The following is a 115,343-nucleotide window of genomic DNA, read 5'->3' as shown; positions in this document are numbered from 1 at the left end:
TCGTTTCGCATGACTACACCTCTTTCTAGCTACTCCTTTTTACGTGTCTAAGTGTCCTTTTCTGACGTTTTACTCTGTTCCTATGCTTTATATTCCCTTTAGGCTTTAATGGCTCTAATTCTTCCAATCTAGCATCCGTTTTTATCACATGCTCTTGAAATGCGCTTGTCAATTGTGAAAGCATCCCGTATAAGCCTACACCATTTTCTTCTGCTTCTTTTGGAATAACTAAACCATAATGTGTAGGAATTGCATCTGTAGTAATTATCGGCTCTCCTTCTTTACGATTCATACGCATCTCATACAGTTTTGGAATATCGGTTTTCAAATTGTACTGTTTAATTTCCCATTCCATTACCTTTTCAAGTAAGTTGGATGTAATAGGACGAATATTGGTTTTATACGTTTCTTTTGAAGAAACTTTGAAGTCTGAAGCAATTACTCCTTGATAATATGATCCAAGAGCTGTCTTTATTTGAATATAACCATTTTCGTAACTCGAATTTCGTATCATCGCATTTGGAAGTATGATATCTGTATCTCCTCCAGATGACACTCCAATACTCGCAATCCAATTGTCATTACGATAAAAGCGGAACTGATCTTTGACTTTAAACCTCATATCAGTTTGAGCATTTAGGACAATCATTTTGTCAGCATCAAGCATTGCATTCCCTGTTTGCGAAAAGTATAAAGAAGCTGCATTCAAGTATCCATTGCCATCGAGTCCCTTTGTAATTCCAATTCCACCAGACTTAACACTTGTATCTGAGAATTGGTATACCATAATAGCTCCATTTGCCCCTGTGGAATCTGAATCTCCACCTAAAATAAGAGTAGGTTGTATTTCATTTCTACTATTTTTGTAATACCCTACAAACACCCTTGTTCTAGATGACTCATACAAGCGTATAAATTGCTTTGAGATATTTACATAGTTCACACTATCTGAAGTTCGTAATGTTGCACCTGTTATTTCTCCACCTTGCACAAGATTTCCACTCAACGTACCTGCAGTAATAAAATCAGCAACAATTCTTCCATCACTTGTAATGGCAGTTCCATATGGTCCATTCACACCTGTGGAAGAATACCCTAATCCATTCAAGTTCCATTGCCAAACCTTTTTAGCACTCTTTTCATCTTTCGTGTCCATAATTAAAATACGATCTGGATAAATACGGACATGTCCTCCGAATCCTGAATTAATAAGGCTTGTAGCATTTGCTTTTGCTGCATCCAAAATAGAGCCTGGCATATTGGATAACTCTTCTTGTACCAGATCAACCCTACCAGAAACGTCCGTAAAGGATTCTTTGAAGTTACCAATGGTTATATCCAGGTACTCTTTTTTTATTGGATCATACTTATAAGCAATTACCTTTGCTTTTATATCAATGCCATCTTCTTGATGTTCAACCGTAACAGTATCTGCCATATAAACACTTTGTAAATGCTTATAATCCTTATACTCTTCCGTTTGTGATAACTCCTGAAACTTAACGTTATAATTTGCTTTAGGCTGATCAACCTTTTGAATAGCAAACATATCCTTCGCTGCCTGGCGTAATAACCTATATGCTTCTTCTAACGGAACTGCATCTTCATCGTCAGCATTTTCACCAATAGCTGCTTTAATATGTTTAAATTCAACCACTTTAATTTTAGGATGAGGATACTTATTTATAAGTGGGCTATCCACATACTTTTCAGGAAGAAATAACCCATCAAAACCTTGTGGCATGATTCTAGTTATGGGACTTTTCCAATCCACATTACCTTCATATCCTAATAAATCTTTCTTATGGCGAATCACTACTCCACGATCCATACCGCGATTTAGTAGCATCTTCACATCAAAATTATCTCGTTTTAATTCGCCGCCCCAACGATTAACAAATGAATTATCTTGACTAGAATCCAATAATGCTTCCACAGGATTTTTACGGACAATACGTGCACTGGCTATCTTTGGTACATCTGAATAAAACTGAAAAGGATGCTTGTATTGGCATCCTGCTGACATACGATTCATAGCTCCATTACCATTTGTTGTTTCAGCAAAAATGTCTTCAATTAGATTTTCTGTTAAGTCATAAAAAATGTGATAACATTGCGCTGTAATCTCACCCATACTGACTTTAGGAGCTGCCACTCGAAATAGTTGTTCACCATCAGGAGTTGGAACTTTAATAATGCTCATTCCCTCTATTTCCAGACCACGTGGTGCAAACAATGGATAACTAAATGAAAATAAAAATAAACCATTGAGTTCTTCCTCAACAGTTGCGTTATAAATATTTTTATCTAAAGCCCCTATACCATTGTGTGTAAAGTCAGTCTCATTTGGTTTATATAAAGTAATCATTTATATCTCCACCTAGGTCGAATTTCCATAAATTGTATTTTCTCCTACGTTGAATATAGGGAACTGCCCAACCATTTTATTATTCATTGATATGGTATCGGTATATGCTTCAAGTATTTCTGAGTCTATGACAACAGAACCATTCACATCTTTTATTTGAAAAGAGAAGTCATTGATTGTTATACGGAAAGTACCATTTCCCACAATCCAAAACTTAGGATCAGATTCAATTGTACCTGGATTATAAATTACACCAGGTTTGGTGAGCTTTAGATTTACATCCTCTGTATATTCAAAGGGATCTAGCTTAAAATCCACTTCAAATTCACCGTGTTCTTCAATTTCATTTACAATATCACCTACTACAACATGTTTAATTTTTCGATACACATCATCATCAGTAAAATATAATGTTTTTCCATTCATCAACCACGCCTTCATACGTCGCACTAACGGCTTAATATTCTCTTCTTCAAGCATATTGAACTTTATTTTTAAAGGAACGTCTTTAAACGCTCCTTTTTTTGTAAGTGAACCATGTCTACCAGACACTTCAATATGTTCTACTTCTTGTTCTGCTGTAGGAATAACAGGGCGTCCTACTATACATATTCCGTAGTCACTTGCCAACTGATTATCGATACCTATGTCTAGCAATTTAAGTCCTCCCTATTCCTATTTTTGAATTACGCCCTTTTTGAGCAAGTGCATCATCTATTTTTCCGACCATGCGGTCGATATCACGATCATCCCTCACTGAAGGATTATAAATATTAATTACAGTTGGTTCAGTAGACATCGTTGCTGCAATCCCTTCACCAATCTCACCTAATGTCTTTTTATTCAACGGTAAAACTGCTTCTCTCCCCGCTTCTCCTGCACCTTGCAACTGACCATTACTCATACCGAAAATGGTAGGTCTAGTAAAGATACCTCCTTTTGCACGCCATTGGACATCGATCCCAGATGGGAAAGTAATGTCTTTACCCAAAATATTTTTCGTACTAGTCTGCAGACTAAAGTGTGGCATTTTAGGCATTTCCGGTTTCGGAATCTTTAATTTCAAATCACTGAAAAACCCTTTGATTTTATCAATGAATCCCTTTACTTTATCTACCGCATCTTTTATCGGATCAACGATAAATCTCTTTGCTGCATCAAATTTTTCTTGCGCTGCATTCTTTACAGAATCAAATTTTTCCCGTGCCGTATTGTACATATCATTGAACTTCTCTTTTGCAGAATTATAAGCTGAAATAACTGGATCAATAATATATTTATAAACTAGATTCCATGCCGTAAGTGTATAAGATTGGATTTTGGCCCAATTACCTAGTATCCAATTCGCTAAATCATTCAACTTTTCTTTCGTTGCATTCCACAATTCCTGAACAGGCTGAATGACATATTGTTTTACTAGATTCCACGCTGCAGAAGTATATGATTTCACTGTCTCCCACTGTGAATTTAACCAAGAAACAAGCGTACCGATCTGTTCTTTAACCCAATCCCATGCTTCTTGAACAGGTTGAGTAATATATTGTTTAAATAAGCCCCAAGCAACTTGTGCAGCAGCCTTTATAAGTTCCCACTGCGCACTAAGCCATGTGACTAATTCGCCAATTTGTGCACTTATCCAATCATACGCTTCCTGGATCGGCTGTATAATATATTGAGATATTGCCGCCCATGCAATTTGTGCCCCTGCTTGAATGAGTAGCCAACCTGCTTCTAAAACTGTGGAAACTGCTGAAATAATCGGATCTAAAACTGTGAGTATTGTATCCCAGGTTTCTTGCCAAGCTGTCTTTAATTGATCCCAAATAGAAGTTGCCGTTTCAACAATACCCGTCCACAATCCACTGAAAAATTCACCTAAAGGAGACAATATACTATCTGCTAATTCAATGAATGAAGACCACGATTCTGAAAAATAATCAGTAATACCTGTCCAAATTTCCGATGCCGTATCAGAAATTCCAGTCCATAGATCAGCAAAAAATTGACCGATAGGTTCAAAGAACTCATTTACCATATTTAAAAAATCTGACCAGGCTCCAGAAAAGTAATCAACTGTGGATGACCAAGCATCTTCACAAGTTTGAACTATGCTATCCCACAATTCACCAAACCAATCTTTAAATTCAGACCACTTTTCAGAAAGCCAATCCGTTATGGCACCCCAGTTTTTTATTAACATGATAATACCAGTTATCACTAAGGAAACTGCTGCAATGGTAGCTATCACAGGTAAAAACGCCAGATTCAACGCACCAAATGAAACAGCTAGAGCTGCTACAATTGGAGTTAAAATAATAAACGCCGTACTCAATGCACCCATCACGATTAAAAGCGTTTGATCGGCTTCGGACAATTTACTAAACCAATCCATTACAGCTTTAACTCCATCAACAATTGGAGGTAAAATATCTTTAGCTAATTCTGCAAATTTCTTTCCAAGTGGTTCTAACGCAGCCTGTGTTTCTCTTAATGCTTTTTGAAATTGCTGCCCCAAAGATTCTTCCTGAAGTTTCTTCATTTCATCCATACGTCCAGTTACATCACCAAGCCCACCAGCTGTTTCATTTAGTCCTAATACAGCTTTAGCACCCATGTCTTCCCAACGAGTAGCAAATAAACCAACTCCTATTTGATTCTGTTTTACTTTGTCATCCATGCTTCCTAAATCGCCTATTACAGCTTTAAACACATCGGCAGCTGTTGCTTTACCATCATTAAATGATTTCCAAACCCCTTGTGTTTTCTCAGAAAGCCCAGCAAAAGCATCTGCAGTTCCTTTTGAACCGTCTTGTACTTTCTTTCCAAATTCAGCAACTGTGTCATTGATATAATCCAAATTATAAGCGCCGTCACGCGTCCCGTTTGCTAAGATTGTAAACATCTCTTCAGCGGTAAATCCTGCTTGCTTAAATAACGGTACATATTCAGAAAGGTTGTCAAAAAGTTCATCTGAATAGTTCAATCCTTCTTGAGCGCCAGCTGCAAGTAAATCAAATGTTTCTTGTGTCGATAAACCAAATTGACTCATCAACTGTCCTGCACCTCGAGTCGCTTCATTTAAGTCCACATCATAAATTTTCGCTAATGTTAAAACATCCTCCGATGCCATTTGCAATTCCTCATACGGGACATCACGCATATTTTGAAAGACTTTTATTAACGCATGATCAACTTCCTCAAGATTTTCACCAAACCCCTTTTTCCATGTATCTACAGCAATCTTTTGAAGATTTTCGGCACCTTTACCAGTCAATCCTAATGACGCCTGAATTTTCCTCTGCGATCCATCAAACTCTATTGCTGTATTTACAATCGACTTTCCCATTTCAATTAACTTTTCGGATATTCCTTGTAGGACTTCAGCGGCTTCCATTAAATTATTCATATCAAGTTTCTTATTTATTTCCGCCATACCATCCGCAGCTTGTGAACCACTTCGCCCAACACTCTGTAAAGAGTTTTCGAATTGCTTTAATGTAGTTTTTGCTTGGTTTAATTTAGCCTCAAGTTGCTGCACTTCAGTAGAATTCTCACCATACACACGCTTTGCGGCACTTAATTGTTGTTCTAAGTTGTGGACGACCCTATCAGTCATTTCCATTTGCTGACGTAGTTGTTTCTGCGCTAATTCCAACTTATCCGCTTCACTAGCATTTGCTCCTAGTTCAGCATTTTGAAGTTTGAATGAGCTTGTTAATTTTTTTTGTTCTGCTTCAAGCTTCTTAGAATTCTCTTGTAAATCCAGTAAAGTTCCGCGTGCTTCCCTGGCTTCAATTGCTTGCTCGGAAAGACCTTCATTCACTCTTTTCATTGCATTATCAAGAGAAGTTTCAGCACGTTCTGCATCAAGCAACTTCCCGTACATTTTATTGAGTTGTTCGGCGGTTGTACTTGTGTCCTTGGACATAGCTTGATATTCAGCACGTAACATAGCCGTACGTTTCTTGGCTGCTTCCATTTGAATCTCAAGCTTCTTCTTTTCAGCAAGAAGTTTATCAGTCATCGTCGCATCTTGGCCCATTGCTGCAATATGATTTTTATATTCTTTCGCTGCATTATTCATAACCATATTGATTTGTTTCAATGTATTTGCATACTGAACTTGGCCATCCATTTTAAAATTAAGAACAACGTTTCTTTCTTTACTATTCCCAGGCATTTTCTCACCTCATTTCTTATAGGAATGGTGTTTGATCTAGCGTGTAAATTTGTTTCGGTTTCTGCTCATGTAATGCATCCGGATTGTTATATCTGAGGTGCATGATGAATTGTTTTAGAAAATGTGCCGGTGTGATTTTCCAAAAGTCATCCATACTTAAACCAAGCAACGTATTACCGACATAAAAATAAAAATCCCAGTCCAATTCGGACTGAGATTCCTCGTTTTTTGTCAGTATGTTTTTTACTTTTTTTCTTGCTTCAGCTTCTCCATATCAGAAGTTTGGCCACTGAAAATTTCGTATACAACGATGAAGATATCGGGTAAATCATTCATAGGAATGGCACCTTTCAATTCAGCTAATGTACATTCTGTACCACCACTACGTACCATCGCATAAATTAATGCACGCATCAATTTCGCTTCATTTTCTCCCAGGCTAAATTGACCTTTTCCTAACATATCATTCATTTCTTTTTCAAATTCATGATAGGGTGTTCCATACGCCTCTTCCACATAAGGAAAAGATTCAAAAGTAAAAACAACAGGGATTGAAACACCCTGTATCTTAATGCTATTTCTAGTTATATTAACGTTAACTAAATCACTTAAACGTGCCATACTATCACTCCTTATTTCCCTGGTGTCGATGTTCCACCAAGTTGTGTTAATTGAGATTCATCACAAATGACTTGTTTTAAGAAATCTTCAGCTTTAATTCCTTTTGCCTCTGGATCACCAGTATCTAATTCAGCTTGTGTTACATCATTAAATAACAATGGATCTGCTGTAATTGTGTAAGCAATGTCATCCACAGTCATTTCATCACCTTGTGTTTTCCAAGATTCTTCTACTGGAGCAACTGTACATTTTGGGTACCAACGTAATATTTTTGTTCCATCATTTAATGGGAATACAACACCTACTGCAAACTTTGGATATTCCTTCGCCTTCGCTGTTTCAAAAGACACGCCTTTTTTACGTGTTTTAGCAAAGATTTTATCTTTTACTTCACGATTTAGACCAGCAAGATTAAAAGCTAATCCAAACGCTGTATTTTTGACAATGTTAATAATTTTTTTGTTAGATGCCCACTTTGTAAAATTAGTAGATGTAGTGGAAATCGTTAAATCAGAAATATTGGTTTGTCTATAAACGATATCCTCATAAGTTGGTAGTGCACTAGAAGTTTCATTTCCCTTCATCAAGCACAGATATAAATCTTCAATCCCTACGGAATATTGAATTTCTTTATTTTCAATTGTCATGTATATCATCCTCACATTCTATCAATTATTTTTTGTGCCATAATATCAGCAATTTTGTCACCTTCTGCATCAAAGGTATTCTGGACAAAGTGTTTTCCTTTCACCCGACCCTTACCATTTGCTTTTTTATGGCCATGTTCAACTAAATACCAATACCAAGCTTCATCTTTAAATTCCACAGATACACGATCATCTTTTACAACAACCTTTAGGCTATCTCTTAAATGTGTCCGCTTGTTTTTACTGGATGCTTTGATTTTTGGCTTTAATTTACTAGCAAAATACTTTGCTGCTTCATCTAACACATCCAAACTTACTTTTTTATTCACCCGTAATAGCGTATTAATATCTTCTAAAGCTTCAGCAAAACCATTGTTATTTGAAGCCATTACTAGATACACCTCACATACGTTATAAACTGCGTGATAGTGTCGTCGTTCTCGTCATAACCCATTCCATCAAATTGAGAATAAGACACGCCTGCTTCGTTAAAAACAACCTTTAACGGAGCGTAATCTTTTTCAGTTCCGTTTGTAATAACTGCAATTTGATAAAGTGGCATATCCTTTATAACCTTATTAGAAGCTCTTTTCTGTTGCTCATTCACAAATTCATACACAATGTAAGGATAATTTGCTGTTGTAGGTGCACTATCACGATAAACTGGTATACCAGATTTCTTCATGATGTCTCGTAACTCTTGAAAGCTAATTTGCATAGGATAATGACACCTCCATCAATCGGTCTTCTTCACGTACATAAATACGCTCAATATCATAGATACGGCCACCAACTTTTACACGATAATCCTTTTGGTTGTTTTCAATATCACGATCAATACGAACCTCAATTTTCTTTACAATTTCATTCGTATCTTTCGTTGTAAATTTATCAGTGGCCGTAACTCCAATGTTGTTATAACGAATGTTACGTTCTAACGGATATCCCATCACAACACGGTCATTTTCCGGATCAATGGTTTCTCCTAATTTAAGTAGCTCACCCATCCATTTGAGTTTATTCGTCTTTCTCTTCATCGGCATAAACCTCCTGGACAAACATCGGCGTTAAAGCATCAAGAGCTTGTTCTAATTCTTTTTCAGCAACCCTGTAATCATAGTAAATACCGGCGACCATAATAATTAAATACTCGGTCTGTTTGCCTGTCGCATTCTTTACATAAGTCTTTGCTTGAGTGATATAAAAAGAGAGCATAGATTCATCCATACCCTCTTCCCAATGAATATGAGATTTTAATTTCTCAATTAATTCATCCATATTAAGCTCCTGTTGTTTCTTTTAAAACATACTTATAAACTGGCACTTCAAATGGTGAATGAATTAATTGTGCATCTAGTAAGTTCCAGATACGGAAACCTACACGGTTTGTACGTGAGAATAACTCAACTAATTTTTGGACTTCTAATGATCCAATGACATCTTGAATATAGAATTTAGAGAAGTCACCAAAATAGAATACTGGTGTATCTGGTAAATCAGGAATGTCAATTGCATCTTCTTCCTCAACTGGGAAACCTAATAACGTATAACCAATTCCACCTTCCGCTTGATTAAACGGGCGAAGTAATGGGAAACCGTCATCTGTTTTCATAGTTTCAATTTTTGTTAGTGCTGCTGTATTTAACACCCATCGTGCTTTTTTACGTACTTCTTTAACAGGTGTATTTTTCATTTTTACTAATGCATCATAAAGATTCTTTTCATCAGTTTTAAATTCAACAGCTTTCTTTGCTAATGCACCGTCATTTATGTTATTAGCTTCATCACCATTAACCATATACTGAGTTTCTTTACGAACATAAGCTTTTTTCAACTCATCCATAACAATTTGTTCAATTGGTAAACCTGTACGTGCCAATAGCTTTTTCGTTACTGTAGCAAGCGCATCAAATTCTGTTGGTGATAATTCAATTTCATCGAATTCGATATCTGTTTCTGGAATTTCATTATTTGTTCGCTCGTTTTTATGACCTTGAGCTTCTGCCTTCTTAACTAGAACAGGATACTTAATATTTTCTTTTGTTTTTACTCCTGTACCTAATCGACGTAAGAAGTTTTCTTCTTGAGCATACGTAATAATTTCTTTACTTAAGAAATCTGGAATCGTAACAGAACCATTGCCAGTAACTAATCCTAATGCACGAGCTTCTCTTTCATCAATATTACCCACAATATAATTAGCAAAAGCTGAATGAGTTTCCTTTTCTTTATTTTTAGTAGATTTATGACCTTTAGTAGAAAGACCTGTTGCAATAGCTGCCATGATTTCAGAACGTTCTTCTTTTGGAATTTCTTTTGATTGATTTGGATATTCTTTTACTTCTGGATCTTCTTTTTTATCTGGATCGTCATCTTTCTTTTTGTCTGGATCTTCTTCCTTTTCGTCTGCTTCTAATTTTGCTAATTCATCAGCAAGAGTTTTCGCTTCTTCTGTTAATGCTTCCACTTCAGCCTTAACTGCTGCTAATTCTTCCGAACGAACTTCACCCTTCTCTACTTTCCCTTGTAATTCTGCTAATCGAGCTTTATTTCGTGCTTGAGATGCTTTTAAGATTTCTTTTAAGTTCATGTTAATTTTCCTCCAGGACTTTTTTTATTTGTTTAATAATGTTGTTTCTTTCCTCTGTATCATCTTCCACAACTGTTTTTACAGCTGCTTCTTCACTTCTCATTTCAATCATGGCTGTATTTTCGCCCCTGGTTTCAATAGAAGTTGCAACATAAGCTGGCGTCATGTCCAAAATAGAAACTTCTAAAAGCTCTAATTCTTCAATAGATCGTTTTTGAACACCAGATTCACCTTCTTCCCATGAATCTTTTTCAGAAACAAAACCAAATGACCAACCACGTAATTCTTTATTCCTTGCCTTCTTAATCACTTGCTCATCTGTAACCGTAGCGATGGCTCTTAAACCAATATTGTCTTCATACAATTCCAGATTTCCGTTTTCAATAGAACCAAGATTTCTATTCTTATCGTGGTTAAAAAGCAAGTCCACATTCTTTGCTTTCTTTAACGCTTTTTCAAACGTCTTAGGGACAATTCTCTCTTTGAAATATCCCCTTGGAGAAGGCAACATTCGACTTTCTCTGTCCACAACATTTACATATCCATCAAGTATGACTTGATTCCCTCGGACCTCAATTTTCATTCTCTTCACCTCCTCCCAATGAACCATCGTTTGCTTCTTTCTTACCGATTTCAGTTAAATCATTTGAAATATAAATAGATTGTGATTCCTTTGTATTTTGTTTAGGGAATCCAAGCATATCAGCAACATTGTCAGGTGAAGTAATAGCGGTACGTACCAGGTTGTAACCGATATTTGTCTTGTTGCTATAAGTAACAAAATCAAGAATATTAATCTTGAATTTAATTCGTTTCCCCGAATTTTGGCCATAAAAAAGAAGACTCAAATGGTCTTCAAAATTTTTCATTATTGGTCTAACTGCTTTATTGTGGATATACATCATCGCTTTCTCAATATCTTCTTTGATTAACTCTGTGTATGTATCCACATTTATACCTAAAAACTTACCCAAATCCTTTTTGTATACATTTAGGTATGCTAAGGTCTTTTCATCATCTAATGGGCTTTTAAGCGTTTCTATTTCATAACCTTTTCCTAAAGGAATCATCTTAACTGACCTTGCATCATCAATTGATTCCAACTGATCTAAAATCTTTTTAATTAATTTTGACTGTGTACCATTTTGTGGATTGATATGCGCATCTAATTTTAATAGAAATGCTAGTAATCCACCTTTTTTGTACTTATCAGTCAAAGTTTTCTCAGCTGACATAACGCCCTCAAGTGTGTCTCTTCCCAAATCAAGAAGGCCTTTTCCTCTTAAATGATCTGCGCCAATATTTTTCACATGACGAATCATAAAAGAGGGAACCTCTTGACCACCAATATTAAAATGTTCTACTAAATTATCATCTAGCTCTGTAAACACATTTGAAGCTAAATGTATTTGAGCACCATTTAATATCGGGAAGGTTTCCCCCTCGAGTAAATAGGTATTTGTCATTAATTTAATGAATTCAGATTGCGTTAGATAATTGTTAGGATTCCTTAAGATTTGAAGTGCAATATCATCTTTGATTTCATTACCAAATTCATCTTCCACAACAATATCAGCCAATACCATTTGATTACTGATGTCTTGTAACAGTTCATATACATCACTAGATTGCAAGATGTTTGAATCCGTAACATACACACCACCGTAACGAATGCTTTTTCCTAAAACATCATCCAGATAACCACGCTTTTCAGCTTGTTTAAATAAAAAATTTGAAAACCTATCTCTTAAACCCAATTTCTCACCGCCTTTCAATTAACGAACATTAAAAGTATCCATTAATATATTTTTATTAGAACTTTAAATTCAAGCTTTTTTTTAATAATTTATGTTGATATTCCCAAAAGAAAAAGGACCTTTTTTAGTCCTTAAATTTGTTACCACCTTAAAATTCAACACCATCATAAGCTTTGCTATGCATGTTAGACAATTATCTAATTATGCATGGACAATTTTCCAAAAAGTATATAGCTAAATATAATATTGTGGAAAATAAGATTAAGATAAGGAGTGATTGTCTTTGTATCGTCAATATCGACTTGAATATCCACCTGAATATCATGAATGTATGGCAAATTGCCAAGGTCCACCTCATAACTATTATTTTGAGGAATGTCACCCTGCATGCAGCCATTTTTTTCCACCGAGACCTAGCTACTACTCGTACAATGCTTACTCAATACCAACAACACACGCACCTATGGCACCTTATAATATCGGTAGCCTTTTGGATCGTCGTTTTTGGCATATTCCTTGTTATAGAGAATGCAGAAGATTGGGAGTGGATCATCTGCACTGTTGCTTTAGCTGCGAACTCTGCTAACAAACATGTTTAGAACAAAAGGTAACAAATCCATCTTATCTAAGATGGTTTTTTTATTTTAACGAATATATAAATTCACATAAAAACGTTCTTCTCCTGATTTAGGTGCCCAACACTTATGAAGGACTTAAAAATACACGCTATTATAACGATTAGAGTTTTTTCTGTTACAACTCTAGAAGTTCCATTTTCACATATACAGTTTGTTGAGAATTTCAGGATTTTTTTCGAATAATCTCTGTTACATAACAATGTTGACATTCCATCAAAAAAAGGACCATTTTTGGTCCTTATAATTAATCCCTTCGACTTAGCCCTTAAATTCAAGAGCTGAAAGGCGTGCCTCGAGGTTAGCTAATTTCTTATGTAACTCATCATTTTCAGCCTTGAGTTTTTCATTTAAACCTTGAATAGCAGCTAATGTTACACCCTGTAAATCTACGCTTGAGATGTGTGTATCATCATCTCCATTAAATCCGAAGGTGGCTTTGAAATCCTGAGCAGTTGGGCCAATGTGACGCTCATTGGGTGGAGTATTTTTGTAGTTCCAAGACTGGATTGGTATATTTACCAATTTATCAAGGATCTCGATTGTACTGACGTCCGAGAAATTCTCCTTGGTATTCTTATCACAGGTTTGCATCAAATTACGCACAATGGTATCACCATTCTTACGGACCCTGAAGTTCACGTAGTTAGTCTCATCTTTACCCATAATCATGTCCCCTGTACCCCACTGATTAATGATGAGGGCGGGCATCTCTCTTCTATTTCGAGTGGTGACAACGAGGGCTGTATTCGTATCACTCTCTGCTACTACACCAAATAAATTATAACTATGACCAAACACCCCAGTCCCAGTGTCACTCTGACCCCATACTCCTCTTCCTCTTTTACAGGCTCCTGCCACACCAATTCCACCATCTTCCGAATTATCTCCATAAACTCCAGCAATATTTTTAACATTAGAATTACCAACTAAGTTCGGCATTTAAATTCCCCCTTCAGTATCCTTTCAATTGATTAAACGATAAATGTTTAACATTAGAAATATATTTTGTGCATTGTATTTAAGAACTCAAAATTCACCATGTACCTTATTTATTCTCGATATACGTAATAGTTCAATGAGAGAATAAACGCTGTAAACATTGCCTATTTTTTTAAGTACCAATAACTTCGAAATGATTAATCGTATTTCATCTATAAATCTCCTCTAAATAATCATCATAACTTTCATCTAAAATAGCATCCTCCATCATATTCAATGTTTCTTTATGCCCAATTAACATGGCCACGAAACCATCGATGTGCTCCGGTGATTTACGTTTAGATGGTGTTTTTAAATTATTAATGTTTGTAATTATTTTTGCGTTACTTGCACAGAAAATAAGTAAAGGATTATCCGTTTTAATACGATCCTGAAGTAATAGTATTTCGAAATCATCAAATGGTTCATTCATATGTGTTGGATACTGAGGAACTTCTACACATTGAATCCCAAGCATTTCCCACTTTTCAACGAGTTTTTCAGCAAGGGCTGGGTCATAGTTTATTTGACGTAAATCAAAATTCTCAAATACCCATTCCACATACTGATTTACCATTTCTTCATCAACTGTTTTCCCAGGACAAATTGTTACAAAACCTTTTTCAGCTAATGCCCGATAAGGAACATTTCTTTGCTGCTCTTTATCTTCAATTCCAAACTCCGGAATAAAGTACATTTGCTTAACGATTAATATCGCATTTCCTTCATCATCGTATGTTGGAATATTTATTGATACACACGTTAAATCGGTACGCCGTGATAAATCTACACCAATAACACAAGTTAAACCTTCAACCTCTTTTAAGTATTCCACAAGCATTTTATCCAATTGGTCTTTATCAAAATACGTTTCAGCATAGTTAACGAATACATCTAAGTGCTTTGATAAGAACTCAGCCTTATTAAAGCTGTTATTTTGAGCTTCTTTAAAGGCATTTTCAAGAAACTCCATACTTACAGAAACACCCATGTTTGGATTGACCATCTTCCAAACTTCACGGTCTGTCCAATCAAACTTTTTGTTTGGCTCATAGATCATTGCAAACCATGCGTCATCGTTATCATTCTTCAATACTTCTTTTGCATAAGCATAAATTTGAGAACCAAGTGACCCACTTTGTTTACCAGCTGTGGAAGTAATAATGTTGAGCGGTTCTTCTTGAGCAATTTGCGCTGAACGTAAATTATCGTATTGTTCACGGTCCATTTGAGCATGAACTTCATCAAAATAATTGATATACGGATTTTTACCTTCGTTACCGGCATTATCTTTCGTAAGGACTTTTACAGTATTGGCATATTTAATACCATCTTCTACAAATGTGTATTTAATAGAACGAATGGTATCTTCTTTACCTTTATAAATACGAGTACCAGGACGTAAATCAGGGCTATTTTCAATGGTTAATCCAATTGGAATGGCTGCGTTTTGGCATTGCTCAAATGTATTAGCTGAAATGTAAACATCTGCACCTTTTACACCTTCACCATATGTTCCATAAATAACAGGACTTCCGCCCATAATCGTTTTTCCATTTTTCTTTGGAACCTGCAAATAAGCCGTACGAATTACTCGCACCGCTTTATCATCATTATATTTTTGCCAACCATAAATATTAGCAAAGAAAAACTTCTGCCAAGTTTCCAGGATTAATGGTTCCCCTGCCCACTTACCTTTTGCATGTTTTAAGAAGGTTTCAGTGAAATACAACATGTAATTAGCTTTGTCATTATCCCAAAATATATCTTTTCGTTTTTTCCATCGTTTATAACGCTTCACCATTAGATGGATAGTATCAGGATATGACTTTGGATTCGCTTCGCACTCTTTTAAGAACTCATCAGCATAGTTTATATTAAAATCAATCATAAACTAACCTCGCATTTGCCTTTTCCTAAATTGAACAAGCTTGCTGTCTTCAGGTTCAGGCTCTTTCTTTTTCTCTTTTCCTTCTTCTTCATCACCTTTTGCAAGAAGTACTCCAGATTTTTTAATAAGTTCTTTGTTTTTCCCATCAAGTCCGAGCTGTCCAAGTAACTTAGCCAATTCTTTACGTAACTTCTCTGTATTTTCACCGGTATCTTTCATTCGCTGATATTCGTCGTAGCAATCCAAATAAACTTCAATAAGAAGGTCAAGCGCCGGTGAATAGGTGCCTGCTTCAACTAATGAATCGACAATTCGTTTTTGTTGCTCATCTCGCTTAGATGGTTTCTTTTTTGTTGTAGTAGTCTTTTTTGTTGTACAACATTCAATTTTACCTTCTAACTGTTGAACCCACTTATCACGACTTTTCCAAACTGCAATTTTCTTTTCATCAATTTCTAAAACCTTTGCAATTTCACGATTTGAAATACTTCCATCATGTGCTTTAAAGATTTTAAATGATTGGTCACGTTTTGGATCTCGTTTTCTGGCCATACCTATTCACCCCTTTCATTTGTTGTACTAAAAAATTTCAAAAAACCATTTTGAGGTGCGCGTTTGCACCCCCACTCCCTATCCCCCCATAAGGCCATAGTTTCTTTTTTCGATAGGGGGGCTTATAGTTTCCAGTCGAACTTTTTCTTTTCTTGGTATTTTGCATTTGTTTCTCTTTCTACAATCGGATGACACTTAGAACAAAGTGTATCGATATTATCTGGATCTAATCTTAATGAAGGATTGATTTTAATTGGAACAATATGATGATGATGTGCTTGCTTACCAAACACAAACCTTCCACATCGTTGACACAATCCTTTATCTCTTTGATAACAGAATGATTTTAAATCTTGCCAGGCCTTTGTACGATAGAATGATCTGTTCTTTGAATATACAACTGTCTTCTTCTGTTTACGTTTATGATTGAGACAGTATCGTCCTTTATCGATTAATGTCTTGCAGCCTTGTTCAGCACAGTACTTCATGATAGTAACTTAATGATTTCTTCTTTCTTTTTAACATCAGCTGGAACCTCGACATTAATTGATGCAGCATGATCACGTAATTCTTTTACTGTCATATCATCTAAAGATAGTTCATTTACTTTAACGTCAACTACTTTATCATCAGCAAACTTAGCAATCATACTCTCTGGATTAACAGTTACTTCGAATCCTGGTTCTTCACCAGTTGGAACAAATAGACTTCGCTTTTCTTTGTTATCCCAATACTCTGTACCAGATATTGTTTTTCTAATTTCAGTAATCATTTACTTAACACCATCCTTTTCAAATGCAACACGTTTGCGCTTATCTTTACCTAGATAATCTCAAGAACTCTCTCATGCCATCCACAACTTCTTTATCATTTTCAACAAGCTTACCTTTAACAAAAATATCCCCATTGCTTTTCAGAGATACCATTTCTTGTTCACCAACTTTTAAAACGATACTGTCATGTGAAGTATCTCTTGCCAACTTATTCAAATCTCCATTATGCAACGTTAGATTCATCTCTTCACCACCTATGTAAATTTTATATAATAAAAAGCACTCCCTAAGGAATGCTTTTAGCTTACAATCTGATTAACTTCACAGTGACCGTATGTTCACCAGGATCATTAAAAACATTGTGATGAATCACTGATTCAACTTTGTATTTATCTCCGCTTGGCCCCGGGTCTTCAATAATATCCCCTGTACCTGGAACTGTTAAATATTTAGTGGAAACAAGACGCTTCTCTATTCCATCTTCTACACTGATAAATTTGACATTCACAACACTCACAATTAACACCTCCTTCTATCTACTAAATTCGACAGAAACATACATTCTCCTTTTAGGATATACATTTTCGGTATATTAATTGTTACATAATAAAAGAGCAACCGTGCACCAGTTGCCCTTTCGTTGAAATCTTATGTTATTACTATAATTGATATTTTCAAGAGTTAACATTCATAAAACTGGGTGTCAGTAAAGTGCAAGTTCTTCAGCAAACTTTAATCTTCTTATTATTTCAGCATGTTTCTTATAGATATAACTAGAACTGTAATTCATATCCTCGGCTATTTCTTCTAATGTCATTCCGTCCACATACTTCATTTTTAATAATTTATTTTCTAATCCTTTGAACTTACTAATCAATTTCAATAAATCATGCATCGCATTCATCTTATGTGCTAATTCATATTGAATTGCTTCAATACGTTCTTCTACCTTTGCACCTTCCGATTCAGCAGTTAAACGTACCTCTCGCAAATCACCACTGACCCAGCGTTTTAATTCAGCTTTTGTTTTATCTAAGTTGTAATCTAAGTACTCAATATCTTCTTCTAATTTCTGATAGTCTTTCAGCCAGTCAAACAAATGATGATTCACCTACTTTCTACTTAAAAACTATAAATCTCATAAAACACATTTAATTTCATTTCTAAGACGTTTTAACATTTGTACACCTATTTGTATTCAGAAAGAAATAGAACTTCAAATTACTATGATTCTGGCGTTCATTTCTATGTCGAAATGTGTCGATTTTATTCGGTTAACACTTTCATTTACTTTTCTTCACATTCACAATCATGCAGCCACTCATCACACTTTCTGCATTCGCATTCACAGTTCTCTAATTTTTCTTCACACTTAGCACAATGATCTATAACTTCATAAGTCATGCTGATTCCTCCTCATTATTTCTTTACAAAATTCAAATTGTATTAATATCCTGAGCCGAAGCCCAGGACAAATATTTATTCATCGATACTTCCATCTTCAACAATTTTCAATTGACCAGAAGCAACATCCGTGGTTCCATCAGGATTAACGCTATACTCAACACCTTCATGCGGTTCTTCATAGAACTCATCAATCGACATTTGAGAAGGCTCAAGAATGATATCAACATTTCCACCAGCGAAAGGATAAAGCTGATTTACTATGCCTTTCGCATCACTTTTTACATTTAATTTAATTGCTGTTTTCTTGCTATCGCGTTGAATATTTGCGAACTCCGCACCGATTGGTTCAACTTCACTTTTCTCCAAAGTTAGATAGACAATTGTACCTGGCATCTTTAATAGATCATCAGCATGTGGCAATTCATCACTTAATACATGGAACATCAAAACTTCCTTTTTATCGTCCTTTTGCATCTTTTTAAATAGTACGTTCAATTTAATTTTAGTCATGGTTTATTTCCCCTTTAATTGTTTTAATTTTCATCATATGACGCCCTTCTTCAGATACTCACGAGCCATATATAAGAAATGATGATATATGTAATTACCTGTTGTAGCTGGCTCAATAAATACTGTTGAAAATCCGTATCGTACTTCAAATGTTTTTAAACTACCAAGCAACGCTTCTGGTTTGTATTGACTTATATACTCACCTTTTAATATTTTGTGATAGCCTTGTAGATCTTCCACAAGTAGAACAAATGGATGTTTAGCAGCACGAATCAATTCATTTTCAAATCTTGTACGATCTTTAATTGATTGAACCAATTCGTCTACACCGTTTTTACGTTCTACCCCAGCGCTAAAATAAATATCTCGCGTAATACCCATTTCAGGATTTTTAGGAATTACTGCTGAATAATCGGCTGTATCAATTTTTCTAAGTCTGAATTTAACATCTTTTTTACGGAAATAATCAAGTACATGTTGATTTTTCTGTTCCCTTGTATCCACCATGATTTCTAATGTATCCAGGATTTCTTTTAACTCTTTTTCTGAGTATCGATAATGTATAGCACTCATATTTATCGCTCCAATAACTCTGGGTTTTCATATGCTTGGAAGGAAACTTCTACCTCACCAGTTTTATAGTTAACTTCTATACCAGCATTCTCCCTACTCAAATGTTCTATATCATCGTAAAGTACATGCTCTCCACAATACGGACACTTTTCCTTTCTGTAATCAAAACCATACCCATGATTTCCATTTTCAAAAAACGTTTTCCCACATAATTTATGTTTAATTTTATCCACTATCAATGTTTGTAACCTTCTCATATTCAAGCCCCTTTCCTAAAGTGCGACATTGCACGATTGAATATTTCTTGTGAAAGCTCGTCCGTTAATTTATTTTCATAGTTGGCCACAGATTTTTTTACATATAACCAACCGTTAAGTGAGAAGTTTAATGTTAATTCCATAACTAACCTTGCAGCGGATTCATCATGATTGAACCAATCATTTATATTTGGATTCATGTCTTGCTCAACACCGATAAAAAAATTAATAATTTTATCTATGGTTTGTTTTACTGCATGATCTTGATCGGAATAATTACCTTGCAAATATTTAATAATCCGTAGCTTGTATTCTTTAATAACTGATTCAATTTCAGGAGCAACCTTTTCATGATTCTCAATGTATAAATCATTTCCATCAAGAACGAGCTTTGCTCCCATCGATTGAACATCTGCACATATCTGTTTTGGATGCATATTACACCTCTTTTTTCATAAAGAGTTATCGAATAGTTACTGAGTTATTTTTCAGTAACTCCCTACAAACCCAGTAATATCAAGGGTTTAAACGTTATTTAGTTACCTAAGTTACTAAAGTTACCCATTTTTCTATTAAAGGCTATATATTATATATATTTTTTTATTTATTTATTTTCTTAAGAGCTGATATAGGAAACTCAGTAACTTAAATAACTATTTATCTAAAAACATTGTCATATCAACGTTTATAAGAGTTATCGAAAAAACAGTTTAGTAACTCTCAGTAACTATTCCCTAAACTTTTTTCCTATTGATGGAAGTTACATTATTTTTTTCTTCTTTATTTTCAGTTGAAAATAGATTCGCTCCTGCAAATTGATTTAATGTAATTCCAGTAATAAATGTTTTATTACCTGTACCTTTTTCTTTCTTGAATCCCCGAATTTCTAACTGGCGATAAAAAGCACGATTCTTTAAATCCATTTCATTATTTTGATAGCACCACTTGGTATAACTTTCATAAAGTGATTTCGCTTCAATTTGTGCCGTAGAATGAACCGTACAATTTTCATCGATAAATGGCCCTAATATATCCATGTCTTCACGATATTCGGCTGTCGCTGCTTTCACGGCTTCCGGAGCGCGCAACCCTTCAGCCTGCCACTTCATACACCCTTCCACAGCCCACCGTAAAACGCCTGGCATTTCTTTTGCTAATTTATCAGGCAGATCATAATCAATCTTGTCTTTTGGTATCGTTACGGTAAATGGAATGAGCATAATCCTTCTCCATATACCTTCATCTGAACCTTTTACAATTGGCTTATGATTGGTAGTGAAAAACACTTTAAACTCTGGTGTAAACTCGAAATATTCCTGGCGTAAGAAACGAGCTGACATTTTCTCTCCACCGGTGATTTGTTTCACCAGGGCTTCAGATAATTGTTGCCCTTCTTCACTCTCAACAGCTGATACAAAACGTGCTCCATCTAATCTGGCCACATCGTTATTGATTCCTGAATCATTTCTCTTTTTTAAGAAAGTGTCACTGTTTGTCTGTCTTCCATAATCACCAAGTAGATCCTGGATGATATTAATAAAAGTAGACTTACCATTTCGTCCATTACCGAATAAGAAAAACATTACTTGCTCTTTTGTTACACCGGTTAATGAATAACCTATTGCTTTTTGTAAATAATTAATAAGCTCATGATCCGCTTCACCGGTATGTGTTTTAAAAATACTTTCTAAGAAAGCTTTCCAGTTTGGACACTCAGCATTTTTGTCATACTTGATTGGGGAAATCTTTGTTAATAACAAGTCACGGTCATGCGATAATAATTCACCAGTCTTTAAATCGATAACTCCGTTATCACAATTGAATAGAAAGCTATGAGAATCCAATTCTTTCTTTTTCACAGATACCATCGGTCTTACATCCAATATGCTATTTATCCTAATTGACCGTCTTTCACACTTCTTAGCCCAATCATGCAGTAACTTTGATTGATATTTATCTTCTGTAGCCTTTGCTTCCCCATATATGGCTCTCAACGTTTTGGCCGTGATAGCTTCAATTTGTCTCTTACTATCCTCATGCCAATGCTTACCGTTCCATATAAGCCATTCCAACTCATTACAATAACGAACATTCTCGCCATGATAATATGCAATACGTTCTGCATTTCCTAGCTCAGTTAAATGAAACTTTGGTGCTTCATCAATAATTTCCTCAGTATCTTCAATTGAGTTATCAGAAATATAAACTTCATATTTTTTCTCTTCAGGCGGTTCATAATCAGCTATTGTGGAAGGAGTTGAAAGAATTGCTGTATCAATTGTCATTTGGCCATATGTACGACCATCACTTGAATGTGGTTTATCCCACTTCTCACGAAGTAAGGAAGACTCTCTAAACATTGAATCCATCTTTGCAGCATCTTTATCCGTCCAAAATGCTAAATGGTTACATAGGGCCATATCAGTTGAAGAATGATCATCGTTAATCAACATGCCCTGGAATAAATCTTTAATGGCTGCACCACTTTTGCTATCAAACATTCTCTCCCATAATTCTGCATTCGATAAACTAGTAATATCTTCTCGTTCAAATGAAGTAGTGCTTTGCTTCTTCTCAGGCTTTGGCTTTTCTTTCAAATACTTCTCAAATAAAACTTTTAATTCATCCGTCCTATCTTCCACAGGAACTTGATCTAAACAATCACCGGTGAAAGTAAAATACCGTCCATGTCTATATACTTCCAATCCAATATCAACATTTTTCCGTCCTGTACCTGGTCCTTTTAATGGCAGCTTACCTTTTGCAATAATGTGGATGCCATCACCACTTGGTGAATATTCCGTGTAACTATTAACAGTTTCAATAACGTCCTCAGCTAAGCTTGTAAGCGCACCTTCTTGAATACAATGGTCAATGTCTATTCCTACAAATGGATCATCTTTAGAAAACATAAATCCGATTCCGTCATATCCACCTTGTTCATAAAACTTTATGATTGTCGGAAATGTTGACCAGCTCCGCTTATTATTTGATTGAGCCATTTCCCCATTGATTTGATAAGGAACTTTTGTTTTCTTACCGTTTCTTACTTCTGACCGCCATAAGATCCAATGAGGAGTGTTTCTAAGCTCTGCCGGTATTTGATTAAATTTATATCTCATTTGATTTTCTCCCTTTGGAAAAGGGAGCCCTTAGCAGCTCCCTCCTATTTGAATCTTGTTAATTAATTTTTAAAATGGTACATCTGAATCATTAATCGGAGCTGAAACTACTGGCGCTGAAACTTGAGAAACTTTGAAACTTTGTACTTCTGCATAACCATTGTTATTTAATTTAACTGATAAACGAAGAGGTTTATTTAAAAATGCATCTGCCCATTCCTTAAACGAACCGAATTGAATACCGTCAGGAAATTGCGCTGCCTTAGATGCAGCTTGGAATCTCCACATTGTATTGTCAGAAACGGTAAAGTTATCAAAAAGAATTTTCTGCCCTTGGCATGGTTGCTCTACATCAGAGCGAATTTCATAATCTACAATAACTCGGTTATTTCCTGACTGAGCTTTCTTTAATTCATAATTGACAACTGTAACTTCATATTCACCTGGTTTAATTGTTTCGAATTCCTTAACTTGACTGTGATCTACTTTAAACATTATTTTTCCTCCTTAGTTTTAAAAACTTGTAATCTATCTAATGCAACGCTTAAATACTTCATATTGAAATCTTCAAGCTTTTGATTAGTCTTAAATTCAATTTCAGAAAGCATCTTCGTTGCATCATCACTCGTACTAACAATTTCTTTAATTTGATCAATAAGAGCATTTCTCTCATTTTCTTCTGCAGCTTTAACATCAATACCCAACTCAAGCCATTTATACAACTTGCGACCAACTTCAGCAGTAATCTTTTGTGGGTGTCCTTCGAACATTTGCGTATTATCCTTTGAAGTATCAGCTATATGATCAATGTCGATAACGAAATTAAGCATGAACTCATATTCCATTTCATCTTTCTGTACTGGCTTAGTACCAACTTTACGTGGAGCCATTTTTCCGTTGCCGTCCGGTTCTACTACATACTCAGTTTTAGTTCGTAAAGTTGCTAAAATATGAACATTGTTCTGAGTTAACGTTTTTATTAATTTAGTAGTTTCCGATGAAAGCTTGCCCCAGTTTTGAAATGAATTACCTGCCATGTTCCCATGAGTTTCTACAATACCGCCTTCACCTTGCCAGTTATGTGATAAAGAATCGATGATAAGTACTTCAGCACCAGCCTTCTTCATAACTTGAACTGCTTCGTTATATCTTTCAGTTGTGTACGGTGCATTAAAATCAATATGCAGGAAGTTTCCTATTTTTGTTTCTCCATACACAAGACCTACATGAAGCTTTGAGCGTCTATGTTCTGTATCAATTACGCCAATCTTCCTCCACAATTCTTCTTCTGATAGATCGGGATACGCTTCTTGCATCATTCCAAAGGCTGTAAGTAATGCACTACCTGTTTTACCTGATCCACTACAACCGATAAAGCCAATTACTGCTTTCATCTTTTCACGTTTCGCTTCCGTTACTTGGAACATTTAATCACCCTTTCTAGGATTACAAGGCTTATCTAATCCCGCTTCAAATTCACCACATATTTTACAAATAGACAGTCCCCCATCTAATACCAATGTAACTGTTCTATCGCTTTCCATTTCTTCACCGCTCATATTTTTAAAATCATCTTTGGTATAAAGTACATGCCCACTCATTCCTTATACCTCCACACTATAAGAAATGGACTCAGGCTTAATCGTCACCCCTGGGACAATTTGTCCATCTTCATCCACAACTACTTTTTCACCGCTGATTTCCGCAATCTTGAATTTCTTCTTCAAGTCACCCCATTTAACTTCCGTCTTTAGACAATCATCAAGATGGTTTTCAATAGCGTATTGAAGTACCTGCTCTTTATCTTTTTGCTCTGGCGCTTCACTACTCTTACGAGTCTTGGATTTACCGTAAGGCGTACTAATAGTTTTCTGCTTTGGATCCGCTGCAAGTTGTTCCGCATGGTAACGATGGATATGACTTTCAAAGAAACTAATGCTATCGTGGATAGGCTTTAATTCTTTTTGCTCCCATTGTGCAATACGGTCACGTTCAACATTTGCCAACGTTGTAATTTTCTTTTCTTCCACTTTAAGTGCAGTCAATTTACGAAATGCCCAATTAAGGCCTTCCAAATCACTAATTTCAAATCGCTTCTCCGCATCCTGTAATTCATCCACTTCCGCTAATTCAATTGCTTGTAATGAGTTCATCGATATTACCTCCAAATATATTTTTAATTTCTTCTTCAGTGTGAAGGGAAAGATACGTTAAACCGTTTTTGGTGAAAGTAGCTTCAAATGGATATTCCGAACAATCACGTTTCACTACTTCAAGATTTCCTTGCTCATTTATGAGTTCTTCAAACAATTGATATCTGACATGTATTCGGTCATTATAGACACCCAAAATGCCACTTTTCTGCGCTAAACGTACAGCTTGTACATATTCTTCAATCGCTTTAATATCCATTAGGATTCCACCCCCCTGGCATATTCCACTGTTTTACGGATAACTTCTCCCCCAACATCGTTGGCTACTTGTTTTGATATTTCATATTCGAATTCCATTGCATCTTTTGGTAACTTCGTTACTACCAATGGACCTGGATTGCTAATAAATAAATTACCTACCCTTACTAGATATGCAGTTTTAGGCATTAATTGCTTATCCATCCTTTTAGACTCCTTTACACGAAATCAATTCATGCTATAATGACCTCAACATGTGTTTTTATTAGACCGTCAGCCCCAACTGGCGGTTTCTCCTTTTATACAGCTCGAAAGCATTCAACATTTTGTTCCGCAATTAAGTAATTCGTTAGATTCCCTTCAAGTACAGCATTCTGTCCAAACATAAAATACTTATCATCTTGCTTAATTTCACAACCATAGAAGTCTTCAATTGGATGATCAGGCTCCTTAATAGATTCCTTTTCAGCGATGTCTTCCACAAATATTGCATCAATATTACTTAAACCAATGTGGAATGGGATTTTCTCATTAGCACCTGCATATTCGATTTTTGTTAAAGAACCAAACCCATTTTTAAATGTTGCAAATTCCTTAGCTGTAAAGCTTACTGTTGCTCCTGACTTAAAAATAACCGTTACTTCCTTCAATTAACTCACCTCATAGCATTATTTTTATTAAATTCATCCAGGAACTTATTAAACTCATCAAAAAAATGTGTAAACTTATCTGGTGAATAATCATTACTTAGAAAAGCTAAATCCATAATCAAATGACTTTCTTCTTTTTCACTAAGATTTTTACGATTAAATGATACTGGATTGGTAATTCCATAATTAGAAATTGCAACAAACGTAAATCTTTCCTTAGGCTTAATTGGTACCTGATATTCCATTTAACTCACCTCCCTTCAAGATGAAACCTTACGGTTAATTAGGTACATTTTCCGCTTTGCTTCTAATTCAGTAATAAGCAATAAAGCTGGACTTTTTCTCATTTCAGCACATCTTTTTACAACCTCTGACGCTTTCATTAATCTACTTGCGGATAATACTCCGTTCATGATTGGTCACCTTCCTTATAAATGAATTGTGTGGACAAAACTCCATCTTTTAAAACAACTTTACTTTCATAATTCGACAAAAATTTTTCATCAACTGACGACTCTACTTCTTCGTCATATCTCCAATATCCAGCCCGAAGTAGAAAATCAGAAAAACCTTCTGGAATAGGTAATTCATAGCCATCTAAGGTTATTCTAGTTACCTCAATACCTTCTCTAATAATCATTTAATACACCTTCTACATTTCAATAGTGACTCCACCTTCAACTCTACTTAAAGTAGAGTCTACATTAAAAAAAATTTGATCATAACTAATTTCTAGCAAATCACAAATTTTCTTTGCATTTCCTACAGTCACCTCATCAGGGTGATTTTCCATGTTTCTATAAGTTTGAACATGGACATTTAGCTGTTGCGCCATTTCATTTTGCGTAAAACCTTTTAGTAATCGCGCTTGTTTAATAGTGAGAATCATCACTGTCACCTCGTTTCTATTCGCTTGTAAACTCATAATAATCTACTAAAAGTAGAATGTCAACACTAAAAAAACTATATTAATCTACTTTTATACTATATTCCAGAATTTAAAGTAGAATTTTTTCGACTTTTTATTGAATAAACTCTACTTTTAGTATAATATTATAGATATAAAGTTGACGGAGGTCACTAAAATGAGTATAGGAAAAAATATTAAAAAATTAAGGGATAAACATAATCTTTCACAAAAGGAACTCGGAGAAATAGCTGGTGTTTCAGATAAAGCAGTATCAACTTGGGAAAAAGGAATAAAAGAACCAAGAATGGGATCACTTCAAAAAATAGCCGATCATTTTGGGATTTTAAAAAGTGACATAATCGAAGATAAAGATTCTAAAGTTACTCACATCAGACCTAACCAGCCAAAAATTGAAAACAACTGTAAGCCTGTACCACTACTTGGAGCAATAGCTGCTGGAACTCCACTTGAAATGGTAGCTGTGGAAGAGTGGATTAATGTTCCAGTCGAAATAACTGATTCACATCCTCATGCATTTTTATTAAGAGTAGTTGGCGATAGTATGAGTAAAGTAATACCACCAAATATGCTAGCGCTGATAGATCCAGATGTTGAAATTAAAAATGGAGATATTGCTGCAGTTGCGGTTAATGGATTTGATGCAACTCTAAAAAGATTTTATAAGTTCCAAGATGGAATTACTTTAGAACCTGAAAGTTATAATCCTGAATATAAAACACAATTCTATGATTCTAAAGCACAAGAACACACTCCTGTTGTAGTAAAAGGAAAATTAGTTTGGTATATGGCACCTCTTAACGCTAAATTTTAAATGTAAAAGGTGATTATTTTGACTAAAGCAGCTATATATATTCGTGTTAGTACGCAGGACCAAGTTGAAAACTATAGTATAGAGGTTCAGCGAGAAAGAATAAGGGCGTTTTGCAAAGCTAAAAATTGGACCGTATATGATGAATATATAGACGGTGGTTATTCAGGTTCAAATTTAGAACGACCAAGTATAAAAAAACTTTTAACCGATTTAAAAAATATAGATGTAGTTGTTGTATACAAATTAGATAGGCTTTCACGCTCTCAAAGGGACACATTAGAATTGATTGAAGAACATTTTCTAAAAAACAAAGTAGACTTTGTATCGATCACAGAAACATTAGATACTTCCACACCATTTGGTAAAGCGATGATTGGTATTCTATCTGTATTTGCTCAATTAGAACGTGAAACAATTGCAGAACGTATGAGAATGGGACATGTCAAACGTGCTGAGAATGGATTAAGAGGTAACGGTGGAGACTATGATCCAGCTGGTTATACTAGACAAGATGGACACTTAATAATAAAAAAAGACGAAGCTAATCATATCAAAAGGCTCTTCGATTTATATGAGCAACAGCATTCAATTACTAAAGTTCAGGAAGTTTTAAAAGAGGAAGGTTATCCTATTTGGAGATTTCGAAGATATAGAGATATTCTTTCTAATACATTGTATATAGGACGTGTAACTTTTGCAGGAAAGGAATATGAAGGTCAACATGAGCCTATCGTTTCATCAGAACAGTTTAAACGTGTACAGGCGCTTTTAAAGCGTCACAAGGGACATAATGCTCATAAAGCTAAACAAAGTCTATTATCAGGGCTCATAACCTGTTCTTGTTGTGGAGAAAACTATGTGGCCTACAGTACAGGGAAATCTAAAGATGTTGAATCAAAAAGATATTATTACTACATTTGTAGAGCTAAAAGATTCCCAGCTGAATACGAAGAACGATGTATGAATAAAACCTGGTCCAGAAAAAAACTTGAAGATATTATTATAACCGGTTTAAAACGTCTAACAGTGGAAGACAATGTAAACAACAAACAAAAAAAGAAGATTAATTATGAAAAACTCATTAAAGCTATTGATAAAAAAATGGAACGGCTTCTTGATTTATTTACAACTAATACTAATATAAGCAGACAACTATTAGAGCAACAAATGGAAAAATTAAATTTAGAAAAAGAAAATCTTATTCAAAAACAAAAAAGACAAGAAGAAGAAAAAACAATTGCACAGGACACACTTATTGATAGTATTAAATCCATTGATTCACTTGAATTCAAAGATAAACAAGTTTTAATTAATAACCTTGTAAAACAAATAAATATTGACCATAAAAACGTCGAAATCATTTGGCGTTTTTAAGTAATTATTTTATGTATTCATTTCGGGCTATTCATACAGCCCAAATAAAAAAGGATTCTTTTTGCTTAACGGCCTCTATAACTCCTTGCGCCGCAAAATCTTGTCCAGCAGACAACGTCCCGTTCCACTGTAACAAGTTTAAATTCTTTTCTCTCTTTCTTTCACCAATCCCGCGAACAAGTACAGCACATTCACTTACCCTCCCCATCGTTATACACTTTCGGCAATATGTGCACACTTTACTACACGTTTTACATAAAAACGACGCAAATAGTCGCTGCTCTATATTTCCACAGCGCTGACATACATATTTAGAAGCCTTCTTTTTTACACCTTGTACACACACGACCTCTCCCTTCTTTTTCAAATCATTTAATTCCCTCTGTAAATCTGAAGAAAGTTCGTCTAATAGCAACTGTTTCCCCGCTAGCATCAACAATCACCTCCAGCACTACTATAAACCTTTCTCATCATCTCGTAAAAACTCAAAAAAGCCGATAACCTACTTATAGAATAGTAAGCTATCGACTTTATACACATGTTTTATTCTTTTATAAATCCTAGAATCGACCGTATCCTAAGAAATGTTTTTTGTTATACGAACTGTTAATATCACCGTACGCAATTCCTTTATCGCTAGCATGGATCATTTGGCCATTACCAACGTAAATACCGATGTGAGATGGACCTGCTTTATAAGTACCTTGGAAGAATACTAAGTCTCCTGGTTGTGGGCTACCTACTTTAGAAACTGAGTTCCAGTAACCCCTAACGTCTTGACGACCTACACCAAAGATGTAAGAAATGAATCCGCTACAGTCAAAACCACCGTTTGATGGAGATGCACTTCCCCAAACATATGGCATACCTAAGTATTGCTTAGCTTTACCAATTACGCCAGTATCCGGTGGAGTTGGTGCTGGGTTTTGCTCTGGTGTTTTCTTTTCTGCTTTAGGTGCCTCTTTTTTAGGCTCTTCCTTTTTAGGTTCTTCTTTTTTAGGCTCTTCTTTTTGAGCTTGTCCACCATTGTTTGCTGGTGCAGCTTGCTCTGCAGGTGCTTGTGCTGGCTGAGCTTGCGCAGCTTTAGCAGCTTGCTCTGCTTGTTTTTGAGCAGCAGCTTCTTGTGCAGCTTTTGCTTGTGCTTCTTCTTCTGCAATGCGTTGTAATTGTAACGCTTGTTTCTCAAGCTCTTTCAATTGACCTTCCGTACTTGTCATTGAAGTTACAACTGTATCCATTTTACTGCTTAAATCGTTTACCGCTGTTGCTTTTTTCTCTTTTTCAGCGTCAAGTTCTTTCTTAGCAGTTTCAATTTGAGCTTGTGCTTCTTTTAATTCTTTTTGTTTCTCTTTTACCGTTGCAACATCTTTTTTCACACTAGCTTGATCTTCTTGTTGTGTTTTCATGATATCTTCATCAGACTCAAGAATTTTAGAAACAGAAGTTAAACGATCAACTAAATCTGCAACGTTTTTAGAGTTTACAAGAACTTCTGTTACAACGTTCGTATTTGGTTGTTCTTGAAGTGCAACTAAACGCTTTCTTAATAGCTCTTCACGTTTTGCAATCTTTGTTTGTAATTCTGCAATATCTTTATTTTTCTTTTCAATTAATTGCTCAGTATCAGAAACTTTTTTCGTTGTTTCATCAAGCTTTGCAGCATTCTCTTGAACAGATTTATCTAAACCTTGAATTGTTTTGTTTAAGTCATTCATTTGTTTTTGTAATTCATCACGTTCTTGTTGTTGTTTATGTAAAGTGTCATTTTGTGTATTAATTTGTGATTTCACGTCAGAAATTTTATCTTCTGCAAATACATTTGGTGTTAGCCCTGAAAACATTAACCCTGCAACTAATGCGCAAGATGTCATTTTTAGCTTTTTCATTTTATTTTTTACACCGCTTTCTTTTTTCTTTTTCCGTATATAACCTATAAAATTTATACCATAATTCGGGATTTTTTTTGCTAATGTTACGTTTTTGTAAAACAAATGTAATATTATATGTGACTATAGTGCAAAATTCGTATATTTTTGTATGTGTGTGTAGAAATTTATATACTTTTCTTACTTCTATAAACAAAGAAAAAACGTAAGGAATCCCTTACGTTTTATTAAATATACGAATAGAAATGAAATGCTACTTCATCCATTTCTCAGCCCAATTTTGGACCTCATCCATAACACTTTCTAACGCTTTTCCCTTGTCAGTTAAGCCATACTCGATTCGAACTGGTACTTCTGGATAGACATTACGAACTACAATGCCCTCGCTTTCCAATTCCTTCAAACGCTCTGACAACATACGATCGCTCATATTTGGGATAATATCTGCGATTTCTCTAAAACGTTTCGACTCTTCAAGCAAAGATTTAATAATTAAGCCAGTCCACTTCTTACTAAGCAGAGTAAAAGCTGACTCAAACTTTGGACATAAACAAGAATTATGCTCCATATGTTTCACCTCTCTTCCATTATAATATAGTTTCTTGTAAAAAGTAAGTTATAAAACTTTCCTCATTATTTTATTTTACGTACATTTTACCATTTCCAAATATTAACTTGTCAACTAAACGTAACATACCCGTAAAAAAACCCTCTTAAAAAGAGAGCTTTTTATATCTTTATTACTTCGTATACCATCCAAGACCTAATGCACCTTCACCTAAGTGCGTACCAATTACAGCTCCAAAATAACCTGTACGAATTGTGACGTGAGGATATTTTGCTTCTAATTCTTTCTTCCATTCATTCGCTTCTTCTTCACGTTGTGCATGAATGATAACTGCTTCCATAGGTACACCTTTACTTGCTTGCTCATCAAAAATTTCAATGATACGTTTTAATGCTTTTTTACGTGTACGAATCTTTTCAAACGGAATAATGATTTTATCTCTAAAATATAAAACTGGCTTCACTTGTAACAGACTGCCGATGAAAGCTTGTGCGCTATTCAATCGACCACCACGCTGTAAATGATGTAAATCATCAACTACAAAATAGGCGTCCATTGTTTTCTTCATTTCATCAAAACGAGCGATAATCTCTTTTGGATTCTTTCCTTCACTTGCTAACTTTGCACCTTCACGCACATAAAATCCTTGTACTTCACAACTAATTTCAGAGTCATACGTGTACACATCAATACCCTCTACCATCTGTCCAGCTGTCGTTGATGTTTGATATGTACCACTAATTCCACTTGATAGGTGAATACTAATAACTGCATCATAATCTTTAGCTAGTTCTTCATATAGCTCAACAAACTTTCCGATTGCTGGTTGAGAAGTTTTTGGAAGTTCCTCTTGTTCACGTACTTTCACATAAAAATCATCTGCTGAAATTTCAGCTTCTTCTTGATAAGATTCTGTTCCAAACACAACGTTTAATGGAATCATATATATATTGAGTTCATCACGAATTTGCTTCGGTATATATGCCGTACTATCAGTAACAATAGCTATTTTCATTTTCGTACCTGCCTTATAAAAAGTTTTATTTCCTAATTTTACACGAAAACTACAAATGGTGCATCCATACATGAAAATGCCGGTTGAAATTATACCTACCATCTCGACAAATTACAACAAAAAGATAAAATACTCACCAAAAACTTCAGCATATTTAGAAAAAATGTTTGAATATAAAAAGGCTCGCTTTTAAAATGGAAAGTACTAGTCATTTTGATAGATAGGGGCGTACACAAGTGCTATTACAATATTTTACAATCAAAGACTACGGCGAACACGAAATCGTCATTCAAAAATCAAGATTTATTTGTTATATTAGCCGAGCAACGACTGAGGAAGAGGCTCAAGCATTTATACAAAAAATAAAAAAACAACATTGGAATGCAACACATAATTGTTCCGCTTATTTAATTGGCGAACAAGACCATATTCAAAAAGCAAATGATGACGGCGAGCCTAGCGGTACAGCTGGCGTACCAATGCTAGAGGTACTTAAAAAACGTGGACTAAAAGATACCGTTGTTGTCGTAACACGCTATTTTGGTGGTATTAAACTTGGCGCAGGTGGATTAATTCGTGCATATGGAAAATGTACAAGTGAAGGCATTAATCATGTCGGTGTTGTCCAGCGAAAACTAATGCGTGTGATGCAAACCGAGATTGATTACACATTACTTGGCAAAGTGGAAAATGAATTACACAATTCAAAATATGCCATTAAAGATATACATTATCTAGAAAATGTCACATTTGATACGTATGTAGAAGAAGACGGCAAACAAGCATTTACAGATTGGATGATTGAATTAACAAACGGGAAATGTACAATTACAGAAGGAGATATGTTGTACTTAGAACAAGATGTTATCTAAGCATAACCCATTTATCACCTTCAAAGATTAATGTAGTGAATTACTTCCCTACGAATGAACTAACGAACTAAGGAGATTATATATGGAAGAACGTTATTATCATCTCCAAAATAGCAGAATAAAAAAGAAGCGAAGAAGGAAACTTTTCTTCTTCCTTATTTTCGCATTTTTATTTGGCAGTATAGGAGTTTATGTGTTAAATTCTTACTCTTCTCTTATGGGGATGTATAGTGGTTTTACTCGTGAAAAATCGGATTTAAGAAATAAAGATGTAGAAATTACAAAGGAACCTTTTACAATTCTCATTATGGGTATAGAAGATTATGCGACAGACGGTCAAAATGGTCGTACAGACTCATTAATGTTTGCAACAGTCAATCCAAAAACACAAAAGATTTCACTTATGAGTATTCCTCGTGATTCTCGAGTTAAAATTGTTGGCAAAAATAAAGAAGACAAAATTAACGCTGCCCATGCTTACGGCGGAGAAGAAATGGCAATCAAAACTGTCGAAGGCTTTCTAAAAGTTCCTGTAGACCATTATCTTAAAATTGATTTCCAAGGCTTTAAAGGTATCGTTGATGCTGTTGGCGGCGTTACCGTTGACGTACCCTTCGATTTCTGGGAGCGATCTGACGTCGATTACTACAAAAAAATCCAATTTAAGCAAGGACAGCAAAACTTAAACGGTGAAGAAGCACTTGCTTATGTACGTATGCGAAAGCAAGATCCAAATGGCGATTATGGTCGAGCTGCTAGACAAAGACAATTACTAGCCGCTGTTGCTCATAAACTAAACTCCACTTCTACTGTATTTAAAATTAAAGATTTAACAGCTGTCGTTGGAAAATATATAAAAACCGACATTCCTATTTCAGACGGACTTGCTCTTTACAATAAACTTTCTGGATTTGATCCTTCTACAATGCAAACGTTAAAGCTTGAAGGTGAAGATAAAAAGATAGGCGGTATTTATTACTTCCTTCCAGATCCAATCAGTATAGAAACGGTGCGTAACGAAATTGAAAAAGAATTAGGAGAAAAAGCAAAAAATCCAACTACAAAAAACAACTCAAATCCTGATTCAAATTCAAGTTCAAGTTCTAATTCTAACGAACAAACAAAAAAAGAAACAAACCAAAATAAAACACCAACTGATCCGCCACCTTCTACAAATGCTCATGCGGAGTGGATTATGCGCAATCAGCCGTAGCAAAAAGGCCCAATCTATCCGATTGGGCCTTTTTTATTTACTTATTAAAGTGTTGTAAAATTGCTTCTACAATACGCTCTGATGCACGACCATCACCGTAAGGGTTAGATGCTTTCGCCATCTTATCATGAGGTTCTTTATCTGATAACAATTCATCAGCAAGACCAAAGATTGTCTCTTCGTCTGTTCCTGCTAATTTCAGCGTACCTGCTTCAATACCTTCAGGGCGCTCTGTTGTATCACGAAGAACAAGAACTGGTACACCAAGTGATGGAGCTTCTTCTTGTACACCACCAGAATCCGTTAACATTAAGTATGAACGAGCTGCAACATTGTGGAAATCAATTACATCTAGCGGCTCAATTAAATGAATACGGTTATGTTCACCTAAAATTTCATTTGCTATTTCACGAACGACAGGGTTCATATGAACAGGGTATACAACTTGTACATCTTCATGCTTATCAACAAGACGCTTAATTGCACGGAACATGTTACGCATCGGTTCACCTAAGTTTTCACGACGATGAGCTGTCATAAGTACAAGACGATCATTTCCAAGTTTCTCTAGTACAGGATGACTATATGTTTCTTTTACAGTCGTTTGCAGCGCATCAATCGCTGTATTTCCTGTGATGAAAATACGTGATTCATCTTTATTTTCCTTCTGTAAGTTCGTTGCTGATTTTGCTGTCGGTGAGAAATGAAGATCCGCCATTACACCTGTTAATTGACGATTCATCTCTTCTGGGTATGGAGAATACTTATCCCACGTACGAAGGCCCGCCTCAACATGACCTACTGGAATTTGATTATAAAAAGCAGCTAAGCTTGCAATAAATGTTGTTGTTGTATCACCATGTACAAGTACAATATCCGGCTTCGCTTCTTTCATTACTTTATCCAAACCTTCTAAGCCACGCGTTGTAACATCAATTAAAGTTTGGCGATCTTTCATGATATTTAAATCGAAATCTGGCGTAATTCCAAAGATACTTAATACTTGGTCTAACATTTGGCGATGTTGTGCTGTTACAGTCACAATCGATTCAATTTTTTCTGGGTGTTTTTGCAACTCTAATACAAGAGGTGCCATTTTAATTGCTTCTGGACGTGTCCCGAAAATTGTCATTACTTTTAAACGTTCAGTCATGTGATTGCCTCTTTTCTTTCACTAATTACAGCTTCTATTATGACATATAAAAATAGGCATGAGTATATCCCTTTTTAACGTATAACAGAAACTTTTCTATTACAAATACTTTTTCTTCCCACCGAGTAATAATCTATCTTTTGTTTCTTAACATCTTCATCAGTATAACAATTTCTCCCATCAAATAAAATAGGCTCCCTCATAAGTTGTACGTACTTTTCTAACGGATAAGTTTGAATATCTTCCCATTCTGTTACGATAAAAACCGCACTCGCATCTCTAATCGATTCATCTATACAATTGCTATATTGTATAGCATCTCCAAATATATTTTTCACATATTGAATTGCTTTTGGGTCGTAAAGAACAATATCTGCACCTATATTAATTAATGCTTCTATTATAATAAGAGATGGTGCCTCTCTAATATCATCCGTATTTGGTTTAAAGGATGCGCCAAGAACTGCAATCCGCTTTTTATTCATGTTCATGACTTTTTTCGCTTTTTCAATCAATAGCAGTTGTTGCTTATTATTTACTTCAATAACCGCTTTTAACAAACGAAAATCATGAGCAACATTTCCCGCAATTTGCACCAGCGCTTTCGTATCTTTCGGAAAACACGATCCTCCGTATCCAATGCCCGCATTTAAAAAAGACGCACCAATTCTCTTATCCATTCCCATCCCTTTAGCAACATCCAGTACATTTGCGCCTACCTTCTCACATATATTTGAAATTTCATTCATGAAACTAATCTTTGTAGCTAAAAAGGCATTCGACGCGTATTTAATCATCTCTGCACTTTTAATATCTGTAACATACGTTTCTAAGCGTAATTCGCTATACAAACTCTCTACTCTTCTTGCTACTTCCTCACTATCTGCTCCAATTACAATACGATCTCCATGAAAGAAATCATAAATACCTGAACCTTCACGCAAAAACTCTGGATTCGATACGATATGTAATGTATATCTCCCCTTTAACTCCTCCTCAATCCATCCTTTCATTACATCATTTGTACCTACTGGAACTGTACTTTTCGTAACAACAATAATATCGTTCGTCGCATATACTCCAATATCATTACAAGCACTCTGAATATACGTTAAATCCGCCGTCCCATCTAATAAAGGTGGTGTTCCAACTGCAATAAATATAAACTCTACATCCTCAAACGCCTCTTCTTTATTTGATGTGAAAGTTAAAGCATTATTCTCATATGCATGATTTATTAATTCATGTAATCTAACCTCATAAATAGGTAAATCCCCTTGTTTTATCCGTTCAATTTTCTCATCATCTATATCAAAACATGTAACTGAATGCCCCAACTTTGCCAATCCTACTCCTGTAATCAATCCAACATATCCAGTACCTACTATCGTAATTTTCATTTCCTTTTCGCACAGGAATATACAATAGAAAAGATATGAAATATAGAATTCTCCCTGTGCTTCCCCCTCTCACATTAAAAATGAGAAAACTCTTTTCCTTTTTCATTATATGAATTACTTCCCTCATTCTTTTTAAAGTTTTTGTAAAATTAAATGCACTATAATATAAAGTGCAACTTAATCATTGGGAAGCCAGCTACCAGCTCACTCCAGATAAATTCCCACATTTTAACACGAGACTTACTCATTTCTACGTGTAACACTTATAATACTGAAATAAAAGTATTCACTATTGAAGAAAAAGAGGAAATGTCATATTCCAAAGTCCAGTACGATTAACCTTCTTATATGATTCAACATTCTATATACAATTGTCATATATTCTATCCGCTTCCATTAAGCGTAAAAAGAAAAAAAGATTGAATTCTAATCTTTTTGTGATACCATATGTTATGAGCCTGTAAATAAACATCATAATTTTCAGATAAATATATTTTCAAAAAAAAAAATTACGTTAGACTATAAAGGGTGGGGTATTAATGGACTCACAAGTGATTTATGCCATTTTGGCATCTTTCATCACTGTACTCGTCGTTACTCCTTTAGTTATTAAATTAGCTTTTAAAATAGGAGCGACAGATAAGCCAAACGCACGTAAAGTGCACCAAAAGATTATGCCTCGTCTTGGCGGGTTAGCAATCTTTATCGGTGTAGCTGTAGGATTTGTTGTTGGCGGCTTATATGAGCAAAGAATGTTATCGATAACGCTAGGTGCGATTATCATTGTAATCATCGGAATTTTAGATGATATGTACGAGTTATCTGCGAGAGTAAAATTCGGTGGACAACTGTTAGTTGCCATTATGATTGTAAAAAGTGGATTATTAGTGCAAGTATTATATATCCCATTCCTTGGGGATACTGAACTTGGATGGCTTGCTTATCCAATTACAGTATTTTGGCTTGTAGGTATTACGAATGCAATCAACTTAATTGACGGCTTAGATGGATTATCTGCGGGGATTTCATCTATCGTACTTGCAACGCTAGCATATATGGCCTTCACTAGTCCATGGGGTACTGGAACAGCTATTATATTGCCACTTGCATTAATTATATTAGCAAGTACAATTGGATTTTTATTCTACAACTTCCATCCAGCAAAAATTTTCATGGGAGATACAGGAGCACTATTTTTAGGATACTGTATTTCTGTTATATCGTTACTTGGATTATACAAAAGTGTAACGTTATTCAGTTTTATCGTTCCAATTATCATTTTAGGTGTACCTATATTTGATACGATATTTGCAATCATCCGTCGTATCGTAAATAAAAAACCTATTTCAGCACCAGATAAATCGCATTTACATCACCGCTTACTTGCAATGGGATTCTCTCATCGCAAAACGGTACTAATTATATACGCATTCGGTATTTTCTTTAGTGTAAATGCCATTATTTTCACTAGTGCAACATTATGGTTATCCATTATTCTTCTTTTCGCTTTGATTTTCTTCACAGAAATCATTGCTGAAATAATCGGGCTTGTACATGAACGCTACAAACCAATTATTTCCTTTTATAAAAAAGTGAAAAAACGCGAAGACTAATTGTAGTATAGCCTTTACCATTATGAAATATTCAAATAGCATCCTCTTTCTTATAAGAGGATGCTATTTTTTATTCCTTATTTTATATTTCCAAAATATAGATTGTTTGAGAGTTCCTCTATTGGAGAAAGATATACATAATAAGAAACGTATCAAGTTTTCTTTTTACATCTTGATTGTCAAACTGAGGGTGAATGTTATGATCAAGCGAGTATTGCAATGTATTATTTTATTTTTGACCATTACTATGTACGCATCATCTAATACTGAAGCAACAACTGTTATTCCTGCTGAATATCATCCAAATACTGAAACGACCTCTCCTACACAAAAAATTGCGTACTTAACATTTGATGACGGGCCAAACAAATATACTACACAAATTTTAAACATCTTAAAAGAAAAGAACGGAAAAGCAACTTTCTTTGTTATTGGCGGAAAAGTGCCACATTACACAAAAACGATGCAAAGATTAATTAAAGAAGGACATTATATCGGTCTCCACAGCATGTCACATGATGTAAAACGCCTTTACACTGGTGACCCTTCCACTTTAATTGCAGAAATGGAGCAAACACAAAGCATTGTCCAGCAAGTTACGAAATTAAATACACATCTCGTTCGCGTTCCATATGGTAGTATGCCTTACTTAAAAAAGAATTACCGTGACGCACTTGTATCGGCCCAGTATAAAATGTGGGATTGGACAATCGATACATACGACTGGAAAAGCTATGACAATCCTTCTGCCATACTCGAAAGAGTACGTAATCAAAGTGATGAACAAGTAGAAGTCATTTTAATGCATGATTCGAGTGTAACCGTACAAATACTGCCAAAAGTAATTGATTATTTACAGTCACAAGGATACAAACTTCTTCCCTATAATCCTTCTTCTCATCTCAAGGTAAATTTTTGGAAAGACACAAGATTGTAACAGCTTTAGTGCCTATGTGCTAAAGCTGTTTTATTTTTCTCTTCCCACCCTTCCCGTTTTTGTGTAAAATTTTAAATAGTGATGAAGTTTCGAGGTGAATAGAAATGAAACGAATAGATCTCATTTTTAACGCAATACAAAAAGGCAATTATACAGAAGGTGTAACCGCATCAGAACTCGCTACCTTTCTGCAACTAGATCGCGCCAATGTAAGTAGCGACTTAAACAAACTTGTAAAAGATAAACGTTTATTAAAAACAAATACGCGTCCCGTTCGTTTTTATATAGAAACGAACGCTTTGTTGGAAACGCATTCAAAAGAAGTGACTTCATTAGATACATTTGCAATTGAAAATACAAGCCTTAAAATCGCAATTGAAAAAGCGAAAGCTTCAATGCTCTATCCTCCAAACGGTATGCATACTTTACTGCTCGGAGAAACAGGAGTCGGAAAGTCTATGTTTGCTTCTTTAATGCACGAATATGCAATTGAAGTTGAACAACTTCCTAAAAATGCACCATTTATCGTCTTTAACTGCGCTGATTATGCAAATAATCCACAGCTACTACTTGGACAGTTATTTGGAATTAAAAAAGGAGCTTACACAGGTGCAAGTGATCAAAAAGGGTTAATTGAAAAAGCTCATGAAGGGATTCTCTTCTTAGATGAAGTACATCGCCTGCCTCCAGAAGGCCAAGAAATGCTTTTCACCTTTATTGACCGCGGAGTATATCGCCGCCTTGGAGAAACAGAAAACGAGCGTAAAGCACAAGTATTAATCATTACTGCAACAACAGAAGAACCAAATTCATTTTTATTAAAAACATTTACAAGACGTATACCGATGACTATCACGCTGCCACCACTTCGTGAGCGTACACATAAAGAGCGCTTTGCTTTACTACAACTATTTTTTACAAATGAAGCAATTCGTCTGCGAAAAGAAATTCACGTTAGTCCGAATGCAATGCGTGCTTTCGTCTTTTACAATTGTCCCAATAACATCGGTCAATTAAAAACGGATGTACAGATCGCCTGTGCGAAAGCCTATTCTGAATTCGTAACAAAGAAACGTGATTCTGTCTATGTTTCAAGTACAGACTTACCTTGGTATATGAAAGAGGGGCTGTTCATCGAAAGAAAGAGCCGTCACTTATACCAAATACCAAATGAAACATTTGTATTTACAGGTGATGAAGGTTGGAGTAATCATAAAACAGAAGATGAAAAACGCTCTTCTATTTACGATTATATTGATTATAAATACGAAGAACTTCAAGCACGCGGTATTGAAGAGGAAGAATTAGAATTACTAATAGAAAATGATGTTCAAAGCTTTTTCGTACAATATTTTAACCAAATATCAAAAAAAACAAGCCATGAAAATGTTTTTAAAATTGTGGATCGTAATATCGTTTCCGTATGTGAAAAAATAGCGGAACTTGCGGAAAAGCACTTATCTAAGACGTTTGATGAAAAAGTATTTCTCGCTTTAAGTTTACATGTACAGACAACTCTACAACGTTTACAAAGCGGCAAACAAATACATCACCCACAATTAAATCAAATTCGTACGAAATATAAAAAAGCCTTTTCCGTAGCTATGCAAGGCATTCAACTACTGGAAGAAGAGTTACAAATAACAATGCCTATTGATGAAGCTGGCTTTTTAACAATGTTCTTCGTTGTTGATCCAATTCCTGCCTCACAAACAGAAGTAAAAGTATTAATATTAGCACACGGTAATGGCATCGCAACTGAAATGGCAAACGTTGCAAACGAACTTCTCGGCATTGAGGAAGTAACCGGTATTGATATGCCGTTACATGAATCACCGAAAGATTTCTTGGAACGTGTGAAAGTATATATGAAAACACTACAAAATGTAAATGGGCTTCTCTTACTTGTCGATATGGGGTCACTTGCTTATATCGGTGACATATTAGAAACGGAGTTCAAAATTCCTGTACGTGTTCTCTCGATGACGAGCACACCACATGCACTGGAAGCAGCTCGAAAAGCTCAGCTCGGTTATTCATTAGATGCGCTATATGAAACAGTAAAAAATTTAACACCGTTTTACTTAAACGTACAAGAAGAAAAGAAAAAACCTCTCTCTCCAATGAAATCTGTTATTTTAACAGCTTGTTTAACTGGTGAAGGAAGTGCTTTAGCTATTCAAAAAATGTTAGAGAATTATTTACGATTTGATAAAGACTTAATTGAAATTATTCCGATTAGTATCGTCCATGAAAAAGATTTAACGAAAATGATCGAGAACATAAAAAAAGAGCGTAACATCATTTGTATTGTCACGAATTTCGATGTGCAAGTGCCATGCTTAACATATCATTTCCAAGACATCGTAAACTACACAGCAATTCAGCCCATTCAAGAATTAATTACGTATGAAGAAACATATGCAAAAATGGCGGATATTCTTGAACAACAAATGCAGCGTAACGATGGAGCATTACTTATCAAAACAATTCGTTACGCATTAAATACAATTCAAGAATTAATTTCCTTACAGCTAACTCCTGATAGCTTAATGGGTGTTATTCTGCATATGAGCTGTATGGTTGACCGTCTTCAAAAAGGAGAAAACCTTCTTCCTCACCCTGATAAAGAGAAAAGAAGACAAGATGAATACTGGATGTATATGAAAGTAAAAAAAGCATTGCAACCAATTGAAAATACATTTGAAATACAAATACCTGATGACGAAGTGTTTTACGTTATGGACTTCTTTATTAAAAATCAACCTTTTAAAAATTAATTGAGGCCGTTTTTAAAAATATCGACCGTAACATGAGTTATATCAGCGATTATTAAAATATATCGGCGCAACTCAGATTATATCAGCGATTCTCACAATATATCGGCGTAACTCAGATTATATCAACGGTTTTCACAATATATCGTTTTACCGACAATAATCGCTAAAACTAGCACCTTATATAATGAGAAAAGGCTGTTCCAACATATGGACAGCCTTTTCCTCTACTTCTTTACTTTTCTAACTCGCCCTCTTATTTCTCCCCTTTTTTGTGATTTCGTATGGACATTAACATATACATTTGCTTGAATAATTTCTTGAAGTAAATGTACAAATGATTTCCCTTGTAAAGGTCCCTCAAAATCCTCTACATTCACTACACCAGTAATACTTCCCTCGTTCAAGCTAATCCCTTGCTCCAGTGGACCATACAAATAGAAAACAACAGGACCAATTTGAGTAGACTTCCCTAAATGAATTTGACACGATGTAACCTTTTCTATATTTTTTAGTATTACTCTGTAATGCAATTTCGTTAAATCATCACTAAAAATAAACTCTGCTACCCCAAAAGCTTCTGTATTTACAGGAGGCACTTCCCTCTTACCTGTTAACCTGGCAAAGAAATGTGTTGTCATAAGGCATTCTCCTTATATAAATTTCCCAGCACTACTTCTACTACTTTATGGTTTAGACATAATCATTTATGACTTTTTCAATTTTAATTACAAAGAAAAGATTCACAAAATCTTTACATTAAAATCGTTCCTATAGATTGAACGTCTCTTGTATAATGCACATAGAAAAACATTATAGGAGGTTATTTTGAAAAAAAACAAACACACCTTTCACACATTATTAGAGATTTTTCTCGTCTCATTTAAATTAGGACTTACTTCATTCGGCGGTCCTGTCGCTCATCTCGGCTATTTCCACCACGAATACGTGCAAAAAAGAAAATGGATGAATGAACGAAGCTATGGAGATTTAGTAGCATTATGTCAATTCCTTCCTGGTCCTGCCAGCAGTCAAGTCGGTATGGGCGTTGGATTATTAAGGGGCGGGCTTTTAGGAGCTATTATTTCATGGATTGGATTCACTTTACCGTCTGTACTTATTTTGGTTTTCTTCGCCTCATTCCTTAATCAGTTCGATCTTGGAAGTGCTGGCTGGATTCATGGACTAAAACTTGTAGCAGTCGCTATTGTCGCTCATGCCATATGGGGAATGGCGCAAAAGTTAACTCCAGATCGCAACCGTGCAACAATTGCGATCGTAACTGCCGCAATCGCCTTATTATGGCCAAGTAGTTGGACACAAGTCATCCTCATTATAATATGTGGCTTTATCGGCTGGTTTTTATATCGCAACCAACCAATTAGCCAATCTCAAAATATAAAAGTACCTATTTCAAAAAAAATAGCAGTTTCTTGTCTCGTCTTATTCTTTGGACTATTACTACTGCTACCAATATTAAGACCGTTCTCTTATTACATCGCTTTATTTGACAGTTTCTATCGCTCTGGCGCACTTGTATTTGGAGGAGGACACGTCGTGCTGCCCCTTCTTGAAGGTGAGTTCGTACAAAACGGAATGATGACGAAAGAACAGTTCCTAGCTGGATACGGATTAACACAAGCAGTACCAGGACCACTATTTACATTCGCCTCTTATATAGGAGCAGTGTTAAACGGGACGCTTGGGGCAATACTCGCAACAATTGCGATTTTCCTCCCTGCTTTCTTACTCGTTATTGGTGTTTTACCATTTTGGAACAGTGTAAGAAAAATATCTTTCATACAAGGCGCACTACTTGGAGTCAATGCCGCTGTTGTCGGTATTTTAATTGCCGCTTTTTATGACCCTATTTGGACAAGCACAATTATGAACGCTGTAGATTTTGTTTTTGCGTCTCTTCTATTTTGCTTGCTCGCTTTTTGGAAAACACCACCTTGGGTTATCGTTATACTTGGAGCCTTTGGCGGATATGTTCTGTCCATTTTATAAATAGAAAAAACGACGGCTATACCATGCCGTCGTTTTTTCTATTAAAACTTTACAAGCTCTATTCCTTCTGGCAACTCACTCTCTGTTAAAATACGCAATTCCTTCACACGATCCATTACGTAAGAAGAACGCTTCACAAGCTCTGGATCAATATAAGCTGGATGAACCATAATTTCTACCGTTTGTTCACCTTGTACTCTTTCTTTTAACTTCACAAAGTAATCTTCCGTCACACCATCTGCGTAAAAGTCACTGTAAAACACATCAGAAAATGGATGCACCGCTCTATCTTCCTCACAACGACGAATTGGAACATTATATGTAGCCGCTAATCTCTCAAGAACATCGTGTAAGATCGGTAATCCGTGTACATGATGATGACTATCTAAATGAGTTGGTGTTAATCCGTAAGATAAAAACTTCTCAATTTGAGCAGTCCATTCTCTCTCAACTTCTTCTGGATTTATATTCCCTTCCCTTACAACACTTTGTTTATGAAACGACCCGTTTGCCCCTACGAGTGACGGTACATCCTTTAACAGTGGTTCCCCTGCTGTTAATACGAGATGTACGCCTACTCCGAGTAGGTTGTACTCTTTCGCTAAGCGTACCGCATGCTCTGTTCCTGGCATATTCATCATCATCGTCGTTGAATTTACAAGTCCATTTATATGTCCATCAATAATGCCATAATTTGTACCTTCTGTAAGACCGAAATCATCTGCATTTACAATTAACTTAATCATCATAATACCTCCTAATAAAGTGAAACTTTAATCAGTGGGGGGTTTTCTCCCCCCCACTGATTATTAGTTGAACCAATCGGACTTTTATGGGCAGTTGATCCCCCACCTAATTTCTTTGTTTTCGCTGAATTTTGAGGTAGTGGTCTTACTGCCCATTAAAGTGGGATAGAATAAAAAAAGCGGGCTAAATAGCGCCGCTTTATTTCTCTACCTTTTTAAAGAATTGCGGAAGATATTCTTTATGTGCTTCCAACATTTCATCTAAAATTTGTTTTGCAACTTTATCTGATGGTACAAGTGGATTAATTGTCATAGCAAGCAGCGCCTTATGATAATCCCCTGTAACAGCAGCTTCAATTGTTGTGCGCTCGAATGATTTAATTTGTTGTACTAAACCGCGAACTGGTACTGGAAGATCTCCAACTGCAATTGGTTTTGGGCCTTCTTTCGTAATAATACAGTTCACTTCAACAGCTGAATCATGTGGTAAGCTTGCAATTGTTCCGTTGTTTCGTGTATTAACAGGCTGGATATCACCTTTATTATTGTAAATAGACGTAATTAAGCTACATGCTGCATCACTATAATAAGCTCCGCCACGTTTTTCTAATTGTGGTGGTTTAATATCTAAGTTCGGGTCTTTATATAACTCGAATAAATCATTTTCTAATTGTTTTACTACTTCTGCACGTGTACCTTTTTCAATTGAAGCTTCTTTCTCTTCTTCTAACATTTCACGTGTTTTGTAGTAGTAACGATGGTATGGACATGGAATTGCACGAAGGCCACGAATAAAGTCTGGTTCCCAGTTAAGCGCTGCGATATTTTCCATCGTAATTTGCTTTTCTGGATCTGTCACAAGCTCTAACACACGATCCATTACACTTACGCCATCTAAGTATACATCTAGTCCGTATACCATATGATTTAAACCTGCGAAATCAACGTGAACACGACTCGCATCTACTTCAAGTAACTTTGCAAGACCCATACGGATTCCGATTGGAACGTTACATAGACCAACTACTCTTTGAATATTTGTATAACGAAGAACAGCTTCTGTTACCATACCAGCTGGGTTTGCAAAGTTAATTAACCATGCATTCGGACAAAGCTCCTCCATATCCTTACAAATATCTAAAATAACAGGAATCGTTCTCAGCGCTTTGAATAAACCACCAGGACCATTCGTTTCCTGACCGATTACATCATATTTTAATGGGATTGCTTCATCTTTTGCACGTGCTTCTAATAAACCAACACGAAGCTGCGTCGTTACGAAATCAGCATCCTTTAATGCCTCGCGGCGATCAAGCGTTAAATGTACCTCGATTGGTAAACCAGATTTTTTTACCATACGTTTCGCTAAGTTACCAACGATTTCTAACTTTTCTTTTCCTGCCTCAATATCTACTAACCAAATTTCACGAACAGGAAGCTCATCATAACGCTTAATAAATCCTTCAATTAACTCTGGTGTATAACTAGATCCACCGCCGATTGTAGCAATTTTAATTCCAGTCATGCTTTATTCCCCTTTCGCTTCTAACTTTTTATAAAGATCGATAAACTCTGCCGCTAATTCTTTTACTGTAATCGCATTCATTAAATGATCTTGTGCGTGAATTAAGAGAACACTAACCGCTGTTTTTTCTCCTCTTGCTTCTGATTGTATGAGCTCTGTTTGGAAATGATGCGCTTCATTGATCGCTTCTTTCGCCTTTACCATCGCTTCATCAGCCTCTGCCATTTTCCCCTGTTTGGCAAATTGAATTGCCTCCATTGCAAAGCTGCGTGCGTTACCACTATTTAAAATCAATTGGAATGGAATTTGTTCTGCTGTAGTCATCATAATTACCGTCCTCTCTATAAGGTTCAACCGATTGAAATACCCCTTCAGTTTGAACATTTCTATTAAATTATTATTTTATGAATGATAGTTTGGTGTTCTTGTAGATGAGTATCATCTTTTTGAACATGATATAAAGGTAATTGTTCTCACAGCTCATGTTGTCTGTGAGAACAATTATTATGTTACATAGGTACAGAGTTGTTATTTCCTTGTGCTGCTGCTTTTTCAGTACGAACGACTGAACGGTCACATAACACAACGAATGGATAATAGATTACCATCGCAATTACAAAGTTGAATAACTGTAGAATTGCACCTGAAAGATGTCCACCTGTTACAAGATAACCACTAATAATTGGTGGTGTTGCCCATGGAATCATCGCAACTGTTTTTGGTACCCAGCCAATAGATATAGCTGTATAAGAAGTAATTACCAAGACAATTGGTGTTATGATAAACGGTAAGAATAAAACTGGATTTAAAATAATTGGTGTACCGAATATTACCGGTTCGTTAATATTGAATGCACCTGGTCCAATTGATAAGCGAGATACACCGCGTAATTGTGCACTTTTTGCTACAAGTAATACAACTACTAAAAACGCTAATGTTGCACCAGAACCACCAAGATATACGAAAGTATCAAAGAATGGTTTTGTAACAATGTTTGGAACATCAAATGCAGATGTGCCAACTTGGAATAACTTCATATTTTTCTCTAATGCCGGTAAGTATAACGGCTCAATAATACCACCAACGATATTTGGACCATGTAAACCGAAGAACCAAAGAAGATGAACAAGGAGTACAATGACAATTGCACTTGGTAATGTCCCTGCTAAACTTTGCAGTGGTGATTGAATCGTATTAAAGATAAATTCATGAACACTTGTACCAGCTAATTTCACTGCTAATTGAATACCTGCAACTACTGTTAAAATAACAAATGCTGGAACTATAGCTGCGAAAGATCTTAAAACTGCTGGTGGTACTCCATCAGGCATTTTAAAAGTAATGTTTCTTTGTACAAAGAAACGGAATACTTCAGTAACAAGGAGTGCCACAATAATTGCTACGAATAGCCCTTGTGCACCTGTCCAAGCTAAGTTCAATCCGCCTTCTTTCGGTGTTGTTGGCGTAAGAATAATTAACGCACCAAATGAAATAATACCTGCTGACAAACCATCAACGCCGTAAGATTTTGCTAAGTTATAACTTGTTGTAAATGCTATGATTAGTGCTAGAATCGCGAAAGAACCAGTCCACATTCCACCGCCAACTTGTTTCCACGTTTCACCAAACAAACCTTTCATGAAATCTTGGAAAGCTTCAGATGGAAAACCATTAATTAGTGATGCCAGTGCACCAACTAAAATAAGTGGCATAACTGCAATAAATCCGTCACGGATCGCAGCTAAGTGACGTTGCGATCCGATTTTACCAGCGACAGGAACGATATATTTCTCCATGAATGCAATAAACTTTTGCATTTCGCTTCCCCCCTAATTATTTTTTTAGTGTTAATGCGTGATCTAAAACTGCTTCTCCATTCATCATGCCGTAGTGCATTGGATTAATAACGTCGATTCCAACATTTTTCTCGTCGGCAAGCGTTTTCATTGAAGAGAGCATGTAACGAACTTGTGGTCCTAGTAATAACACATCTGCTTGGTCGATATTGTTTTTTACTGCATCCCCAGATACAGCCCAAATCTTTCCTTCTAAACCGCGAGCTTTTGCAGCCGCTTCCATTTTTGTAACTAGTAAACTTGTAGACATCCCTGCTGAGCAACATAATAAAATATTCATTTGAAAATCCCCCTTGTGTAGTATAAAAAATTTATGTTTTATTTATTTTTCTTTACGCTATTTATTAATGCAATTAGCGTGCCAACTTTTTAAAAGCACTAAAATCAGTGCTTTTTCGAGCATTTTCTTTGTGTGTTAACGCTTTCAATTAGTGTGTCGTCTAAAAAACACACAGTGTGTTATAAAACAACACGCTTTTAACACATAACTGTATGAAAATAGATTAGTGTTTAGTTGTCTAGTTGTGTTTAAAACAAAAAAACACTAAAAAAATTTTTTTAGCGTGAAAATCTATTAAAAAAACTCCTCTATCTATTGTCCAAGCAAACTCTACTAAATTACATAGAATAGAATAAAATAACACAATTCGAAAGGGGATTCCTATGCCAAAACATAGAAAACAAAGCAAAATAAAGATTTATAGAATAACAAGCTATAAAAAAGACAAGCGTTCTGAATTAGACTCTAACAAATTTAAACTAGAACAGCAGGAGGTAGAAAATAAGCAGGACAAGCAGGACAAACAAGATAATCAAGTACAATCGGAAAATGTAGTCATAGTACCCACAGATTCACACAACTTAGATATATGGGATGAAATTTCTCTAAAGGAAATACAAGCTGGTGAACATACAAATTTATTTGTGGAACAAAGTAATTATCAAAATATTAATTTGTTACAAGTTAGCGATATCCGTTTATATTTGGACAAGCAACTACAATTCAGTTCCGTCGATGAGCAAATTTATCATGAAGCACTTGTACATCCAATTATGTCAAAAGTAATTGATCCAAAACGTGTTCTCATATTAGGCGGTGGCGATGGTCTTGCCCTGCGAGAAGTTTTAAAATATGAAACTGTACTACATGTAGACCTTGTTGACTTAGATGGATCGATGATTGATATGGCTCGTAATGTTCCTGAATTAGTTTCTTTAAACAAAAGTGCATTTTTTGATAATCGTGTAAATACACACGTATGTGATGCAAAAGAATTTTTAAGCTCTCCTTCCTCTTTATACGATGTAATCATTATTGATTTCCCAGACCCAGCGACAGAGTTGTTAAGTACTTTATATACAAGCGAACTTTTTGCTCGTATAGCTACATTCTTAACAGAAGACGGCGCGTTCGTCTGCCAATCTAATTCACCCGCTGATGCACCACTAGTATATTGGAGTATTGGTAAAACAATTGAACATGCGGGATTAACTGTGAAAAGTTATCATACAATCGTTCCTTCTTTCGGAACTGACTGGGGATTTCATATTGCCACTAATTCTGCCTATGTACTCGATCAAATTGAGCAATTATACGTAGTACCAACTCCTCGAACATTGCCTTCTCTTCTTTTTCCTTTATTTCAATTTAAAGAAGAACATCTAGAACAACGTAACCTCGCTCTTTTAAATTCAGAATCAAATCTTATCTTACACCAATGTTACAAAAAGGAAATGGAGTTTTGACGATATCACAGGAAGGAGTGCTACCTTATGAAATATTCTACTTTCGGTAAGCATATAATAGTAGATTTGTGGGGAGTGGATTTTTCCCTATTAGATGATATGTACTTTTTAGAACATCATTTAGTTAACGCTGCTGATCAATCTGGTGCCCACGTTTTAAACGTAAGTACAAAAGAATTTGATCCGCATGGTGTTACTATTTTAGTTTTACTATCAGAAAGCCACCTTTCTATTCACACTTATCCAGAAAAAAACTTTGCAGCCATCGACTGTTATACTTGCGGTACGACCGTTGAACCGCAAATAGCGATTGATTATATCGTAAGTATATTAAAACCAAATGAGATGCATATAAAAAAACTAATTCGTGGTATAGGAGAGATTGTAAATACTGATTAAATACCGCTCTTATTCATTTGTAAAAAGGAGGAGTGTAAATACCATCAGTGGAACGAACATTCCACTGATGGTACAGACACATACATAAAGTGAAACTTTAATTAGTGGGGGTTTTGTTCATCTCCCACTAATTATTAGTTGAACCAATCGGGCCTTTACGGACAGTTAAGCTCCCTCCTAACTTCCTTGCTCCAGCCACATTTTGAGGTGGGAGTTTTACTGCCCGTTAATGCGGGATAAAAAAACCTTGCATACGCAAGGTTCATTCAGTCACTGACATCTTCCTATATAATTCTACAAATTCACTCGCTAATTCCTTCACCGTAATCGCATTCATTAAATGATCTTGCGCATGCACCATCAGAAGGGTAACTTCCGTCTTTTCACCACCAGCTTCTTTCTGTATGAGCTCCGTTTGTACACGGTGCGCCTCTTTTAATTCCTCTAGTGCTTCTTGTAATTTAGCTTCAGCTTCTGTAAACTCCCCACGCTTCGCACAATCAATTGCTTCCATTGAACAACTTCTCGCGTTTCCCCCATGCAAGATTAAATGAAAAGCTTTCGTCTCTATCGTATCCATTGTAGTTCTTTACTCCCCCTTTTCTTCCGCCAGTTTTTGTTTATCCCATATTTTTAAGAACGGTAAATAAATGAAGAATGCTAGCGCAAAGTTAACAAGTTGTAAAATAACACCTGAAATTTTCCCGCCCGATCCTAAATATCCACTAAAAAGAATAGGTGTCGTCCAAGGTACAGCGGCCCCACTTGGACGTGCGACCCATCCCCATTCCATTGCAAAGTAAGAAACAATTGTTAACACAACTGGAACTAATATAAATGGAATTAGTAAAAGTGGGTTCATTACAATCGGCATACCAAAAGTTACCATCTCATTAATATTAAATATACCAGGTGCAATTGACAATCTCCCTAAACTTTTTAATTGTTGACTTCGTGCAAATAGTAACATTCCGACAACTAGAGCAAGCGTTGCACCAGAACCGCCCATATAAATCCATAAATCAAAAAACTGTGCCGTAATCGTATTTGGTACATCTTGCCCAGCTTGAAAAGCCACTCGGTTTTGATCCATTAACGATAACCAAACGGGGCTCATTACACCACCAACAATAGTAGCACCATGAATTCCACACGACCAAAGAACATGAACGAGAATAACTGCTATTATTGCGCCCCAAAGACTAGCACCAAGTACACTAAGTGGCTCCTGTAAAATTTGTCCTACAATATTATGGATACTGCCAAAAGAAGTATTTTCTATAATTAAGCGTAAAATCCAAATAACTGTTACAACAATAAATCCTGGAACAAGTGCCGCAAATGAACGCGTGACAGCTGGTGGAACTGTCTCTGGCATCTTTATAATTATCTTTTTTTGTACAATAAATCGATAAAGTTCAGTAGATATAAGTGCAATAATCATTGCTACAAATAACCCTTGGCTTCCCATTAATACAGCTGGGATAGCGCCTTCTACAAGTACACTCTCTTTTGTACTTGGTATAATATATGCAACTTGGAATGGAGTCGCAAGTAAAAACGTCACAAGCGACAATGCCCCGGATGCTAAAGCATCCACTTTATAATACTCTCCAAGCCTGTAAGCGATTCCAAAAACAGCTATTAAAGCCATTATATTAAAAGTTGCACTAACTGGATAGCCTAAAGCTCTCTGCCAATTCTCCCCAAACAAACCTGCCATAAACTCGTTATATCCCGGTATCGGTAGCGCACTAATAATAAGGAAAAATGATCCAATAATTAAGAACGGCATCGTTAAAATAATTCCATCTCGAATCGCTTGTAAATGCCTCTGCTCTGCAACCTTCCCCGCTATCGGCATCACATACTTCTCTAAAAACCGTATCATCTATCCCACTCTCCTCATGGTTTCATTGACAAAGCTGCTTGCAAGATAGCTTCTCCATTACAAAGTCCGTAATGAACGGATTGAATGACATCAACAGGTATCCCTTTATCCTTACATAATTCTTGCATCTTCGGTAATAAATAACGTACTTGTGGTCCAAGTAAAAGTACATCGGCTTTATCAATATGGCTATTTACTTCAGAACCTGATACAGCCCAAATCTTTACCTCTATTCCTCTTGCCTCTGCTGCTTTCTCCATCTTTGTAACAATCAAACTGGAAGACATTCCCGCTGCACAGCAAAGCAAAATATTCATTCCGCTTCCCTCCCCCTTTTATTAAGCCTAAGTTATGGTGCATCCCTTGCCACCACTAGTTTACAAATATATATGTCTAGATTTCCTGCTGTATGCCGAGCTTAAAAACAAAAATTTCTTGGTTTTCACGCTATTCCATTTATCCGTATTCTCCTAGTAAAGAGGACTCTAACTCGCTATAATGATTCAGTATGAATTTTTTTAATTGATAGGAGGATATATTTATGAAGGCATATCGCTTTCCACTTATTTTATTATCTTCTATCCTAATTGGTGGTTTCATTGGTTATTTCATGGGTGCCGATGCAGTTGCTTTAAAGCCGCTTGGTGATATTTTCTTAAACTTAATGTTTACGATTGTTGTACCTTTAGTGTTCTTTAGCATCGCATCGTCTATTGCTAATATGGATGGATTAAAACGTTTCGGTAAAATTATGTCTAGTATGGCTGGGACTTTCTTATTTACAAGTATTTTAGCTGCTATTTTTATGATTATTGTCGTGAAAGTATTCCCGCCAGCACAAGGTGTTGTACTAGAACTAACACAACCTGACAAAGCCGGCAAAGCTGTTAGTGTTGCAGATCAAATCGTCGGTATTTTAACAGTATCTGACTTCTCTAAGTTACTATCTCGTGAAAATATGTTAGCTCTTATTTTCTTCTCTATCTTAATGGGGATTGCAACTTCAGCAGTTGGCGAAAAAGGAAAGCCATTCGCTACATTCCTACAAGCTGGTGCAGAAATTTCAATGAAAGTTGTATCTTTCATTATGTATTACGCTCCAATCGGACTTGCTGCTTACTTCGCAGCATTAGTTGGTGAATTCGGACCACAACTTCTTGGAACTTACTTCCGAGCAGCAATGGTATACTATCCTGCTTCTCTAATTTATTTCTTTGTATTCTTCACATTCTATGCATACCTTGCAGGTCGCAAGCAAGGTGTACAAGTATTTTGGAAGAACATGGTCTCTCCTACAGTTACATCACTTGCAACTTGTAGTAGTGCCGCAAGTATTCCAGCAAACTTAGAAGCAACAAAGAAAATGGGTATTTCTTCAGACGTTCGTGAAACAGTTGTCCTTCTTGGTTCTACTCTTCATAAAGATGGCTCTGTTTTAGGCGGCGTATTAAAAATCGCTTTCTTATTCGGTATTTTCAACATGGAATTTGAAGGACCGAAAACATTAGCAATCGCACTTGTTGTTTCTTTATTAGTAGGAACAGTAATGGGTGCTATTCCAGGCGGCGGTATGATCGGTGAAATGTTAATCGTATCTCTATACGGTTTCCCGCCAGAAGCATTGCCAATTATTGCAGCAATTAGTACAATTATTGATCCTCCTGCAACGATGTTAAACGTAACAGCAGATAACGCTTGTGCCGTAATGACAGCTCGCCTTGTAGAAGGTAAGAATTGGATCAAAAACAAATTTGCTTAATAGATAGAAAGAGGATGCTCATTTTGAGTATCCTCTTTTTGTCGTTATTTGTTGATAAGTCGATATCCCTTGTCGAAACGTCGATATATTGAAAAAATCGTTGATATATTTGAAGTTATGAACGATATATCCAAAAAATCGTCGATATAATCCATTCCGCCACAAATTTGTTAAAACCTTCACAAATATTCCACACTCATTATCCATTCTCCGTACTATAATCATGTATGGAAAAGGAGTTGGACATAATGACACAAAGCGCACCAGAATTTAAAGTTTTGCAAAGCATTGCATTCCTTGCTGTCGTTTTGCAAAGTTCGTTATTATATACAATGAATCAAGGAAATGTCTTACTTGAGCAATCTCTCATTATGGGCATGCTATTTAATCTTGCAAAATTCTCAGCACCTGCATTCATATTTATCGTTGGATTTCATTTAATTCGTCACTATACAAAGCAATTAGTATACAAAGAATATATTTCTGAAAAAGCCGCACATTTACTCATTCCTTATTTCTTCTGGTCTATTCTTTACTTATTAACAACAAACGATATGATCACATTACAAGGCGGAATAAAAAGTGTATTACTCGGAACAGCCGCACCCCATCTTTGGTACGTAATTATGATGTTCCAAATTCACTTATTGTTCCCTTTGCTGTGCACACTATTTTATTGGTTTCAAAAACGAACAGAAAATAAAAAAGACATATATAAATATATGACCATCTTTGCTTGCCTATATTTCCTCTTAATGTGGTATTCTTCGCACTACATTTTTAATGGAGAGAAATTGACTAGCTCAACCATTTTACATTATACAGATCGTTCCTTCTTCTTCTACTCGTTCTATTTCGTCATGGGAGGAATCGCTGCTGTAGCACTAAAAACGTGGCGGCTATTCGTCATGAAACATATCCCGCTTATCACAATATTATTTTTCATCTTATTTTTATTCATCAATTATGAGTTGTTTAGTTTTTACGGAGCAAACTCTATTCATTTAACTGTTTCTACCTATTTAAAACCATCTATGTTTTTATATATCGTATGCGAAATTATCATACTGTATGTGTTATCTATTATGATAGTACAGCGTCGTGGTTTCTTATATAAAACGTTACGTTTCATTGGAAATTACACGTATGGTGCTTATTTAGCTCATTTATTCTTCTTGCAACTATGCACAAAACTTCTTTCCTTATTCACGCTGCAAGAAAATACTATATTATATAGCCTATTACTATTTGTATTAACGGCCATTACCTCTATTTCAACAATGGTCATTTGTAGTACAATACCATTTCACACTTGGATTACAGGTCCTTCTCCTACAACTAAGATGAAATGGACGAAGGTTGTATTCCGAAAAAATCATAGAAAACTATTCAAACCATATATTTGATATAATAATACGCATATAAAAAAGAAAGCGAGAGACACCTATGATTAATCAAGTTGGACAAATTATGCTATATGTAAATGACCAAGACGAAACAGTACAATTTTGGATAGAAAAAGTAGGATTCCAAATCATTGCGGATGAAAATAACGGAAACGGATTCCGCTGGATTGAAATTGCGCCGGCGAAAGAAGCAGGAACAAGCATCGTCCTTCACGATAAAGCGTTAATTGCGAAGATGCAACCTGAATTAAACTTAGGTACTCCTTCACTTATGTTCTTCTCTAATAACTTAGATCAACTGTATAAAGATCTTTCTGAGAAAAATGTCACAGTTGGACAGATTGTAGATTTACCTACTGGCAGAGCATTTAACTTTGCTGATAATGAAAATAATTACTTTGCAGTAATGGAACGTAAATAAAAAAGAAGCTATCCGAAAAAATCGGATAGCTTCTTTCATTTTAAGAAACTTGTTCTGCATTCGTTTCTCTATGCTGTATATGACTCGTGACCCAAGCAATGCCACCGGCAACAACGAGATAACATAACAATATTAAAATTTGCATTTGTAATTGCGACCAATCTCCTAAAGAGATAACATCTTGTAATCCTCTAAGAGAATGGGACATTGGGAGAAACTGTCCAATTTTGCTAAGAACAGCTATGTTTAATTCTCCTGGGAAAGTACCTCCGCTCGTCGCTAATTGCAGGACAAGAAGCGTTACCGCTAAGAACTTTCCAACAAGACCAAATACTGTGACTAACATAAGAATAAATGTCATGAACGTAAAGGAAATCACAATACTTGATAAAACAAAAAGTGGCACACTTGCGACTTCTAATTTCATAACACCTAGCACAACTACATCTACGAGTAGCGCTTGAATAAGTCCAATTAAATATACCAATCCTAGTTTATTAATAAAATGTACGGTTCCACTTACCTTCATATTTTGTCTGCGGCCAAGCGGTAAAATATTCGATGCCATAATTCCGCCAACATAAAATGCAAGTGATAAGAAATATGGTGCAATGCCTGAACCGTAGTTAGGAACGTCAGAAACTGTTGACTTCACTAACTGAACTGGCTCTGAGAACATCGTATTGCGTGCATCATCATTACGAACATCCGCTATCTTCTCTGCGCCCTCTCCTAATTTCGTAGAAAGTTCTTTCGCACCATCGTCAAGTTTAACAAGTCCGTTCGTTAACTGATTAGCACCATGATTCAGCTCTGTTCCGCCACTCGCAAGTTGATTGACACCTTCTTGTAATGATGTAAATCCATTTCCCCACTTCGTAAATCCATCAGCCAAATTCGATGCACCATCTGCTATCTTTTTCGTTCCAGCAGTAGCTTCATTTAACTTAACTCCGAATGTATTCATACCTTCTTCAATCTTATGTTGACCGTCAGTAAGCTTCTTCGCACCTTGTGTCAATTGTTGTTGGCTATTATTTAAAGTACTTGTTGCTTTAGCTAGTCCATTAGACGTAGCAACAATTTTTTGAAAAGCGGGATCTTGCTGCACTTCTGGATGATTTTTCACGTACTCTTCTAATTGTTGTTTTATACTATTAGCCGCACCATCCGCTTTTACTTGGCCTTCAGCAAGCTTCTCACTTCCGCTCACCCATTCATTTGTACCAGCACTTAATTCACTAACTCCTGATTGTAACGTTTTTTCACCTTGTGCTAATAACTCCATACCACTATGAAGTGATGTCGCTCCTTGACTCAGCTCATTTGCTCCCCCCGTTAAGGCAGATTGACTGGATGCAAGTTTTTCACTTCCTTCTTTCAATTTCGATGTCCCACTACTTAAACGATCAATACCATCCGCAAGCTGATTCGCTCCATTTTTTGCATCGGTCGTTCCTTCATGTAACTTCTCAGCACCATTACTTGCATCACTCAATCCTTGTGCCAAATCTTGAAACTTTGAAAAGACGCCTTCTGTATAAGATTTCGTAATACTGTTTGAGATTTTTGTTTTCATATTTTCAACAGCTGTCGTTCCAATTTGAGCCGCTACAAAGTTTTTCCCTGGATTTACTTTGTACTGCAACGTTGCCGGCTCTGGTTTCTCATCCATAAGTGTACTTACCTTTTTAGAGAAATCTTCCGGAATCGTAACAACCATATAATATTTATCTTCTTTTAACCCTTCATCAGCATTTTTTTCTGATACGAAATGAAAAGCCAATTCCTTATTCTCTTTTAAATTTTTAACAAAATCGTCTCCTGCATGAATTGTTTTTTCATCCATCGCAGCACCCTTATCTAAATTCACAACCGCAACAGGTAATTTATCTAATTTTCCATACGGATCCCAATATCCAGCCAAGAAGAATCCTGAATAAATTAACGGAACGATTAATAAAAAAATTAAAGCGATACGTCCATGTTTATGGTGCCACATCGCTTTCCAATCTTTAAATATAAGTTGAATTCCTTTCATGAAACATACTCCTTCTCCTAATTTAACACCATTAGAATGGTTTAACAGATTTACTATACACGTCACTTTCCATACTGTATAATACATCTTTAATTATCAATTCATTCCTTTTGGTCTATAGAAAGGAGATTCGAAATGGAACTGCTCCAGTTAAAATACTTTCAGACAGTTGCACGACTAGAACATATGACAAAGGCAGCTGAAGAATTGCATATCGCGCAACCTTCACTCAGCAAAACAATTGCTAGACTCGAAAAGGATTTAGGCGTCCCTTTATTTGATCGCCAAGGCCGACAGATTACTTTAAATTCTTTCGGAAAAGTATTTTTAAAACGGGTAGAACGTATTTTTCATGAATTAAGTGAAGGGGAACGAGAAATTAAAGATTTAGCCGAATTACAACAAAGCTCTATTACACTGGCCGTTTCTATTCCGAGAATATTACCAGAACTACTTGGCTCTTTTTTACTAGAACATCCTAACGTTCGATTCCAACAATTTCTTGCATCCACTCCTTCTATGAAACGACAACTAGATAATATAGAAATTGACTTTTGTATCTCCTCTGTACCAATTGAAGGTGAGGAGATTGTTTGGGAACCACTTATTACAGAAGAAATTTTCTTAGTCGTCCCTTCAGACCATCGTTTATCAGGCCGAGAAAATATCCACCTGCATGAAGTAAAAGACGAACCATTTATTAGTATGAACACTGGCTATGGATTTCGGCACTTAACGGATGCATTTTGTAAAGAAGCTGGTTTCACTCCGCATATTGCTTTTGAAGTAGATGAACCGACCGTGATTAGCGACCTCATTAAGCAAGGTCTCGGCATCGCTTTTGTTCCAAGTTTAACTTTATTAAAAAACTCTGCTTTAGCATCAAGCAAATTGCGTATTATTGAACCCACTTGTCAGCGAACTATCGGTTTAAGTTGGTCGAAAAAACGCTACTTATCAAAAACAGCTCAGCAATTTCGTGAATTCGTGATTGATTACTTCTCCAACATTAGGACGTAAGATTATATCAACAAATAAAAGTTGCCACCCTCATATGGTGGCAACTTTTATTGTTCACTCTTTTTTAATTCCATTTCAGCTAAAAGTGGTAGTACATTATCAAAAATATGCGTATTATTATTTTCACCTGTTACATATCCACCGTAATATCTACTAAATACGTTATCATTTCGGAATGTGGCCATATGATCATACAATTCTTTCGCAAACTTTGTATCACCTGTTTGTAGTACGTACAAAATCGTTAATCCGTATGCGGCTGGCGATTCATAATTCACAGTTTGTTTTCCCGTTTCTAAATTGTAACGACCGTATAGCTTTCCATCCTCCTGGAATTTCTTCTTTATAAATTCTAAATAAGCAGCTGATGAAAGACCACCTAAACTTCGATGATATGCAACGTACGATTGGTCAATAAGATTCACTTCTTTATCGTACGTAAATGTACCATCTTCTTTATACTCTTTTGGGAATGCCCAGCCATGCCTTGGATAATCCGCTAAAAACTGAACGACTTCCTGATATTGCTGAGCAGAAACTTTGCCGTACTTCTTCATATAGGAGAATGCACGCGGATTTATGTATGATGTTGTTACAAAATTATTTTGTTTCCCTGCATCTGCATCATAATAATCAACATAATAATTATTTTTTTTATTATAACGAAGTACAGCATCACTTAATTGATCGGCAACGTTTTTATAACGCTCTTCCTTATACATTTCATAAGCACGATATAATTGTTCTATAATACGAAGATCATCTATAAGTGCATTTGTAGCTGACTGCCTCTCTCCCTTTTCAGAGAGTTTCCATAAAACGATATGATTCTTATATACGAAATTATCTTGAATAACCTTTACTTGCTCATCAAATAACGCCTGATCATCTTTATCAAGTGTATATTGTAACCATAATCCCGCCGATTCTGATAAAGCTTCACGTCCCTTAGCTTCACCCGTACCTGCCTTAGTATCTACTAAACGATACGTGGCAAGCGTTCCATTGTCATTCACCATATGTCTTAAAATAAAATTTTCTGTACGGTTTCCTTGTAAAGCTGACCAAAATACAATTCCACCTAAAGCGATTAAGAAGATAACCCCAATCCCTATATATAAACGTTTCCGCAATCTTTTCACCTCCCTAGTAAGGCTAACCTTAATTTTATCAGAACATACATAAATTTAAAAAAGACAATCTATTAGATTGTCTCCCGCATTTCTACCCCTCGCAAACCCCTTTAGAAGGTTTATATAGCGATTGTACAAGTCGATCATATTCACGACGTGTAATCTCTTTATTATATAACTTCAATAATAAATCTCTATGCTCTTTTGAAAATGCCATCTTTTTAATGACTTCAGGATACATAAAACACCCTCTCCATTTCACATAAACTTCTTTTCCGAAAAACAGAACTTATGTTCGCATAAAAGATTATAAAAGATTCCTGTGCAAAAAACAAACAAAATATAAGCAACTACTTATTTCTTTCTATTCAAAATATTACAACATTATATTATCATATTCACTTTTTAAATACATATATATTTTTGGTAGTTTTTTTGAATAAATCTTCCAATTCAATCAGAAAATAATGGCAAAAAAGAAGAGGAGTTTACATATGGATACGGTAACATTAGCAAGAGCATTTTTTGGTTCTTCATTAGCATTCCACATTATCTTTGCAACACTTGGCGTTGGGCTTTCATTGATGATTTTTATAAGCGAAATACTCTATCACTGGAAGAAAGACTCCGACTATGCCATTATGGCGAAAAGATGGACAAAGGCGTTTGCTATTCTTCTCGGTGTAGCAATTCCAACTGGAACAATTGTCGGTGTGCAAATCTCACTTCTTTGGCCTGGTTTTGCCAAAATTGTTGGACAAGTTATTTCTGTTCCCTTCCAAATTGAGATTTTCGCCTTCTTTTTGGAGGCTTTATTCATGTCGATTTACGTATATGCAGCCGATAAACTTCCTCCATTTATGAGATTAATCTCGCTATTTTTCGTCATGCTTGGTGCCACGGCATCCGCCGTTCTTATTACATCAGCAAATACATGGATGAATACACCAGCAGGTTTTTCAATGAATCCAGACGGATCTGTTTTTAACGTTGATCCGTGGAAAGCTTTCTTTAATCCGAGTTTTGGCACAAGTGCATTCCATGTCGTTATTACGGCTTATGCAACTGGTGCGGCTGTCATTGCTTCTATCGCTGGATTTAAATTATTGAAGAAAAATTTAAGTACACGTGAAATTGCTTATCATAAAAAAGGGCTACTATTAGGGCTCGTCGTTACATTTATTACAGGCGCTACGATGTGGCTTTCAGGACATGAATCAGCGATTGCCTTACATAAACACTCACCTGAAAAACTTGCATCTGCTGAAGCTTTATTTGAAACGACATCACACGCACCGTTATCCATTGGCGGAGTTGTGGATCCTAATACACTTGAACTAAACTATGCACTTGAAATTCCAAACATGCTTAGCTTATTAGTGGGACTAGACCCTAGCACTGTCGTAAAAGGTCTAAACGAATTTCCACAAGAAACATGGCCACCATTTTATACACATACTCTTTTCAACTTAATGGTCGGCACTGCTGCGTTTACCTTTGCTGTTGCAGCAATTGCGCTCTTATATTGGTACTTCGTTTACCGAAAAAAAGGAACAGAACTACCGAAGTGGCTACTTTGGGGGACTGCCGCATGCGGACCAATTATGATGCTCGGTATTGAATTCGGATGGATTTTCAGTTGTAGCGGTCGTCAGCCATGGACAATTTATGGTATGCAACGTACAGTCGATGCATCTACACGCGCTGATTTCGTCGGTCCTTTATTTGTTTTGTTCATCATTTTATATATTGGACTCGCTATTTTAACAGTCATTGTTCTACGAACATTCTTTAGAAGACATCCATTAAAGAATGATTTACAACACCAAGGAGGCGATTCTCGTGCATGAGGAAAGTATTGCAATCATCATCTTATGGGCCCTTATTTTCGTATACAGTATATTAGGGTCTATCGATTTTGGAGCTGGTTTTTGGGGCATGGTATACGCAAAACATCCAACGCTCGCTGCCAAACTTGCGAATCGGTACTTATCACCAACTTGGGAAGTAACAAATACGTTTCTTGTTTTCGTCGTTGTCGCATTTCTCGGCTTCTTTCCGAAAGCGGCCTTTACTCTTGCGACAGTAATGTTCGTACCAGTTATGTTAATTTTAGTGCTCATTGCAGTACGTAGTACATTTATGGTATTTGCTTACTCCTTGCCAAAATATCAATACCTTCTTCGGGTTATTTCAGGTATTACCGGTCTATTAATTCCAGCACTATTAATTACCGTTTTACCCGTTACAGAGGGAGCCTATATTACAATGTCTGAAGGAAAAGAAGTACTCCTATATGGAAAACTTCTTTCTAGCCCGGTTATCTACTGTTATATGCTCTTCGGACTAACGTCTGAACTATTTCTCTCCTCTCTCTTTCTTGCTGATTTTTCGAGAGAACAAAGTTCAGAAGATACGTATAGAATTTATAGAAGAAATGCCATCATCCTTGGTCCTGCAACGCTCGTCACGGCAATTATTGCCCTCGTTGTAATGGATCCAGAAACACATTGGCTTATGCAAGGATTAATAAAGCAATTCCCGTGGTTTACAGTTTCTATTGTTTTATTCGTTATCGGATACTCGTCCCTTTGGTGGACAAACAAAAAGTACAATACACTAGGATACCCTCGCATTGCCGTTTTAGCTGTCGTCGCTCAATATGCATTTGCAAGCTATGCTTACGGGGTCGCACATTTACCGTATATTATTTATCCTGACGTAACTGTATTTACAAGCTTTACAACGAAAGAAACGTTCTATGCACTGCTCATTCTATACGCAATTGGAATCGCAATTTTACTACCTGGATTTATTTTCTTCTGGAATTTATTCTTAAAAGATCGTACTTTTTTGAAGGAAAAATAATATAACCTTGGAGTCTGTTCCAAAAAGCATTTTGGGATAGACTCCTTTTGTCATGTTTTGTCGTTAAATCGATATATTTTAATAACCGCTAATATATTTTGAGTTGCGCCGATATATTTCAATAATCGCTGATATATTTTAAGTTGCGCCGATACATCTCCATAATCGCCCATATAAATCTCATTTACTACCTTACTGCCCAATCAATTTATAGACTCCTATCACAATAGTTATTTCACTACTAATGACACTTGTCCTTTAGCTTGAAAAACACATATTCGCTTCATCTCGTTATACGTCTAGTTCTTCTTATTTTTTGCTGAATATACTACCAATATAAACTTGAGACAAGCTACATCTGTTTAAGGGAAAATAGAAAGGTAGGCAAAATATGAGCATTGAAATATGGATTACTATTATTGTATTTTTCTTAACAATGATTGTTATCTTTTGGCGGCCTCGAGGTTTAAATGAGGCGTGGCCAGCGGCAATCGGTGCTGGCATTATCCTAATTACTGGACTTGTGTCAAAACCAGACGTCATAGATATTGTTAGTAAAATAGGAGGAGCCTCCATAACAATATTAGCGACCATAGTTATGGCAGTTATATTAGAAAGCTTCGGCTTCTTCCATTGGTCCGCAGCGAAACTGGCAAATCTAGCGAAAGGTTCTGGCCGCCGTCTATACTGGTATATTCAATTATTATGTTTTCTTATGACTCTTTTATTTAATAACGACGGCAGTATTTTAATTACAACTCCCATTTTAATTCTCCTTCTAAAAAACCTTCAATTAAAACCACACCAACAAATTCCTTATTTATTAAGTGGCGCTTTAATCGCTACTGCGTCTAGTGCACCAATTGGTGTAAGTAATATCGTAAACTTAATTGCATTAAATATCGTTAATATGACTCTTTATATGCATACCGCTATGATGTTTGTACCTGCAACACTAGGCTTATTATTTATGTCATGGCTCATGTATACAGTTTTGAAGAAAAAACTTCCGAAAAAATTACCTGTTTCTTCATATGATATTGAAGAAATTTTCTTCACGAAAAACTTCCATCCACTAAAAGGAAATAATTCTGTTGATACGAAACAAAAACGGACAAGATTCATGTTAAAAGTATTAGGCTTCGTCTTCCTTATGCGCTGCCTTCTATTCGTTGCATCCTTCTTATCCATCCCAATTGAAATCGTTGCGGTACTTGGTTCACTCGTTCTTCTCATTTGGAGATGGTACTACTTACGAACAAATCCTGTCGACATTCTGAAAAAAACACCGTGGCACATTTTAATTTTCGCCTTCTCTATGTACGTCATTATTTACGGACTCCACAACGCAGGATTAACAGCTGCACTTGTACAATGGCTCGAGCCAGTTGTGAATCAGCATCTACTTTATGCTAGCTTTGCGATGGGCGGACTTGTATCCATCCTCTCTAACGTCTTCAATAACCATCCTGCCCTTATGATTGGTACAATCACATTAACAGAAATGGGATTAGATCCAGTCACATTAAAAACAATCTATCTTGCAAACATCATTGGTAGTGACATCGGTTCACTATTACTACCAATTGGTACACTAGCTTCACTCATTTGGATGTATATTCTGAAACAAAACAAAATTAAAGTAAAATGGAAAGACTATTTAAGTGTATCCCTTATCGTTATCCCGCTCACAACAGTCGTCACACTATTCCTCTTATTCTACTGGGTACATCTCTTCTTTGCCCTCTAAACAACAGAAGCCCCATTTTGCTACCGTCTTAGCAAATGGGGCTTCTTCTATAATAAAGTTAGGTACTACAGTGTGATCAATCAAGTAAAGAGGTGTAACGTGTTATTGATATAAATGACTACCAGCTTCTTTAAATTCTTCTGCTTTCTCTTTCATTCCTTTTTCAATTGCTTCTGTCGTTTCTAAATCATTTTCTTTTGCATATTCACGAATATCATGTGAAATTCTCATACTACAAAACTTCGGTCCACACATTGAACAGAAGTGAGCTGTCTTTGCCCCTTCTGCAGGCAACGTTTCATCGTGATATTCCATCGCACGTTCAGGATCTAAAGATAAATTAAATTGATCGCGCCAACGGAATTCGAAGCGTGCTTTTGAAAGTGCATCATCACGCTGATGAGCCGTTTTATGTCCTTTCGCAAGATCAGCCGCATGCGCTGCAATTTTGTACGTAATAACACCCGTGCGTACATCATCTTTGTTTGGCAAACCTAAATGTTCTTTCGGCGTTACATAACAAAGCATCGCCGTTCCAAACCAGCCAATCATCGCAGCTCCAATCGCTGATGTAATATGGTCATAACCTGGTGCAATATCTGTCGTTAACGGCCCAAGTGTGTAAAACGGCGCGCCCTGACAAATATCAAGCTCTTTCTCCATATTCTCTTTAATTAAGTGCATCGGTACATGTCCAGGTCCTTCGATCATAACTTGCACATCATGTTTCCAAGCAATTTTGGTTAATTCACCAAGTGTTTCAAGCTCAGAAAACTGTGCTTCGTCATTTGCATCTGCAATAGACCCTGGACGTAATCCATCTCCAAGAGAGAACGAAACATCGTACTGCTTCATAATTTCACAAATCTCTTCAAAGTGAGTATATAGGAAGTTTTCTTTATGATGGAATAAACACCACTGTGCCATAATCGAACCACCACGTGAAACGATACCTGTCGTACGCTTTGCCGTGATTGGAATGTAACGAAGCAATACACCAGCGTGAATCGTAAAGTAATCAACGCCTTGCTCCGCCTGCTCAATTAACGTATCACGATATACTTCCCACGTTAAATCTTCTGCAATTCCGTTTACTTTTTCCAGCGCTTGATAGATTGGTACAGTTCCAACTGGTACAGGTGCGTTACGAATAATCCACTCACGCGTCGTATGAATATTTTTACCTGTAGATAAATCCATAATCGTATCTGCACCCCAGCGCGTTGCCCACGTCATTTTCTCTACTTCTTCTGCAATCGAAGAAGATACAGCTGAGTTTCCGATATTCGCGTTTACCTTCACATGGAAGTTACGCCCGATGATCATCGGTTCAGCTTCTGGATGATTAATATTCGCCGGTAAAATAGCGCGGCCTTCTGCGATTTCCTTACGAACAAACTCCGGCTCTACCCCTTCACGAATCGCAACGTATTCCATCTCAGACGTAATAATGCCATTACGTGCATAGTGCATTTGCGTAACATTTGCACCTTCCTTTGCTCTAAGCGGCTTACGATCCATTTGCGGGAAAACAGGTGTATGTTTCGAAGCCACTTTCACACCGTCATCCTCTGGTTTCACTTCACGCCCTTCGTATGCTTCTACATCACCACGCCCCATAATCCAAGAGTGGCGCGGCGTTGGAATGCCTTTTTCCAACTCGACCTTATACGCAGGATCTGTATAAGGACCGCTCGTATCATACACACGAATTGGCGGATTTGGAACGCCATTCGTTTCGCTTTGTTCAATCTCACGCATCGGGACTTTCATACCTTCTCGTGGTCCATCCACATATACTTTCTTACTCCCTGGTAAACTCGATTTCAATTCAATTTGCTCAGCTGAAACAGATTGTTTCATAAACTTTATTGCCCCCCTGTTCGTGACAAGGACGAGATATGGCCAGCGCATGCCAAAATAAAAAGAGCCAGGTCCATAGAAAAATAAGGACCTGGCTCATAAAGACATCATTATGTAAAGCCGTTAACTTCCCTACGCTGGTACGAGCCAGATCAGGTCCAAAGGGTTAAGAAGTTCACGCGCTTCTCTCTCAGCCTACGCATACGTTAGGCACCCCTAGTTTATCACTGATTTAATTTTCAATACTTTCCCATCATACACCATAATCTGAAAAATTCAAAGTTTATTTCTTTTATTGTTTATGGAATCATCCACGTTAAATAATACGCCTGCACATACGTCATAATACCAACAATAATTACGAAGAATAAACTATGCTTTACTGTAAAACGGAACAAATCCGATTCTTTTCCAGCAAGTCCAACTGCCGCACAAGCAATTGCAATCGATTGCGGAGAAATCATTTTTCCTGTTACACCGCCCGTTGTATTTGCTGCAACGAGAAGCACTTCAGATACACCGACTTGCTGCGCTGTAATGGCTTGTAAATTCGAGAACAGTGCATTCGCAGACGTATCAGACCCTGTTAGGAATACGCCAATCCAGCCTAAGAATGGTGAGAAGAACGGGAATAGTCCGCCAGTTCCGGCTAATGCTAACGCTAACGTAGAAGATAGACCAGAATAGTTTGCGATAAATGCAAACCCTAGTACGAATCCGATAGATAGAATTGGCATTTTTAATTCGCTTAACGTTTCTTTAAATGTCACTACTGCATCTTTTACATTCATTTTCAAAATAAACATGGAAATGATACAAGCAATTAAAATCGCTGTTCCAGTTGCCGATAATACATCAAACTTTAGAATTGCCTCGTAAGGCGTTGGTTTATTTACAATGGGCTCTGCTTTCATTACTAAATTATGTAGACCTGGAATTTCAAACTTAAATACAAGACTTTCTAAAGCCCCTCCTGGAGCGAATAATGCCTTAAAGAAACTTTGGCTCCAAATGACTACCATAACCGTTAATACGATAAATGGAGACCATGCCTTCACCACTTTTCCAAACGTTAATTTCGGCATCGATGCTGCTGTCGTTGCTGCTACTTCACTATTTGCTTGCCCGGATTGATAAGTTTCTTTCGGCTGCCAAACTTTTAAGAACAGCGCTAAACTAATTAAACTTACAAGTGCCGATGTAATATCCGGAAGTTCCGGCCCTAAAAATGTCGCTGTAATGAACTGCGTAATCGCAAATGAACTACCCGCTACAAGTAACGCAGGCCACGTTTGTCTTATACCTTTAAATCCATCCATTAAAAATACGATAAAGAATGGAACAAATAATGATAGGAACGGTAATTGATGCCCAGCCATTTGTCCAATTTTATGTGGATCAATACCTGTTACTTGTCCAGCAACTGTAATCGGAATTCCCATCGCTCCGAACGCCACTGGTGCAGTATTTGCAATCAAACAAAGACCTGCTGCGTATAAAGGATTTAACCCAAGACCCGCAAGAAGCGCTGCTGTAATCGCTACTGGTGCCCCAAATCCTGCCGCTCCTTCTAAAAATGCTCCAAATGAAAATCCAATTAAAATAACGAGTAGACGATGATCGTTCGTAATCGATAATACCGATGCACGAATCACATCAAATTGACCTGTTTTTACAGAAATTTTATATAAAAATACGGACATAATGATAATCCAAGCAATTGGCCATAACCCGTACAAAAAACCGTACCCGGTTGCTGCCATTGCCATCTTGAACGGCATTTTATAAGCGAATAACGCTACTAAAACTGTAAGTACAACTGTAATAAATCCTGCTACATACCCCTTCATGCGGAAAACTGCTAAAGCTAAGAAAAAAAAGATAATCGGAATAAGTGCGACCGCTGCCGAAATCCAAATGTTTCCGAATGGATCATAAACTTGTGTCCATGTGTTCATTGTTCTCTCCCCCTAAAGAATCCCCTTTTAAATAGAATAACCTCATCAATAGACTATCAGGTCATCATACCTTTAAGCCTAAAATAAAAAAACGTTTAAGAAAACGTTTTCAACAACTTTCATTTATACTGTACCATAACAATTTCTATTAAAAAAGATTTTTTTGAAAATTTTATTATTTAATAGAAAATCTTACAAAATCGTCACGTTCTTGTAATGTTTATCGATAGGAAGTTTGCCAAAATTATTGCATAATAATAGTATAACAACAGAAATTATTCATGAGGTGATATATATGAACGGAAATAAAATATTAGCTGCGTTATCATACTTTAGTGTACTATTTGCCCCTATCTTATTCCCTATTATCGTTTGGATTGTGGGAGACGCTGAAACAAAACCACATGCAAAACGTGCTCTATGGACACACATCATTCCAAGTATCGCTACATTCATTGGCGTAACTATTTTAGGAATTATGGGTCTTGGATCTGATCAACCAGATGTAACACTTGGAATTGGATCAATGATTGTCTTAGCTATTTGCGGAATCATCAGCTTATACTACTTCATCTGGAACATTGTAAAAGGAATTAAAGTGCTGAAAGCTTAATTTTAAACAAATGTTTGTTTAAAAAGGGCCCCTTGCAAATTGCAAGGGGCCTTTTCCAAATTCGTTCACTTTATCTCCTGCGTTTCTTCTTTTTTCTCATCATTTTCTTTCGGCGCGTATTCACTTTATCCGCTATAATGTGGAGCGTACTTGCCACAACAATTCCCATTAAGAACGTTACAATTTCAACCTCATGTTTCTTCGCAATTTCTATTAAATTACCATCCAGTGCGATTACATTTAATAGAAATAAAAATGGAGAAAAGACGATTAACATGTACGCAATACGAATCACATCACCAAGTATAATCGTATGCGTAAAGAAAGATCGATGCGGCATTACTTTCTTATAAGGATACCAAAATATACGTAAGAAACCCCATTTGTTATAAGCATTACTGTACGTATCTAAATCTGGTGTTAAAAATGAAGTACCTACTAAAAAACCAATTGCAAAAGTTAATAAAAAATCAAAATTTGTTAATCCATACGAAAAGAGCAAAAACAAAACAACCGGAAGGGATATTAAGTTTATTTTCGTATGCGTTCTTCCTGATGGCATAATGCACTTCCTCGCTTACGTTCGTCCTGTCACCTTATGACAGGTTTCACCTATTGACCTAATTTCTGATCGATAAATGTTGTGTCTATATCCGAACCAAACCATTCTGCCAACTTCACTCGTGCCTTATTTTTCACATCTTCATTGACGTATAACGACACCTGTATTAGTGCGGCCGTTAACGCCCCCAAATCATCCGTATAGCCAATTCCAGCAATGAAATCTGGAATCGCATCAATCGGTGCAATAAAATAAGCAAGTGCTCCAATTACAATAATTTTCACTCGTTTTGGAACATCGGGTCTTTGTAAAACGTAAAACAGTAATAAACTTGCATAAATGACCGACTGCCCTGCTTGCTTTGCAACATGTTTTACTTTCTTCCAAAACGCTTCAACTGAAAATTTTTGTTTCATGTAAAAGCCTCCCTATTTTTAAAAAGAAATAAGCTAGAATATGTTATCAGTAAAAGTTCATGGAAATTACACAAAACCTATCAATGAACTTTCATTGTAACAAACAAACCAAAAAAGAACAAGTGTTCGTTAATTTTCACACGATTTCCTTCATATAATAGATTTCTAGATAACCCTTACCCATCTTCATTTCTTATTTCTCAACAAAGAAAATTTTCACTTCCACTTAACATTCTGCTCTACCTTTGTTATATTTTCTAGTTGACGGACATATAAACGAATGTTAAAGTTTTCTCTGGTAGTGACAAATCTTATACAAAAAATGTAAAATGTTATAGTGTTTCTCAGAAATGAATTTTGTTGTATAATACAGAAATGACGTTATGCTTATGAGCAACAAAAGAAACCAAAAGGGTATGCATAGTTATAGTCGTATATGGGTGAATATAGAACCTTTAATTATGGCCAAGAAAACTATGTATTTTTTATTTTAGCATTTTTCGCTCCAAAATCGACCAAGCCTGATAGAGAAAGGGTGGAAATGAATGAAAGAAACCTTGAAATCACAATTTCAAAATGTGCGTTTCACTGTATTCGTAGCTTTAGCCTTATGGCTGAAAACTTACCTTATTACACGCACAAGCTTTGATTTAAAACTTGAATCTTTCATGCAAGAATTCATTTTATTCCTTAGCCCATTAGCAGCATCATTACTGCTTGTTGGTCTTGCATTATTTGCAAAAGGGAAAAAACGTAACTATATAGCACTTGGAATTAATTTTGTCTTAACAATCGTTCTTGTTGGTAACGTAATGTTCTACGGATTCTACAATGACTTCGTTACTTTACCGGTGCTAGGACAAACATCTAACTTTGGAAGTTTAGGTTCTAGTGTAAAAGAATTATTTAACTACAAAATTATTCTTGCATTTGCAGACATTATCATATTCTTCGTTCTGTTGAAGAAAATGAAAAACTTTGCACCTACAGAGCGTGTAGCACGCCCGATGCGTTCCCTATACTTCGTATCAACAGTTGCTATTTTCTTCGCAAACTTAGGACTTGCAGAAGCTGAACGTCCAGAATTATTAACACGTTCATTCGACCGCGTTATGCTTGTTAAAAACTTAGGATTATATGTACACCAAGTATACGATCTTGGCTTACAAGCAAAATCAAGTTCACAAAAAGCATTCGCTGACGGTAGTAAATTACAAGAAACAGAAAACTACGTGAAAACAACACAAAGTAAACCAGATCCAAATATGTTCGGTACTGCAAAAGGGAAAAACGTAATTGTTGTCTCTCTTGAGTCATTACAAACATTCTTAATTGGCGCAACAGTTAACGGACAAGAAGTTACACCATTCTTAAACCAATTTACGAAAGAAAGTTATTACTTTGATAACTTCTTCCATCAAACTGGGCAAGGTAAAACATCTGATGCTGAATTCCTAGTAGATACTTCTTTATATCCACTAGACCGCGGTGCTGTATTCTTCACACACGGTAATAATGAATATACAGCAACTCCAGAAATTTTACGTCAGCAAGGGTATCACACGTCGGTATTCCACGCAAACAACGCAACATTCTGGAACCGTAACATTATGTATCCAGCACTTGGTTATGATCGTTACTACAACGAGCTTGACTACAAGATTACGCCAGAAACAAAATTAAACTGGGGATTAAAAGATATCGAATACTTCGATCAATCTATTGATATGTTAAAACAAGTGAAGCAACCATTCTATACTCGCTTCCTTACTTTAACGAATCATTACCCATTCACTTACGATGACAGTACAAAATTAATCGACGAATATAATTCTGGTGATGGAGTATTTGACCGTTACATGGTAACTGCTCGTTACTTAGACGAAGCAATGAAACACTTTATTGAGCGTCTAAAAGCAGAAGGTATTTACGACAACTCAGTAATCGTATTCTACGGTGACCACTACGGTATTTCTGAAAACCATAACCGTGCAATGGCACAGTTCTTAGGAAAAGAAGAAATCACTGCATTTGACCATATGAACTTACAAAAAACACCGATGTTTATTCACGTTCCAGGTCAAAAAGAAGGTAAAACAATTTCGAAACCAACTGGAGAAATTGATATTAAACCAACTATTCTAAACTTACTTGGTGTAGATTCTACAAATGACGTTCGATTCGGTCATGATGTATTCTCACCTGATAATAAAGGATTTGTTGTTCTTCGTGACGGTAGCTTCGTTACAGATAAATACATGTACACAAACAGTACATTCTACGATCGTGCTACTGGCGAAGTTGTACAATTACCGAAAGAAGAATCTCAACCACTAATTGATCGTGCCCAAAATGAATTGAACATGTCTGATAAAATCATTGAAGGTGACTTACTTCGCTTCTCTGAAAGTAATAAGATTAAAACTGGTGAAGTAAAAACAGTTATTAAAGAAGAAAAGAAGAGTGCTGAGTAATCTCAGCCTCTTTTTTTATTTTCTTCCATACAACTACTTATATTCATTAACTTTAAAATTACATAACCTTTACCAAATATCAACATAGCGTTAATGAAGAATCTCTATAATAAAATATGTAAACGAGGTTCTACATATTTCTTATCTTTCATCTTTCGTAAGATCCCTTAAAGAAATGTGTAAATCTTTTGTTTCTACTTTCTTATAATTGTCTTTCAACATGTTTTGTTTCCATACACAAAACATTCAACAAGACAATGTCCCTATGAAAGATAGCTACCCTCCTTGTGCAGCATTCCATAAGAATGTTGCTTTTTTTTATTTAAAAGCAGGATTCTCATTCTTATTTTCGAATTTGTATATACAAAATGCTGTAAAGTGAAACTTTAATCAGCCCTTACCAATCGGGCAGCTACGGGCAGTTATTCGCCCAATTCACTTCTTTGCTCCACCCTAATTTTTAAGTGGAAGTTTTACTGCCCGTTAATGCGGGGTAAATCATCCTTACTTCTCTATGATTTATAAATACATATACGGTCATATGTAGAGAATTGCTTACATAAAAATTACTATAGTAATTTTTATGTCGCATGAATGAAAGTTTCACATTACTTACGTACTTACGAAAGGATGGGACGGAAATTGGCATACGAAAAATTTGTACTTTGGAATGATGAAGTTATTGATACAACAAAACAACAAACGTACATAGAACTTGAAGAGAGAGGTTTGCAGTTCGGAGATGGTGTCTACGAGGTGATTCGCCTATATAAAGGGAACTTTCACTTATTAGATCCGCACATAACGAGATTATATCGCTCCATGGAAGAAATAGAATTATCGCTCCCTTTCTCAAAAGCTGAGCTCATCACTTTACTTTACAAATTAATTGAACGAAATCATTTCCATGAAGATGGCACAATTTATTTGCAAGTATCTCGTGGTGTACAAGCTCGCACACATATATTTTCATATGACAACCCTCCGACAATTTATGCCTATATTACAAAAAAAGAAAGACCAGCATTATGGATTGAATATGGTATACGTGCTATATCAGAACCCGATACTCGATGGCTACGCTGTGACATTAAATCATTAAATTTATTACCAAACGTACTAGCTGCTACGAAAGCTGAACGGAAAGGTTGTAAAGAGGCACTTCTCGTAAGGAATGGTATTGTAACGGAAGGAAGCCATTCCAACTTCTTTTTAATTAAAAACGGAACTCTTTACACACATCCAGCCAATCACCTTATTTTAAATGGCATTATTCGTCAATATGTCCTTTCTTTAGCTAATACTCTTCACATTCCTGTACAGGAAGAACTTTTCAGCGTTCGTGACGTTTATCAAGCAGATGAATGCTTTTTTACAGGCACAACGATTGAAATTTTACCAATGACCCACCTTGATGGGACCGCGATTCAAGATGGGCAAGTTGGGCCTATCACCAAAAAACTGCAAAAATCTTTTAATCAAATCTTGTTACAATCCAATATGACCTCTTCTTAAACACGAATAATTTCTGTCCTTTCATATTCAATATATGCATTTAAATGGAAATCAAGGTGTAATTTTATGCCTTGATTTTTTTCTTGTAATCTTTTTGTCATATTCAGATTCCTATATAAGTCTTGACAGTAATCGACATGCTCTTTAGAATTTTTAACAGTTGGTAAATATTTCTTCACTACATTACAGACAGAAAGGAATCGACAAATTATGAAAAAGTATCTTGCCGGTCTTGCGGCAGTGTCTGTAGCAGGAGGAGCAGCACCTACACTTGATAGTGTTCAAGCTGCACCTGAACAAAATACACAAAAAGCTGCTACAACTGTCCAAGCTTCTGCATCAAACAGCTCATCTTATAAGGTAAACGCGAGCGTATTACATGTTCGTGCAGGATCAAGCACTTCTCACGACATCATCTCACGCGTTTATAACGGTCAATCATTAAACGTGATTGGCGAAGAAAATGGTTGGTTCAAAATTAACATTAATGGACAAACAGGCTTTGTTAGTGGCGAATTTGTATCAAAAAGTGGAGCAGCAAACAACAATGTAAGTACAGGTGGAAACAATAAAGTTACCGCTGATGTATTACGTGTACGTACAGCTCCTAACACATCTAGTTCTGTTTCTGGACGTGTATATGAAGGACAAACATTAAACGTAATTGGACAAGAAAATGGTTGGGTGAAAATTAACCATAATGGACAAGTAGGTTATGTAAGTGGCGAATTCGTATCTGGCGTTTCTTCTAATGCGGGTTCTTCAAACAACAATACGAATAATAACAACCAAGAAGTAAAACCAGCAAGCGGAAACTATACAGTAAATGTATCTTCCCTTCGCGTTCGTACAGGTCCTAGCACTTCTCACACAACTGTAGGTTCTATTACAAAAGGACAAGTAGTACAAGTTGTTGGAGAAGTTCAAGATTGGTTCAAAATCAATTACGCAGGACAAACTGCTTATGTAAGCAAAGACTATGTAACAAAAGGCGGTTCCAACGAAAACGTTACAGAAGGCAACAAACAAGAGCAAAACAATAATGGAACTATTCAAACTGGTGGTTCTTACGTGGTTAACGCTACATCTTTACGTGTTCGTACAGGCCCTGCCGCTTACCATAGTGTAATTGGTGGCGTTTTAAACGGTACAACATTAAACGTAGTTGGATCTGAAAACGGTTGGTTTAAAGTGAATTACCAAGGAAAAACAGGCTTTGTTAGTAGCGAATTTGTAAAATTCGTTAAAGGTGGCACTACTACTCCTGAGCAACCAAAACAACCTGAAAAACCTAACCAAGGTGCAATTGGCGACTACTACATTAATGCTTCTGCACTAAATGTACGTAGCGGCGAAGGTACAAATTATAGAATCATAGGCGCACTTCCACAAGGACAGAAGGTTCAAGTAATCTCTGAAAACTCTGGATGGAGCAAAATTAACTACAACGGTCAAACTGGTTATATCGGAACACGTTATCTGTCTAAAACACCAGTTGGAGGCGCAGTAGATAATAAGCCTAACAATAACCAAAATAACAATCAAAACAATAACAACAATAATAATACAGGCAACAATAGCGGCGACAGTTCTTCCGTACTTGCATACGCAAAATCAATGCAAGGTGTACCATACGTTTGGGGCGGAACTTCTGCTAACGGCGTAGACTGCAGTGGCTACATCTACCACGTATTTAAGAAATTTGGTCATAACATTAGCCGTCAAAGTGTTGCGGGATACTGGAGTAGCCTACCAAAAACTTCAAGTCCACAACCGGGTGACTTAATTTATTTCCAAAACACTTATAAATCTGGTCCTTCACACATGGGTATTTACCTTGGAGGCGGATCGTTTATCCAAGCTGGAGATAAAGGTGTCGCAATCGATTCATTAAGTAAATCTTATTGGAAGAGCCACTTCTTAGGATACACGAAAGCACCTTAATTAATAGTTTCAAAGCCTTCTAATTTACTAGAAGGCTTTTTTGCTATGAGTTCAACATATTACTCCCTTTCTCCTACCTTCTCTCTACAAAAATAATGTATCCATTCTTCTATTTCATACACTTTATTCTGCAAAAACAATGCATAACGTTATCATAATGTATATATTTTCATAAAAAACATAACCTATTTCATGTCTATTTATTTTATATGTGTTTTTTTGAAGAATTTTCTTTTTATTTAAACTTTTCATTAGACGTTTGACCTCCGATGTCCATTATGATAAGTTACTAAAGATGTTATATTCGTAAACGTATAGACAACTGGTTTATACACTGTTTTTACTATGAGGAAGGAGCATACACTGCATGAATCTTTTATGGGGAATTGGCGGCGTGATTGGAGTATTAGCAATTGCTTTCTTACTATCTTCCAACCGCAAAGCTATTAATTGGCGCACAATTTTAATTGCGCTAGCATTACAAATGTCATTTTCATTTATCGTATTACGATGGGACGCTGGTAAAGCAGGTTTAAAACACGCTGCTGACGGTGTTCAAGGATTAATTAATTTTTCTTACGAGGGAATTAAGTTCGTTACTGGGGATTTAGTCAACGCAAAGGGACCTTGGGGATTTGTATTCTTTATTCAAGCACTACTTCCAATCGTATTTATTAGTTCATTAGTAGCAATCTTATATTATTTCGGTATTATGCAGAAATTTGTTAGCATCGTTGGTGGTGCATTAAGTAAACTTCTTGGAACTTCTAAAGCAGAAAGCCTAAACTCAGTAACGACTGTATTTTTAGGACAAACTGAAGCTCCAATCTTAATTAAACCTTACTTAGCACGCTTAACAAATAGTGAATTCTTCACTATTATGGTAAGCGGTATGACAGCTGTTGCTGGATCTGTTCTTATCGGTTATGCAGCAATGGGTATTCCGTTAGAGCACTTATTAGCAGCTGCAATTATGGCGGCTCCATCGAGCTTATTAATTGCGAAACTAATCATGCCAGAGACAGAAAAAGTAGATAATAACGTTGAACTTTCTACAGAACGTGAAGACGCAAATGTTATTGATGCAGCTGCACGCGGCGCATCTGAAGGTATGCAACTTGTTATTAACGTAGCAGCAATGTTAATGGCTTTCATCGCATTAATCGCTTTATTAAATGGATTATTAGGATGGGTTGGTTCTCTGTTCGATATTAAACTTAGCCTTGATTTAATCTTTGGTTACTTATTATCACCATTCGCAATCTTAATCGGGGTTTCTCCTGGTGAAGCGATACAAGCAGCAAGCTTTATCGGTCAAAAACTTGCAATCAACGAATTCGTTGCATACGCAAACTTAGGACCACACATGGCAGAGTTCTCTGACAAAACAAATCTAATTTTAACATTCGCAATCTGTGGATTTGCAAACTTCTCTTCTATCGCAATTCAATTAGGTGTAACAGGAACACTAGCTCCTACTCGCCGTAAACAAATTGCACAATTAGGGATTAAAGCAGTTATCGCTGGTACATTAGCGAACTTCTTAAATGCAGCAGTTGCAGGTATGATGTTCCTATAAACTTATATAGAGTCTTCTCTTTCTACAAGAGGAGACTTTTTTCATGCAATCCAAACGTCTTTTATGTATCTATTAATCAATTTATCCTAAATATAAGTACATTATGATACAATAATGTTTAAGTCTTTTTATTTTTCTTATGAAAATAGAGATACTACTTGTTGTTGCCCTTCAAAAGAGTTTCACGGCATGGTCAATTTCTTAATAATTGCGCATACTACAAGTATCTATTGATGAAATAGCTTTAAGGAGGAAAGTTTTGTGAAAGATAAGTTCTATAAAATCCTCTCTATGTGGATTTTACAAATTGTATTTTATTTTACTACTGTATATGTGACGAAATATGAGCATGCGCTCATTTTTACAATAATATACGTAATCGTAAACGTACTATTCTTATTTTTAGCTGACAAAACAGCATTTGTTTTCTTCATACTAGGAACCATTATTTCCGTATTTTATTTGTTTTATCAAGCATGGCTTCATTTATGGAGTACATCAGATCAATGGCAATATATGATTATCCACTTCCTGATGGCAGCTAACTTCTTCATTGTATATATAACAACTCACCTATTGAAAAAAGTGATTCATGAAAATAAAACTTTAACTGAGCGTGTGAGAACATTGGAACAATATATTGGAGAATCCAAATTACTAACAAGACAAGAATTCGAGAGACGCCAAGCGTTATTAACGACTGCAATGAATCGTCGTAATGAAACAGGCTTTATCATTTACTTTGATTTCACTTCCTTTAGTAAATATACGAAGGAAAGTGTTATGGACCGTGTAGCTTCCTTATTAGTTGAAACGGTAAGGAATGATTTTGACCTTGCTGCTGAATATGATAATAATACGCTAGTTATTTTATTACAAAACACAAATGAAGCTGGTGCTGACATTGTAATGAACCGCCTAAAGCCAAAAATGGAGCAATGGCTTGCTGCTGAAGCAATCCGAGATATAAAAATTTCACGCGAGCAAATTGGAAACAAAGGACAGACCCTGTTATGATGACTCTCGTTATACTTCTTTTATTCCTTCTGTTTTGCGTACTCGTTTTTTGGATCAGTATCACATTTTCAATTAAATATGTACTTATTTTTACGGCTTTTCTATTCTCTGGCTTACTCGTTTACTACTCTTTCTTAACAATCGCGGGCCTAATTCACCGAAATAGTAAACGAAAAGATCGTACATTAGAACATTATCCGAGCGTCGATATTTTCATACCTGCCCATAATGAAGGCGTCGTTATTAAAGATACTTTAGAAGCAATGGCTAAGATTGAGTATCCTGGAAAGCTAACTATTTATTTATTAAATGATAACTCTCAAGACGAAACACCTGAAATCGGCGATGATTTTGACAAGGCTTATGCTCATATTCGCCACATTCGTGTTCCCCCTGGTGAACCGAAGGGTAAATCACGTGTACTAAACTATGGGCTTAGTATTTCAGATGGTGAATACTTCTGTGTGTACGATGCAGATAACCAACCTGAACCACACGCACTGCGAATGCTTGTAGAGCACGCTGAAACAACTGAAGATGCTGTTGGAGCTGTTGGACATGTTCGTACAGTAAACGAAAAGCGAAACTGGCTGACGCGAATGATTTCACTGGAATTTCAAATCTTCCAGCTCCTTATGCAATCTGGACGCTGGTTACTATTCCAAACAGGCTCACTGACAGGAACAAATATGCTTCTTCGTCGCTCCGCACTAGAAGAGCTTGGTGGCTATGATCCTTATGCAATTGCAGAAGATGCTGAATTAACATTACGAATTACACAAAAAGGTTATCTCTTACCAATCGTCCCAGAATCAGTTACTTGGGAACAAGAACCAGAGCATTTAAAAATTCTTATTAAACAACGTACACGTTGGCTCCAAGGGAATTTATATATTTTAGAAAAAATGTTCTCATCATTAAGTTTCTTTAAAGGAAAGCTGCTTGTTCATTCCTTACAACAAGTTCTAGTGTATGTTGTATTTTGGCTATTCCTAATCATTTCAAACGTTTGGTTTGTAATTGGGATACTCGGGATATTCCAAATTCAATATAGCATTCCGCTACTATTTATGTGGTATGTCGCATATATTACATATGTTTCTCAATTATTTAGTGCCCAGAGTGTCGAACGAACCTTTACACCGACTAATATTTTTATTAGCGTTATTATGTACTTTACGTACGCACAGCTCTTTACGTACTTATTTATTCGTAGCTTAATCTTATACTTACGTGCAAAGAGCAAGAAACAAGTCATTGGCTGGGATAAGACAGTTCGATTTAAAAAAGATAAATAATAAAAATAAGCACAGAGCGCCGTATGCTCTGTGCTTATTTATTGCCGTATAAATTATATATCAGACAATACCCCTTAGCTGAAAGTAATTTCACGTCCATCCCCCAACGAACGATCGACCTTCATTTATATACGAAAAAGTGATTGCTATTTTTGTAGAACCAATTGCTTCTCTTGCTGTTCTTTGCGCGTTTCAGTCTTAGGTTCCGTGCTTTCTTGGACACTACGATGTGCCACACGTTTCAAACAAATATGCTTCCACTTTCTTTCGTAACGTTTCATTATTCTAGATGTCCCCCTTGAATGCGCTTTAAAACTATTTGAAATCGCTTACAGGAAATAATATAGCACATATATATAAAAGTGACAACACATTTCCGACATATTTTTGACAAAAATATGAATAGAATTTGAAAGATATCGAAAATTGTCGAAACTAATCGATTTCCCTTCGTATAAAAGGCATACTACTTATATGATAAAGTATTTTATTTCCCCTACCCGCATTTCAAATTCCTTCTATATAAAGTGAAACTTTAATTAGCCATCACCAATCGGGCTTTTACAAGTAGCTCGACTTATTTGCTTTTGCTGAATTTTGAGGTGGTGTTCTTACTGCTCGGCAAATAGAGGTATAAAAAAAGAGCTGATATGAAATCAGCTCTTTTCCTTCTATTATTAATGACGCTTCCTACGTCCTTCTTTTTGTAACTCTTTAAATAATGCTGCCATCATAAAGAAAATAACAAAGACGAACGGGAATGCTGCAATGATAGCTGCCGTTTGTAAGGCTTCTAATCCACCAACATATAATAAGATAGAAGCTAGCGCGGCTAGAACGATACCCCAAATCATTTTAATGCGATTTGGTGGGTTTAAACTACCATGTGTCGTTAACATCCCTAAAACGAATGTCGCAGAATCTGCAGATGTAATAAAGAATGTAGAAATAAGAAGAATCGCTAGAACAGATAAAGCTGATCCAAAGCTTCCCATCTGATCAAACATAGCAAACAATCCTACTTCTGTTCCCATCTCTTTAATTTTTTCAAAGATATGTGCATCACCAAACAGCTCCATATGAATACCTGTTCCGCCGAAAACAGAGAACCAAAGGGCACCAATTATTGTCGGTACGAGTAACACACCGATTACAAACTCACGAATGGTACGTCCTCGTGAAACACGAGCAATAAACGTACCTACGAACGGTGACCATGCAATCCACCATGCCCAATAGAAAATTGTCCACGATTGAATCCATTGGTTTCCACCTTCGTCTAATGGACTTAAACGGAAGCTCATGCTTGGCAATTCTTGAATGTAAGAACCGATTGTTGAAGTGAAGTAATTCATAATAAAGTTTGTTGGACCCGCAAATAATACAATAATCATAAGTGCAAACGCAAAAATAATGTTCGTATTACTTAAATATTTAATTCCTTTATCAAGACCTGTTTGCGCAGATAACATAAATAATACTGTTACGATTGCAATAATAACTAACTGAGTCGTTAATGAGTTCGGGATAGATGTTAAATAACTAACACCACCTGCAATTTGTTTCGCCCCGAGACCTAATGACGTTGCAACACCAAACACAGTTGCGAAAACAGCTAACACATCAAATGAATGAGCAATACGCCCGTGTTCCCCGCCCTTAAATAACGGACCTACTGTCGCACTAATCGTACTTGCTTTTCCTTTTCTAAAGGTAAAGTAAGCAATACATAACGCTACAAACGCATATAGTCCCCAAGGATGTAATCCCCAATGGAAAAATGAAAAACGCAGTGCAAGGCGCGCACTTTCCTCAGTTGCACCTTCTCCAAACGGAGGTGCGTATAAATGGTTTAATGGTTCGGCAACGCCCCAGAAGACTAAGCCGATACCCATACCAGCACTAAATAACATAGCAAACCATGTCATATAACTATAATCAGGTTCGTCATCATCTTTACCTAAACGAATAGAACCGTATTTCGAAACAATTAAAAAGATAGACACACCTAAAATAATAGAAACGGAAATAATATAAAACCACCCGAACTTACTAACTAATGCAGTTTGAATTGCGGTTGTTACATTTCCTAAGCTACCTTTTCCAATAATAGATTCGGGAATAATCCCCCAAATTGTAAATGCAATACATAATGTTAATGAAACGATGAATGTTTTTGTCAGTTTCCTCATCAAATCCCCCTTCGTAGGTTTCGTTTTTGTAAATAACATAAATTCCGATATGTAAAATCGGATAGAAAACAATAATTTTGCGGTGATTTTCTTACTTTCACCTTCACCAATTCGAATTCTTATGGACAGCCTTACCTTTCGTATAACCTTTTCACTCTCCAAGAGCTACAAGTTAGAAATACTGCTGTCAAATTGTGTGAGAAAAATGCGGATAGGAATGTATTTTCCTAAAAAAGGATGTGTTACATATGTAAAAAAGGGCAAAGTTCTTCCTTGCAACCCTTTCGTTTTGTAACAATTATGCGGTTTTTTTGCTAGTATATAGCACGTGTTTATAGCTTCACAAACAAAATGTTTATGTTTATATAACTATATTACCCATAAAACGGTAAAATACTCAAGGAATGTAATCGTTTAGTAAACATCATGTAACACCCTTGTAATATTTTTATTTACGTCGAAAAAAACATGTTGTATTAAATATTTCGAATATAACTAGAAACCTATGAGTCATATAGAATGAAAAACGCTTTCCTATATTTTTTGTTATATTACAGGATATTAACGACTGATTACGAATGGTTTGTAATTGTGTGTTTTCCCCAAATCCGAAAAAATCTGTTGCTATAATGAGGACACGAAAACAAACGCAATGGAGGCTATCATGAAAAAATTAATTGGTATAGCAACAGCAGCAGTTTTTGGTCTTGGGATTTTCACATCATCTGCTAATGCAGAAACTGTTGTAACAACAGACGTACTAAACGTACGCGAAAACCCTACTACGGAATCAAAAGTTGTCGGTAAATTACTAAACGGTAATAAAATAGATGTTCAAAATACAGAAAACGGATGGTCAAAAGTTACTTTAGACGGTAAAGACGCATTCGTAAGTGCAGAGTTCACAAAAAGCATCTACTACGTAACAGCTAACGTATTAAACGTACGTGCTGAAGCGAACACAAACTCAGAAATTCTTGGAAAGTTGAAGAAAGACGATGTAATCGAAACAACGAACCAAGTACAAAATGAGTGGTTACAATTTGAATATAACGGGAAAACAGCTTATGTTCATGTTCCTTTCTTAACAGGTACAGCACCTGTGATTGAGAAACAAGAAACAACTGCCCCTGCTAAAGCTGAAGCACCAGCTAAGGCTCAAACACCTGCAGCACAAGCAAAACCAGCTGCTAAGCCTGCTGTGAAAGCTGCTGAAACTAGCACACCATCTGGTGGTCGTGAGTTAACTGTGGTAGCTACAGCATATACAGCTCACCCGAGCGAAAACGGTGGCACATATGGCGGCCGTGTATTAACTGCAATGGGTCATGATTTAACTGCGAATCCAAACATGAAAATGATCGCTGTTGACCCGAAAGTAATCCCATTAGGATCTAAAGTATGGGTAGAAGGTTACGGAGAAGCTATCGCTGGAGATACTGGTGGTGCAATTAAAGGTAACCGTATCGACATCCTGCTTGGATCAGATAGTGCTGCTCAAAAATGGGGACGCAAAACTGTTAAAGTGAAAATTTTAAAATAACCACTGACTGCTGAAGCCAGTTCTCCTTGTTGAGAGCTGGCTTTTATTTTTTTATAATACATATAAGGAGGTTATATCCATGAATGTAGAAGCAAAAGTAGACTGGATCGGTACACCAAAACCGTATATATATAAAGATGAAGTAGCATACGACGCTACTTCCATTGACTTTTCACTCGCTGGTGATGACAATCGATATAAATTAATTATGCTCAAGTCTGAAGAAAATACACATCACAAATTTGTCCAATATGGAATCAAACCTGGCTCACAAAAGCCATTTCCTATCGACATTCCATTTGAACAAAACATGTTACCAATTATAGAGCAAATATTACATGATCCGTATGTACAAGCGATATTAAAGGAAACGCACTCATAATTGTAAAAAAAGATATCAACGGTTTGGCACGAAATATTGATTTAGCTACAAAATAAAGAGGCTGTTCAATATTGAACAGCCTCTCTCATATTAACGAGTTGGACCAGATACATCTTCTGATTTCAACGTATTATTTGCACCAAGAGAATGATACAACATCTTTCCATTTCCATTCACAGTTACAATATGTTCGTTATTAAAACTTTTGAACTTCACAGATCCATCACCGTAACGAATATGATACTCTTCATATGTCGTTACTTTATATTTCGTAGCACTTTGACGCTCTACATTACGAACTTCCATCGTTAATAAGTCTTCTGTAATTCCTTTTTTGTGTAAATACTGTATATAATCACGGTCTTCCTTATACGATTTCCCGCTCTTATCATAATTATTTTCAATTAAACTAAAATCATTTAATGAAATTGCACGTACGTTATCATAAATATGATTTCTTACAAATTCGCCCACTGCTGAACTTGATGTTTCTTTCGGGAATTTTAAGTAATACGTGCTTTGGTCTCCAATTTTAACACTTTCAGATTTCATCACACCAAAATCAGTAGTTTTCTCTAAATGTACTTCTACTGTTTCATCTGTGGATACAGGGCCAAGCTTATAACTTCCATAATTTAATTTTCCACGTTTTTTCCCATTCACAAATACAGTTGCATCACTTTCATCAGAAGAAATACTTACATACTTGCCTTCAAGCGATAAATCCACTTTCACCTTCTCGCTCTGTTCATCCGCTAAATCTACTTCTTTCTCTGTTTCTAATTCAGTAAGTTCTGTCTTCGCCGTTGCCTTTACAACATATGTACCTGGGAAGTATGGCCCCAACTCTTTCGAAGTTTTATCACTAGAAAGCTCTGTTTCTTTTTTGTCATTCACATATATTTCTGCGTTTTTTGCAGTTGTACTAACGCTCATATAATAAGATTTCATGCTGAACTTATACTTTGGATATAAGAACCACTCTTTTCCCTCTTCTACTATTTCCCCGTCCTTAAATGAAGATTTATCTTTTGTTAACTTTTGATCTACTGTCTCTTTCTGTAAATAAGAAAGTAATTGTTTGTTGTAAGAAGGATTCTCTTTTAAATAACGCATGTACGCTTTAATATCCTCTGTCTTAATCTTTAAGCTTGAATCATTCGCTTTTACAAACTCATCAATTGCATTAATATCTTTCTTTTGGAATGCTTCAATCATTACATTTACTTGCTTTTCTTTTGAAAACTTATATGCTCCAAATTTATATGCCCCAAATAATAATGCAGCAATAATGGCAAAACCAATGATTAAAAATAAATTTTTCTTACTTTTCACTGGTTTTGTCTCGCTTTGTAATTCTGTATATGAAGCAGCAGTGTTATCAACGATTACTTCTACTTTACTCCCACACTCAGGACAAAAGTTCAAATGGTCTGCAACATTCTTTTTACATGTTCCACAAAACTTCAACGTGCTCTCCTCCTATTTTTTAGCTAATTTCATTCCAGCAAATGCCGCTACATATGTCACAATAAGACTAAACAAAGTTAAATATATAAATGAATTTTGCATAGATAGTACTGTTCCACTTGTTCCAAATAAACTTGTTACAGTTCCTGAAACATTAATTTGGAACTTAGAAATCATATTCATTACAATCATCATAATTGTGTAAGAACCACTGCATACCGCTAATGTAATATATATATTGGCAGTCGGTAATTTAGCTAACTTTCTTCCCGCTCTAAACATAAAGAACAACGGAATAATAAGCAGTAATAAACCGTAATGGAATACGTTATTCACTTTATCAAATTCTGCAAGGCTTTCCTCATTTGCTCCTTTTGAAATCAATATCTCTCTAAGCTCTACGCCATTTACAGAGACGCCTGATATAAATGAAAACGATAGTGTGCTCTCATATGTATTTGATTTCTTACCAATTCTAGTAAATTCCTTACTAAGTGCTGGACTTGATACTTCTAACGGCGCAAAATGAGCCATACTCCATAATTGAGGTGTTAACTCTAATGCTAATAATGTACTTTCAGATTTTAAAGTTGTTATTTCTTTTAATGGTTCAATACCATCTTCCTTACTTACTAACGCCATAATACAAACCGCTACTGCTGTTACTAAAAGTCCTTTTATCATAGCTGAAACACCGTAATAAACAGACGCTCCATATGGCATTAACTCTTGAAATGCTGCTGCCATATTGTTTTTGCTTGTATGAGCAATAAATCCTAATAACGTAAATAATGTCCCACATACAAAACCACTCAATAAACTCTTAATCGCTGAATAGCCAACCGTAATCTTACCTGCTTCTGAGAATGGAATTGCAAAAGATTGTGATGCTATAAAACTTATAATGAATAAAAAGACTCCATAAATAATACCAACTGTTGCTGCCATAAAGATTTGATCTTTAATCGTTTTCGCAACATGCTGTTTCCCTAACCAAATTCCTGTACCAGCAAAAATAATAAATGGAATGATTAATAATAATGTAAATGGAGTATGCCAAGATAAAGAAAATATCAATCCACTATCATCGTTAGCTGTAAAACCAAGTAAATGATAACTTAACATCGTAGAAGTTGCACTCGAATAAAAACTTGGCAACATTTCTAATTCTTTCGCAAATTTGCTAAACATCTCACTTAACATAGAGGCAAATAATAAACTACCAATCCAACCAGCAATTAACATGAGAATACTTGCAACAGCCCCACCAATCAAACCTTTTTGTAAAACGGCTTTATCTGCTTTAAATTCAACTTTAGGAGCACCATCCATTGTAGGCAATTTTACAGATTGTTCTTTTTTCTTCACAACAGATAAAGAATACCCACACTTTTTACAATATAAATTTTTTTGGGCATTTTCACTGCCACAACCTTTGCAGTATTTTGCAGTATCTTTTTCTAATGTTACTGCACCTATAGCTCCTGCAATCTCCATACTACCTTCATTTGGGCAATAATTTACTTCTTCACCATGTTGTTTTCCACATGTGCGACAATACATTTAATTCACTCCCCACTTTGCTTAATTCCACAAACTGGACAGTAAGTAGATTTTTTATCGATATGCTCATTACATGAAATACAATTTACCGTTTCACCTTCATTTTCTACTGCTAACATCGGGTTAGGCTTTCCACATGAACCACAAAACTTATCATTTATTGATAAAGGTCCACCACATTCACATGTAGCTTTTTCACCTTGTTGTTTTTGCAATTCAACAATGCGCTTTCTTGCTTGATAAATAGCTACATCAAATTCTTGAACTGGAGCAATCATTTCTTTTAAGCTCGCTTCATTTACTCCACTTCCTCTTAATTGAACATACACTTGCTGTCCAACCTCTAATAGAACCTCTGCTTTTTTCTGCATTTGCACTTGCATTCCCTTTTTCAATTGAGCAATTTCTTGTGCAACTTGCAACTTCATTTTCCCTTGTTCTATTCCTTCTTGTAACTTATTCATTCCACTACCTAACTTCGTCTGTAAATCTGACAAATTATTTCTCCTCCTATACGTATATATTCATATACGAAATTAACATTTTATATATTACCATGATTTTCAAGTTATGTAATCCAAATTTCATTTTTTCTGTTTTGAGCATTTTTTGTTTATAATGGTAAAGGAAAGAAATATGTGTACGGAGGAATATTATGCTGCAACACTCAATTACGAAAGATGAAATTATGATGATTGCGAATGAGTTCGTTCAAGGACTAGATCCACAGCAAACAGCTGATCAGGAACATGTCGCTACAGCTCGGCACCTATATCGTAGTGGTGTTGTCTATAACGTTGATTTTGATGGTTATACACTATCAGGAACTGTAGATGCGGAAGGCAACGTATATAGCGTTCATATTCCGATTCGTAACGTCGCTGAAAGTTATTGTGATTGCTTCGCACCAACACAATGTGAGCATATGCTCGCTGTATTACTATCTGCAGCGTCTAGTTTCGGGCAAGTAGGAGATGTATTAACTTTATTTAAAAATAATACGAAACCTTCCCTTCCTCCTATTCGAACTGCAAGACAAGTATTGCAATCATCAGCTTTTGAAGAAACGGATTATAAAAGTTGGGAATCTTATTTTGAAAAAGAATATGAATCATTTAAAAAAGAACAAGCTCGCCTTACTTATAAACAAATGTATTTTCTTATGAGTATCTTTACAGATTTCTATACGAAACTTGAGCGGAAAGCTCCGCGCGTCATCGCCATACATGAATTATTCAGGTTACACGCAGCACTGTACTGCTTTCAAAAATTATTAGAAGAAATTCAGGCATTCGAAGCTAACAAAACGTATTCTTATCACCAACCTGTTAATGTCATTCGCCTATTTGTAGACAAAGTGGAATCCATCGTTCGGGACTTACAATCAGAAGCGATTCCTTCAGAGTCTGAAATAATTTTGCAAGAAACAGCTCGTCTTGTTCATGAAGTATTCTTCTCTACCGACGCTTATACGCAAGAACGATTTTTCATTTATCGCCACATATGGAGTGAACTTTTAAACAATAAAGAAAACATACAAGAGGAAGAAAAACGAATCGATACGAAAATCAATCCACTATCCAAAGCGTTAGCGTCTTCTCATCTTCTCTTTTTAAATGACGAAGATCTACTAGCGATGGACTTACTAAAAAAACAGCCTGCTTCTGTTGTGAGTCTATACTTCTATTGGTTAGAAGAACTATTAAGTGCCATGCATTGGGATCGTGCAAAAAACTGGCTTTCCTTTACGTATAAACAAGTAAAGAAAACGATCCAAGATCACGAAAATACGATTTTCATAAAAGATGTCGTTCGGCTATTTGTAATCATGTATGAAACATATGCAACACATACAAATGAACAAGCTGGTTTCGAAATGATCTTACAAGAACTATTACCGTATAGTTTCACAAACTATGAACAGTACGTACTCGCGAAAAAACAGTATCGTACATGGGCAGAGCTTCATCTCCTATATGGATTTGAAGCAATTGAGCTGTTGAAAGAGCCACTGAAAGATATTGAAAAAGAAGCGCCAGAAGTGGCACTTCCTCTTTACCATCTTGCTGCTGTAGAGGCGATTGAAGAACGAAATCGTAAATCATATAAACGCGCAGTTCGTTACTTAAAGAAATTACGTACATTGTATAAACGATTAAAACGTACCGATGAATGGGATGCTTTCATTATTCACATCGCCAATCTCCATTCACGTCTGCGTGCACTACAAGAGGAATTACGGAAAGGAAAATTAATCGATGATCAATCAAACTGAAGTAACAATTAGGCTCCAGCATGTTAGTCAAGGTTGGTTCCTTTGGGGAGAAGATGACAGCGGTACTCCATTATCCGTAACAAGTTGGAAACGAAATGCATTCACATGGCACTCCACTTCTTTCTACGGTACTTCTCTAAAAGAAGCAACCTTCGAAGGAAAACAAGGTGTGCTACTAACAAATGCACAAGCCTTTGAATACATTGCAAACAAACCAATGAATTCATTTGCACATATGCACATAAACGGACCTATTACAGCACTTACAAAAGATGCAAATGAATTATGGAACGCCTTTACAAGTGGTAGCTTCGTACCAGATATGAATCATTGGCCTAAACAGCCATCTTGGAAAGTTCAAAATACACCAATTGAAGATGACACATTAGCATCTCTTTTCTCAGCAGCAGTTAATGAAAGCATATTACAAGATAATCGCTCAAATGACGGCTGGGAAGATGCTAAAAGGCTATATGAACATTACGACTTTACGAAAAGACAATTGGAAACAGCACTACATGAAGAAGATTGGCTTCGAAAAATTGGTTATATTGAAGATGATCTTCCGTTTACAATCGGACTAAGACTACAAGAACCACAAGAAGAATTTGAAATGTGGAAGCTTGAAACAATTGTGACACCAAAGCGCGGGGCGCATCGCATATATGTATATGAAAACATCGATTCCTTACCGAAAAGATGGCACGATTACGAAGAACGGATTACAGAAACACAAGAAGGTTTTAGTAAGCTCATACCGTGGTTAAAAGAAGGAGATATATTCCGAAATGAGCTCTTTGAAACAGAAGCTTGGAACTTCTTAACAGATGCAAGCAACGAATTACTTGCAGCCGGCATTACAATTTTACTACCATCATGGTGGCAAAATTTAAAAGCAACAAAACCGAAATTACGTGTCCAGTTGAAGCAAAATACAGCACAAACACAATCGTTCTTCGGTATGAATACGCTCGTTAATTTTGACTGGCGCATTTCGACGAACGGCATTGATTTATCAGAAAGCGAATTTTTCGAGCTCGTTGAACAAAACAAACGTCTATTTAATATAAACGGTCAATGGATGCGACTAGATCCAGCCTTTATCGAAGAAGTAAGGAAACTCATGAACCGTGCCGATAAGTACGGACTAGAGATGAAAGATGTCCTGCAGCAACATTTATCAAATACGGCTGAAACAGAAATTGTAGAAGATGATAGTCCGTTTACTGATATTGAAATCGAACTAGATGGATATTATGAGGAATTATTCCAAAAGCTGCTTCATATTGGAGATATTCCAAAGGTAGATGTCCCTACTTCACTAAACGCAACACTTCGTCCGTATCAACAACACGGTATTGAATGGTTATTATATTTACGAAAGCTTGGATTTGGAGCATTGCTAGCTGACGATATGGGACTCGGGAAAAGTATTCAAACAATCTCTTACTTACTATATATAAAAGAAAACAATCTCAAAACAGGCCCTGCATTAATCGTAGCGCCGACATCTGTTCTTGGAAATTGGCAAAAGGAATTTGAGCGTTTCGCACCAAATTTACGTGTCCAATTACATTACGGAAGTAATAGAGATAAGGGCAATTCATTTGAAGATTTCCTTCAATCAGCAGATGTTGTATTAACATCTTATGCATTGGCTCAACTCGATGAGGAAGAACTGACTTCATTATGCTGGGATGTTGTTATTTTGGATGAAGCACAAAATATTAAGAACCCACATACGAAACAGTCGAAAGCAGTACGAAACTTGCAGGCAAATCACAAAATCGCTTTAACTGGTACACCAATGGAAAATCGCCTCGCTGAACTTTGGTCCATTTTCGACTTTATTAATCATGGATATCTCGGAAGCTTAGGACAATTCCAACGCCGCTTCGTCACACCGATTGAAAAAGATCGTGATGAAGGAAAAATCCAGCAAGTTCAACGGTTTATCTCACCATTTTTACTGCGCCGAACGAAGAAAGATCAAACAGTCGCATTAAATTTACCAGATAAACAAGAACAAAAAGCTTACTGTCCTCTTACTGGTGAACAAGCTTCCTTATATGAACAACTTGTTCAAGATACACTGCAAAATGTAGAAGGATTAAGCGGAATTGAAAGACGCGGCTTTATATTACTTATGTTGAACAAGCTAAAACAAATTTGTAATCATCCTGCTCTTTATTTAAAAGAAGAAGAACCACAAAATGTCGTTGAACGCTCTATGAAAACAAAAACGTTAATGGAGCTCATCGAAAATATAAAAGATCAAAATGAAAGTTGCCTCATCTTCACTCAGTACATCGGCATGGGAAACATGCTAAAACGTGTGCTAGAAGAAAAATTCGGCCAGCGTGTTCTCTTCTTAAACGGTAGTGTACCGAAAAAAGATCGCGACAAGATGATTGAGGAGTTCCAAAACGGAACGTATGACATTTTTATCTTATCCTTAAAAGCTGGCGGAACAGGATTAAACTTAACCGCTGCCAACCATGTCATTCACTACGATCGTTGGTGGAACCCAGCTGTGGAAAATCAAGCAACAGACCGCGCATATCGTATTGGTCAAAAACGATTTGTTCATGTTCACAAACTCATTACAACAGGAACATTAGAAGAAAAAATTGATGAAATGCTAGAAAGAAAACAATCTCTAAACAATGCGGTCATCACAAGCGATAGCTGGATGACTGAACTATCAACAGACGAACTAAAAGAATTACTTGGTGTATAAAGTGAAACTTTAATCAGTGGAGGTTTTACTCCCCGCAAAAAAAAGCGCTAATCTTATTTGAGATTAGCGCTTTTTTCTATTCCAAAACCAATTACTTATTATAATCCCCGTTAACCCGCCGCACGTATCAAGCAATGAATCTTGCCACATTGGTGTACGGTCTCCCGTATACCATTGGTGAATTTCATCAAATGTTGCATAACCCGCAACGAAAAGAAGGGCATATATAAAGCATCTTTTCCTCGAATGACCTGATCGATGAAAAGCGTAATAAATCAATGAACCTAGCATAAAGAACACCATAAAATGAGCACCTTTACGAAGGAAAAACTCAATAAATCCGCCTACACCTTTATTCGCAATACTAACAGGGGTTCCTCCACCATAATCGATAGATACCCATGAAAAATGCTCTTTCACAAATTCAACATTTACATATTGTTCAATATCTGAACGCATATCCTGCTTTTTATATGGTTGTGCCGAAGAATAGAAAATCAGCCCCATCCATAGTAATACAGGAATCCAAAATAACCATTTACGATTCATTATCCAGAATTCTCCTCTCTTAATCTTTTAAGGGTACCAAAAAAAAGAAAAAATTTCACGCCAAAACATGACATTCACGCCCTATTTATAAAGTGAAAGGAGGTGATACACATGGCAATTGAAACAATCGTAATGGATTTAACTTTACGTCTAGTATTAAACAACGGATTAGATAAGAACGGCAAAACAGTTTTCAAGAGCAAACAATTTAAACGTGTTAAAACAAATGCAAGCTTAGATCAAGTACACGACGTAGCTCATGCTCTTGCTTCCTTACAGGCATCACCACTTCACGCTGTACAACTTGTAAGCACATCAGATCTTTCTAAACTATAAAGTAAAACTCAGATCAGTGGGGATTTTATTCATCCCCATTGATTATTAGCCCGCAATTTAACCGGCAGATCCAAATCCCGTAAATAGCGGGATAAATACAAAGGAGGGAATAACACATGCAAGTACTAGAGTTGATTTTCGCGAAAGAAGATGGAAAAACAGTCGTTTTTTCTATCGATACGCCCATCACACCCATCGATGCACAAGTTGTAAATCAAGTAATGGATACAATCCTTGCCTCGTCTGTATTTTCATCCATTGATGAAAATACACGAAAAAAGGGAGCTCGCCTTATAGAAAAAAATGTATCTGAAGTTCCAATTACTCTATAAAATGAAAAAGACGAATCTGCATCATTTTGCAGATTCGTCTTTTTTCTTCGGCATTTCAATCGGAATAAAAATCTTTGAAAAACCGACGCATACGTACTTATAATGTTCTTCACCTATATCAAACTCAGTCGTATATGTTGAGAAGAATATATAATCATTTCGCTTCGTATAATGATCAATTAATAACCCAACTTGTGGCTCAACATACTTTTTCGCTAACTTTTTACCGGCCGATGCCAAGTCGCCAAGGAGACCCTCTTCATTCTCTTTTTGAACTTCATCTAGCTTCTTACTCACATCATTTCGCTTCATAAACTGCTTCGCTGCCCATTCTGTATATTCGCCCTTACTCGGATTACTGTTTGCTAAATATACTAGGAGAACGACAACTAAAGCCATAATAATATACTTTTTCTTCATACTATATCACCGCCTACTCTTTTCTATTTTCATATATATGTACAAGCGATGCAAATTAGAAAGACTATCACCTATTGATTGTAAACGAATAGCCAAAATTTACAATATGAAATAGAATATTAACAATCAATTTACTTAATTTATATATAATTATATTCAGAATGAAAATTATAAGGGAGGATATAGAATTATGGATAATGAAAACAACATTTTTATTTCTAGTTCTACAATGATGCTTGAACCATGTAAACACCCTTATTACCGTACAAAAATTATCGACAGTAGCGGAAACCATCTTTACTCCTGTCAAACTGCTCTCCAACTTATACAGAAATCTTGTCTAACAAATATTCATTCTACTTATCAAGGGAGACGTAATGCCGTAAAAACAAAATTTAAATTTAAACAAAACGTTCCAATTCCGATCAATCATAGAGAATATATTTGTGCTTTCCCAACAGAATCTCCTGCTTCTCCAAATTGTATTTGGCTTTTCTTCAAACATGTTCATACAATAGAGTTTTTCAAAAAAGCTAAACAAGCTAAAATTCATTTTTCAAACGGAACTACCGTAACGATACAAATTAGTTCCCATAAGTTAAGTCAGCAATTATGGAAAGCTGGATATGTATTATCCCAAATGAACATGCAAGATTCATCACCTTAATAACAAGTAGAATGGAAGGTAGTATCTCCTTACCTTCCATTCTATTTGCTATTTTTATCCTCTTACACTATCTCGCATTTTCTCGAGTGCTTGCCGATACATCCATCTTACTTGATAATATGTCATTTCCGTCTCTAAAGCGATTTCCCCCATCGTCTTCCCTACAAAAAAGCGTTCAAAAATAATATACTTCTCCTTCTCATCTAACACGCTCATAAAATCCTTCACTCTTATTTCAACATCCTCAAAATGAAAGATATCCTCATACTCTCCTACACATACACATCTCTCCTGCACTGCGAACTCTTTCTTCAATCTCTCTAATATATAACCTCGCACCGTTACAACTGCATATGCAGGGAAACATCCCTTCTTTGCATCAAATCTTTCATACGCATGCCAAAGACCAATTAAACCACATTGATAATACTCTTCATAATCTTTACGAATACCTAATTTCTTTATTTGATTTACAATCATCCCTTCATACAAAACAACTGCCTCTTTAAAAGTCGCTGGCTTCACACAGTACCCGTTTCTAAAAGGTATACCTTTCTAGTATTCCGCGGTACCTTCACAATATAAAAATAAAGAAAAGATTTCACTGTGAGTAATTTCAAATACTACCGACAGAATTTGAAATTACACTATGTAGTATTTGAAATTTTGTTGGTGGTATTTGAAGTAAGGGTAAAAATAAAAAAGGTGACTCCTTTGAAGAGTCACCTTTTTCTAAAAGAATAAATTATGCACCAAATTTTGGAGCTAGACCACTTAAACTAGTAAATCCAACTGAAAGAATAAAGAAAATAACAATTAAAATCGTTGCTTGTTTTTTACTTAGTCCAGCCGTAATATGTAATCCTAATCCCATTACAACTAATGCCCAAATATTGAAAACTTCGAATGATGAAGCAGCACCATGAGCAACTGTACCTGGCTCAAATAAAGTTGCTAAACTTGTATAAGAAGTTTCAATATCTCCACCAAGAATCATTCTAATAATAAAGTTCACAATTGCACCTAAAATTGAAATCGTATATGTGTAGACATAAATAGATAATAATTTCATGTATGAAGTATCATTACTCATAAACATCATAATCACTTTATAAATAGCTGCCGCAATGAAGAACCAAATCGCAGTACCAAATAGTCCACCAACAATACCTGCTCCTATTCCGAAGTAACCAACAACTTTAGCCGCTTCGGCATCAGGTACCTCACTCATTACATCAGGATGATTCATTACTTGATACATGCTAATCCCTGCAATTACAGCTGTTAATATAATGAAAAGGAAAAATGCCCCCCAAACCGGACTTTTCGTCTTCATTCTCTCAAACTGCTCACCTGGAGAAGTAATCATTCCTAATAATGATGGCTTCTTCGCACCTACATCTTGCGTATTAATATTTGCTTCCATTATAACGCCTCCTTCTATTTATATAACCCGTTCTAACGGGCGGTTCACTTCCTCACGCAAGAGGCTACGAACCGCCCATTAGAACGGTAATGTGTAGTTCTACTACACTATTAATTACTCATAACGCAATGCTTCAATTGGATCTAATTTCGCAGCTTTATTTGCTGGAATTAATCCGAAAATAATACCGAGTGTCATCGAGAACAGTACGCCTCCAACGACAACTTCCCATGAAACGAGCGGTGGCCATTTTGCGAATGTAGAAACGATATATGCTCCGCCATACCCAAGACCAATCCCGATTAAACCGCCTAGAAGTGTTAACATAACAGCTTCAATTAAAAACTGTAATAAAATTTTACTACGTGTTGCCCCGAGTGCTTTACGTACACCAATTTCACGTGTACGCTCCGTTACAGATACAAGCATGATGTTCATAACACCAATTCCACCAACGACTAATGAAATACCAGCGATACCACCGATGATCATTGTCATAATACCGGTCATCTTCGAAATACCTTCTTGAATTTCTTTTAAATTCATAACTTCATATTTACCAGTTGCATCAGTCGGTTTACGACTGTTTAAGACATCTGCAGCTTTTTTACCTGCTTTTTCTAGATTATCTACATTTTTTGCTTGAACAGAAATATTTTGAATTTCATCTTTCCCATACAATGTCGGCCATAATGAAATTGGAACTAATGCTTCTGATGGTCCCATTCCCATAAACTCATTATCTGATTTGTAAACACCAATAATTTGCATCGGTTGACCTTTCATTTCAATAATTTTACCGACTGGATTGGCATCCTTAAACACCTTTTCTTCCATTTGTTTACTAATCATAACAACGTTATTACCTTGATCCACATCTGATTCTTGTAAAGAACGTCCCTTTAACAACTTTACTTTATTTACTGCAAAATACTCGCTATCTAATCCAGTAATACTCACCATTTCTTTTTTATCTTCAATATCAAGTGGTTCCATGCTGGAATTTGTTGTTACCACATGTGAAATTTCTGGAATTTTTTTAATTTCAAAAATGTCTTCTTCAGTTATCTTCGGTGCTTCTACCATTCCCATACCGAAAGGATCGTTTATATCTGCACTATAATGAATCGGAACCGTTTGATTACCTGCCCCAACGAACTGCGATTTCAATGCAGCTTCCCCGCCTTGCCCAATCGCAACGACAGTAATAATTGAACCTACCCCGATAATAATACCGAGCATCGTAAGAGCTGAACGCAATTTATGAGCTAAAATAGAAGAGAGGGCAATTTTTATACTATCTAGTAAACTCATACCGCACACCTTCTATCTTCTGTAACTTTCCCGTCTCGCAGTACAATGCGGCGGGAAGAATACGCTGCCACTTCCTCTTCATGCGTAACCATAACAATCGTCGTGCCTTCTGCATTAAGCTTCGTGAAAATATCCATAACTTGTTCACCAGACTTCGTATCAAGTGCACCAGTCGGTTCATCGGCCATAATGAACGTTGGATTATTTGCAATCGCTCTTGCAATCGCTACACGCTGCTTCTGTCCACCTGATAACTCATTCGGTAAATGATGCACGCGATCTGCCAATCCAACTTTACCTAGTGCCTCCAAAGCACGCTTGCGGCGCTCTGCTTTCTTCACGCCACCATATACGAGCGGAAGCTCAACATTTTCCACTGCTGAAAGACGAGGTAGTAAATTAAAATGCTGGAATACAAAGCCAATGTATTCATTACGAATTAAAGCAAGCTTTGACTCGTCTGCTGTTAAGATATTCACGTCATTCAGCATATATTCGCCTTCTGTTGGACGATCTAAACAACCGATAATATTCATAAGCGTCGACTTACCAGAACCAGACGGTCCCATAATCGAAACGAACTCACCGCTTTGAATCGTTAAACTAATACCATGCAAAATCGGCACCGCCAATTTTCCTTGATAATACGTTTTAGCAATATTATTTAACGTAATCATTTCTCTTTCACTTCCATTCCGTCATACACATCGTCGGAAGGATTTTTAACCACCTTTTGCCCCACTGTTACGCCTTCTACAACCTCTGTCCAGTCTCCATCAGTAGAACCTTTTTTCACATTTTGTTTACGAAGCTTCCCTTTTTCCTCAACATAAACAAATGCATCATCGCCTTTTTCTACAATGCTTTTACTTGGAACAGCAATCATCGTCTTATTCTCTAAGTTTACTTGCAGAGAAACGTGGTAACCTGGAGATAAACCATCTTGACTATCAAGGCTAGCTTTATATGTATATTGAGACATATTTTGAGTTGCTTCACCCATGCCGCCAGCTTGCGCCATCTCTGCACTTGTTGGGAACTCACTTACCTCTGTAATCTTACCTGTCCACTTCTTCTTATTATTTGCTTTTGCAGTTACAGTGAATGTTTGATCCTTTTGAATTTGTGACTTTTGAAGCTCAGTTAACGTACCTTGAACTTGGAATGGATCTTTAGAAGCTACTTGTAAAAACGCTTTTCCTTGACCACCTAACGCTTGAGATGAACTTTTTGCCGCATCTTTATCTAACTTTTGAACAACACCAGCGAAATTACTATAAATCGTAAGCTCTTTCTGCTTCTTACTTAACTCTTCTTTCTGCAACTTCCCTTTTTCTTTCTCAAGATCAGTTGTCTTTTGAGCTATCTCTAACTCGTTTACTTGCTCGTCCATCGGATCCGTTACTTCTTTCCCAGCTCCGCTATCTTTCGCCTTCTTAATTTCTTTCTTCAACGAATCAATCTTCTTTTTCCCTTGATCATAACGCATATCTGCCATCTTCTGATCAAGCTCTGCTTGCTTCATTTGAAGGTTAATCTCTTCATTATCATAAGAGAATAACTTCGTGCCTTTCTCTACCTCTTGCCCTTCTTTTACCTCAATATCTTTCACTTTCCCTTTGGTCGGATCTGCATAGAAGCTTTCAATATTACCAGGCTTCACCTGACCAGAAATTAACTTCGTATTATTCAGCTTACGCTCTGTCACTTTCTCAAAACTTACAGCATCAGCATTTGTTGATGCACCCTTCTTCTTACCTTGCATAACAAAAATATTAATTGCCGCTACAATAACAATTAGTGCAATAACCCCAATAATAATCCATTTCTTCTTCTTGTTTGGAGTACGAACCGTATTTGGTAACATAGTCTCTCTCCCTTTTATAACTTAATAGTTTAATATAAAAATTGTATAAAACTTTCTGAAAATAGATTACATATTATTACAATGTTTTTACAAAGTTTTACACATCCATTTATATTGTAACAAAAATTCCAATGATTAGAAATATGACATTATATCTTTTAAGATAGATTTAAGGAAAGGAAAAAGGGTAATTTTAATTGAATGGAAGCCATTCTTTATTAACAAACTTCTTGCCAAAATGAATCATTAAAATCATTTTGGTACACGAGGTCTACAACCATCAATGGGAGGGTTATATTTGAATAACGTTAAACAATATCGAAAATCTGAAGGTCTATCGCAGCTAGAATTAGCTAAAAAAGTTAACGTAGCGAGACAGACAATAAATTTAATTGAAAACAATAAATATAACCCCTCTTTAGCCTTATGTATCGAATTAGCAAAAGCACTAAAAACAGATTTAAACAGTCTATTTTGGGAGGGAGATTAAATGATGAAAATTGAATGGAAAGAAAGAGTCTATAATAGTTTTGTCGGAACAATGAGTGAGAGAGATGAATATCAAAAGCAAGAAATCAATAAACATTTATCTGTAGCTGGAATTGGTTTGTGGTGGTTAAATATGTTGGTAATGCTTATTATGTTACTTGTTGATACTATGAACCACACAATATCTATAGGAACTATATTTATTTTTCTATCTAATATGATTTACGCTAACTATTTAACCTTTAAATTTAAGAAAAAAGGTTTAAATGAGACTGAATGTGCAACAAAAGAAGAATATTTAAAACACAAGAAAAAATTAAGAAAAGCTGGCTTGAAAGCAGGTGTACTTTGGGGCTTTCAAATGTTTGTTTTTATGAATTATATCCTTCCCTATGTAGGTTCAGAAAAAATCTCTATTTCTTTATTTGATGTTGTGCTTTGGGGTTGCGCTGGCGGATTTTTCGGTATAACTATGTATCTATTTGGTTTATGGAATCTAAAAAAATTATATTAATTAACAAAAATCATTTATATATTAAACTGCAATTTTACATACTGTTTGTTTTTTCTAATATAAAAGCTATCCAATCACACACAATTGGATAGCTTTTCAAACAAAATATTACGCTACTTTAGGATCTTTTCTCTCATGTCCACGTTGAACAATAAATAAGAAGATTGTTGATAAAACCGCACCTGTTAATAGTAAGATGAAACAACCATCCCAGCCAGAACTATCAACAATAACACCAATTGCTGCGTTAGCTACAAGACTTCCGCCTACATAACCGAATAGACCACACATACCAACTGTCGTACCAACTGCAAATTTCGGTACTAATTCCATCGCACTTAAACCGATTAAGAACTGTGGTACATAAATTAAACAACCGATAATAGAAACTGCAATACTTACAACAAGTACGCTAGTTGCTTGCCAATATATAAACGTACCAATAACAACTCCAACCATACTAATAATACATAATGGCATACGTTTTCCTTTAAATAATTTATCACTTAAAAAGCCAACGATTAATGAACTTGGAATTGCCATACCTTCAAAGATTGCATATGCCGCATGCGCTTCTGCTTTTGAAAATCCTTTAACTGTCGTTAAATAAAGTGGAACCCAGTTAATAACACCGAAACGAATTAAATAAACAAAAGCATTCGCAATACATAAGAACCATACAAATTTATTTTTCACTACATACTTCATTAAAATTTCTTTTGGTGACATCTTGTTAGCATTATCTGCTTTTTCAAGATTTTCATAGTCATTACGATACTCATCAATTGGAGGAAGACCTTCAGATTCTGGTGTATCCTTCGCATTGATCCAAACAAGAACTGCAATTACCATTGCGATAATCGCAGGGAAAATAAACACGCCGCCTTGCCAATGATTTTCACCGAAAATACCTACACCAATTCCGACAAGTGGTGGCACAAGCATTCCACCAACGTTATGTGAAATATTCCAAAGGCCTGTTTTCGTACCGCGTTCTTTCTTCGAGAACCATTTCGTCATAACAATACTACAAGGTGGTGCTCCCATACCTTGTACAATACCGTTAACAACAAGTAATGTAACAATCATCCCAAATGATGATGCAAAGCCGAAACAAATATTTACAAGCCCTGATAAGAATAAACCGACTGCGATAAAGCGCTGGGCGAAAGCTTTATCTGATAAATTACCCATAAAGAACTTACTAAATCCATAAACAATTGCCATTACTGAGCCTAGTAGACCAATTTCAGCTGTACTAAAACCATATTCTTGTACTAAATACGTACTTGATAACGTAAAGTTACTACGAACTAAATAATAAGCAGCATATCCAACTGAAATCCCGATTAACACACGAATACGTAGTAATCGATATACACGGTCGATCATATCCGCTGGCAATCTCTCAATTGCAGGTGCTGGCTTGAGCCATTTTAACATATATTTTCGTCTCCTTTTCTCACTTCAGAGAGAGACGCTGTCTATTCCATATCTCGATTATCCCGCTATTTGATATATTTTGGTTCGTCCTTCTAACCGGCTGTCCTTCTATTTCTTTCTCATTCTTCGCAAACATCGTTGGTACGCCAAACGACACCTTTTCTAAAATATGACCCGCTTCTTCTGATAAACAATAATCAATAAATAAATCCGCAATAATACCACTCGGTGCACGTTTTAATTTAGAAATCGCATTAACAGATAACCCTGTTTGCTCAGGTTCGTTACTTAAAATAGGAAAGCCTTGTTTTTGAAGCATTCTCTGATCTCCCATAAAGTTGATGCCTATCATATATTCACCGCTCGCAACAAGTTCTGCTGGGATGTAACCATTCACTGTTACTTCTCCAACTTGTTCTGCCAGATTCTTCACATATTCCTTCGCTTCCTCTTCACCTAACGTATCAATAAGTGATTGGAAAAACGTATATGCTGTACCTGAAACATTTGGATCGGGCATGACAATCTTTCCTTTATATACTGGATTCAATAAATCTTTCCATCTTAACGGATACGAGAGACCGAGCGGTGCTATTTCCTCGTTCCACCGCTCTTTATTAATCGCAATTGCCAGCTTCTCCACTTCATAACCGTACCAATAACCATCTTTATCTTTAACAGTCTTTGAAATACGATTTGCATGTTGGCTTATCACAGGAATAGAAAGATTTTTCTGCTTCATCATTTGATGCGCATCTACTGTACCGCCAATAATAATATCCGCCTTCGGATTTCCAGCTTCTTCTTCCACTCTACGAAGAAGTTCTTCTGTTGAAAGACGAATAAATTCATACGTACATCCGCGCGGTTTACAAAATGATGACAGTAACGCTTCACCAACTTCCTCACGAGCCGCTACATACGCAACAATATGACGATCATCCAAAATAGGGAGACCATTTTTACTATATTTAATAGAGGTTGTATCTCGAGAGCAACTAGACATCGCTCCTCCAATTACTAGCAAAAAGAAGAAAAAGGCCATCTTTCTCATGACGCATTCTCCTTTACGAATAACTCTGCTAGAGAGCCTTTCATATACATGACATTTCCGTTATTATCACCGAGATATTGCACAACAAAGTACGATGGATACACAGAAATCGTAAGAATATCTTCACGATCATTCTTTACACGCTTACCTGTTTTATAAGCTGTAATATAAGCAATCGGTTCATTCTGCGATTGTAATAACTTCTGAATTTCTCCGTAATCTGTAATTTGCTTTGCGTACCGAATAGAATCAAGTATGTGCGTAAGATTGATAGTACGTACCACATCACCTTGACGTACTACGACATCCTTTGCTGAAGCAAAGAAATCACTAATACGCTCTGGCGTGTAATACAGGCTTAATAAATACGTTTGAAGTGCTGAAATCATCGGATCCATGCCATTCTTTCCGTATACATTTTCCCCATACTGGAACAAGTCACCTACTGCAAAAGTACGCTTATGTCCATTCAAGTACGTTACTTCTCCAGTAAATACTTGTTCTTGGCTCTTAACGCCCTCAGGCTCTATTCGAATTCGGTCAAAGAATGAAACAATCGTATGCAAACGAACTTCATCCGTTACAACGATTTCTCCCCACTTTTCATGTCTTACTTTCACTTCAATTGGAAGAGATTCATTCACCCTTTGTAAAACGGCTTGTTTATCATTTACAATGTTGATTCGATTATATATTTGCTTCTCCATAACATAAAACAAAACAAGAGAAACAATCATACAAATGACAAACATAAGAATTTGAAATGATAGCCTTTTCATTTCTGCCTACCTCCAAGATAAAAAAACGTTGTTTCGAAAATACCGCATAATTGTTTCATAAATGTATCATTTAACCGCTTTCAAGTTTTTTATGTCTTCCATCCTTCTCGGAAGCAAAAATGTAATGAATATTGTAGTACCTATTTCTTCACTACTCTCAATCCGCATGCTTCCGCCCTGCTTACTCATAATCTCCTGACAAATATACAAACCATAACCATTCCCGTAACTAGAAGGAAGTGCCTTTCCTTTCGGAGACTCATTCCACTCTGCAAGCACCACTTCATCTATACCGATGCCATCATCATGAACAAAGACCTTCGCCTCATGCTCATTTATAATTACATTCATACGAATGTGCGAAGCATCACTATACTTAATTGCATTATCAAGCACATTTAAGAAAATTTGCTTTGTCTTATCAAAATCCGCAACAACATGTACATCCGTTAACTCATTTATCACTGCAATTTCAAACTGATTTAGACGAGGCTTCACAATTGAAACTGCTTCTTCTGCCAATTCCTTTATGTTCACAACTGTAGGTGATACTTCAAACGTACTCGTTCCATATTTCGAGGACTTAAGCAATTCCTCTACAAGTGATAATAAACGCTCACTTTCCACAGCCACATAACGAAGACTTTCCTGTACATCTTCTTTCGATTGTAACTTCGGAATTAAATCAACATAACCGATAATTGCCGTTAGCGGTGTTTTTAGCTCATGTGTAATGCGGTCTAGGAAATCTTTCTGCTTCTCTTTCTCCTCCTGCAATTGCTTAATATGCAGCTCAATTCCATCGGCCATCGCGTTAAAAGATGCTGAAAGCTGAGCGATTTCCACGTACTCATTTAACTCAATCTTACTCTTATAATCACCATTCGCGAGCCGCTGTGCCATTTGTCTCAACTGATCAATTGGTTTATGAAGAGACTTCGCCAAACGAATCGCAAAGAAAATACCGGTAGCTACTAAACAAAGAGACGTCATTAAGAAAGTCCAGCTCACATTTGTTAAAACTTCCTTCTCACCCGTTAACTCATTTATAAAACGAATACTTCCAATGACATCGTTTCCATAATATACTGGGCTTGAAAACAAAAGAATAGGAGCTGGATCCGCCTCCTCAAAAACGTAAGACTTCTTTCCCTTCAAGGAACTCTCAATGTCGATGTTACGGTGAAGCAATGCTCCTTTTTGTGTATCTGCAACAACATCGCCATTCTTCCCAATCATCTGCACACGGACATCCATACGCTTCGCTAAATACGACGCAATTAAAAGTGAATTCGGACCAAGCGTATCCACTTCTGCTTCCTTCTCTAAATAATTCATCGTATAAATTTGTGCTTCTACACTTAACTTTTCTAAAGAATCTGCTGCGTTATGATACATATTCTTTTCTAACGTAATATAAACAACTGCATATAAAAGAACAAAAATCGGAATTAACAGCCCAACTATTCCAAACACCATATTTCGCTTTAAAGACATACCATCACCACTTAACAATCCAGTTTATAGCCAACGCCATAAATTGTCTTAATATATTCTCCGCTCGTCCCAAGCTTCTTGCGAAGTCTCTGCACCATAATATCAACTGCTCTCGTATTTCCGATATACTCAAATCCCCATACTTTCTCAAGTAACTCATCCCTCATAAACACACGCTGCGGATTTGAAACAAATAACTGACATAAATTAAACTCTCGGTACGTTAACTGAATCTCTTGTCCACTCACATGTACCTTTCTCTCCTTAGGACAAATCACTATCTCTCCAGCCTCAATTACTTCATGACTTACAGCCGCCTCCGTCTTCTTTACACGCCGCGCCATATTCTTAACCCGAAGAATAAGCTCCGCATAATTAAACGGCTTTGTCACATAATCATCAGCACCAAGCTGCAAGCCAAGCAACTTATCATTCATCTGACTCTTTGCTGTTAACATAAGCACCGGAATATCTCTATCCCTCTCACGGAACAAACGAAGCAACTCATACCCATCCGTATCCGGAAGCATAACATCCAAAATCAATACATCCGGCCCTTCATTCCATCGCTCTAAAGCTTCTCTCCCATCAGCCGCTGCCAATACTTCATAACCTTCCATCTCCAACTGCATCCGAATCAAATTACGAATACTCGATTCATCATCCACCACAAGTATTTTCATTATTCTCCTCCTTCCACCACGTATTATAGTACAGTTTAGTATAGCAAAAATCTTATAAAAAAAGAGAGGGTATTGTCGAACATATTTTGTCGACGATACCCTCTCCCCTTTTATTATTTAGCTACAAAATAATCCGTTACATATTGTGCCCAAACTTCATGACCTTTAGCAGTTGGGAAACCAAACTCTTCTTTTAAGTATGGTAGGATAGCCTTTGTCGATGCATCCGGCCATGCTCCCCAATGATCAATATATGTATAATTATTTTGCGTTGCAAATTGTTTTAATGCTTCAATCGCTTTCGGATAATTTTTCGCACCATACACTGGATTTGATGGTTGAATCATAATCGTAGCGCCCTTTGCACTAGTAGAAAGTGCTTGAACGAACTTCTGTGTACTCGCAACAGAGTTCCCATTACCAGTTTTACCGTTATCAGTAATAAATGGTGGCTCAAATAAAATCACATCTGGATTCTCTTTCGCAATCTCTTTATCACGCTTATTCGCAATTAACTCTTCTGTGCTTTCACCCTTATATTCCTTTACAGTCACATTCCATAAACCTTTACCGTAAGCAGTTTCTAAATTAGACGTTAACTTAGCTGCCCAAGCACCTTTTTCAGATGAAGAAGCTTCATCACCAACAATAATAAGGTTTACTGCCTTTTTATCCTCAGCAGCTTTCTTTAACTTCTCTTTCACTGCATCTGGCAAATTCTTCGCGTATGCTTCATTAAAAGATGACTTCACATCTTGTTTTTTCTCTTCTTTTTTCTCTTCTTTCTTTGCTCCGCTATCTTTTACTTCAGTCTTTGTTTTCGTTACTTCACTCGTTTGTCCTGTTGCATTCGTAATCTTCTTATTCCAGTACAATTTACCGCTCACAATCGAAGCAACAAACAATACAAAAATAACAAGGACAAGTACCGCTTTCTTATTCATCGATTCACCTCATCTATTAATCTCACAATATATAATACTAATATAAATCCATGCAAAAATAAACCCAACTCCTTCCAAAGGAGCTGGGTTATTACATATTACTTAGTTAATTCAAGATGTGCTCTTAACTTATTCGTTATATCTTGTTTTGCTGCCTCTGGAACATAGTAGTACCAAATACCATCAGCGGCTTTGTGTCCGTCACCTGGAATTTGAATTTCTTCACTGTTCTCCATACAATCTTTATAATTCTTTTGAATATCAAACATTTGATCTTGCGTTAAACTTGTTTTTACGTTTTTCTCAATTGCTTTTAATACATCACCGTAGCTTGCTAGAGAAGATACACTTGCACCCTTCTTAATTACAGCTTGAATTACTTGACGTTGGCGCATTTGACGACCGAAGTCACCACGTGGATCTTCATAACGCATACGAGTATACTTTAATGCTGTTTCACCATTTAAATGGATGTTACCTTTAGCAAAATGTTGCTCCCTTGATGTAAACTCCAAATCATTATTTACATCAACACCACCAACAGCGTCTACAATATCTTTGAATCCAGCCATGTTTACCTCAATGTAATGATCGACTGGTACATTAAGAAAATTCTCTACTGTTTTTACAGCCATATCAATTCCGCCAAAAGCATAGGCATGGTTGATTTTATCTTTTTTCCCTTTCCCTACAATCTCCGTATAAGAGTCTCGTGGGATACTTGTAATTTTCATAGATTTTGTTTTTTGGTTTAAGGTAAATAACATAAGTGAATCGGATCTACCTGTTCCATTACCTTCTTGATCTACGCCCATCAGTAAAATAGATATAGGTTTATTATCCGCAATTTCTACTTTCTTATCTCGTTTATCAGACTTATCACGATCCAAAGGCTTATGCACTGTATTTAATGTATTAGATACATTAGAGTAAACAGTATACGCATATACTCCACCAGCAATAACAAGAACACCAATGATACCTAGAATCCAAAATAGAATCTTTTTCTTCATCGTTTTTCCTTCTTTCAAATAACAAATTCAACAACCTTATTCTTACTATTATTCCACATAAAACTATACAGATTTACAAATCATTTGTAAACTGCTGATTCTTCCACTATCTTATAGCTTCTTGAGAAAATCTTTTAAAGCTTCCTTCCAATTTTGAAGCGATTCAAATCCATTTTCTTCAATCATCCCTTTATCCAGCACTGAGTACTTAGGGCGTGCGGCAGGCCTTGGAAAATCTTCGGTCTTTAGTGGATTGACCACTATTTCAATATTAGATTGCTTGAATATCTCTTTTGCAAACTCATACCAAGAGCACACCCCTGAATTAGAACCATGATATACTCCATATTTATCAGTTTGTACAAGACTAATAATAAATCTTGCTAAATCAGTGGTATAAGTTGGTGAACCCACTTGATCATGAACAATCCCTAATTCTTTATTCTCCTCTGCCAAACGTAGCATCGTCTTCACAAAATTATTACCATATAAACCAAATACCCAAGACGTTCTAACAATATAACTTTTTGAACAATACTCTTGTGTATACTGTTCTCCAACTAATTTTGATTTACCGTATACAGTCTGAGGATTCGTTTGATCATCCGGTTTATATGGAGTATCTTTTGTTCCATCAAAAACGTAATCAGTACTTACATAACAAAACTTTGCCCCTACTGCTTCAGCAGCTTGAGCTAAGTATTTTGTTCCTTCAGCATTGACTTTAAAAGCAGATTCTTCATCGCTTTCCGCTTGATCTACTTGTGTATATGCTGCCGTATGAATAATAATATCGGGTTGAATTAATAATACTTTCTCGCTTACTTGTTTTTCATCTGTAATATTTAACTCTTCTCTGCCGAACCCAAAGACTTCCCATGTTTGTTCTTTTAATAAACTTACTACATCTTGTCCTAACTGACCTTTAGCTCCTGTTACTAATACCTTCATGTTTTATACCTCTAATCTATTAGCATATTGATTCTTGAAGTATTCTTGGTATTCTCCAGAAATAATATTTTTCCACCAATCTTGATTTTCTAAATACCATTTAATAGTTTGCTCAATACCTGTGTCAAAATTGTACTTGGGTGACCAACCTAATTCTTCACGGAGTTTTGTCGCATCAATTGCGTAACGACGATCATGACCTGGACGATCTGTAACATACTTAATCAGAGATTCAGGCTTGTCCAATGCTTTCAAGATTGTTTTTACGATTTCAATATTTGTACGTTCGTTATTTCCACCAACATTGTACACTTCACCATTTTCACCTTTATGAAGTACTAAATCAATTGCCTGACAGTGATCCTCAACATGTAACCAATCACGTACATTTAAACCATCACCATATACAGGTAATTGTTTATCATTTAGTGCATTAATAATCATTAAAGGAATTAATTTCTCTGGGAAATGGAATGGTCCGTAATTATTTGAACAACGTGTAATATTTACTGGTAAACCAAATGTTTCATGATAAGCACGAACTAATAAATCTGCACCAGCTTTACTTGAACTATACGGGCTATTTGATGCCAAAGGTGTTTCTTCCGTAAAGTAACCAGTCTCACCTAAAGTTCCATATACCTCATCTGTTGAAACTTGTAAGTATTTTTTTACTTCCGCATTTTTAGCAGCATCTAGTAATACTTGTGTACCTTGAATATTCGTTTGAATAAAGATATCAGGATTTGTAATACTTCTATCAACATGTGACTCTGCTGCAAAATTTAACACATAATCAAACTTTTCTTCTTTAAATAATTGGTTAATAAACTGACGATCTGCTATATCGCCTTTGACAAATTTATAATTAGATAATTCCTCAATATCTTTTAGATTTTCTAAATTACCTGCATATGTTAAAGAATCTAAGTTTACAATATTATATTCCGGATACTTCTTCACCATATATCGAACAAAGTTACTTCCAATAAACCCTGCGCCACCTGTTACTAATACTTTCATATTATTCCTCCTTATTTCTCGTACACAAAATTAATATTTGCTTCTTCTAATAATGGATGTTTAGTATCCTTTTCCGAAAGGATTGGTTCACTCACCGGCCAATCAATTCCTAAGGCTGGATCATTCCATAGAATACCAGCATCATGATTAGGAGAATAGTATTCATCTACTTTGTAAGCCACTGTCGAATTTGGCACTAATGTACAAAATCCATGTGCAAATCCTTTCGGCACGACTAATTGGCGTTTATTATGTTCACTTAAAATAACACCAACCCATTGGCCATATGTAGGTGAACCTTTCCGAATATCAACAGCTACATCATAAATAGCACCTGTGATACAGCGTACTATCTTTGTCTGTGCTTTAGGATTTAACTGAAAATGTAATCCACGTAATGTTCCGGCTGGTACAGATAAAGATTGATTATCCTGAATAAATTCGTAATCTAAACCAAGCTTATCAAAAACCTCTTTATTATAACTTTCCATAAAATATCCGCGATGATCGCCAAATACCCTAGGCTCTAAAATAACTACATCAGGAATTTTAGTTTCAACAATCTTCATTATAAGTACTCCTTTATTGATAAATTGGTTGTTTTTGTTTACTTTGTTCTGCCAATCGAATCAAGTATTGACCGTATTGATTTTTTTTCATAGGCTCTGCTAATTCAAATAGTTGCTCACGGGTAATATATCCTTTTCTAAATGCTATTTCCTCTAAACAAGCTACCTTTAAACTTTGACGTTTTTCAATTGTTTCAATAAATTGAGATGCTTCTAATAATGACTCGTGCGTGCCAGAGTCTAACCAAGAAAAGCCTCGGCCAAGAATTTCAACGTGTAACTCTTGTAATTGTAAATAAACCTTATTTATATCAGTAATTTCCAATTCTCCACGAGGTGATGGTTTAATATTCTTCGCAATCTCTATAACACGATTATCATAGAAATATAAACCTGTTACAGCATAATGTGACTTTGGCTCTTGAGGCTTCTCTTCAATAGAAATAGCCTTCCCACCTTCATCAAACTCTACAACTCCAAAACGTTCTGGATCATTTACATAATATCCAAAGACAGTTGCCCCTTCTTGGCGTTCTACGGCGTTTTGTAATAGTTTCGTTAAACCGTGTCCATAGAATAAATTATCACCAAGAACAAGGGCTACAGAATCATCGCCAATAAACTCTTCTCCGATAATAAATGCCTGAGCTAAACCGTCGGGTGAAGGTTGCACAGCATATTCAAGCTTTATCCCAAACTGCGAACCATCTCCCAATAACTCTTTAAAACGAGGTGTATCCTGTGGTGTAGAGATGATTAAAATTTCTTGAATACCAGCAAGCATTAATACTGATAATGGATAGTAAATCATTGGCTTATCATATACAGGTAATAATTGTTTTGATACTGCTTGTGTTAGTGGATATAAACGTGTTCCACTACCTCCAGCTAGAATAATACCTTTCATAAATTGCTCGCGCCCCTTTTTATATCATAGAAATAGGGAATAAATCTGCCCAGATTCATCCCCTTTCTAATTTATGACTTTAAAAATAAAGATTCATAATCTGTTACAATTTTTTCCCATGAGTATTCATGGATGATTCTATCTTTTGCCTTATTACTTAATTCATTAATTTGCTCTTGTGAATATCGCTCAACGTCATGAATTAAGTTAGCCAAGGATCCACCTTCTTTAGAGAAGTAAACAGCTCCTGCTTCCCCAACCTCTTTATTAAACACCACATCTAAAAGCATATTTAATTTTGTAGACGCCAATGCTTCCAATAATGATGGATTCGTTCCACCTACTTCATGCCCATGGAAATATGCAAACGCATTTTCACGAACTTTCTTTAATAGTTCTTGATCATATACAGTTCCAACAAACTTAACACGAGGATCCTTATCAAAATTCGTCGTTGCTAATAAATCCTGATAAAATTGATTTTGTTCAACATTAGAGATAATAACAAAGTCTTTTTTAGAATCTGATTTCATGAATTCACGGACCATTAACTCATAATTGTTCTCTGGAACGAAACGACCAACTACTAAGTAATATTCATTGGCGCTTATATCATGTTTCTTATACCATTCATTTAGTTTTACATCCTCGTCTTTTAGAGATGACGATGTAACATCCGCGCCATAAGCAATAAATGTCGTCTTAGGGTTATACTTTTTATAATCTGTTTTAATATATGACTCAATTCCTTTAGAATCACATACTAACAAATCTGCATTTTTAACCATTAACTTCTCAGATATTTTCCAATATGTTCTGATAGCAGGGCTCCATTTACTTCTTTTCCACTCATGCCCATCTGGATTTACAAATACTTTTACACCCATTTTTTCTAGCTTATTTTTATAGAAGGAAAAGAATGGACCAATACGACAAGCAAGCACGTAAACAATGCAATTTGTAAGGCTATTTCTTTTAATATAACGGATACACTCTTTTAAACTTAAAATATCGTATGCTACTGCTTTAGCACTACCAATTTCAGGTGTTTTGACATTAAAACATCTTGCATTATTATGCTTAAACTCATCATTATCATGAGCTAGACAAGATACGTGATATTGAATATCTTCACTTTGTTTTCGAGCTGTTAAGTATTCTACAAATGTTTCGAATCCACCATATTTTGCGGGAATTCCTTTAGATCCGATTATAAATACATGTTTCATTATCAAATTACTTCCTTATCTTCTTATTATTAATAGCTTGTTCATATATGCTAATCAATTCTCCATAATACCATTCAGGTTTAAAGTCATTTTTAGCCTGATAGCTATTTCGTTCCATTTGAGCATACTCATCTTCTGTTAAATTGATTAATCTATCTATTTTATTTGCAAGCTCTTTTTCATCCGCTCTTTCAAATAGAAATCCATTCTCTCCTTCTTTTATCAATTCTGTTATCCCCCCCACTTTAGATCCGATTACAGGGGTTCCCACACTTAAAGATTCAATAATCGTTAAACCAAAAACTTCATGCCATATCGAAGGAATTATAGTAGCTTTCGCCTTCTTAATTTCTGCTACTAAATCAGTTCCAGATTTAAATCCTAAAAATTCAACGTTTCGAATATTCTCTTGTTCAACTCTAGCTTTTAATCTCTCTTCCTCTGGGCCCGTTCCTATTAACTTCAAAGTTACTCTTTCACCTAATAATCTTTGAGCATCTAGCAAAGTATCTATGCCTTTTTCTTTAGAAAGTCTACCATAATAGAGTATAAATTTTTCTTTTTTCTCATTCATTTCAATTTCAAGAAAATTATTTGTTAAAAAATTTGGAAGGTGCACTAGCTTTGTATCCGGTATCCTATTTTCAGCTAATTGATTATACATAAATTTACTTGGACATATTACAAAATCAGCTACATCATATGATTTTAACCATTTATGCCAATATGCTTCCATAGTTAATAAAAGACTATATATTGTTGAATCTTTATGACAACGATTTTTAAAACAATTCACAAAATTACCTTGTATACATTTCGTACATACTTCATCATTATTAAAAAGCTTATAATTTGGACAAACTAATTTATAATCATGTGAAGTAAAAACCGTTGGTATGTTATATTTTTTTAATGCTTGAAAAATAGAAGGTGTCAGTTGATGATATATTAAGTTAACATGGGCAATATCTGGTTTAGTACAAGCAATTAACTTGCATAACTTCTTATACGCTTCATTAGAATGGATTAATTTCAAAGCTCCCTGCATTTTCGCTAAAATGCCACTATCCTCTTGATAATTAACATTTTTTACGAAGTGATCTTCAAACTCACTTTGTTGATTTTTTTCATCTTGCATACTAAAAACAATAACTTCATGTCCATTATCTTCTAGCATTTTTTTTAAACCAAAAAAATACGTCTCACTACCACCCTTTACATAGTAATATTTATTAATTAATAGTATTTTCATATACTCACCCTAATAATTTATATACTGCTTTAAATATTCATATCTCTTTTCCCATGTATTATGCTCGGCATATTCTATAAACATTTCTTTATTTAATGTCTCTTTAATTGCTTCATCTATTAAAGTTATAAATTCTTCATTTGTCTTATATAATTTAGCCGGTGAATCCATTTCAACTACTTCTTGAAGCTTTCTTGACACAACAGGTAATCCGGCTGCAAAATATTCATATAACTTTAATGGATGAATACTATTTGTTAATTTATTATCAACAAACGGCATAATACCCACGTTAGCATGCTTTAAATACTTAGGTATCTCATCATGCGATTTTTTTCCTAACAAATGGATGTTTTTATTTGAAGCAAAGGTTTCTCTTATCTTATCATTTACATTTCCTATAATAACAAAAGCATATTCTTTTAATTTTTCAGCTGCTTTAATAACTAATTCATAATCAAACCATTCTTCTACTGCCCCTACATATACAACAACAGGACGATTTAAATTTTGATACTCTAGGGGCATATCACCAACATTTCCTTTAAACCTATTTGTATTAACACCATTTGGAAGATATAAAACATTTTTATTATGTTTATAAGCAACATCAACTAAATTTTTGGCGGTAACAACCACTAGGTTTGATTTTTGTACAACTTGATTTTGTAAATATATAAGGTTCTTATACGCTCCTTTAAAACCAGAAAAGTCATCAGCCATTCTATGAATCATAAATTTATAATTCAATTGATTTGCTAACTCGTACATTTTTACATTTGTCAGCCACATCACATCTATTTCTTTTTTCTTTAAATCACTACTAACTTTTGAAAAAGGATATTTTATATGATATTCTGCCCAAAATTTTGTATTAAGCCCAGGATATTTACAAAAAGGTAGTAAGACATTAGGATTGTAAATTTCTAAGTTTGTAGTGGGCACCTTATTATTTTTTTCTTTACCGAAAAAAAAGGGTTTAGGTTGATTAGCCCAAACCACATTATTATTTTCTTTAAGAAATTCTTTAGCGTAGTAATGGCTTCCCACTTGAAATACGGTATCATATTGAAGATATTCACACATCAGTATATTCATTTTATTTCCTCTTCTCCATTAGCTGAACATTCAACTATCTCAGCAACTATTTAAATCTTCACTTTTTCTTTGACAATAAATCTGTAGAACATGTAAGTGATAGCATAATAAAAAAGTATATATATATATTTATAGAATAGTATTGATTCGGATTGAAATTTGTGGTAATTAAATTACCTATAAATAGAGAAATCGGCAGCCATTTATAACCGTCATCAATATTTCTCAGTGTAAATAATAGTAAGCTTATATTTAAGATTACAAAACTCATAAATGAAACTATTCCTTGTTCTAAAAGAATATTTAAAACTTGTGAGTGCACAACTAAATCTGTTGCAAAAAGATAATAAGATGCATAATACGTATATTGTCCAGCCCCTATTCCCATTGCAAGATTTTCTTTGATTACTTGAAAAACATTTATAAATTGTATAAACCTGTGTTCCTGTGTGCCACCACGACTTACAAATAACAAATCGAATATTTCACTATAAAATAAGGATATAATGAGTGTACATCCTATGAGAACCATACTAG

118 protein-coding genes, 3 pseudogenes and 1 riboswitch (2 of these 122 cut by a window edge) are annotated in these 115,343 nt (G+C 35.9%); of the genes and pseudogenes, 33 read left to right on the top strand and 88 right to left on the bottom strand.

Annotated elements, in window-relative coordinates:
- The 39 genes and pseudogenes from MR143_RS06935 to MR143_RS06750 all read right to left on the bottom strand — a co-directional run.
- On the bottom strand, positions 1–11 hold the 5' portion of the coding sequence (locus MR143_RS06935) for a BppU family phage baseplate upper protein (RefSeq protein WP_242280674.1). The gene continues 1,258 nt to the left of window position 1, outside the view; 11 of the gene's 1,269 nt are visible here — the first part of the coding sequence; it begins with the start codon at positions 9–11; its stop codon lies off the left edge, out of view.
- 14 nt (positions 12–25) lie between these two features.
- Positions 26–2,368: a phage tail spike protein gene (locus MR143_RS06930; protein WP_242280673.1), complete on the bottom strand. Its 2,343-nt coding sequence runs from the start codon at positions 2,366–2,368 to the stop codon at positions 26–28.
- A pseudogene (locus tag MR143_RS06925) lies at positions 2,365–3,025 on the bottom strand (phage tail protein). Before MR143_RS06925 ends, MR143_RS06930 begins: the two are co-directional and overlap by 4 nt.
- Position 3,026: 1 nt before the next feature.
- On the bottom strand, positions 3,027–6,548 hold the full coding sequence (locus MR143_RS06920; RefSeq protein ID WP_242280672.1) for a phage tail tape measure protein: 3,522 nt from the start codon (positions 6,546–6,548) through the stop codon (positions 3,027–3,029).
- Positions 6,549–6,564: 16 nt separating this feature from the next.
- The gene (locus tag MR143_RS06915; protein ID WP_006927278.1) at positions 6,565–6,753 is read right to left on the bottom strand and encodes a hypothetical protein; all 189 of its coding nucleotides are present in this window, start codon (positions 6,751–6,753) and stop codon (positions 6,565–6,567) included.
- 38 nt (positions 6,754–6,791) lie between these two features.
- Positions 6,792–7,169 carry a hypothetical protein gene (locus tag MR143_RS06910; protein ID WP_242280671.1) on the bottom strand — a complete coding sequence of 126 codons (378 nt, stop codon included), beginning with the start codon at positions 7,167–7,169 and terminating at the stop codon, positions 6,792–6,794.
- Positions 7,170–7,180: 11 nt separating this feature from the next.
- A complete protein-coding gene (locus MR143_RS06905) occupies positions 7,181–7,816 on the bottom strand; it encodes a major tail protein (protein ID WP_061884611.1) in 636 nt (211 codons plus the stop codon).
- Between the two features lie 11 nt (positions 7,817–7,827).
- Entirely contained in the window at positions 7,828–8,205 is a 378-nt protein-coding gene (locus MR143_RS06900; RefSeq protein ID WP_006929817.1) for an HK97-gp10 family putative phage morphogenesis protein, read from the bottom strand.
- A 2-nt stretch (positions 8,206–8,207) separates the two neighbouring features.
- A complete protein-coding gene (locus tag MR143_RS06895) occupies positions 8,208–8,534 on the bottom strand; it encodes a hypothetical protein (protein WP_242280670.1) in 327 nt (108 codons plus the stop codon).
- Complete coding sequence (locus MR143_RS06890) at positions 8,524–8,853, bottom strand: phage head completion protein (RefSeq protein ID WP_000824247.1); 330 nt, start codon at positions 8,851–8,853, stop codon at positions 8,524–8,526. The genes MR143_RS06895 and MR143_RS06890 overlap by 11 nt, the downstream gene beginning before the upstream one ends.
- On the bottom strand, positions 8,834–9,094 hold the full coding sequence (locus tag MR143_RS06885; RefSeq protein WP_061884613.1) for a head-tail connector protein: 261 nt from the start codon (positions 9,092–9,094) through the stop codon (positions 8,834–8,836). The genes MR143_RS06890 and MR143_RS06885 overlap by 20 nt, the downstream gene beginning before the upstream one ends.
- Position 9,095: 1 nt before the next feature.
- Positions 9,096–10,406, bottom strand: coding sequence for a phage major capsid protein (locus MR143_RS06880; RefSeq protein ID WP_242280669.1), 1,311 nt, complete (start codon positions 10,404–10,406; stop codon positions 9,096–9,098).
- Between the two features lies 1 nt (position 10,407).
- Positions 10,408–10,989 (bottom strand): HK97 family phage prohead protease, encoded by a 582-nt coding sequence (locus MR143_RS06875; protein WP_144518804.1) that lies wholly within the window; start codon positions 10,987–10,989, stop codon positions 10,408–10,410.
- Complete coding sequence (locus MR143_RS06870) at positions 10,979–12,163, bottom strand: phage portal protein (RefSeq protein ID WP_242280668.1); 1,185 nt, start codon at positions 12,161–12,163, stop codon at positions 10,979–10,981. The genes MR143_RS06875 and MR143_RS06870 overlap by 11 nt, the downstream gene beginning before the upstream one ends.
- Before the next feature lie 896 nt (positions 12,164–13,059).
- Positions 13,060–13,740 (bottom strand): tail fiber domain-containing protein, encoded by a 681-nt coding sequence (locus MR143_RS06865; RefSeq protein ID WP_242280667.1) that lies wholly within the window; start codon positions 13,738–13,740, stop codon positions 13,060–13,062.
- A 208-nt stretch (positions 13,741–13,948) separates the two neighbouring features.
- Complete coding sequence (locus MR143_RS06860) at positions 13,949–15,670, bottom strand: terminase large subunit (protein WP_242280666.1); 1,722 nt, start codon at positions 15,668–15,670, stop codon at positions 13,949–13,951.
- Positions 15,671–15,673: 3 nt separating this feature from the next.
- The gene (locus MR143_RS06855) at positions 15,674–16,057 is read right to left on the bottom strand and encodes a hypothetical protein (RefSeq protein WP_374265090.1); all 384 of its coding nucleotides are present in this window, start codon (positions 16,055–16,057) and stop codon (positions 15,674–15,676) included.
- Positions 16,046–16,222, bottom strand: a pseudogene (locus tag MR143_RS33390) (phage terminase small subunit-related protein); the annotation flags it as partial. The gene MR143_RS06855 and the pseudogene MR143_RS33390, both read right to left, overlap by 12 nt.
- 122 nt (positions 16,223–16,344) lie before the next feature.
- Positions 16,345–16,710, bottom strand: a complete 366-nt coding sequence (locus MR143_RS06850; protein ID WP_061884620.1) for an HNH endonuclease — start codon at positions 16,708–16,710, stop codon at positions 16,345–16,347.
- Positions 16,707–16,994: a hypothetical protein gene (locus tag MR143_RS06845; RefSeq protein ID WP_242280664.1), complete on the bottom strand. Its 288-nt coding sequence runs from the start codon at positions 16,992–16,994 to the stop codon at positions 16,707–16,709. The genes MR143_RS06850 and MR143_RS06845 overlap by 4 nt, the downstream gene beginning before the upstream one ends.
- Before the next feature lie 46 nt (positions 16,995–17,040).
- On the bottom strand, positions 17,041–17,238 hold the full coding sequence (locus tag MR143_RS06840; protein WP_193409259.1) for a hypothetical protein: 198 nt from the start codon (positions 17,236–17,238) through the stop codon (positions 17,041–17,043).
- A 61-nt stretch (positions 17,239–17,299) separates the two neighbouring features.
- Positions 17,300–17,512: a hypothetical protein gene (locus MR143_RS06835; RefSeq protein ID WP_193409260.1), complete on the bottom strand. Its 213-nt coding sequence runs from the start codon at positions 17,510–17,512 to the stop codon at positions 17,300–17,302.
- Between the two features lie 186 nt (positions 17,513–17,698).
- A complete protein-coding gene (locus MR143_RS06830) occupies positions 17,699–18,094 on the bottom strand; it encodes a DUF1492 domain-containing protein (protein WP_242280663.1) in 396 nt (131 codons plus the stop codon).
- Positions 18,095–18,474: 380 nt separating this feature from the next.
- Positions 18,475–18,912 carry a hypothetical protein gene (locus tag MR143_RS06825; RefSeq protein WP_242280662.1) on the bottom strand — a complete coding sequence of 146 codons (438 nt, stop codon included), beginning with the start codon at positions 18,910–18,912 and terminating at the stop codon, positions 18,475–18,477.
- Positions 18,913–18,945: 33 nt separating this feature from the next.
- Positions 18,946–19,485, bottom strand: coding sequence for an ERCC4 domain-containing protein (locus MR143_RS06820; protein ID WP_098902838.1), 540 nt, complete (start codon positions 19,483–19,485; stop codon positions 18,946–18,948).
- Between the two features lie 2 nt (positions 19,486–19,487).
- Positions 19,488–19,742, bottom strand: a complete 255-nt coding sequence (locus MR143_RS06815) for a hypothetical protein (protein WP_242280661.1) — start codon at positions 19,740–19,742, stop codon at positions 19,488–19,490.
- Between the two features lie 2 nt (positions 19,743–19,744).
- Positions 19,745–20,179, bottom strand: a complete 435-nt coding sequence (locus MR143_RS06810; protein WP_242280660.1) for a hypothetical protein — start codon at positions 20,177–20,179, stop codon at positions 19,745–19,747.
- A gap of 297 nt (positions 20,180–20,476) precedes the next feature.
- Positions 20,477–22,864, bottom strand: coding sequence for a phage/plasmid primase, P4 family (locus MR143_RS06805; RefSeq protein ID WP_242280659.1), 2,388 nt, complete (start codon positions 22,862–22,864; stop codon positions 20,477–20,479).
- Positions 22,865–22,933: 69 nt separating this feature from the next.
- The gene (locus MR143_RS06800) at positions 22,934–23,359 is read right to left on the bottom strand and encodes a DUF669 domain-containing protein (RefSeq protein ID WP_098402970.1); all 426 of its coding nucleotides are present in this window, start codon (positions 23,357–23,359) and stop codon (positions 22,934–22,936) included.
- The gene (locus tag MR143_RS06795; RefSeq protein WP_242280658.1) at positions 23,359–24,291 is read right to left on the bottom strand and encodes a DEAD/DEAH box helicase family protein; all 933 of its coding nucleotides are present in this window, start codon (positions 24,289–24,291) and stop codon (positions 23,359–23,361) included. The genes MR143_RS06800 and MR143_RS06795 overlap by 1 nt, the downstream gene beginning before the upstream one ends.
- Positions 24,292–24,465, bottom strand: coding sequence for a hypothetical protein (locus MR143_RS06790; protein ID WP_179885345.1), 174 nt, complete (start codon positions 24,463–24,465; stop codon positions 24,292–24,294).
- A 3-nt stretch (positions 24,466–24,468) separates the two neighbouring features.
- Positions 24,469–25,017 carry a host-nuclease inhibitor Gam family protein gene (locus MR143_RS06785; RefSeq protein WP_242280657.1) on the bottom strand — a complete coding sequence of 183 codons (549 nt, stop codon included), beginning with the start codon at positions 25,015–25,017 and terminating at the stop codon, positions 24,469–24,471.
- A complete protein-coding gene (locus MR143_RS06780) occupies positions 24,995–25,276 on the bottom strand; it encodes a hypothetical protein (RefSeq protein WP_242280656.1) in 282 nt (93 codons plus the stop codon). Before MR143_RS06780 ends, MR143_RS06785 begins: the two co-directional genes overlap by 23 nt.
- Positions 25,276–25,479 carry a hypothetical protein gene (locus tag MR143_RS06775; protein WP_242280655.1) on the bottom strand — a complete coding sequence of 68 codons (204 nt, stop codon included), beginning with the start codon at positions 25,477–25,479 and terminating at the stop codon, positions 25,276–25,278. The genes MR143_RS06780 and MR143_RS06775 overlap by 1 nt, the downstream gene beginning before the upstream one ends.
- A 95-nt stretch (positions 25,480–25,574) precedes the next feature.
- A complete protein-coding gene (locus MR143_RS06770) occupies positions 25,575–25,925 on the bottom strand; it encodes a YqaI family protein (protein ID WP_098402975.1) in 351 nt (116 codons plus the stop codon).
- Between the two features lie 5 nt (positions 25,926–25,930).
- Positions 25,931–26,170, bottom strand: coding sequence for a hypothetical protein (locus tag MR143_RS06765; protein WP_098355424.1), 240 nt, complete (start codon positions 26,168–26,170; stop codon positions 25,931–25,933).
- Between the two features lie 15 nt (positions 26,171–26,185).
- A complete protein-coding gene (locus MR143_RS06760) occupies positions 26,186–26,338 on the bottom strand; it encodes a hypothetical protein (RefSeq protein ID WP_242280654.1) in 153 nt (50 codons plus the stop codon).
- Positions 26,335–26,565: a hypothetical protein gene (locus tag MR143_RS06755; protein WP_242280653.1), complete on the bottom strand. Its 231-nt coding sequence runs from the start codon at positions 26,563–26,565 to the stop codon at positions 26,335–26,337. The genes MR143_RS06760 and MR143_RS06755 overlap by 4 nt, the downstream gene beginning before the upstream one ends.
- A 12-nt stretch (positions 26,566–26,577) precedes the next feature.
- A complete protein-coding gene (locus tag MR143_RS06750) occupies positions 26,578–26,814 on the bottom strand; it encodes a helix-turn-helix transcriptional regulator (RefSeq protein ID WP_242280652.1) in 237 nt (78 codons plus the stop codon).
- Between the two features lie 196 nt (positions 26,815–27,010).
- Here MR143_RS06750 and MR143_RS06745 point away from each other — a divergent pair, with 196 nt between their 5' ends.
- Positions 27,011–27,667 (top strand): LexA family protein, encoded by a 657-nt coding sequence (locus MR143_RS06745; protein WP_242280651.1) that lies wholly within the window; start codon positions 27,011–27,013, stop codon positions 27,665–27,667.
- 18 nt (positions 27,668–27,685) lie between these two features.
- Positions 27,686–29,041, top strand: coding sequence for a recombinase family protein (locus MR143_RS06740; protein ID WP_242280650.1), 1,356 nt, complete (start codon positions 27,686–27,688; stop codon positions 29,039–29,041).
- Between the two features lie 34 nt (positions 29,042–29,075).
- On the opposite strand, the pseudogene MR143_RS06735 reads toward MR143_RS06740, so the two are convergent.
- The 4 genes and pseudogenes from MR143_RS06735 to MR143_RS06720 all read right to left on the bottom strand — a co-directional run.
- Positions 29,076–29,474, bottom strand: a pseudogene (locus MR143_RS06735) (DNA/RNA helicase); the annotation flags it as partial.
- 127 nt (positions 29,475–29,601) lie between these two features.
- Positions 29,602–31,032, bottom strand: coding sequence for a coiled-coil domain-containing protein (locus MR143_RS06730; protein ID WP_000499495.1), 1,431 nt, complete (start codon positions 31,030–31,032; stop codon positions 29,602–29,604).
- A gap of 148 nt (positions 31,033–31,180) precedes the next feature.
- Entirely contained in the window at positions 31,181–31,495 is a 315-nt protein-coding gene (locus MR143_RS06725; protein WP_000400857.1) for a winged helix-turn-helix transcriptional regulator, read from the bottom strand.
- A 172-nt stretch (positions 31,496–31,667) separates the two neighbouring features.
- The gene (locus MR143_RS06720) at positions 31,668–32,510 is read right to left on the bottom strand and encodes a DegV family protein (protein WP_000684725.1); all 843 of its coding nucleotides are present in this window, start codon (positions 32,508–32,510) and stop codon (positions 31,668–31,670) included.
- 236 nt (positions 32,511–32,746) lie between these two features.
- Here MR143_RS06720 and MR143_RS06715 point away from each other — a divergent pair, with 236 nt between their 5' ends.
- Together MR143_RS06715 and MR143_RS06710 are read left to right on the top strand one after the other, a co-directional pair.
- The gene (locus tag MR143_RS06715) at positions 32,747–33,382 is read left to right on the top strand and encodes a YigZ family protein (protein WP_095021556.1); all 636 of its coding nucleotides are present in this window, start codon (positions 32,747–32,749) and stop codon (positions 33,380–33,382) included.
- Positions 33,383–33,464: 82 nt separating this feature from the next.
- Positions 33,465–34,595: an LCP family protein gene (locus MR143_RS06710; RefSeq protein WP_000392790.1), complete on the top strand. Its 1,131-nt coding sequence runs from the start codon at positions 33,465–33,467 to the stop codon at positions 34,593–34,595.
- Positions 34,596–34,632: 37 nt separating this feature from the next.
- Here the strand turns inward: MR143_RS06710 and wecB are convergent, their stop codons facing one another.
- Entirely contained in the window at positions 34,633–35,748 is a 1,116-nt protein-coding gene (wecB, locus tag MR143_RS06705; protein ID WP_242280649.1) for a non-hydrolyzing UDP-N-acetylglucosamine 2-epimerase, read from the bottom strand.
- Between the two features lie 74 nt (positions 35,749–35,822).
- Entirely contained in the window at positions 35,823–37,148 is a 1,326-nt protein-coding gene (locus tag MR143_RS06700; RefSeq protein ID WP_000704924.1) for a UDP-glucose dehydrogenase family protein, read from the bottom strand.
- A gap of 539 nt (positions 37,149–37,687) precedes the next feature.
- Here MR143_RS06700 and MR143_RS06695 point away from each other — a divergent pair.
- The 3 genes from MR143_RS06695 to MR143_RS06685 all read left to right on the top strand — a co-directional run bounded on the left by MR143_RS06695 (position 37,688) and on the right by MR143_RS06685 (position 42,478).
- On the top strand, positions 37,688–38,761 hold the full coding sequence (locus MR143_RS06695) for a glycosyltransferase family 4 protein (RefSeq protein WP_000378319.1): 1,074 nt from the start codon (positions 37,688–37,690) through the stop codon (positions 38,759–38,761).
- A 199-nt stretch (positions 38,762–38,960) separates the two neighbouring features.
- On the top strand, positions 38,961–39,698 hold the full coding sequence (locus tag MR143_RS06690) for a polysaccharide deacetylase family protein (protein WP_000597185.1): 738 nt from the start codon (positions 38,961–38,963) through the stop codon (positions 39,696–39,698).
- 104 nt (positions 39,699–39,802) lie between these two features.
- Positions 39,803–42,478: a sigma-54-dependent transcriptional regulator gene (locus MR143_RS06685; protein ID WP_000820960.1), complete on the top strand. Its 2,676-nt coding sequence runs from the start codon at positions 39,803–39,805 to the stop codon at positions 42,476–42,478.
- 224 nt (positions 42,479–42,702) lie between these two features.
- On the opposite strand, the gene exsM is transcribed toward MR143_RS06685, so the two are convergent.
- Positions 42,703–43,116 (bottom strand): exosporium regulatory protein ExsM, encoded by a 414-nt coding sequence (gene exsM / locus MR143_RS06680; RefSeq protein ID WP_000207045.1) that lies wholly within the window; start codon positions 43,114–43,116, stop codon positions 42,703–42,705.
- Between the two features lie 187 nt (positions 43,117–43,303).
- Here exsM and MR143_RS06675 point away from each other — a divergent pair, with 187 nt between their 5' ends.
- Entirely contained in the window at positions 43,304–44,485 is a 1,182-nt protein-coding gene (locus MR143_RS06675) for a chromate transporter (protein ID WP_061884758.1), read from the top strand.
- Between the two features lie 41 nt (positions 44,486–44,526).
- Here MR143_RS06675 and chbG read toward each other — a convergent pair whose 3' ends face one another.
- The 5 genes from chbG to MR143_RS06650 form a co-directional block, all read right to left on the bottom strand.
- A complete protein-coding gene (gene chbG / locus MR143_RS06670) occupies positions 44,527–45,231 on the bottom strand; it encodes a chitin disaccharide deacetylase (RefSeq protein WP_046946620.1) in 705 nt (234 codons plus the stop codon).
- Positions 45,232–45,430: 199 nt separating this feature from the next.
- Positions 45,431–46,756: a 6-phospho-beta-glucosidase gene (celF, locus tag MR143_RS06665; RefSeq protein WP_000145747.1), complete on the bottom strand. Its 1,326-nt coding sequence runs from the start codon at positions 46,754–46,756 to the stop codon at positions 45,431–45,433.
- Between the two features lie 3 nt (positions 46,757–46,759).
- Complete coding sequence (locus MR143_RS06660; RefSeq protein WP_000989046.1) at positions 46,760–47,083, bottom strand: PTS lactose/cellobiose transporter subunit IIA; 324 nt, start codon at positions 47,081–47,083, stop codon at positions 46,760–46,762.
- Between the two features lie 182 nt (positions 47,084–47,265).
- Positions 47,266–48,573 carry a PTS cellobiose transporter subunit IIC gene (gene celB, locus MR143_RS06655; protein WP_242280648.1) on the bottom strand — a complete coding sequence of 436 codons (1,308 nt, stop codon included), beginning with the start codon at positions 48,571–48,573 and terminating at the stop codon, positions 47,266–47,268.
- Positions 48,574–48,589: 16 nt separating this feature from the next.
- On the bottom strand, positions 48,590–48,892 hold the full coding sequence (locus MR143_RS06650) for a PTS sugar transporter subunit IIB (RefSeq protein ID WP_001023563.1): 303 nt from the start codon (positions 48,890–48,892) through the stop codon (positions 48,590–48,592).
- A gap of 383 nt (positions 48,893–49,275) precedes the next feature.
- Here MR143_RS06650 and MR143_RS06645 point away from each other — a divergent pair, with 383 nt between their 5' ends.
- Together MR143_RS06645 and speD are read left to right on the top strand one after the other, a co-directional pair.
- Entirely contained in the window at positions 49,276–50,358 is a 1,083-nt protein-coding gene (locus tag MR143_RS06645) for a polyamine aminopropyltransferase (protein ID WP_074593727.1), read from the top strand.
- Positions 50,359–50,385: 27 nt separating this feature from the next.
- A complete protein-coding gene (gene speD, locus MR143_RS06640; protein WP_089148627.1) occupies positions 50,386–50,757 on the top strand; it encodes an adenosylmethionine decarboxylase in 372 nt (123 codons plus the stop codon).
- Positions 50,758–51,019: 262 nt separating this feature from the next.
- Here speD and MR143_RS06635 read toward each other — a convergent pair whose 3' ends face one another.
- The 3 genes from MR143_RS06635 to MR143_RS06625 are packed head-to-tail and all read right to left on the bottom strand — an operon-like array spanning position 51,020 to position 52,965.
- Complete coding sequence (locus MR143_RS06635; RefSeq protein ID WP_000379647.1) at positions 51,020–51,337, bottom strand: PTS sugar transporter subunit IIA; 318 nt, start codon at positions 51,335–51,337, stop codon at positions 51,020–51,022.
- Between the two features lie 9 nt (positions 51,338–51,346).
- Positions 51,347–52,648: a PTS cellobiose transporter subunit IIC gene (gene celB / locus MR143_RS06630; RefSeq protein ID WP_000617768.1), complete on the bottom strand. Its 1,302-nt coding sequence runs from the start codon at positions 52,646–52,648 to the stop codon at positions 51,347–51,349.
- Positions 52,649–52,662: 14 nt separating this feature from the next.
- Positions 52,663–52,965, bottom strand: coding sequence for a PTS sugar transporter subunit IIB (locus MR143_RS06625; protein WP_061884760.1), 303 nt, complete (start codon positions 52,963–52,965; stop codon positions 52,663–52,665).
- A gap of 224 nt (positions 52,966–53,189) precedes the next feature.
- On the opposite strand from MR143_RS06625, the gene MR143_RS06620 reads away from it, so the two are divergent.
- The 3 genes from MR143_RS06620 (at position 53,190) to MR143_RS06610 (ending at position 56,234) form a co-directional block, all read left to right on the top strand.
- On the top strand, positions 53,190–54,407 hold the full coding sequence (locus MR143_RS06620; RefSeq protein WP_000649376.1) for a dicarboxylate/amino acid:cation symporter: 1,218 nt from the start codon (positions 53,190–53,192) through the stop codon (positions 54,405–54,407).
- A 248-nt stretch (positions 54,408–54,655) separates the two neighbouring features.
- Positions 54,656–55,813: an acyltransferase gene (locus tag MR143_RS06615; protein WP_000194298.1), complete on the top strand. Its 1,158-nt coding sequence runs from the start codon at positions 54,656–54,658 to the stop codon at positions 55,811–55,813.
- Positions 55,814–55,853: 40 nt separating this feature from the next.
- Positions 55,854–56,234, top strand: a complete 381-nt coding sequence (locus tag MR143_RS06610; RefSeq protein ID WP_000610153.1) for a VOC family protein — start codon at positions 55,854–55,856, stop codon at positions 56,232–56,234.
- 40 nt (positions 56,235–56,274) lie between these two features.
- Here MR143_RS06610 and MR143_RS06605 read toward each other — a convergent pair whose 3' ends face one another.
- Entirely contained in the window at positions 56,275–58,275 is a 2,001-nt protein-coding gene (locus MR143_RS06605) for a YhgE/Pip domain-containing protein (RefSeq protein ID WP_074593724.1), read from the bottom strand.
- Positions 58,276–58,410: 135 nt separating this feature from the next.
- On the opposite strand from MR143_RS06605, the gene MR143_RS06600 reads away from it, so the two are divergent.
- Positions 58,411–59,295 carry a LysR family transcriptional regulator gene (locus tag MR143_RS06600; protein ID WP_061884763.1) on the top strand — a complete coding sequence of 295 codons (885 nt, stop codon included), beginning with the start codon at positions 58,411–58,413 and terminating at the stop codon, positions 59,293–59,295.
- A gap of 47 nt (positions 59,296–59,342) precedes the next feature.
- Here MR143_RS06600 and MR143_RS06595 read toward each other — a convergent pair whose 3' ends face one another.
- Positions 59,343–60,428, bottom strand: coding sequence for a hypothetical protein (locus tag MR143_RS06595; RefSeq protein WP_001231670.1), 1,086 nt, complete (start codon positions 60,426–60,428; stop codon positions 59,343–59,345).
- Positions 60,429–60,519: 91 nt separating this feature from the next.
- Positions 60,520–60,669 carry a hypothetical protein gene (locus tag MR143_RS06590; RefSeq protein ID WP_000283182.1) on the bottom strand — a complete coding sequence of 50 codons (150 nt, stop codon included), beginning with the start codon at positions 60,667–60,669 and terminating at the stop codon, positions 60,520–60,522.
- A 253-nt stretch (positions 60,670–60,922) separates the two neighbouring features.
- On the opposite strand from MR143_RS06590, the gene cydA reads away from it, so the two are divergent.
- Both cydA and MR143_RS06580 read left to right on the top strand, forming a co-directional pair.
- Positions 60,923–62,278, top strand: a complete 1,356-nt coding sequence (gene cydA, locus MR143_RS06585; RefSeq protein ID WP_046946617.1) for a cytochrome ubiquinol oxidase subunit I — start codon at positions 60,923–60,925, stop codon at positions 62,276–62,278.
- Entirely contained in the window at positions 62,271–63,296 is a 1,026-nt protein-coding gene (locus tag MR143_RS06580; RefSeq protein ID WP_000544169.1) for a cytochrome d ubiquinol oxidase subunit II, read from the top strand. The genes cydA and MR143_RS06580 overlap by 8 nt, the downstream gene beginning before the upstream one ends.
- A 50-nt stretch (positions 63,297–63,346) precedes the next feature.
- Here the strand turns inward: MR143_RS06580 and MR143_RS06575 are convergent, their stop codons facing one another.
- Entirely contained in the window at positions 63,347–63,499 is a 153-nt protein-coding gene (locus tag MR143_RS06575) for a hypothetical protein (protein WP_163050879.1), read from the bottom strand.
- Between the two features lie 188 nt (positions 63,500–63,687).
- Between MR143_RS06575 and MR143_RS06570 the strand changes: the two genes are divergently transcribed.
- On the top strand, positions 63,688–65,046 hold the full coding sequence (locus MR143_RS06570; RefSeq protein WP_046946616.1) for an arsenic transporter: 1,359 nt from the start codon (positions 63,688–63,690) through the stop codon (positions 65,044–65,046).
- Positions 65,047–65,148: 102 nt separating this feature from the next.
- On the opposite strand, the gene thiC is transcribed toward MR143_RS06570, so the two are convergent.
- Together thiC and lldP are read right to left on the bottom strand one after the other, a co-directional pair.
- Positions 65,149–66,909 (bottom strand): phosphomethylpyrimidine synthase ThiC, encoded by a 1,761-nt coding sequence (gene thiC, locus MR143_RS06565; protein WP_061884764.1) that lies wholly within the window; start codon positions 66,907–66,909, stop codon positions 65,149–65,151.
- 112 nt (positions 66,910–67,021) lie between these two features.
- Positions 67,022–67,137: riboswitch (TPP riboswitch) on the bottom strand.
- Between the two features lie 71 nt (positions 67,138–67,208).
- A complete protein-coding gene (gene lldP, locus MR143_RS06560) occupies positions 67,209–68,867 on the bottom strand; it encodes an L-lactate permease (protein ID WP_001099332.1) in 1,659 nt (552 codons plus the stop codon).
- A gap of 295 nt (positions 68,868–69,162) precedes the next feature.
- Between lldP and MR143_RS06555 the strand changes: the two genes are divergently transcribed.
- Positions 69,163–69,480, top strand: a complete 318-nt coding sequence (locus MR143_RS06555) for a magnetosome magnetite crystal formation protein family (protein ID WP_001014099.1) — start codon at positions 69,163–69,165, stop codon at positions 69,478–69,480.
- A 70-nt stretch (positions 69,481–69,550) separates the two neighbouring features.
- Here MR143_RS06555 and MR143_RS06550 read toward each other — a convergent pair whose 3' ends face one another.
- Positions 69,551–70,042 (bottom strand): metal-binding protein, encoded by a 492-nt coding sequence (locus MR143_RS06550; RefSeq protein WP_001139059.1) that lies wholly within the window; start codon positions 70,040–70,042, stop codon positions 69,551–69,553.
- Between the two features lie 50 nt (positions 70,043–70,092).
- A complete protein-coding gene (locus tag MR143_RS06545; RefSeq protein ID WP_000810373.1) occupies positions 70,093–70,458 on the bottom strand; it encodes a YkvA family protein in 366 nt (121 codons plus the stop codon).
- Positions 70,459–71,003: 545 nt separating this feature from the next.
- Between MR143_RS06545 and MR143_RS06540 the strand changes: the two genes are divergently transcribed.
- The 6 genes from MR143_RS06540 to MR143_RS06515 all read left to right on the top strand — a co-directional run bounded on the left by MR143_RS06540 (position 71,004) and on the right by MR143_RS06515 (position 80,285).
- The gene (locus MR143_RS06540; RefSeq protein ID WP_000665350.1) at positions 71,004–72,932 is read left to right on the top strand and encodes an LTA synthase family protein; all 1,929 of its coding nucleotides are present in this window, start codon (positions 71,004–71,006) and stop codon (positions 72,930–72,932) included.
- Between the two features lie 630 nt (positions 72,933–73,562).
- Positions 73,563–74,447, top strand: a complete 885-nt coding sequence (locus MR143_RS06535; protein ID WP_080029564.1) for a D-amino-acid transaminase — start codon at positions 73,563–73,565, stop codon at positions 74,445–74,447.
- Positions 74,448–74,657: 210 nt separating this feature from the next.
- A complete protein-coding gene (locus MR143_RS06530) occupies positions 74,658–76,391 on the top strand; it encodes a C40 family peptidase (RefSeq protein ID WP_000760291.1) in 1,734 nt (577 codons plus the stop codon).
- A gap of 367 nt (positions 76,392–76,758) precedes the next feature.
- On the top strand, positions 76,759–77,970 hold the full coding sequence (locus MR143_RS06525) for a NupC/NupG family nucleoside CNT transporter (RefSeq protein WP_242280647.1): 1,212 nt from the start codon (positions 76,759–76,761) through the stop codon (positions 77,968–77,970).
- A gap of 261 nt (positions 77,971–78,231) precedes the next feature.
- Positions 78,232–78,987: a nucleotidyl cyclase domain-containing protein gene (locus MR143_RS06520; RefSeq protein WP_000653233.1), complete on the top strand. Its 756-nt coding sequence runs from the start codon at positions 78,232–78,234 to the stop codon at positions 78,985–78,987.
- The gene (locus MR143_RS06515) at positions 78,984–80,285 is read left to right on the top strand and encodes a glycosyltransferase family 2 protein (RefSeq protein WP_242280646.1); all 1,302 of its coding nucleotides are present in this window, start codon (positions 78,984–78,986) and stop codon (positions 80,283–80,285) included. Before MR143_RS06520 ends, MR143_RS06515 begins: the two co-directional genes overlap by 4 nt.
- Positions 80,286–80,962: 677 nt before the next feature.
- Here MR143_RS06515 and opuD read toward each other — a convergent pair.
- Positions 80,963–82,477, bottom strand: coding sequence for a glycine betaine transporter OpuD (gene opuD, locus MR143_RS06510; RefSeq protein WP_001230114.1), 1,515 nt, complete (start codon positions 82,475–82,477; stop codon positions 80,963–80,965).
- A 664-nt stretch (positions 82,478–83,141) separates the two neighbouring features.
- On the opposite strand from opuD, the gene MR143_RS06505 reads away from it, so the two are divergent.
- Together MR143_RS06505 and MR143_RS06500 are read left to right on the top strand one after the other, a co-directional pair.
- A complete protein-coding gene (locus MR143_RS06505; RefSeq protein ID WP_000733340.1) occupies positions 83,142–84,020 on the top strand; it encodes a cell wall-binding protein EntA in 879 nt (292 codons plus the stop codon).
- A 79-nt stretch (positions 84,021–84,099) separates the two neighbouring features.
- The gene (locus tag MR143_RS06500; protein ID WP_242280645.1) at positions 84,100–84,402 is read left to right on the top strand and encodes a DUF3910 family protein; all 303 of its coding nucleotides are present in this window, start codon (positions 84,100–84,102) and stop codon (positions 84,400–84,402) included.
- Between the two features lie 90 nt (positions 84,403–84,492).
- Here the strand turns inward: MR143_RS06500 and MR143_RS06495 are convergent, their stop codons facing one another.
- Genes MR143_RS06495 through MR143_RS06485 form a run of 3 tightly spaced genes read right to left on the bottom strand, consistent with a single transcriptional unit; the run spans position 84,493 to position 87,932 of the window.
- Positions 84,493–85,872, bottom strand: coding sequence for a zinc ribbon domain-containing protein (locus MR143_RS06495; protein ID WP_000666886.1), 1,380 nt, complete (start codon positions 85,870–85,872; stop codon positions 84,493–84,495).
- Positions 85,873–85,884: 12 nt separating this feature from the next.
- The gene (locus tag MR143_RS06490; protein WP_208906364.1) at positions 85,885–87,435 is read right to left on the bottom strand and encodes a zinc ribbon domain-containing protein; all 1,551 of its coding nucleotides are present in this window, start codon (positions 87,433–87,435) and stop codon (positions 85,885–85,887) included.
- A gap of 5 nt (positions 87,436–87,440) precedes the next feature.
- Positions 87,441–87,932, bottom strand: a complete 492-nt coding sequence (locus MR143_RS06485) for a zinc ribbon domain-containing protein (RefSeq protein WP_061884769.1) — start codon at positions 87,930–87,932, stop codon at positions 87,441–87,443.
- A gap of 158 nt (positions 87,933–88,090) precedes the next feature.
- Between MR143_RS06485 and MR143_RS06480 the strand changes: the two genes are divergently transcribed.
- Positions 88,091–89,710 (top strand): SWIM zinc finger family protein, encoded by a 1,620-nt coding sequence (locus MR143_RS06480; RefSeq protein ID WP_074593717.1) that lies wholly within the window; start codon positions 88,091–88,093, stop codon positions 89,708–89,710.
- A complete protein-coding gene (locus MR143_RS06475) occupies positions 89,694–92,450 on the top strand; it encodes a DEAD/DEAH box helicase (protein ID WP_242280644.1) in 2,757 nt (918 codons plus the stop codon). Before MR143_RS06480 ends, MR143_RS06475 begins: the two co-directional genes overlap by 17 nt.
- 63 nt (positions 92,451–92,513) lie before the next feature.
- Here MR143_RS06475 and MR143_RS06470 read toward each other — a convergent pair whose 3' ends face one another.
- The gene (locus MR143_RS06470; protein WP_001080707.1) at positions 92,514–92,999 is read right to left on the bottom strand and encodes a VanZ family protein; all 486 of its coding nucleotides are present in this window, start codon (positions 92,997–92,999) and stop codon (positions 92,514–92,516) included.
- Positions 93,000–93,110: 111 nt separating this feature from the next.
- On the opposite strand from MR143_RS06470, the gene MR143_RS06465 reads away from it, so the two are divergent.
- On the top strand, positions 93,111–93,335 hold the full coding sequence (locus tag MR143_RS06465; RefSeq protein WP_000963860.1) for a DUF1659 domain-containing protein: 225 nt from the start codon (positions 93,111–93,113) through the stop codon (positions 93,333–93,335).
- A 116-nt stretch (positions 93,336–93,451) separates the two neighbouring features.
- Positions 93,452–93,667, top strand: coding sequence for a DUF2922 domain-containing protein (locus MR143_RS06460; RefSeq protein ID WP_001197590.1), 216 nt, complete (start codon positions 93,452–93,454; stop codon positions 93,665–93,667).
- A 21-nt stretch (positions 93,668–93,688) separates the two neighbouring features.
- Here MR143_RS06460 and MR143_RS06455 read toward each other — a convergent pair whose 3' ends face one another.
- Entirely contained in the window at positions 93,689–94,087 is a 399-nt protein-coding gene (locus tag MR143_RS06455; protein WP_000731405.1) for a DUF4359 domain-containing protein, read from the bottom strand.
- 190 nt (positions 94,088–94,277) lie between these two features.
- Here MR143_RS06455 and MR143_RS06450 point away from each other — a divergent pair, with 190 nt between their 5' ends.
- Positions 94,278–94,754 (top strand): competence protein ComK, encoded by a 477-nt coding sequence (locus MR143_RS06450; protein WP_000368311.1) that lies wholly within the window; start codon positions 94,278–94,280, stop codon positions 94,752–94,754.
- Positions 94,755–94,808: 54 nt separating this feature from the next.
- Here the strand turns inward: MR143_RS06450 and MR143_RS06445 are convergent, their stop codons facing one another.
- The 5 genes from MR143_RS06445 to MR143_RS06425 all read right to left on the bottom strand — a co-directional run bounded on the left by MR143_RS06445 (position 94,809) and on the right by MR143_RS06425 (position 99,361).
- Positions 94,809–95,279: a sigma-70 family RNA polymerase sigma factor gene (locus MR143_RS06445; protein WP_089148620.1), complete on the bottom strand. Its 471-nt coding sequence runs from the start codon at positions 95,277–95,279 to the stop codon at positions 94,809–94,811.
- A gap of 220 nt (positions 95,280–95,499) precedes the next feature.
- Entirely contained in the window at positions 95,500–96,180 is a 681-nt protein-coding gene (gene yknW, locus MR143_RS06440; protein WP_000387920.1) for a YknW family membrane protein, read from the bottom strand.
- Positions 96,181–96,294: 114 nt separating this feature from the next.
- Entirely contained in the window at positions 96,295–97,494 is a 1,200-nt protein-coding gene (locus tag MR143_RS06435) for an ABC transporter permease (protein WP_000054349.1), read from the bottom strand.
- The gene (locus tag MR143_RS06430) at positions 97,491–98,171 is read right to left on the bottom strand and encodes an ABC transporter ATP-binding protein (protein ID WP_000631624.1); all 681 of its coding nucleotides are present in this window, start codon (positions 98,169–98,171) and stop codon (positions 97,491–97,493) included. The genes MR143_RS06435 and MR143_RS06430 overlap by 4 nt, the downstream gene beginning before the upstream one ends.
- On the bottom strand, positions 98,168–99,361 hold the full coding sequence (locus MR143_RS06425; RefSeq protein WP_242280643.1) for an efflux RND transporter periplasmic adaptor subunit: 1,194 nt from the start codon (positions 99,359–99,361) through the stop codon (positions 98,168–98,170). Before MR143_RS06425 ends, MR143_RS06430 begins: the two co-directional genes overlap by 4 nt.
- Positions 99,362–99,659: 298 nt before the next feature.
- On the opposite strand from MR143_RS06425, the gene MR143_RS06420 reads away from it, so the two are divergent.
- Positions 99,660–99,851 carry a helix-turn-helix transcriptional regulator gene (locus MR143_RS06420; RefSeq protein WP_001067016.1) on the top strand — a complete coding sequence of 64 codons (192 nt, stop codon included), beginning with the start codon at positions 99,660–99,662 and terminating at the stop codon, positions 99,849–99,851.
- Positions 99,852–100,364, top strand: a complete 513-nt coding sequence (locus MR143_RS06415; RefSeq protein ID WP_151522323.1) for a DUF3278 domain-containing protein — start codon at positions 99,852–99,854, stop codon at positions 100,362–100,364.
- Between the two features lie 108 nt (positions 100,365–100,472).
- On the opposite strand, the gene pgtP is transcribed toward MR143_RS06415, so the two are convergent.
- The 15 genes from pgtP to MR143_RS06340 all read right to left on the bottom strand — a co-directional run.
- A complete protein-coding gene (gene pgtP / locus MR143_RS06410; protein WP_242280642.1) occupies positions 100,473–101,807 on the bottom strand; it encodes an MFS transporter in 1,335 nt (444 codons plus the stop codon).
- 19 nt (positions 101,808–101,826) lie between these two features.
- Positions 101,827–102,861: an ABC transporter substrate-binding protein gene (locus MR143_RS06405; RefSeq protein ID WP_151522325.1), complete on the bottom strand. Its 1,035-nt coding sequence runs from the start codon at positions 102,859–102,861 to the stop codon at positions 101,827–101,829.
- On the bottom strand, positions 102,858–103,640 hold the full coding sequence (locus MR143_RS06400; protein ID WP_000826618.1) for a DUF3919 family protein: 783 nt from the start codon (positions 103,638–103,640) through the stop codon (positions 102,858–102,860). Before MR143_RS06400 ends, MR143_RS06405 begins: the two co-directional genes overlap by 4 nt.
- A 66-nt stretch (positions 103,641–103,706) precedes the next feature.
- A complete protein-coding gene (locus tag MR143_RS06395) occupies positions 103,707–105,137 on the bottom strand; it encodes a HAMP domain-containing sensor histidine kinase (protein WP_000054017.1) in 1,431 nt (476 codons plus the stop codon).
- An 11-nt stretch (positions 105,138–105,148) separates the two neighbouring features.
- On the bottom strand, positions 105,149–105,820 hold the full coding sequence (locus MR143_RS06390; RefSeq protein WP_000699553.1) for a response regulator transcription factor: 672 nt from the start codon (positions 105,818–105,820) through the stop codon (positions 105,149–105,151).
- Positions 105,821–105,933: 113 nt separating this feature from the next.
- On the bottom strand, positions 105,934–106,764 hold the full coding sequence (locus MR143_RS06385; protein ID WP_242280641.1) for an SGNH/GDSL hydrolase family protein: 831 nt from the start codon (positions 106,762–106,764) through the stop codon (positions 105,934–105,936).
- A 98-nt stretch (positions 106,765–106,862) separates the two neighbouring features.
- Positions 106,863–107,777 (bottom strand): polyisoprenyl-teichoic acid--peptidoglycan teichoic acid transferase TagU, encoded by a 915-nt coding sequence (gene tagU / locus MR143_RS06380; protein ID WP_000727065.1) that lies wholly within the window; start codon positions 107,775–107,777, stop codon positions 106,863–106,865.
- Between the two features lie 111 nt (positions 107,778–107,888).
- Positions 107,889–108,728: a dTDP-4-dehydrorhamnose reductase gene (gene rfbD / locus MR143_RS06375; protein WP_000866890.1), complete on the bottom strand. Its 840-nt coding sequence runs from the start codon at positions 108,726–108,728 to the stop codon at positions 107,889–107,891.
- Positions 108,729–108,731: 3 nt separating this feature from the next.
- Complete coding sequence (gene rfbB, locus MR143_RS06370; protein ID WP_086407159.1) at positions 108,732–109,751, bottom strand: dTDP-glucose 4,6-dehydratase; 1,020 nt, start codon at positions 109,749–109,751, stop codon at positions 108,732–108,734.
- 11 nt (positions 109,752–109,762) lie between these two features.
- Positions 109,763–110,320: a dTDP-4-dehydrorhamnose 3,5-epimerase gene (gene rfbC / locus MR143_RS06365; RefSeq protein WP_044306717.1), complete on the bottom strand. Its 558-nt coding sequence runs from the start codon at positions 110,318–110,320 to the stop codon at positions 109,763–109,765.
- Between the two features lie 13 nt (positions 110,321–110,333).
- On the bottom strand, positions 110,334–111,227 hold the full coding sequence (rfbA, locus tag MR143_RS06360; RefSeq protein WP_044306718.1) for a glucose-1-phosphate thymidylyltransferase RfbA: 894 nt from the start codon (positions 111,225–111,227) through the stop codon (positions 110,334–110,336).
- Positions 111,228–111,298: 71 nt separating this feature from the next.
- Positions 111,299–112,456, bottom strand: coding sequence for a beta 1-4 rhamnosyltransferase Cps2T (gene cps2T, locus MR143_RS06355; RefSeq protein WP_044306719.1), 1,158 nt, complete (start codon positions 112,454–112,456; stop codon positions 111,299–111,301).
- Between the two features lie 7 nt (positions 112,457–112,463).
- On the bottom strand, positions 112,464–113,708 hold the full coding sequence (locus MR143_RS06350) for a glycosyltransferase family 4 protein (RefSeq protein ID WP_242280640.1): 1,245 nt from the start codon (positions 113,706–113,708) through the stop codon (positions 112,464–112,466).
- A 9-nt stretch (positions 113,709–113,717) separates the two neighbouring features.
- Complete coding sequence (locus tag MR143_RS06345; protein ID WP_151640054.1) at positions 113,718–114,806, bottom strand: glycosyltransferase; 1,089 nt, start codon at positions 114,804–114,806, stop codon at positions 113,718–113,720.
- A gap of 58 nt (positions 114,807–114,864) precedes the next feature.
- Positions 114,865–115,343, bottom strand: the end of a protein-coding gene (locus MR143_RS06340) for an O-antigen ligase family protein (protein ID WP_105434370.1). Its footprint extends 844 nt past the window's final position; only the last 479 of its 1,323 coding nucleotides appear in the window; the start codon falls outside the window, past its right edge; it ends in the stop codon at positions 114,865–114,867.

The sequence above is a fragment of the Bacillus cereus group sp. BfR-BA-01347 genome (assembly GCF_022663835.1).
GTDB classification, from domain to species: Bacteria; Bacillota; Bacilli; order Bacillales; family Bacillaceae_G; genus Bacillus_A; species Bacillus_A thuringiensis_K.
Note: the sequence above shows the minus strand (reverse complement) of the source record. Positions and strands in the feature narration are given on the sequence as shown.

Coding starts and splice junctions, on each gene's coding strand:
- MR143_RS06605 (WP_074593724.1), bottom strand. CDS start 58,275: ATGAAAGGAATTCAACTTATATTTAAAGATTGGAAAGCGATGTGGCAC.
- MR143_RS06345 (WP_151640054.1), bottom strand. CDS start 114,806: ATGAATATACTGATGTGTGAATATCTTCAATATGATACCGTATTTCAA.
- speD (WP_089148627.1), top strand. CDS start 50,386: ATGAAATATTCTACTTTCGGTAAGCATATAATAGTAGATTTGTGGGGA.
- MR143_RS06930 (WP_242280673.1), bottom strand. CDS start 2,368: ATGATTACTTTATATAAACCAAATGAGACTGACTTTACACACAATGGT.
- tagU (WP_000727065.1), bottom strand. CDS start 107,777: ATGAAGAAAAAGATTCTATTTTGGATTCTAGGTATCATTGGTGTTCTT.
- MR143_RS06710 (WP_000392790.1), top strand. CDS start 33,465: ATGGAAGAACGTTATTATCATCTCCAAAATAGCAGAATAAAAAAGAAG.
- MR143_RS06540 (WP_000665350.1), top strand. CDS start 71,004: ATGAAAGAAACCTTGAAATCACAATTTCAAAATGTGCGTTTCACTGTA.
- MR143_RS06785 (WP_242280657.1), bottom strand. CDS start 25,017: ATGAACTCATTACAAGCAATTGAATTAGCGGAAGTGGATGAATTACAG.
- pgtP (WP_242280642.1), bottom strand. CDS start 101,807: ATGTTAAAATGGCTCAAGCCAGCACCTGCAATTGAGAGATTGCCAGCG.
- MR143_RS06690 (WP_000597185.1), top strand. CDS start 38,961: ATGATCAAGCGAGTATTGCAATGTATTATTTTATTTTTGACCATTACT.
- yknW (WP_000387920.1), bottom strand. CDS start 96,180: ATGGAAGCAAATATTAATACGCAAGATGTAGGTGCGAAGAAGCCATCA.
- MR143_RS06400 (WP_000826618.1), bottom strand. CDS start 103,640: ATGAAAAGGCTATCATTTCAAATTCTTATGTTTGTCATTTGTATGATT.
- MR143_RS06725 (WP_000400857.1), bottom strand. CDS start 31,495: ATGGAGCATAATTCTTGTTTATGTCCAAAGTTTGAGTCAGCTTTTACT.
- thiC (WP_061884764.1), bottom strand. CDS start 66,909: ATGAAACAATCTGTTTCAGCTGAGCAAATTGAATTGAAATCGAGTTTA.
- MR143_RS06635 (WP_000379647.1), bottom strand. CDS start 51,337: ATGGATACGATAGAGACGAAAGCTTTTCATTTAATCTTGCATGGGGGA.
- MR143_RS06390 (WP_000699553.1), bottom strand. CDS start 105,820: ATGAAAATACTTGTGGTGGATGATGAATCGAGTATTCGTAATTTGATT.
- MR143_RS06455 (WP_000731405.1), bottom strand. CDS start 94,087: ATGAAGAAAAAGTATATTATTATGGCTTTAGTTGTCGTTCTCCTAGTA.
- rfbA (WP_044306718.1), bottom strand. CDS start 111,227: ATGAAAGGTATTATTCTAGCTGGAGGTAGTGGAACACGTTTATATCCA.
- MR143_RS06415 (WP_151522323.1), top strand. CDS start 99,852: ATGATGAAAATTGAATGGAAAGAAAGAGTCTATAATAGTTTTGTCGGA.
- MR143_RS06610 (WP_000610153.1), top strand. CDS start 55,854: ATGATTAATCAAGTTGGACAAATTATGCTATATGTAAATGACCAAGAC.
- MR143_RS06720 (WP_000684725.1), bottom strand. CDS start 32,510: ATGAAAATAGCTATTGTTACTGATAGTACGGCATATATACCGAAGCAA.
- MR143_RS06535 (WP_080029564.1), top strand. CDS start 73,563: ATGGGACGGAAATTGGCATACGAAAAATTTGTACTTTGGAATGATGAA.
- MR143_RS06780 (WP_242280656.1), bottom strand. CDS start 25,276: ATGGATATTAAAGCGATTGAAGAATATGTACAAGCTGTACGTTTAGCG.
- MR143_RS06600 (WP_061884763.1), top strand. CDS start 58,411: ATGGAACTGCTCCAGTTAAAATACTTTCAGACAGTTGCACGACTAGAA.
- MR143_RS06850 (WP_061884620.1), bottom strand. CDS start 16,710: ATGAAGTACTGTGCTGAACAAGGCTGCAAGACATTAATCGATAAAGGA.
- MR143_RS06550 (WP_001139059.1), bottom strand. CDS start 70,042: ATGCCATCAGGAAGAACGCATACGAAAATAAACTTAATATCCCTTCCG.
- celF (WP_000145747.1), bottom strand. CDS start 46,756: ATGACTGGAATTAAAATTGCTACAATCGGCGGTGGATCTAGTTATACA.
- MR143_RS06820 (WP_098902838.1), bottom strand. CDS start 19,485: ATGAGTGCTATACATTATCGATACTCAGAAAAAGAGTTAAAAGAAATC.
- MR143_RS06505 (WP_000733340.1), top strand. CDS start 83,142: ATGAAAAAATTAATTGGTATAGCAACAGCAGCAGTTTTTGGTCTTGGG.
- MR143_RS06895 (WP_242280670.1), bottom strand. CDS start 8,534: ATGCAAATTAGCTTTCAAGAGTTACGAGACATCATGAAGAAATCTGGT.
- MR143_RS06920 (WP_242280672.1), bottom strand. CDS start 6,548: ATGCCTGGGAATAGTAAAGAAAGAAACGTTGTTCTTAATTTTAAAATG.
- celB (WP_242280648.1), bottom strand. CDS start 48,573: ATGCAAAAGTTTATTGCATTCATGGAGAAATATATCGTTCCTGTCGCT.
- MR143_RS06650 (WP_001023563.1), bottom strand. CDS start 48,892: ATGAATATTTTATTATGTTGCTCAGCAGGGATGTCTACAAGTTTACTA.
- MR143_RS06615 (WP_000194298.1), top strand. CDS start 54,656: ATGACACAAAGCGCACCAGAATTTAAAGTTTTGCAAAGCATTGCATTC.
- MR143_RS06910 (WP_242280671.1), bottom strand. CDS start 7,169: ATGGCACGTTTAAGTGATTTAGTTAACGTTAATATAACTAGAAATAGC.
- lldP (WP_001099332.1), bottom strand. CDS start 68,867: ATGAACACATGGACACAAGTTTATGATCCATTCGGAAACATTTGGATT.
- MR143_RS06805 (WP_242280659.1), bottom strand. CDS start 22,864: ATGAGATATAAATTTAATCAAATACCGGCAGAGCTTAGAAACACTCCT.
- MR143_RS06745 (WP_242280651.1), top strand. CDS start 27,011: ATGAGTATAGGAAAAAATATTAAAAAATTAAGGGATAAACATAATCTT.
- chbG (WP_046946620.1), bottom strand. CDS start 45,231: ATGATTAAGTTAATTGTAAATGCAGATGATTTCGGTCTTACAGAAGGT.
- MR143_RS06350 (WP_242280640.1), bottom strand. CDS start 113,708: ATGAAAATACTATTAATTAATAAATATTACTATGTAAAGGGTGGTAGT.
- wecB (WP_242280649.1), bottom strand. CDS start 35,748: ATGACTGAACGTTTAAAAGTAATGACAATTTTCGGGACACGTCCAGAA.
- MR143_RS06755 (WP_242280653.1), bottom strand. CDS start 26,565: ATGATTATTAGAGAAGGTATTGAGGTAACTAGAATAACCTTAGATGGC.
- MR143_RS06775 (WP_242280655.1), bottom strand. CDS start 25,479: ATGGATAAGCAATTAATGCCTAAAACTGCATATCTAGTAAGGGTAGGT.
- exsM (WP_000207045.1), bottom strand. CDS start 43,116: ATGACAACACATTTCTTTGCCAGGTTAACAGGTAAGAGGGAAGTGCCT.
- MR143_RS06685 (WP_000820960.1), top strand. CDS start 39,803: ATGAAACGAATAGATCTCATTTTTAACGCAATACAAAAAGGCAATTAT.
- MR143_RS06905 (WP_061884611.1), bottom strand. CDS start 7,816: ATGACAATTGAAAATAAAGAAATTCAATATTCCGTAGGGATTGAAGAT.
- MR143_RS06880 (WP_242280669.1), bottom strand. CDS start 10,406: ATGAACTTAAAAGAAATCTTAAAAGCATCTCAAGCACGAAATAAAGCT.
- MR143_RS06500 (WP_242280645.1), top strand. CDS start 84,100: ATGAATGTAGAAGCAAAAGTAGACTGGATCGGTACACCAAAACCGTAT.
- rfbB (WP_086407159.1), bottom strand. CDS start 109,751: ATGAAAGTATTAGTAACAGGTGGCGCAGGGTTTATTGGAAGTAACTTT.
- MR143_RS06490 (WP_208906364.1), bottom strand. CDS start 87,435: ATGTATTGTCGCACATGTGGAAAACAACATGGTGAAGAAGTAAATTAT.
- MR143_RS06695 (WP_000378319.1), top strand. CDS start 37,688: ATGGACTCACAAGTGATTTATGCCATTTTGGCATCTTTCATCACTGTA.
- MR143_RS06450 (WP_000368311.1), top strand. CDS start 94,278: ATGGATAATGAAAACAACATTTTTATTTCTAGTTCTACAATGATGCTT.
- MR143_RS06385 (WP_242280641.1), bottom strand. CDS start 106,764: ATGAATAAGAAAGCGGTACTTGTCCTTGTTATTTTTGTATTGTTTGTT.
- rfbC (WP_044306717.1), bottom strand. CDS start 110,320: ATGAAGATTGTTGAAACTAAAATTCCTGATGTAGTTATTTTAGAGCCT.
- MR143_RS06900 (WP_006929817.1), bottom strand. CDS start 8,205: ATGGCTTCAAATAACAATGGTTTTGCTGAAGCTTTAGAAGATATTAAT.
- MR143_RS06885 (WP_061884613.1), bottom strand. CDS start 9,094: ATGGATGAATTAATTGAGAAATTAAAATCTCATATTCATTGGGAAGAG.
- MR143_RS06890 (WP_000824247.1), bottom strand. CDS start 8,853: ATGAAGAGAAAGACGAATAAACTCAAATGGATGGGTGAGCTACTTAAA.
- MR143_RS06760 (WP_242280654.1), bottom strand. CDS start 26,338: ATGAACGGAGTATTATCCGCAAGTAGATTAATGAAAGCGTCAGAGGTT.
- MR143_RS06460 (WP_001197590.1), top strand. CDS start 93,452: ATGCAAGTACTAGAGTTGATTTTCGCGAAAGAAGATGGAAAAACAGTC.
- MR143_RS06875 (WP_144518804.1), bottom strand. CDS start 10,989: ATGAAAATTGAGGTCCGAGGGAATCAAGTCATACTTGATGGATATGTA.
- MR143_RS06765 (WP_098355424.1), bottom strand. CDS start 26,170: ATGGAATATCAGGTACCAATTAAGCCTAAGGAAAGATTTACGTTTGTT.
- MR143_RS06810 (WP_242280660.1), bottom strand. CDS start 20,179: ATGCATCCAAAACAGATATGTGCAGATGTTCAATCGATGGGAGCAAAG.
- MR143_RS06480 (WP_074593717.1), top strand. CDS start 88,091: ATGCTGCAACACTCAATTACGAAAGATGAAATTATGATGATTGCGAAT.
- MR143_RS06395 (WP_000054017.1), bottom strand. CDS start 105,137: ATGTCTTTAAAGCGAAATATGGTGTTTGGAATAGTTGGGCTGTTAATT.
- MR143_RS06620 (WP_000649376.1), top strand. CDS start 53,190: ATGAAGGCATATCGCTTTCCACTTATTTTATTATCTTCTATCCTAATT.
- MR143_RS06425 (WP_242280643.1), bottom strand. CDS start 99,361: ATGTTACCAAATACGGTTCGTACTCCAAACAAGAAGAAGAAATGGATT.
- MR143_RS06435 (WP_000054349.1), bottom strand. CDS start 97,494: ATGAGTTTACTAGATAGTATAAAAATTGCCCTCTCTTCTATTTTAGCT.
- MR143_RS06795 (WP_242280658.1), bottom strand. CDS start 24,291: ATGTTCCAAGTAACGGAAGCGAAACGTGAAAAGATGAAAGCAGTAATT.
- MR143_RS06840 (WP_193409259.1), bottom strand. CDS start 17,238: ATGAATCTAACGTTGCATAATGGAGATTTGAATAAGTTGGCAAGAGAT.
- MR143_RS06465 (WP_000963860.1), top strand. CDS start 93,111: ATGGCAATTGAAACAATCGTAATGGATTTAACTTTACGTCTAGTATTA.
- MR143_RS06430 (WP_000631624.1), bottom strand. CDS start 98,171: ATGATTACGTTAAATAATATTGCTAAAACGTATTATCAAGGAAAATTG.
- MR143_RS06700 (WP_000704924.1), bottom strand. CDS start 37,148: ATGAAAATTACGATAGTAGGTACTGGATATGTTGGATTGATTACAGGA.
- MR143_RS06555 (WP_001014099.1), top strand. CDS start 69,163: ATGAACGGAAATAAAATATTAGCTGCGTTATCATACTTTAGTGTACTA.
- opuD (WP_001230114.1), bottom strand. CDS start 82,477: ATGAGGAAACTGACAAAAACATTCATCGTTTCATTAACATTATGTATT.
- MR143_RS06800 (WP_098402970.1), bottom strand. CDS start 23,359: ATGTTTAAAGTAGATCACAGTCAAGTTAAGGAATTCGAAACAATTAAA.
- MR143_RS06470 (WP_001080707.1), bottom strand. CDS start 92,999: ATGAATCGTAAATGGTTATTTTGGATTCCTGTATTACTATGGATGGGG.
- MR143_RS06590 (WP_000283182.1), bottom strand. CDS start 60,669: ATGTATCCTGAAGTCATTAAAAAGATGGCATTTTCAAAAGAGCATAGA.
- MR143_RS06645 (WP_074593727.1), top strand. CDS start 49,276: ATGCCAAAACATAGAAAACAAAGCAAAATAAAGATTTATAGAATAACA.
- MR143_RS06750 (WP_242280652.1), bottom strand. CDS start 26,814: ATGATTCTCACTATTAAACAAGCGCGATTACTAAAAGGTTTTACGCAA.
- MR143_RS06660 (WP_000989046.1), bottom strand. CDS start 47,083: ATGATGACTACAGCAGAACAAATTCCATTCCAATTGATTTTAAATAGT.
- MR143_RS06475 (WP_242280644.1), top strand. CDS start 89,694: ATGATCAATCAAACTGAAGTAACAATTAGGCTCCAGCATGTTAGTCAA.
- MR143_RS06625 (WP_061884760.1), bottom strand. CDS start 52,965: ATGAATATTTTGCTTTGCTGTGCAGCGGGAATGTCTTCCAGTTTGATT.
- MR143_RS06530 (WP_000760291.1), top strand. CDS start 74,658: ATGAAAAAGTATCTTGCCGGTCTTGCGGCAGTGTCTGTAGCAGGAGGA.
- MR143_RS06525 (WP_242280647.1), top strand. CDS start 76,759: ATGAATCTTTTATGGGGAATTGGCGGCGTGATTGGAGTATTAGCAATT.
- MR143_RS06845 (WP_242280664.1), bottom strand. CDS start 16,994: ATGATTACTGAAATTAGAAAAACAATATCTGGTACAGAGTATTGGGAT.
- MR143_RS06860 (WP_242280666.1), bottom strand. CDS start 15,670: ATGATTGATTTTAATATAAACTATGCTGATGAGTTCTTAAAAGAGTGC.
- rfbD (WP_000866890.1), bottom strand. CDS start 108,728: ATGAAGGTATTAGTAACAGGAGCTAAAGGTCAGTTAGGACAAGATGTA.
- celB (WP_000617768.1), bottom strand. CDS start 52,648: ATGATACGGTTTTTAGAGAAGTATGTGATGCCGATAGCGGGGAAGGTT.
- MR143_RS06515 (WP_242280646.1), top strand. CDS start 78,984: ATGATGACTCTCGTTATACTTCTTTTATTCCTTCTGTTTTGCGTACTC.
- MR143_RS06825 (WP_242280662.1), bottom strand. CDS start 18,912: ATGACTAAAATTAAATTGAACGTACTATTTAAAAAGATGCAAAAGGAC.
- MR143_RS06865 (WP_242280667.1), bottom strand. CDS start 13,740: ATGCCGAACTTAGTTGGTAATTCTAATGTTAAAAATATTGCTGGAGTT.
- MR143_RS06790 (WP_179885345.1), bottom strand. CDS start 24,465: ATGAGTGGGCATGTACTTTATACCAAAGATGATTTTAAAAATATGAGC.
- MR143_RS06545 (WP_000810373.1), bottom strand. CDS start 70,458: ATGAAACAAAAATTTTCAGTTGAAGCGTTTTGGAAGAAAGTAAAACAT.
- MR143_RS06815 (WP_242280661.1), bottom strand. CDS start 19,742: ATGAGAAGGTTACAAACATTGATAGTGGATAAAATTAAACATAAATTA.
- MR143_RS06405 (WP_151522325.1), bottom strand. CDS start 102,861: ATGAGAAAGATGGCCTTTTTCTTCTTTTTGCTAGTAATTGGAGGAGCG.
- cydA (WP_046946617.1), top strand. CDS start 60,923: ATGGATACGGTAACATTAGCAAGAGCATTTTTTGGTTCTTCATTAGCA.
- MR143_RS06570 (WP_046946616.1), top strand. CDS start 63,688: ATGAGCATTGAAATATGGATTACTATTATTGTATTTTTCTTAACAATG.
- cps2T (WP_044306719.1), bottom strand. CDS start 112,456: ATGAAACATGTATTTATAATCGGATCTAAAGGAATTCCCGCAAAATAT.